The sequence below is a fragment of the Massilia sp. 01N417 genome, from assembly GCF_056399645.1.
The window spans coordinates 1-93,354 of the sequence record NZ_JBFTRS010000025.1; the positions used below are offsets into that span (position 1 = coordinate 1).

General features: G+C 66.3%; 79 protein-coding genes. 32 read left to right on the forward strand and 47 right to left on the reverse strand.

The genetic code is table 11. The features are described 5' to 3' along the window. Window positions 1-239 precede the first annotated feature (239 nt). From AC1DOQ_RS22455 to AC1DOQ_RS22510, 12 genes are all read right to left on the reverse strand, one after another. Window positions 240-1,148 (reverse strand): hydroxymethylglutaryl-CoA lyase, encoded by a 909-nt coding sequence (locus tag AC1DOQ_RS22455; protein WP_477369287.1) that lies wholly within the window; start codon window positions 1,146-1,148, stop codon window positions 240-242. Between the two features lie 2 nt (window positions 1,149-1,150). Further along, window positions 1,151-2,080 carry a 2-hydroxyacid dehydrogenase gene (locus tag AC1DOQ_RS22460; RefSeq protein WP_477369289.1) on the reverse strand — a complete coding sequence of 310 codons (930 nt, stop codon included), beginning with the start codon at window positions 2,078-2,080 and terminating at the stop codon, window positions 1,151-1,153. A 9-nt stretch (window positions 2,081-2,089) separates the two neighbouring features. Further along, window positions 2,090-4,126 carry an acetyl/propionyl/methylcrotonyl-CoA carboxylase subunit alpha gene (locus AC1DOQ_RS22465; protein ID WP_477369291.1) on the reverse strand — a complete coding sequence of 679 codons (2,037 nt, stop codon included), beginning with the start codon at window positions 4,124-4,126 and terminating at the stop codon, window positions 2,090-2,092. 84 nt (window positions 4,127-4,210) lie between these two features. Further along, window positions 4,211-5,239, reverse strand: coding sequence for a biotin synthase BioB (gene bioB / locus AC1DOQ_RS22470; RefSeq protein WP_477369293.1), 1,029 nt, complete (start codon window positions 5,237-5,239; stop codon window positions 4,211-4,213). A gap of 24 nt (window positions 5,240-5,263) precedes the next feature. Continuing rightward, window positions 5,264-6,109, reverse strand: a complete 846-nt coding sequence (gene bioD, locus AC1DOQ_RS22475; protein WP_477369295.1) for a dethiobiotin synthase — start codon at window positions 6,107-6,109, stop codon at window positions 5,264-5,266. Beyond that, window positions 6,106-7,308 carry an 8-amino-7-oxononanoate synthase gene (bioF, locus tag AC1DOQ_RS22480; RefSeq protein ID WP_477369429.1) on the reverse strand — a complete coding sequence of 401 codons (1,203 nt, stop codon included), beginning with the start codon at window positions 7,306-7,308 and terminating at the stop codon, window positions 6,106-6,108. The genes bioD and bioF overlap by 4 nt, the downstream gene beginning before the upstream one ends. Before the next feature lie 26 nt (window positions 7,309-7,334). Next, entirely contained in the window at window positions 7,335-8,678 is a 1,344-nt protein-coding gene (bioA, locus tag AC1DOQ_RS22485) for an adenosylmethionine--8-amino-7-oxononanoate transaminase (RefSeq protein ID WP_477369297.1), read from the reverse strand. Window positions 8,679-8,705: 27 nt separating this feature from the next. Then, window positions 8,706-9,494, reverse strand: a complete 789-nt coding sequence (locus AC1DOQ_RS22490; protein ID WP_477369299.1) for an enoyl-CoA hydratase/isomerase family protein — start codon at window positions 9,492-9,494, stop codon at window positions 8,706-8,708. A gap of 19 nt (window positions 9,495-9,513) precedes the next feature. Beyond that, entirely contained in the window at window positions 9,514-11,121 is a 1,608-nt protein-coding gene (locus tag AC1DOQ_RS22495) for a carboxyl transferase domain-containing protein (protein WP_477369301.1), read from the reverse strand. A gap of 17 nt (window positions 11,122-11,138) precedes the next feature. Further along, on the reverse strand, window positions 11,139-11,600 hold the full coding sequence (locus AC1DOQ_RS22500) for a YchJ family protein (RefSeq protein WP_477369303.1): 462 nt from the start codon (window positions 11,598-11,600) through the stop codon (window positions 11,139-11,141). A gap of 363 nt (window positions 11,601-11,963) precedes the next feature. Next, window positions 11,964-13,205 carry a D-amino acid dehydrogenase gene (locus AC1DOQ_RS22505; RefSeq protein WP_477369305.1) on the reverse strand — a complete coding sequence of 414 codons (1,242 nt, stop codon included), beginning with the start codon at window positions 13,203-13,205 and terminating at the stop codon, window positions 11,964-11,966. Window positions 13,206-13,300: 95 nt separating this feature from the next. Continuing rightward, the gene (locus tag AC1DOQ_RS22510; RefSeq protein ID WP_477369307.1) at window positions 13,301-14,677 is read right to left on the reverse strand and encodes a serine hydrolase domain-containing protein; all 1,377 of its coding nucleotides are present in this window, start codon (window positions 14,675-14,677) and stop codon (window positions 13,301-13,303) included. A 149-nt stretch (window positions 14,678-14,826) separates the two neighbouring features. On the opposite strand from AC1DOQ_RS22510, the gene murQ reads away from it, so the two are divergent. The 9 genes from murQ to AC1DOQ_RS22555 all read left to right on the forward strand — a co-directional run bounded on the left by murQ (window position 14,827) and on the right by AC1DOQ_RS22555 (window position 24,603). Beyond that, on the forward strand, window positions 14,827-15,708 hold the full coding sequence (gene murQ, locus AC1DOQ_RS22515) for an N-acetylmuramic acid 6-phosphate etherase (protein WP_477369309.1): 882 nt from the start codon (window positions 14,827-14,829) through the stop codon (window positions 15,706-15,708). 79 nt (window positions 15,709-15,787) lie between these two features. Then, window positions 15,788-17,053: an MFS transporter gene (locus AC1DOQ_RS22520; protein ID WP_477369311.1), complete on the forward strand. Its 1,266-nt coding sequence runs from the start codon at window positions 15,788-15,790 to the stop codon at window positions 17,051-17,053. 164 nt (window positions 17,054-17,217) lie between these two features. After that, window positions 17,218-18,360 carry an acyltransferase family protein gene (locus tag AC1DOQ_RS22525; protein WP_477369313.1) on the forward strand — a complete coding sequence of 381 codons (1,143 nt, stop codon included), beginning with the start codon at window positions 17,218-17,220 and terminating at the stop codon, window positions 18,358-18,360. Window positions 18,361-18,372: 12 nt separating this feature from the next. Continuing rightward, a complete protein-coding gene (locus AC1DOQ_RS22530) occupies window positions 18,373-19,989 on the forward strand; it encodes a glycoside hydrolase family 10-like protein (protein ID WP_477369315.1) in 1,617 nt (538 codons plus the stop codon). A 263-nt stretch (window positions 19,990-20,252) separates the two neighbouring features. Beyond that, window positions 20,253-21,188 (forward strand): N-acetylglucosamine kinase, encoded by a 936-nt coding sequence (locus tag AC1DOQ_RS22535; RefSeq protein WP_477369317.1) that lies wholly within the window; start codon window positions 20,253-20,255, stop codon window positions 21,186-21,188. A gap of 35 nt (window positions 21,189-21,223) precedes the next feature. Then, on the forward strand, window positions 21,224-22,165 hold the full coding sequence (locus tag AC1DOQ_RS22540; RefSeq protein ID WP_477369319.1) for an N-acetylmuramoyl-L-alanine amidase: 942 nt from the start codon (window positions 21,224-21,226) through the stop codon (window positions 22,163-22,165). Between the two features lie 60 nt (window positions 22,166-22,225). Further along, window positions 22,226-23,131 carry a LysR family transcriptional regulator gene (locus AC1DOQ_RS22545; protein WP_441935206.1) on the forward strand — a complete coding sequence of 302 codons (906 nt, stop codon included), beginning with the start codon at window positions 22,226-22,228 and terminating at the stop codon, window positions 23,129-23,131. A 10-nt stretch (window positions 23,132-23,141) separates the two neighbouring features. Then, the gene (locus AC1DOQ_RS22550) at window positions 23,142-23,768 is read left to right on the forward strand and encodes a M15 family metallopeptidase (RefSeq protein WP_477369321.1); all 627 of its coding nucleotides are present in this window, start codon (window positions 23,142-23,144) and stop codon (window positions 23,766-23,768) included. Between the two features lie 127 nt (window positions 23,769-23,895). Continuing rightward, the gene (locus tag AC1DOQ_RS22555; RefSeq protein ID WP_477369323.1) at window positions 23,896-24,603 is read left to right on the forward strand and encodes a hypothetical protein; all 708 of its coding nucleotides are present in this window, start codon (window positions 23,896-23,898) and stop codon (window positions 24,601-24,603) included. 29 nt (window positions 24,604-24,632) lie between these two features. On the opposite strand, the gene AC1DOQ_RS22560 is transcribed toward AC1DOQ_RS22555, so the two are convergent. The 3 genes from AC1DOQ_RS22560 to AC1DOQ_RS22570 are packed head-to-tail and all read right to left on the reverse strand — an operon-like array spanning window position 24,633 to window position 28,181. Beyond that, window positions 24,633-25,217 carry an N-acetyltransferase family protein gene (locus tag AC1DOQ_RS22560; RefSeq protein ID WP_477369325.1) on the reverse strand — a complete coding sequence of 195 codons (585 nt, stop codon included), beginning with the start codon at window positions 25,215-25,217 and terminating at the stop codon, window positions 24,633-24,635. Continuing rightward, window positions 25,214-26,917 (reverse strand): D-alanyl-D-alanine carboxypeptidase/D-alanyl-D-alanine endopeptidase, encoded by a 1,704-nt coding sequence (gene dacB, locus AC1DOQ_RS22565; RefSeq protein WP_477369327.1) that lies wholly within the window; start codon window positions 26,915-26,917, stop codon window positions 25,214-25,216. The genes AC1DOQ_RS22560 and dacB overlap by 4 nt, the downstream gene beginning before the upstream one ends. Before the next feature lie 25 nt (window positions 26,918-26,942). Beyond that, on the reverse strand, window positions 26,943-28,181 hold the full coding sequence (locus AC1DOQ_RS22570) for a nucleoside recognition domain-containing protein (protein ID WP_477369329.1): 1,239 nt from the start codon (window positions 28,179-28,181) through the stop codon (window positions 26,943-26,945). 334 nt (window positions 28,182-28,515) lie between these two features. On the opposite strand from AC1DOQ_RS22570, the gene AC1DOQ_RS22575 reads away from it, so the two are divergent. The 4 genes from AC1DOQ_RS22575 to AC1DOQ_RS22590 all read left to right on the forward strand — a co-directional run bounded on the left by AC1DOQ_RS22575 (window position 28,516) and on the right by AC1DOQ_RS22590 (window position 32,352). Then, window positions 28,516-29,508, forward strand: coding sequence for an ABC transporter substrate-binding protein (locus AC1DOQ_RS22575; RefSeq protein ID WP_477369331.1), 993 nt, complete (start codon window positions 28,516-28,518; stop codon window positions 29,506-29,508). Window positions 29,509-29,605: 97 nt separating this feature from the next. Beyond that, the gene (locus AC1DOQ_RS22580; protein WP_477369431.1) at window positions 29,606-30,346 is read left to right on the forward strand and encodes an ABC transporter permease; all 741 of its coding nucleotides are present in this window, start codon (window positions 29,606-29,608) and stop codon (window positions 30,344-30,346) included. A 9-nt stretch (window positions 30,347-30,355) separates the two neighbouring features. Then, a complete protein-coding gene (locus tag AC1DOQ_RS22585; protein WP_477369333.1) occupies window positions 30,356-31,147 on the forward strand; it encodes an ABC transporter ATP-binding protein in 792 nt (263 codons plus the stop codon). Window positions 31,148-31,173: 26 nt separating this feature from the next. Then, a complete protein-coding gene (locus AC1DOQ_RS22590) occupies window positions 31,174-32,352 on the forward strand; it encodes an acyl-CoA dehydrogenase (protein WP_477369335.1) in 1,179 nt (392 codons plus the stop codon). 67 nt (window positions 32,353-32,419) lie between these two features. Here AC1DOQ_RS22590 and AC1DOQ_RS22595 read toward each other — a convergent pair whose 3' ends face one another. After that, window positions 32,420-33,373, reverse strand: coding sequence for an IS1595 family transposase (locus tag AC1DOQ_RS22595; RefSeq protein ID WP_477369337.1), 954 nt, complete (start codon window positions 33,371-33,373; stop codon window positions 32,420-32,422). Between the two features lie 158 nt (window positions 33,374-33,531). Between AC1DOQ_RS22595 and AC1DOQ_RS22600 the strand changes: the two genes are divergently transcribed. Beyond that, window positions 33,532-34,437: a helix-turn-helix domain-containing protein gene (locus AC1DOQ_RS22600; protein ID WP_477369339.1), complete on the forward strand. Its 906-nt coding sequence runs from the start codon at window positions 33,532-33,534 to the stop codon at window positions 34,435-34,437. Then, window positions 34,391-35,866 (forward strand): cytochrome P450, encoded by a 1,476-nt coding sequence (locus AC1DOQ_RS22605; RefSeq protein WP_477369341.1) that lies wholly within the window; start codon window positions 34,391-34,393, stop codon window positions 35,864-35,866. Before AC1DOQ_RS22600 ends, AC1DOQ_RS22605 begins: the two co-directional genes overlap by 47 nt. Here AC1DOQ_RS22605 and AC1DOQ_RS22610 read toward each other — a convergent pair. The 12 genes from AC1DOQ_RS22610 to AC1DOQ_RS22665 form a co-directional block, all read right to left on the reverse strand. Then, entirely contained in the window at window positions 35,863-36,543 is a 681-nt protein-coding gene (locus tag AC1DOQ_RS22610; RefSeq protein ID WP_477369343.1) for an OmpW/AlkL family protein, read from the reverse strand. The two genes, AC1DOQ_RS22605 and AC1DOQ_RS22610, sit on opposite strands and share 4 nt — an antisense overlap. A 28-nt stretch (window positions 36,544-36,571) precedes the next feature. Beyond that, a complete protein-coding gene (locus AC1DOQ_RS22615; RefSeq protein ID WP_477369345.1) occupies window positions 36,572-37,924 on the reverse strand; it encodes an SGNH/GDSL hydrolase family protein in 1,353 nt (450 codons plus the stop codon). A gap of 227 nt (window positions 37,925-38,151) precedes the next feature. Further along, window positions 38,152-39,663, reverse strand: a complete 1,512-nt coding sequence (locus tag AC1DOQ_RS22620) for an alpha/beta hydrolase family protein (RefSeq protein WP_477369347.1) — start codon at window positions 39,661-39,663, stop codon at window positions 38,152-38,154. A 205-nt stretch (window positions 39,664-39,868) separates the two neighbouring features. Further along, complete coding sequence (locus tag AC1DOQ_RS22625; RefSeq protein WP_477369349.1) at window positions 39,869-40,939, reverse strand: L-threonylcarbamoyladenylate synthase; 1,071 nt, start codon at window positions 40,937-40,939, stop codon at window positions 39,869-39,871. Continuing rightward, window positions 40,936-42,132: a 5-(carboxyamino)imidazole ribonucleotide synthase gene (locus AC1DOQ_RS22630; protein WP_477369351.1), complete on the reverse strand. Its 1,197-nt coding sequence runs from the start codon at window positions 42,130-42,132 to the stop codon at window positions 40,936-40,938. Before AC1DOQ_RS22630 ends, AC1DOQ_RS22625 begins: the two co-directional genes overlap by 4 nt. A gap of 6 nt (window positions 42,133-42,138) precedes the next feature. Continuing rightward, window positions 42,139-42,645, reverse strand: a complete 507-nt coding sequence (gene purE, locus AC1DOQ_RS22635) for a 5-(carboxyamino)imidazole ribonucleotide mutase (RefSeq protein ID WP_477369353.1) — start codon at window positions 42,643-42,645, stop codon at window positions 42,139-42,141. A gap of 1 nt (window position 42,646) precedes the next feature. Next, a complete protein-coding gene (locus AC1DOQ_RS22640) occupies window positions 42,647-43,543 on the reverse strand; it encodes a phosphoribosylaminoimidazolesuccinocarboxamide synthase (protein ID WP_477369355.1) in 897 nt (298 codons plus the stop codon). Window positions 43,544-43,717: 174 nt separating this feature from the next. Continuing rightward, complete coding sequence (gene fba, locus AC1DOQ_RS22645) at window positions 43,718-44,782, reverse strand: class II fructose-bisphosphate aldolase (protein ID WP_477369357.1); 1,065 nt, start codon at window positions 44,780-44,782, stop codon at window positions 43,718-43,720. A 174-nt stretch (window positions 44,783-44,956) separates the two neighbouring features. Next, complete coding sequence (pyk, locus tag AC1DOQ_RS22650; RefSeq protein ID WP_477369359.1) at window positions 44,957-46,426, reverse strand: pyruvate kinase; 1,470 nt, start codon at window positions 46,424-46,426, stop codon at window positions 44,957-44,959. A gap of 57 nt (window positions 46,427-46,483) precedes the next feature. Continuing rightward, window positions 46,484-47,686: a phosphoglycerate kinase gene (locus AC1DOQ_RS22655; RefSeq protein ID WP_477369361.1), complete on the reverse strand. Its 1,203-nt coding sequence runs from the start codon at window positions 47,684-47,686 to the stop codon at window positions 46,484-46,486. Between the two features lie 47 nt (window positions 47,687-47,733). Further along, on the reverse strand, window positions 47,734-48,078 hold the full coding sequence (locus AC1DOQ_RS22660; RefSeq protein ID WP_477369363.1) for an AzlD domain-containing protein: 345 nt from the start codon (window positions 48,076-48,078) through the stop codon (window positions 47,734-47,736). Next, window positions 48,071-48,814 carry an AzlC family ABC transporter permease gene (locus AC1DOQ_RS22665; protein ID WP_477369365.1) on the reverse strand — a complete coding sequence of 248 codons (744 nt, stop codon included), beginning with the start codon at window positions 48,812-48,814 and terminating at the stop codon, window positions 48,071-48,073. The genes AC1DOQ_RS22660 and AC1DOQ_RS22665 overlap by 8 nt, the downstream gene beginning before the upstream one ends. A gap of 214 nt (window positions 48,815-49,028) precedes the next feature. Here AC1DOQ_RS22665 and AC1DOQ_RS22670 point away from each other — a divergent pair, with 214 nt between their 5' ends. The 3 genes from AC1DOQ_RS22670 (at window position 49,029) to AC1DOQ_RS22680 (ending at window position 50,896) form a co-directional block, all read left to right on the forward strand. Further along, complete coding sequence (locus tag AC1DOQ_RS22670) at window positions 49,029-49,223, forward strand: zinc-finger domain-containing protein (RefSeq protein ID WP_052234051.1); 195 nt, start codon at window positions 49,029-49,031, stop codon at window positions 49,221-49,223. Between the two features lie 70 nt (window positions 49,224-49,293). Continuing rightward, window positions 49,294-50,289 (forward strand): YheT family hydrolase, encoded by a 996-nt coding sequence (locus tag AC1DOQ_RS22675; protein ID WP_477369433.1) that lies wholly within the window; start codon window positions 49,294-49,296, stop codon window positions 50,287-50,289. Window positions 50,290-50,293: 4 nt separating this feature from the next. Continuing rightward, window positions 50,294-50,896: a DUF2946 family protein gene (locus AC1DOQ_RS22680; RefSeq protein ID WP_477369367.1), complete on the forward strand. Its 603-nt coding sequence runs from the start codon at window positions 50,294-50,296 to the stop codon at window positions 50,894-50,896. A 34-nt stretch (window positions 50,897-50,930) separates the two neighbouring features. Here the strand turns inward: AC1DOQ_RS22680 and AC1DOQ_RS22685 are convergent, their stop codons facing one another. Further along, window positions 50,931-52,685, reverse strand: coding sequence for a M48 family metalloprotease (locus tag AC1DOQ_RS22685; RefSeq protein WP_477369369.1), 1,755 nt, complete (start codon window positions 52,683-52,685; stop codon window positions 50,931-50,933). 108 nt (window positions 52,686-52,793) lie between these two features. Between AC1DOQ_RS22685 and moaC the strand changes: the two genes are divergently transcribed. Beyond that, window positions 52,794-53,285, forward strand: a complete 492-nt coding sequence (gene moaC / locus AC1DOQ_RS22690) for a cyclic pyranopterin monophosphate synthase MoaC (protein ID WP_442124282.1) — start codon at window positions 52,794-52,796, stop codon at window positions 53,283-53,285. A 4-nt stretch (window positions 53,286-53,289) separates the two neighbouring features. Here the strand turns inward: moaC and AC1DOQ_RS22695 are convergent, their stop codons facing one another. Both AC1DOQ_RS22695 and AC1DOQ_RS22700 read right to left on the reverse strand, forming a co-directional pair. Beyond that, a complete protein-coding gene (locus AC1DOQ_RS22695; RefSeq protein ID WP_477369371.1) occupies window positions 53,290-53,571 on the reverse strand; it encodes a high-potential iron-sulfur protein in 282 nt (93 codons plus the stop codon). 41 nt (window positions 53,572-53,612) lie between these two features. After that, on the reverse strand, window positions 53,613-54,923 hold the full coding sequence (locus AC1DOQ_RS22700; RefSeq protein WP_477369373.1) for a cytochrome C: 1,311 nt from the start codon (window positions 54,921-54,923) through the stop codon (window positions 53,613-53,615). Window positions 54,924-55,081: 158 nt separating this feature from the next. Between AC1DOQ_RS22700 and AC1DOQ_RS22705 the strand changes: the two genes are divergently transcribed. The 4 genes from AC1DOQ_RS22705 (at window position 55,082) to AC1DOQ_RS22720 (ending at window position 58,797) form a co-directional block, all read left to right on the forward strand. Continuing rightward, window positions 55,082-55,534, forward strand: a complete 453-nt coding sequence (locus tag AC1DOQ_RS22705) for a rhodanese-like domain-containing protein (RefSeq protein ID WP_477369375.1) — start codon at window positions 55,082-55,084, stop codon at window positions 55,532-55,534. Beyond that, complete coding sequence (locus AC1DOQ_RS22710) at window positions 55,531-55,776, forward strand: hypothetical protein (protein WP_477369377.1); 246 nt, start codon at window positions 55,531-55,533, stop codon at window positions 55,774-55,776. Before AC1DOQ_RS22705 ends, AC1DOQ_RS22710 begins: the two co-directional genes overlap by 4 nt. A 59-nt stretch (window positions 55,777-55,835) precedes the next feature. Continuing rightward, window positions 55,836-57,917: a S9 family peptidase gene (locus AC1DOQ_RS22715; RefSeq protein ID WP_477369379.1), complete on the forward strand. Its 2,082-nt coding sequence runs from the start codon at window positions 55,836-55,838 to the stop codon at window positions 57,915-57,917. A gap of 163 nt (window positions 57,918-58,080) precedes the next feature. Continuing rightward, window positions 58,081-58,797 (forward strand): flagellar brake protein, encoded by a 717-nt coding sequence (locus AC1DOQ_RS22720; protein WP_477369381.1) that lies wholly within the window; start codon window positions 58,081-58,083, stop codon window positions 58,795-58,797. A 16-nt stretch (window positions 58,798-58,813) separates the two neighbouring features. Here the strand turns inward: AC1DOQ_RS22720 and AC1DOQ_RS22725 are convergent, their stop codons facing one another. From AC1DOQ_RS22725 to recA, 7 genes are all read right to left on the reverse strand, one after another. Then, window positions 58,814-60,280, reverse strand: a complete 1,467-nt coding sequence (locus AC1DOQ_RS22725) for an O-antigen ligase family protein (protein WP_477369383.1) — start codon at window positions 60,278-60,280, stop codon at window positions 58,814-58,816. A 78-nt stretch (window positions 60,281-60,358) separates the two neighbouring features. Next, window positions 60,359-60,841 carry a pilin gene (locus tag AC1DOQ_RS22730; protein WP_477369385.1) on the reverse strand — a complete coding sequence of 161 codons (483 nt, stop codon included), beginning with the start codon at window positions 60,839-60,841 and terminating at the stop codon, window positions 60,359-60,361. Window positions 60,842-61,139: 298 nt separating this feature from the next. Continuing rightward, entirely contained in the window at window positions 61,140-62,021 is an 882-nt protein-coding gene (gene sucD, locus AC1DOQ_RS22735) for a succinate--CoA ligase subunit alpha (protein ID WP_052234039.1), read from the reverse strand. Window positions 62,022-62,038: 17 nt separating this feature from the next. Continuing rightward, window positions 62,039-63,208, reverse strand: coding sequence for an ADP-forming succinate--CoA ligase subunit beta (gene sucC / locus AC1DOQ_RS22740; protein WP_477369387.1), 1,170 nt, complete (start codon window positions 63,206-63,208; stop codon window positions 62,039-62,041). A gap of 71 nt (window positions 63,209-63,279) precedes the next feature. After that, window positions 63,280-63,837 carry a DUF2889 domain-containing protein gene (locus AC1DOQ_RS22745; RefSeq protein WP_477369389.1) on the reverse strand — a complete coding sequence of 186 codons (558 nt, stop codon included), beginning with the start codon at window positions 63,835-63,837 and terminating at the stop codon, window positions 63,280-63,282. Between the two features lie 384 nt (window positions 63,838-64,221). Next, on the reverse strand, window positions 64,222-64,677 hold the full coding sequence (gene recX, locus AC1DOQ_RS22750) for a recombination regulator RecX (RefSeq protein WP_477369391.1): 456 nt from the start codon (window positions 64,675-64,677) through the stop codon (window positions 64,222-64,224). A gap of 18 nt (window positions 64,678-64,695) precedes the next feature. Further along, entirely contained in the window at window positions 64,696-65,781 is a 1,086-nt protein-coding gene (recA, locus tag AC1DOQ_RS22755; RefSeq protein ID WP_477369393.1) for a recombinase RecA, read from the reverse strand. 190 nt (window positions 65,782-65,971) lie between these two features. On the opposite strand from recA, the gene AC1DOQ_RS22760 reads away from it, so the two are divergent. The 4 genes from AC1DOQ_RS22760 to AC1DOQ_RS22775 are packed head-to-tail and all read left to right on the forward strand — an operon-like array spanning window position 65,972 to window position 70,618. Then, window positions 65,972-66,679: a response regulator gene (locus AC1DOQ_RS22760; protein WP_442124270.1), complete on the forward strand. Its 708-nt coding sequence runs from the start codon at window positions 65,972-65,974 to the stop codon at window positions 66,677-66,679. 21 nt (window positions 66,680-66,700) lie between these two features. Continuing rightward, window positions 66,701-68,257, forward strand: coding sequence for a sensor histidine kinase (locus AC1DOQ_RS22765; RefSeq protein WP_477369395.1), 1,557 nt, complete (start codon window positions 66,701-66,703; stop codon window positions 68,255-68,257). Continuing rightward, window positions 68,247-68,555, forward strand: a complete 309-nt coding sequence (locus tag AC1DOQ_RS22770; protein WP_477369397.1) for a DUF4212 domain-containing protein — start codon at window positions 68,247-68,249, stop codon at window positions 68,553-68,555. Before AC1DOQ_RS22765 ends, AC1DOQ_RS22770 begins: the two co-directional genes overlap by 11 nt. A gap of 2 nt (window positions 68,556-68,557) precedes the next feature. Beyond that, on the forward strand, window positions 68,558-70,618 hold the full coding sequence (locus AC1DOQ_RS22775; RefSeq protein ID WP_477369399.1) for a sodium:solute symporter family protein: 2,061 nt from the start codon (window positions 68,558-68,560) through the stop codon (window positions 70,616-70,618). 195 nt (window positions 70,619-70,813) lie between these two features. Here the strand turns inward: AC1DOQ_RS22775 and AC1DOQ_RS22780 are convergent, their stop codons facing one another. After that, window positions 70,814-77,695 (reverse strand): Ig-like domain-containing protein, encoded by a 6,882-nt coding sequence (locus tag AC1DOQ_RS22780; protein ID WP_477369401.1) that lies wholly within the window; start codon window positions 77,693-77,695, stop codon window positions 70,814-70,816. 343 nt (window positions 77,696-78,038) lie between these two features. Then, window positions 78,039-79,082, reverse strand: coding sequence for a phosphoribosylformylglycinamidine cyclo-ligase (purM, locus tag AC1DOQ_RS22785; protein WP_477369403.1), 1,044 nt, complete (start codon window positions 79,080-79,082; stop codon window positions 78,039-78,041). A gap of 174 nt (window positions 79,083-79,256) precedes the next feature. Here purM and hda point away from each other — a divergent pair, with 174 nt between their 5' ends. From hda to folK, 4 genes are read left to right on the forward strand one after another with little or no spacing between them, the layout of a single operon-like run. Further along, window positions 79,257-79,943 (forward strand): DnaA regulatory inactivator Hda, encoded by a 687-nt coding sequence (gene hda, locus AC1DOQ_RS22790; protein ID WP_477369405.1) that lies wholly within the window; start codon window positions 79,257-79,259, stop codon window positions 79,941-79,943. After that, window positions 79,940-80,614, forward strand: coding sequence for an HAD family hydrolase (locus AC1DOQ_RS22795; RefSeq protein WP_477369407.1), 675 nt, complete (start codon window positions 79,940-79,942; stop codon window positions 80,612-80,614). The genes hda and AC1DOQ_RS22795 overlap by 4 nt, the downstream gene beginning before the upstream one ends. Further along, complete coding sequence (gene pcnB, locus AC1DOQ_RS22800) at window positions 80,607-82,001, forward strand: polynucleotide adenylyltransferase PcnB (protein WP_477369409.1); 1,395 nt, start codon at window positions 80,607-80,609, stop codon at window positions 81,999-82,001. Before AC1DOQ_RS22795 ends, pcnB begins: the two co-directional genes overlap by 8 nt. Continuing rightward, complete coding sequence (gene folK, locus AC1DOQ_RS22805) at window positions 81,998-82,474, forward strand: 2-amino-4-hydroxy-6-hydroxymethyldihydropteridine diphosphokinase (RefSeq protein WP_477369411.1); 477 nt, start codon at window positions 81,998-82,000, stop codon at window positions 82,472-82,474. Before pcnB ends, folK begins: the two co-directional genes overlap by 4 nt. A gap of 6 nt (window positions 82,475-82,480) precedes the next feature. On the opposite strand, the gene AC1DOQ_RS22810 is transcribed toward folK, so the two are convergent. From AC1DOQ_RS22810 to AC1DOQ_RS22835, 6 genes are read right to left on the reverse strand one after another with little or no spacing between them, the layout of a single operon-like run. Continuing rightward, window positions 82,481-83,881, reverse strand: a complete 1,401-nt coding sequence (locus AC1DOQ_RS22810) for a beta-barrel domain-containing protein (RefSeq protein WP_477369413.1) — start codon at window positions 83,879-83,881, stop codon at window positions 82,481-82,483. Then, complete coding sequence (locus AC1DOQ_RS22815) at window positions 83,802-85,385, reverse strand: FHA domain-containing protein (RefSeq protein ID WP_477369415.1); 1,584 nt, start codon at window positions 85,383-85,385, stop codon at window positions 83,802-83,804. The genes AC1DOQ_RS22810 and AC1DOQ_RS22815 overlap by 80 nt, the downstream gene beginning before the upstream one ends. A 15-nt stretch (window positions 85,386-85,400) precedes the next feature. Continuing rightward, window positions 85,401-86,831, reverse strand: a complete 1,431-nt coding sequence (locus AC1DOQ_RS22820) for an efflux transporter outer membrane subunit (protein WP_477369417.1) — start codon at window positions 86,829-86,831, stop codon at window positions 85,401-85,403. A 3-nt stretch (window positions 86,832-86,834) separates the two neighbouring features. Next, on the reverse strand, window positions 86,835-88,769 hold the full coding sequence (locus tag AC1DOQ_RS22825) for an HD domain-containing phosphohydrolase (protein ID WP_477369419.1): 1,935 nt from the start codon (window positions 88,767-88,769) through the stop codon (window positions 86,835-86,837). Between the two features lie 9 nt (window positions 88,770-88,778). Continuing rightward, window positions 88,779-89,201, reverse strand: coding sequence for a DUF4399 domain-containing protein (locus AC1DOQ_RS22830; RefSeq protein WP_477369421.1), 423 nt, complete (start codon window positions 89,199-89,201; stop codon window positions 88,779-88,781). Between the two features lie 24 nt (window positions 89,202-89,225). Continuing rightward, window positions 89,226-89,654, reverse strand: a complete 429-nt coding sequence (locus AC1DOQ_RS22835) for a DUF4399 domain-containing protein (RefSeq protein ID WP_477369423.1) — start codon at window positions 89,652-89,654, stop codon at window positions 89,226-89,228. 116 nt (window positions 89,655-89,770) lie between these two features. Between AC1DOQ_RS22835 and AC1DOQ_RS22840 the strand changes: the two genes are divergently transcribed. Beyond that, a complete protein-coding gene (locus tag AC1DOQ_RS22840; protein WP_477369425.1) occupies window positions 89,771-90,901 on the forward strand; it encodes a formylglycine-generating enzyme family protein in 1,131 nt (376 codons plus the stop codon). Between the two features lie 31 nt (window positions 90,902-90,932). On the opposite strand, the gene AC1DOQ_RS22845 is transcribed toward AC1DOQ_RS22840, so the two are convergent. Further along, window positions 90,933-93,008 carry a serine/threonine protein kinase gene (locus AC1DOQ_RS22845; RefSeq protein WP_477369427.1) on the reverse strand — a complete coding sequence of 692 codons (2,076 nt, stop codon included), beginning with the start codon at window positions 93,006-93,008 and terminating at the stop codon, window positions 90,933-90,935. Window positions 93,009-93,354: the final 346 nt, after the last annotated feature.

Sequence of the window (93,354 nt, forward strand, 5' to 3'; positions counted from 1 at the left end):
CTGCTCAACAGCATACTCACCATTGCCTACTTTGACCGCCTCGGCATGCCAAGGCTCTCATGACCTCAACTTCTCGAACCGCCCGGTGCGGACCCGCATGCCGGGTGGTGTGGGAGGGGATCCGTCAGTTAACCTGACGGCCCCTATCCCGATTTCCGCGTAGCGAGGACGTGGGCTCGGGGAGTCCACCCTACGTACGCTGTAGGGTGGGCACACCGTGCCCACGATCGCATGACAAATCAGCCAGCCCGTTTCGCCAGCAGCGCGTTACCGGCCCGGCTCACCCCCTTGCGCCCCAGCTGCTGCGAAATGAAGTGACCGGCGTCCACCACCTGGTCGAGATCGATGCCGGTCTCGATGCCCAGGCCGTTCATCATGTAGACCACGTCTTCGGTGGCGACGTTGCCGGTCGCGCCCTTCGCATACGGGCAGCCGCCCAGGCCCGACACCGAGGAATGGAAGATCGCCACGCCGATTTCCAGGCTGGCGTAAATGTTCGCCAATGCCTGGCCGTAGGTGTCGTGGAAGTGGCCGGAGATGCCCTCGAGCCTGAAGGCGCGCGCCGCCGTCTCCATCACGGCCTGGGTCTTGCGCGGGGTCGAGACGCCGATCGTGTCCGCGATGTCGATCTCGTCGCAGCCCAGGTCGCGCATGCGCGCCACCACGTCGGCCACGGCGTCCAGCGGCACCTCGCCCTGGTACGGGCAGCCGAAGGAGCAGCTGATGCTGCCGCGCAGGCGCAGGCCGTGGGCCGATGCGGCCTTCGCGACGCTTTCGAAGCGCGCGATCGATTCCGCGATCGAGCAGTTGATGTTCTTCTGCGAGAAGGCTTCCGAGGCCGAGCCGAAGATCACGACTTCATCGGCCTTGCTTGCTAACGCCGCCTCGAAGCCCTGCATGTTCGGCGTCAGCGCCGAATAGATGGCGCCCGGACGGCGGCTGATGCCGGCCATGACCTCGGCGCTGGTGGCCATCTGCGGCACCCATTTCGGCGACACGAAGGACGCCGCCTCGATGTTGGCGAAGCCGGCGCGCGACAGGCGGTCGACCAGCTCGATCTTGACGGCGGCGGAGACATTCTCTTTTTCGTTCTGCAGCCCGTCGCGCGGGCCGACTTCGACGATCTTGACGTGTTTTGGCAGCTTCATTTTCAGTATCCTCGTTGGCGGTCGACCACGTCGGCCACATGTTCGCCCTGTTCGAGCATGGTGATCTTGTGCGCGATCTGGCGCACGGCTTCCTCGCGGATCGTGAGCGCCGAGATGTGCGGCGTGATGGTGATGCGCGGCTCGCTCCAGAAGGGATGCGGCGCCGGCAGCGGTTCGTTGCGGAACACGTCCAGCGTAGCGCCCGCGATGTGGCCGGCGCGGATCAGGCCCACCAGGTCCGGCTCGGCGACCTGGGCGCCGCGCGCCACGTTGACGAGATAGGCGCCCTGGGGCAGCTTCGACAGCCGGGCGCGGTCCAGTAGGTTGGTCGTTTCCGGCGTCAGCGGCAGCATGCAGACCAGCACCTGCGACCCGCCCAGGAACGCGTCCAGCGCGTCCATGCCGGCATGGCATTCCACGCCAGGCAGATCCTTGGGCGTGCGGCTCCAGCCGCGCACCGGAAAGCCGAGCTGGCGCAGCGCCCGCACGACCGGCACGCCGAGTTTACCGAGCCCCAGCACGCCGACCGTGAATTCTTCCTTCCTGCGCGCGGCCAGCGGATTCCAGATGCCCTGGCGCGCCTGCTGCTCGTATTCGTCGAAGCGGCGGAAGTAGCGCAGCACGGCATACGCCACGTACTCCGCCATCTGCTCGCCCATGCCGGCATCGCCCAGGCGGATCACCGGGACGTCGGGCAGGGCATCGCCGAATTTCAGGATCGCGTCCACGCCCGCGCCCATCAGGAAGATCGCCTTGACGCGCGACAGCTGGTCGAGCAGGGCGGGCGTGGGCGCCCACAGGACCGCGTAGTCGCAGGGTTCGAGGGGCTGCCCCTCCTGCCATGCGACCGTCTCGGCCTGCGGCAGCGCCTGCGCGAAATCGCGCGCCCACGGCTCGATCACGCCGTCGCCGCGGTAGAGGAGAATCCGCATCGGGTCTCCTTACGCAGAGGCCTTGAAGGCCAGCAGCGGCGCGCCGTCGGCCACCTGGTCGCCGACCTGGTACAGGATCTCTTCGACCAGGCCGTCGCTCGGCGCCGCAATCGTGTGCTCCATCTTCATCGCTTCCATGATCACCAGCGGCTCGCCCTTCTTGACCGTCTGGCCGTTTTTGGCGATCACGGCGACCACCTTGCCCGGCATCGGCGCGGTCAGGCGGCCCCCTAGCGCTTCGACTTCACCGGCATGCGCCATCGGATCGGCGTAATGCAGGGTGACATGCTGGCCGCCGGTGAACACGTGCAGCAGTTCGCCGTCGCGGCGTACGGTGCCATGCAGGGCGCTGCCGTCGAGGCGGATCGCATACTCGCCGCCGCGCTTGGAGACCAGCGCCAGCGGGTGGGCGGCGCCGTCCAGTTCCAGCACCCAGCCTTGCGGGTGATAGGCCAGGGCGGTCTTGTAGGCTTTTGCATCCAGCGTCGCCGCGTAGTCGTCGCTGAAGGACAATGCGCGGCGATAGGTAGCGTTCATGCGCCAGCCGTGGGTGCTGGTCCAGGGATCGGCCGGATTGTTCGATACCGACAGAGCCTGCTCGGCATCCGCCAGCGCGACGGCGGCCAGCGCCAGCGCACCCTTCGGCGCCGGGCCGGCGGCCGGGAACAGCGAGGCGTTGTTCCGCTCGATCAGGCCGGTGTCCAGGTCGGCGCTGGAGAAGGCCTGGCCTTCCACCAGGCGCTTCAGGAAGGCGATATTGGTGGCCAGGCCGACGATGTGGAATTCGGACAGCGCCTGCGCCATGCGCGACAGCGCCTGGGTGCGGTCCGCGCCCCAGACGATCAGCTTGGCGATCATCGGGTCGTAGAACGGCGAGATCGCATCGCCTTCGCGCACGCCCGAATCGATGCGCACGCCGGCCGGCATGTTGGCGGTGCCTCCCAGCTCGAAGGCCACGTGCGAAGGCACGTCCATGAAGCGCAAGGTGCCGATCGACGGCAGGAAGCCCTTCTCCGGATTCTCGGCATACACGCGCGCTTCGATGGCGTGCCCATTGATGGCGATGTCATGCTGCTGCTTCGGCAGCGGCTGGCCGGCCGCCACGCGCAGCTGCCATTCGACCAGGTCGGTCCCGGTGATCATCTCCGTCACCGGGTGCTCGACCTGCAGGCGGGTGTTCATCTCCATGAAGTAGAAGGAGCCGTCCTGGTTGGCGATGAACTCGACGGTGCCGGCACCGACATAGCCGACCGCGCGCGCGGCGGCGACGGCCGCTTCGCCCATCGCCGCGCGGCGTTCAATGGTCATGCCGGGCGCCGGCGCTTCTTCCAGCACCTTCTGGTGGCGGCGCTGCACCGAGCAGTCGCGCTCGTGCAGGTAGACGCAGTTGCCCAGCTTGTCGGCGAAGACCTGGATCTCGATGTGGCGCGGGCGGGTCAGGTACTTCTCGACCAGCACCTTGTCGTCGCCGAAGGAGGAAATCGCCTCGCGCTTGCAGGAGGCCAGCGCGGCCTGGAAATCTTCCGAACGCTCCACCACACGCATGCCCTTGCCGCCGCCGCCGGCGCTGGCCTTCAGCAGCACCGGATAGCCGATGCGGTTCGCCTCGCTCTGCAGCAGTTCGGGATCCTGGGCGTCGCCGTGGTAGCCCGGCACCAGCGGCACGTTCGCGCTTTCCATCAGCTGCTTCGCCGCCGACTTCGATCCCATCGCGCGCATCGAGGAACCCGGCGGGCCGATGAAGACCAGGCCGGCCGCCTCGACGGCTTCGGCGAATTCCGCGTTCTCCGACAGGAAGCCGTAGCCCGGGTGGATGGCCTGGGCGCCGGTGGCTTTCGCGACTTCGAGGATCTTGTCGCCGCGCAGATAGCTGTCCTTGGCCGCGGCCGGGCCGATCAAGACCGCCTCATCGCAGACCGCGACATGCTTCGCGCCGGCGTCGGCTTCGGAGTAGACGGCAACGGTACGGATGCCCATGCGGCGCGCGGTGGCGGCGACACGGCAGGCGATTTCGCCACGGTTGGCGATGAGGATCTTGGTGAACATGTGGTGTCTCGTCTGTTTTTTTAAGTGTTAACTTCAAACCGTCATCCCCGCCTGCGCGGGGATGACGTGCTTAAGTACGTGGCCTCAGCAACCGCAACTTTCCTTCTGCACCGACTCCAGCATCGCCGAGCGGGTCTTCAAGCCCAGCTTCTCCAGCAGCTTGCGGTCGTCATCCGCTTCCGGGTTATCGGTAGTCAGCAGCTTGTCGCCGTAGAAGATGGAGTTGGCGCCGGCCATGAAGCACATCGCCTGCACCGCCTCGCCCAGCTCGCGCCGGCCGGCCGACAGGCGCACGCGCGCCTTCGGCATGGTGATGCGGGCCACGGCGATGGTGCGCACGAACTCGATCGGGTCCAGCGGCGGCAGGCCGTGCAGCGGCGTGCCTTCGACCTGCACCAGGTGGTTGATCGGCACCGATTCCGGATACGGGTTCATGTTGGCCAGCTGGGCGATCAGGCCGGCGCGCTGCGAACGCGTCTCGCCCATGCCGACGATGCCGCCGCAGCAGATCTTTAGGCCGGCGTTACGCACGCGGCCCAGGGTATCCAGGCGGTCGTTGTATTCGCGGGTCGAGATCACGTCGCCGTAGAAGTCCGGCGAGGTGTCGATGTTGTGGTTGTAGTAGTCCAGGCCGGCCTGCTTCAGCTGTTCGGCCTGGCCTTCCTCGAGCATGCCGAGGGTGGCGCAGGTTTCCATGCCGAGCGCCTTCACGCCGCGCACCATGGCTTCGACCTTTTCCATGTCGCGTTCCTTCGGGCTGCGCCAGGCGGCGCCCATGCAGAAACGGGTCGCGCCCTTGGCCTTGGCTTCGCTTGCTGCGGCCAGCACGGTGTCCAGCTCGAGGATCTTCTTGGCTTCGACGCCGGTGTCGTAGCGCGCCGCCTGCGGGCAGTAGCCGCAGTCTTCCTCGCAGCCGCCGGTCTTGATGGACAGGAGGGTCGCCAGTTCGACGTCGCCGTCGGGGAAGTTGGCGCGGTGGGCTTGGCTGGCGCGGAACATCAGCTCCGGCAGCGGCAGTTCGAACAGGGCCAGCACCTCGGCCAGCGGCCAGGTGGCGTCCTTCGGCAGCGAGGCCGGGGTGACGGGCGGGTGGAGGGTAACGACTTGGGTCATCTTTTGCATCCTTGTTTTGGTGTTTCAGGAACGCGCGAGCGGCCATCCCGGCACGCCCGCGAGCTCGATATAGGCAGCCGCATCGGCGGCCGAGGCTTGTTCCAGGCGTGGCACGCGTCCCAGCAGGGGCGCGGGCATGCGCTGCTCCAGGGCGGCCACGTTCTCGTCGACGAAGCGCATGTGCGGATCGACCTGGTTGGCGACCCAACCGGCCAGCACCAGGCCGCGCGAGATGATCGCTTCGGCGGTGAGCAGGGCGTGGCTGATGCAGCCCAGGCGCATGCCCACCACCAGGATCACCGGCAGGCCGAGCTGCACCGCCAGGTCGGCGCTGTCGAAATCGTCGGAGAAAGGCACGCAGAAGCCGCCGACGCCCTCGACCACGGTGGCGTCGGATGCCGCCAGGATCTCGGCATAGGCGGTCATGATCGCCACCGGCTCGATGGTCACGCCTTCCAGCTCGGCCGCGATGTGCGGGGCGCAGGGCTCGCGCAGCATGAAGGGCGTGGTGATGTGCTGCGGCAGGTTCACGTTGCCGGCGGCGCGCAGCATGGCGGCGTCTTCGTTGTGGAGCTCGCCGTCGCGCTCTTCGGCGCCGGCCGCGATCGGCTTCATGCCGCAGGCGCGCTGGCCGTGCTGCACCAGCTTGTGCAGGATCGCGGCACTGATCAGCGTCTTGCCGATCTCGGTGTCGGTGCCGGTGACGAAGCAGGCGAAGCGCGTCGGCACGCCTTCCGCGGCCAGCGGGGCCGGCACGGTGGCGACGGCGGGCGCCGCGGCGGTCGCCGGCTCGGCAAAGCCGACTTCCGGCTGGGCGGGCGTACCGCCGGCGGAGTCGCCGCCTGGTTGTTCGGGATCGTTGAGAGTCATGCTGCGTTCCTTTCCAGCTGCTCGGTTTCCAGGTGATTCAGGGCGGCGGCCAGCTGCGCCACCTCGTCTTGCGTATGCGCGGCGGACAGGGTCACGCGCAGGCGGGCGGTGCCCGGCGCCACGGTGGGCGGACGGATCGCCGGCACCCACAGGCCCTGCTCGTGCAGGCGGCCGGCCGCCCGCAGCGCCTCGTCGTTGGCGCCGATGACGATGGGCTGGATGGCCGTGTGCGACGGCAGGCGCTGCCAGCGCTTCAGCTTCAGCGCATCGTCGAGCAGGGCGATCAGCCGGTTCAGGTGCGTGCGGCGTTCCCTGCCCTCCGCGCCTTCGATGATGTCCAGGCTGGCCAGCAGCGCATGCGCCAGCGCCGGCGGGGACGCCGTCGTGTAGATGTAGGGGCGGGCGCGCTGGATCATCAGTTCGATCACGGACGCATGCGCGGCGATGAAAGCGCCGCCGACGCCGGCCGCCTTGCCCAGGGTGCCGACATACACCAGGTTGGGCGAGCGCACACCGAAATGTTCGAGCGCGCCGCGGCCGTTCGCGCCCAGCACGCCGAAGCCGTGGGCATCGTCGACCACCAGCCAGGCGCCGTGGCGTTCGCACAGGGCCAGCAGGGCGGGCAGCGGGGCCAGGTTCCCATCCATGCTGAACACGCTGTCGGTGACGACGATCCTGGTGGCGGCCTTGCTTTCCAAAAGCTTCGCTTCCAGCGCGGCCACGTCGCCATGCGGATAGACCGTGACGCCGGCCTTGGCCAGGCGCGCGCCGTCGATCAGCGAGGCATGGTTCAGCGCCTCCGAAAAGATCATCGCATCCGGGCTGCTGCCCAGCGCGGTCAGCGCCGCCAGGTTGGCCATGTAGCCGGTGCAGAAGTACAGCGCACGCGCATCGACCAGGTGCTGCGCCTGCATCGCGGCCAGGCGTTCTTCCAGCTGCGCGTGGGCGCGGCCGTGGCCTGACACCAGGTGGGAAGCGCCGCTGCCGGCGCCATACAGGTCCGCGCCTTCGCGCAGGGCGGCGATCACGCGCGGGTGCGCGGCCAGGCCCAGGTAATCGTTGCTGCAGAAGGCCAGCATGGGCCGGCCGTCGACCACCTGGCGCGGCGCGCAGGGGGAGTCGGCGGTGCGGCGGCGGCGCATCAGGCTTTGTGCGGCCAGGCTGTCCAGCTGGCGCTCCACGCCGGCGATCAGGTTCAGGTCCGCCGCATGATTCGCATTGTTCGTCATGCTTCGGCGATCACTTTCTCGAAGACCTTGCGGGTGCGCGCCGCCAGTGCGACGATCTCTTCCTCGTCCAATACATAGGGCGGCATCAGGTAGACCGTGCGGCCGATCGGGCGCAGCAGCAGCTCGTTCTCGACCGCGCTGGTGAAGAACCGGCGCGCGAAGGTCGAGGCGCGTTTCGCATCCGGCTCGACGGCGTCGAACGCCAGGATCATGCCGCGCTGGCGGAAGTTGGTGACGCGCTCGTGTTCCAGCAGCGGGGCCAGTTCCAGCATCAGGCGGGTCGCGGTCTCGCGGTTCCTGTTCAGGACATCGTCTTCCTGGAAGATCTGCAGGGTCGCCAATGCGGCGCGGCAGGCCAGGGCGTTGCCGGTGTACGAGTGCGAGTGCAGGAAGCCGCGTGTGATGTCTTCGCTGTAGAAAGCCTCGTAGACCTTGTCGGTACTGAGCACCAGCGACAGCGGCAGGTAGCCGCCGCTGATCCCCTTCGACAGGCAGAGGAAGTCCGGCCAGATGGCGGCCTGTTCGCAGGCGAAGAAGGTGCCGGTGCGGCCGCAGCCGACCGCGATCTCGTCGGCGATCAGGTGCACGTGGTATTTGTCGCACAGCTCGCGCAGGCGCTGCAGGTAGAGCGGATCGTGCATCGCCATGCCGGTCGCGCACTGCACCAGCGGCTCGACGATGATGGCGGCGATCTTGTCGCCTTCCTCGGCGAACAGGGTTTCCACGTCCTCGATCGCGCGGCGTGCCACGTCCTGGGCCGATTCGCCGTCGACGGCCTTGCGGGCATCGGGCGAGGCCACGGTACGGGAAGCGCGCAGCAGCGGGCCGTAGGCGTCCTTGAACAGGGCGACGTCGGTCACGGCCAGGGCGCCGATGGTCTCGCCGTGGTAGGAACCCTGCAGGCAGACGAATTCCTGCTTGTTCGGGTAGCCGGCATTGCGCCAGTAATGGAAGCTCATCTTGAGCGCGATCTCTACGCTCGATGCGCCATCGGACGCATAGAAGGCGTGGCCCAGCGCGTGGCCGGTCAACGCCGCCAGCTGCTCCGACAGCTCGACCACCGGCTCGTGGGTGAAACCGGCCAGCATCGCATGTTCGAGCTTGTCCAGCTGGTCCTTCAGGGCGGCGTTGATGCGCGGGTTGGCGTGGCCGAACAGGTTGACCCACCACGAGCTGATGCCGTCCATGTAGCGCCGGCCTTCATGGTCGTAGAGCCACGGCCCCTTGGCGTGGCTGACGGCGATCAGCGGCACCTCTTCGTGGTGCTGCATCTGCGTGCATGGGTGCCAGACGCTGCGCAGGCTGCGCGCGATCCAGTCGGACGAGGTGTGACGGTTCAAGATAAATCCTATTACTTTACTGATTGGCTAACTTAGCCATGCGGGTTTGCGCTTCTCGAGGAAGGACGCGACCCCTTCGCGTCCCTCGGCGGAAGCACGGATATTCGCGATGCGGCCGGCGGTATCGGCCAGCAGCACATCGTCGATCGGCAGCCCGGCGATGTCGCGCACCAGCTTCTTCGCTTCGCGCACGGCATTCGGGCTGTTGTTCACCAGCGCCTTGACGATGGTGTTCACGGTGGTATCGAGTTCCTCGGCCGGGACGACCTCGTGGGCCAGGCCGAGGCGCTTCGCTTCGCGCGCGTCGAAGCGCTCGGCGGTGAGGAAGTAGCGGCGCGAAGCCTGGTCGCCCATCGCCTTGATGACGTAGGGAGAGATCGTGGCCGGGATCAGGCCCAGCTTTACTTCCGACAGGCAGAAGTTCACGCCATCGGCCGCCACGACGACGTCGCAGGCCGCCACCAGCCCCATGCCACCGGCGTAGCAGTCACCCTGGACTTTCGCCACCACCGGCTTCGGGCTGAAGTAGATGGTGCGCAGCATGTCGGCCAGGCGCAGGGCGTCGGCTTCGTTCTCCTCGTGGGAGTAGCCGGCCATCTTCTTCATCCAGTTCAGGTCGGCGCCGGCGCAGAAGGAGGGACCGTTCGCGGCCAGCACGATGGCGCGCACGCCGGCGTCCTGGCTGATCTCGTCGAAGGCCATGGTCAGGTCGGCGATCGCGACTTCGTTGAAGGCGTTGCGCACGTCCGGACGGTTCAGGGTAATGGTGGCGACCTTGTTCGCAACGTCGATGGTCAGGGTGTCGTAATTGTCCATTGTTTTCTCCCTGTTCTGCTTACATGCGGAATACGCCGAACTTCGTGTCTTCGATCGGCGCGTTGAGCGCGGCCGACAGGCCCAGTCCCAGCACCATGCGGGTATCGGCCGGATCGATGACGCCGTCGTCCCACAGGCGCGCGGTGGCGTAGTAGGGGTGGCCCTGGTGTTCGTACTGGTCCTTGATCGGCTGCTTGAACGCGGCTTCTTCCTCGGGCGACCACTGGCCGCCCTTGGCTTCGATGCCGTCGCGCTTGACGGTGGCCAGCACGGACGCGGCCTGGTCGCCGCCCATTACCGAGATGCGCGCGTTCGGCCACATCCACAGGAAGCGCGGCGAGAAGGCGCGGCCGCACATGCCGTAGTTGCCGGCGCCGAAGGAGCCGCCGATGATCACCGTGAACTTCGGCACCGACGCCGTCGCCACCGCGGTCACCATCTTGGCGCCGTTGCGGGCGATGCCCTCGTTTTCGTACTTGCGGCCGACCATGAAGCCGGTGATATTTTGCAGGAACACCAGCGGGATCTTGCGCTGGCAGCACAGCTCGATGAAGTGGGTGCCCTTCAGCGCCGACTCCGAGAACAGGATGCCGTTATTCGCGATGATGCCGACCTTCATGCCGAAGATGTGGGCGAAGCCGCACACCAGCGTGGTGCCGTAGCGCGCCTTGAACTCGTCGAACTCGCTGCCGTCGACGATGCGGGCGATGACTTCGCGCACGTCGAAGGGTTTGCGGGTGTCGACCGGGATCACGCCGTACAGTTCTTCGCGGGCGTACTTCGGTTCCTGCGCTTCACGGAGTGCGCCCTGTACTGGTTTCACGCGGTTCAGGTTCGAGACGATGGTGCGGGCCAGCGACAGCGCGTGGGTATCGTTCTGGGCCAGGTGGTCGGCCACGCCCGACAGGCGGGTGTGGACGTCGCCGCCGCCCAGGTCTTCGGCGCTCACCACCTCGCCGGTCGCGGCTTTTACCAATGGCGGGCCGCCCAGGAAGATCGTGCCCTGTTCCTTGACGATGATGGATTCGTCGCTCATCGCCGGCACGTAGGCGCCGCCGGCGGTGCAGGAGCCCATCACCACCGCGATCTGCGGGATGCCCTTGGCGGACAGGTTGGCCTGGTTATAGAAGATGCGGCCGAAGTGGTCGCGGTCGGGGAAGACCTCGTCCTGGTTTGGCAGGTTGGCGCCGCCCGAGTCGACCAGGTAGATGCAGGGCAGCTTGTTCTGCTCGGCGATCTCCTGGGCGCGCAGGTGCTTCTTGACCGTCATCGGGTAATAGGTGCCGCCCTTGACGGTGGCGTCGTTACAGACGATCACGCATTCCTGGCCGGCGACCCTGCCGATGCCGGTGATGATGCCGGCCGCGGGCGCGGCATTGCCATACATCTCGTAGGCCGCCATCTGGGAGAATTCGAGGAAGGGCGTACCGGGATCGAGCAGCATCTGCACGCGGTCGCGCGGCAGCAGCTTGCCGCGGGCGACGTGCTTGGCGCTGGCCGCTTCGCCGCCGCCTTTCGCAACGGCGGCCACCTTGGCGCGCAGGTCGTCGACCAGGGCTTGCATGGCTGCGGCGTTGGTCTTGAAATCCTCGCCGCGCGGGTTGAGTTTGCTGTCGATCTGGGGCATCGCGTCTCCTGCGTATTCTATTTGGCTTTTTGCTCGGGGAAGCTGCCGTCTACATAGAACCAGCGCATGATCGAACCCGAGCCGCCCGGCGTTTCGGGTTCGCGCACGAAATGACTGATCTCGTGCAGCCGCTGGGCGCGGCCGTTGACCCTGAAGCGGGCGACGAATTCGACGGTGTCCTGGTCCAACTGTTCCGGCAGATCTACTTTACGTTGACGTAAACGTAAAGCAGATTTTATCTCAAGTCCGAGCCATTGAATCTTTTCATTTTTGTCGACGATGGGCTCTTCCGGCCGGGTACTCGGGTGCCAGGTGGCGCGCAGATAGTCTTCCTCCTGCATCACATAGGCCGTGTAGCGCGAACGCATCAACGCTTCGGCGGTCGGCGGCAGCTCGGCGCCGGCGATATACGGACCGCAGCAGCGCAGGATGGGCAGGGTGCTGCCACAGGGGCAGCCGGGTTTTGGCGGGGTAGGCATGGCGGCAATTATCCGCCATTTCAGGGGCTCAGGTGAGAGGCGATGACTGTTCGGAATTTCCGAGAAGACAGCATATTGAACGCCGTTGCCTCATCTTCGGACATCTTTTACCGAAAATAAATTCAACCGTCTCGAAAAAAATTCGGGGTCAGAGCACTTTTCCGCAAAAATTCGGGGTCAGAGCACATTACCGGTTTTTACCGCCGGCACGGCTATTTTCGACTGTTGGTTACAAATTGCGGGCCTGGCCCGGGCGTTCGCCGCTATGGCAGAAGGCGTGCCGGGTTTAGCTGCCGCTGGGTCATTGCCCAAAAAAGTGCTCTGACCCCGAATTTGGGGCGAAAAGTGCTCTGACCCCGAATTTCAGCGCAGGGTCAGGCCTTCGAGGGTGAGGGGTGGGGTTTTGCCTTGGACGAGGTCGGCCAGCAGGGTGGCGGTGCCGCAGGCGAAGGTGAAGCCGAGGGGGCCGTGGCCGATGTTCAGCCACAGGTTCTTGTAGGGCGAGTGGCCGATGATCGGGGCGCTGTTCGGGGTGGCGGGGCGCAGGCCGGCCCAGGGGGTGACGCTGTCGTAGTCGGCCGCATCCGGCATGGTTTCGCGGACCTGGCGCGTCAGGCTGGCCAGGCGGCGGGCGTCCAGGCTCAGGTCTTCGCCCATCATGTCGACCATGGCCGCCACCCGCAGGTTGCCGCCGATGCGCGCGTACAGCACCTTGCGTTCGAAGTCGGTGACGCTGATTTCCGGCGCCACGTCGCTAGCACGGATCGGCGCCGTCAGGCTGTAGCCCTTGAGTGGATAGATCGGCAGCGAGATGCCGGCGGTCCGGGCCAGCGCGCGGCTCTGCATGCCGGCCGCCAGCACGTAGGCGTCGCCTTTCAGCGGGCCGCTGCCGGTCTCGATGCCGGTGATCCTGTCGCCGGACGTCAGCAGACGCAGGGCGTCGCCGTGCACGAAGCCGCTAAAGCGCGGGTGGGCAGCGATGCGTTCGGCCAGGGCCACGCAGAAGGCGTAGCAGTCGGCCACGGCTTCGCCGCTGTTGTAGATGCCGCCTTCCAGCTTGTCCGCGACGGCGGCCAGGGCCGGTTCGTGGGCCGCGCATTCGGCCGCGGTCCAGACCTTGCGGGTGGGGGAGGAGTCCGGTTTGGAAGCGGCGGCCTCGAAGGCTTTCCTGGTCCGGTAGACCACCAGCTTGCCGGACTCGCGCCACTGGAAGGATGCCGGCGGCACCACCGGTTCGAGCTGGACCATTGCCTGGCGCGACAGTTCGCCCAGCTCCAGCAGCTTGCTGGTGGTCTTGCGGTTGGCGTCGGCGCGGCAGTTGGCCAGGAAGGCGGCCAGCCAGGTCCACTGGTGCAGGTCGAACTGGGGCTTGAAGCGCAGCGGGCCATATTCCTGGAACATCCACTGCAGCGCCTTCAGCGGCACGCCGACGTCGGCCAGCGGCGACACGTAGCGGTAGCTCAGCTGGCCGCCATTGCTGAAACTGGTGCCGGTGCCCACTTGTGGTGCACGTTCGAGCAGCGTGACCTTGTGGCCCGCCTCGAGCAGCCACCAGGCCGAGGTCAGGCCGACAACACCTCCGCCGATCACGATTATTTCTTGCATCCGTGCACACTATTTTCTTCGATAATGACGTGAAAGCTTAGGGGCTGGCCCTGGCTTTCGCTAATGAATGTAGCGCAGGCAGGCATAACCGCCGGTCATGCGCGCACCAGGATGGCGCGCCGGTGCATCGCCGTGAGGATCTGTTCCTGGAAGCGGGCCAGCGAGGAATACCTGCCCTTGTAGGCCAGCGGGTCGGTCGAGGTGCCGCCCACCAGCGCGACCACGCCGTTGCGGTTCTTCAGGTCGGCGGCGAACACCGACATCAAGCCGTAGGCGTCGCCCAGGTGGCCGGCCGCCGCGAAGCCGCCGCCTTCGACCAGGCGGGTGTGGGTGGCGGGATCGTCAGGGAATTGCTCGTTGCCCAGGCCCCAGCAATTGAACAGGCCGTCGAGGCTGTCGCCGTTGCCGCCTTTGCCGTCGTAGGTCCACTGGCGCGAGAACATCCGGTCCAGCGAGGCCTGCCGCAGGATGCGCTTGCCCTCGTGCACGCCGCCGTTCATCAGCATGCGCATCACGACGCCCATGTCGTGGGCGGAGATGCGCATGCCGCCGGTCGGACTGAAGGGTGTCGCGTTCGCGCCGATGACGTAGCGCTCGATGCCGGCCGGCGGCGACGGCGGCGCCTTGCTGTAATCGTCCACCTGCGCGATCCAGGGGCCGTTCGCATCCCAGACCTCGGTGTCGACGGTGCGCTTGCGGTACAGCGCCGCGATGTTGGCGATATCTTCCGGCGGCAGCTCGGCCGGGTTGTAGCCGGCGTGCAGGCCGAGGGGTTCGACCAGCAGGCGCCGCATCAGGCGGTCGAAGCGCTCGCCCGTCACCTTTTCCATGATGGTGCCGATCACGCCCCAGCCGAGGTTGCAGTAAGTGAAATAGGCCCCCGGACCGGCATTGCTTGCCCACATCTTGCCCTCGCCATGCAGGCGGCCGCCGGGGACGAGGACGTCCTTCAGCGCCGTGTCGACGCCCCAGGAATAGCCGGCCTCGTCGCGCAAGGACGAGGTATGGGTGAGCAGGTGGCGGAGAAAGACAGGCTGGTCCGGGAAATGCGGATTGCGCAGCGTAAAGCCGAGGTAGGCGGAGACGTCGGCGTCCAGCTCCAGCTTGCCGTCCTCGACCAGGCGCATCAGGCCGAGGGTGGTCATCATCTTCGAGATCGAGGCGATGCGGAACAGGGTGCGCGCGTCGACCGGCTTGTCCGGCTGGCCATTCGCGCCGCTGAGGTTGCCAATAAGGCGCCGGCCGAACTGGGCCTCGTAGGCGATGCGGCCGTCGCGGATCGCCAGCACCGACAGGCTGGCCAGCTCGCAGGCGGGATTCGCCACGATCGCCGCCAGTTCCCGGTCGAGTTGTACTTTCAGCGCGGCCGGCATGGCGACCGCGGAAGCGCCCGGGGCCGGCGTGGCCGCCATCAGCGGATCGATCATGCCCAATAAAGCCATGCCCAGCACATTGCGCCTGCCGTGGTTCATCTCGTCTCCTTGTTTTTATCATGTCCAGCATACGGAGTCGCCGGTTGCACTGCCAATGAATAGGCCGCAGCTATACATAACTTTTCGGAATGATAACGGCCGATCCTTTCATGGCAGGCTGTTCTGATTGGTATTACACTGGTTTTATTATGCTGAACACCGAGACCCCCGCCCCGCAACACGCTTCCCTGGACCAATATCCCACTACCGAGCTGGTGAATGTGCTGGTCGATGACCAGTTCAAGGCCGTCGAGGCGGTCCGTGCCGCCGCGCCGCGCATCGCCGCCGCCGTCACGGCCGCGCTGCCTCGCATGGAAGCGGGCGGCCGTCTGATCTACGTCGGCGCCGGCACCTCCGGCCGCCTGGGCGTGCTCGACAGCGTCGAGCTGTATCCGACCTTCTCCTGGCCGCACGGCCGCGCGGTGGCGCTGCTGGCCGGCGGCACCGACGCCATGTTCGTCGCCGTCGAAGGCGCCGAGGACGATCTCGAACAGGGCGCGGCCGACCTGCGCAGCGTGAACGTGGGACCAAGCGACGTGGTGCTGCTGATCGCGGCCTCGGGCGCGACGCCCTATGTGCTGGGCGCCCTGCGCGCCGCGCGCGCCGCCGGTGCGCTGACCGTCGGCTTCGCCAACAATCCGGACGCCCCGGTCGCGGGCGAGGCGGAAATCGGCGTCACCCTGGACACCGGTCCGGAAGCCATCTCGGGCAGCACCCGCCTGAAGGCCGGCACCTCGCAAAAGATCGCGCTGAACTCGTTCTCGAGCGCCCTGATGGTGCGTTTGAACAAGGTTTATGGCAACCTGATGGTAGACTTGAAGGCTACCAATGCCAAGCTGGTGCGCCGGGCGATTCGCCTGACCACCTTCGCCACCGGCGCCGACGATGAAGCGGCGCGCCAGGTACTGGAGCAGTGCGGTTTCCACGTCAAGGTCGCGATCGTCGCCCTGTCCAGGAAAATCGACGTCGAGCAGGCGCGCGCCCTGCTGGACGGCGCGCACGGCAGCGTGCGCGAAGCATTGGCCGGCTGACCAGTTCAATGACCAGTTAAGCGAGCGGGGCGTGCTGGATGCGCCCTGCGCCGCCGGTACGCCCCACCACGAAAGAGTTATGCAGAAAACGCAAGCAAAGAACCCGTGGCTGTGGGTGCCCTCCCTGTACTTCGGCCAGGCGATCCCCTACATCGTCGCCAACAGCCTGTCGGTCGTCATGTACAAGGACATGGGGATCTCCAACACCGACATCGCCTTCTATACGAGCCTGCTGTACTTGCCCTGGGTGATCAAGCCCCTGTGGTCGCCGCTGGTCGACATGTTCGGCACCAAGCGCGGCTGGACCGTCGCGCTGCAGCTCCTGCTTGCCGCCGGCCTCGGCGCGGTCGGCGCGACGCTCCATCTACCCGCCTTCTTCGTGGTCAGCCTGGCCGTCATGTGGATCATGGCCTTCGCCTCGGCCACCCACGACATCTCGGCCGACGGCTTCTACATGCTCGGCATGCCGCAGGCGCAGCAGGCAGCCTTCGTCGGCGTGCGTTCCACCTTTTACAGGTTGGCGACCCTGGCGGGGCAGGGGCCGCTGGTGATCCTGGCCGGCACGCTCGCGGTGTCGCTGGGCGACGTCCACCAGGCCTGGGCCATCGTGTTCTTCGTGCTGGCCGGCCTGTTCTTCGCGCTGTTCGCCTGGCACCAGGCGGTGCTGCCGCGGCCCGACGCCGACCACAAGGCGAGCGACGGCAGCAATCCGCTGCGCGCCTTCCTGGCCACCTTCGGCAGCTTCTTCGGCAAGCGCGACATCTGGCTGATCCTCGGCTTCATCCTGACCTTCCGCCTGGGCGAGTCCCAGCTGCTGAAACTCGTCGCGCCTTTCCTGAAGGACCCGGTCGAGAAGGGCGGCCTCGGCCTCACCACCGCGCAGTACGGCACCGCCTACGGCACCATCGGCATCGTTGCGCTCACCATCGGCGGCCTGTTCGGCGGCTGGCTGATCTCGCGCTGGGGCCTGAAACGCTGCCTGTGGCTGATGGTGTTCGCGGTGCACCTGCCGGACCTGGTGTTCGTGTATCTCTCCACCTTCCAGCCGCAGAACTTCGGCGTGATCTCGGGCTTCCTGGCGATCGAGCAGTTCGGCTACGGCTTCGGCTTCACCGCCATGATGATGTACATGATCATGGTCTGCGAAGGCCCGTATAAAACCGCGCACTACGCGATCTGCACCGGCCTGATGGCGCTGGGGATGATGGTGCCGGGCATGTGGAGCGGGAAGCTGCAGGAGATGATCGGCTACCAGCACTTCTTTACCTGGACCTGCCTGGCGACGGTTCCGGCTTTCATCATGGCGGCGCTGGTCAAGATTGATCCGGAGTTTGGGAAGAAGTAGGGATTCGTACCCGCGACGTATAAACGTCGTCCCCGCGCAGGCGGGGACCCAAGTTCTGCATGCATCTCGACTGCGCCGGCAAACTTGGGTTCCCGCCTTCGCGGGAACGACGGCTGAAGGCTGCGGGAACGATGTGGTAAAAATAAAAGGGAGACAACAACAAGATGCAAGACCCCAAGTCCCGCCTGGCGTCGCTCGACGCCTTCCGCGGCTTCACCATCGCCGCGATGGTGCTGGTGAATAATCCGGGCGACTGGAGCCACCTGTATTCCCAGCTCGAACACGCGAAGTGGAACGGCTGGACCTTCACCGACTGCATCTTCCCCTTCTTCCTGTTCATCGGCGGCGTCGCGATGGCGCTCTCGCTGGGACGCCTGGCGGCGGCCGGCGCCGACCGCCCGCGCCTGCTGCTGAAGCTGGCCAAGCGCGCCGCGCTGATCTTCCTGATCGGCTTCCTGCTGAACTTCATGCCCTACTTTAATGTCGAGAAGGTGCGCATCCCCGGGGTGCTGCAGCGGATCGCGCTGTGTACCCTGCTGGCCGCGCCCATCGTCGTGTATTGCGGCTGGCGCATGCAGCTGGCCATCATCGCCGGCCTGCTGACCCTGTACAGTGTGCTGATGCTGCTGGTGCCGGTACCCGGCATCGGCGCCGGCGTGCTTGAACCGGGCCAGGACTTCGGCGCCTGGATCGACCGCTCGCTGCTGGGCAATCACCTGTGGGTGCAAAGTAAAACCTGGGATCCGGAAGGACTGGTGTCGACCCTGCCCGCGCTGTGCAGCCAGCTGTTCGGCGTACTGGCCGGGCGCTGGCTGGCAACGAACGTGAACCGCACCGAGCAGACCGTCTGGATGCTGCTGGCCGGCCTGTCGTGCCTGTGGATCGGGGTGATCCTGGACAGCATTCTGATGCCAATTAACAAGAGCTTGTGGACCCCGTCTTATTGCTTCCTGATGACGGGCTGGGCCCTGGTCGTGTTTTCCGCCTTTTACTGGCTGCTGGACGTCAACCCTTACACTGCCGTGCGCGAGGCCGCGGCGCGCTGGACCAAACCCTTCGTCATCTATGGCATGAATGCGTTGTTCATTTTCGCGTTGTCGGGATTCCTGGCGAAGATGTTCGGTTTCATTAAATTTACCCAGCCGGACGGCAGCCTGCGTTCGCTGGGGAAAACCTTGTATGCGCCGATCGCCGCGCTGCCCATCGGGCCCCTGAACACCTCGCTGCTGCATGCGGTGCTGTTCAACGCCCTGATGTTCGCGGTGGCCTGGGGCATGTGGCGCAAGAAATGGTTCGTTAAAGTTTGAACAATATGTGGAGTGCTTGTGCAACCTGATCAGAAACGACGCGCGTTCGCGCTTGCGGGAGTCGCCGGCGCGCTGGCGATGAGTGGCCTGTTCTCGGCCTGTACCACGACCCCGGGCGCCGGCAAGATCGCCACCGCCGGCGCAGGCGATGGCGACGCGCCGCCGCCGGCGCCGCGCGAATTCCGCGCCGCCTGGGTCTCGACCGTCGCCAACATCGACTGGCCCAGCAAGCAGAACCTGAACGCCGCCCAGCAGCAGGCCGAGGCCATCGCCATCCTCGACCGCGCCAGGGCGATGAACCTGAACGCCATCATCCTGCAGGTGCGTCCTTCGGCCGACGCCATCTATCCGTCGCAGATCGAGCCGTGGTCGGAATACCTGACCGGGACCCAGGGCAAGGCGCCCCAGCCCTGGTACGACCCGCTGAAGTTCTGGGTCACGCAGGCACATGCGCGCGGTCTCGAGCTGCACGCCTGGTTCAATCCCTACCGCGCCCGCCACAACATCGCCAAGTCGCCGGCCGCGCCGAACCACATCACCCGCAGCAATCCGGCCGCCGTCAAGACCTACGGCAAGTTCGAGTGGATGGACCCGGGCGAGGAGTCGGCGGTCAAGCAGACCCTCGACGTCGTGCTCGACGTGGTGCGCCGCTACGACATCGACGGCGTCCACATCGACGATTATTTCTATCCCTACCCGATCGAGGCGCCGAACGCGGCGGCCGGCAACGAGACCGCGCTGAACGGCAAGGCCGCCAAGGCCGAACTCGACTTCCCGGACGAGCCGTCCTGGCAGCGCTACCTGGCCAGCGGCGGCAAGCTGGACCGCGCATCCTGGCGCCGCCAGAACGTGAACCACCTGATCCAGGCCATGTACGAGGGCATCCACAAGGAGAAGAGCTGGGTTCGCTTCGGCATCAGCCCCTTCGGCCTGGGCCGCCCGGACCGCCGCCCGCCCGGCATCACCGGCTTCTCGCAGTACGACAAGCTGTACGCGGACGCCGAGACCTGGCTGCAGAACGGCTGGCTCGACTATTTCACCCCGCAGCTGTACTGGTCGATCAAGCAGCCGGGCCAGGCCTACGACGTGCTGCTCGACTACTGGCTGGGCCAGAACAGCCAGGGCCGCCATGTCTGGCCGGGCCTGTACACCAGCCGCGTCGGCATCGCCCCGCCGGCCAAGGATTACGCGCCCCAGGAAATCATCGACCAGATCGCCGTCACGCGCTCGCGCCCGAGCGCCGGCGGCCACGTCCATTTCAGCATGGTCGCGCTGATGGAGAACCGCAAGGGCCTGAGCGACCAGCTGCGGACGGTCTCCTACGCCACCCCGGCGCTGGTGCCGGCCACGCCCTGGCTGGGCAAGGACAGGCCGGAAGCGCCGTCGGTGGCCGTCACCCGCAAGGGCAGCGCGCTGCGCCTGAAGCTGGCGCCCGGCAAGGGAGACAGCCTGTACGCCGTGTGGTCGCGCTATGGCGGCCAGTGGCGCTTCGCGGTGGTGCCGGCCGGGCAGAACGAGTGGCTGGTGGGTGACGATGCGACCCTGGGGGCGGCGGATCTGGTGGTGGTGAGTGCGGTTGACCGGTTGGGGAATGAGAGTGCTCGGGTGACGGCCTGGAAGAAAACCTGACCGTTAGCAGTTGCACGTCGTCCCCGCGGCCGTTGATCCGTCATCCCCGCGAAGGCGGGGATCCAAGTTTGTATGCGTTTCGATAACTCAAGCAGAACTTGGACCCCCGCCTTCGCGGGGGCGACGGAGCATAAGTCGCGGGAAGTCATTTCGGGCAATGCCCCGAATGACGAATCATTGGCCGCCATAACCTTTACTCATGCGCATACGGCCACCTTTCATTCGCACGCCCCGGCCCGACCGGCGTACACTTCGCTTCGACCATGATTCAAGCCTCATCTTCCGCCGCCACTGAGCTGGGCCTCGGCATCGACGCCGGCGGCACCCAGACCCGCTGGGCGCTCGCCGCGCCCGATGGCCGGATCGTGGCCGAAGGCACCGTCGCCGGGCTGTCGGCCCTGCAGATGGGCAGTCCGCATGGCCGCGAGACCGTGCGCGCCACCTTTGCCGAGCTGGCCGCCAGCGTGCTGCCGCATGGCGTGCCATCGCGCGTGCAGGCCGGGCTGACCGGCTTCGGCGGCGAGGGCGAACTGCTGCAGCGCTGGCTGGCCGAGCTGCTGCACATGCAGGCAAGCGGCATCCACTTCTGCAGCGACATGGAAATCGCCTACCGCGCCAGTTTCGCGCCCGGCGAAGGCTACCTGGTGTACGCCGGCACCGGCTCGATCGGCGCCTTCATCGACGCCGGCGGCACTTTCCATCGCGCCGGCGGCCGCGGCGTGGTGCTGGACGATGGCGGCGGCGGCTTCTGGATCGCGAAAGAGGCGCTGCGCCACATCTGGCGCCTCGAGGACGAATCGCCCGGCGCCTGGCGCGGCTCGACGATGGCGCAGGCCGTGTTCGACTACGTCGGCGGCGACGACTGGGCGTTTTCCCGCCAGTTCATCTACGGCCAGGAACGTGGCGCGGTGGGCAAGCTGGCGCTGGCCGTGGCGGCGACGGCCGACCAGGATCCGGCCGCCGCCGCCATCCTGCGCAATGCCGGCGCCGAGCTGGCGCGCCTGGCGCGGGCCTTGATTTCCCGCTTCGGGCCGCGCCCGGTGGCGGTGTCGGGCCGTGCGGCCGAGCTGCATCCGTCCATCGTGGCGGCGATGCGCGAGCTGCTGCCGGCCGGGCTGGCATTCAGCCAGACCTCGGGCGGCGCCCATTACGCGGCGGCGCGCATGGCGCTCGAACCGCCGCCGACCCCTGTTGCATAATAACAAGCATTCAACATTCGACGAGACGAACATCCATGAAAAGCCTTGCCGCCACCCTCCTGATCGCCCTGCTGGCCGGTTGCGCCACCGGACCGCAGTATGACAAGACCTACACGGCCAAGGGCCAGAGCTCGCGTGCCCGCTTCCTGGTGCTGCACTACACCGTCAGCGACCGCCCGACCTCGATCAAGATCCTGACGCAGCAGGACGTCAGCGCCCACTACCTGCTCACCGACGATCCCACGCCGGTCATCTATAACCTGGTCGACGAGAAGAACGCGGCCTGGCATGCCGGCAATTCGAGCTGGAAGAATTTCACCCAGCTGAACAACAGCTCGATCGGCATCGAGATCGTCAATCCGGGCTGGAAGGACACCCCGGCCGGCCGCGTCTACGCGCCTTTCCCGCAATACCAGATCGACGCCCTGATCCCGCTGGTGCGCGACATCGTCACCCGCAACCACATCACGCCGGAAAACGTGCTCGGCCACAGCGATATCGCCCCGCTGCGCAAGCAGGACCCGGGTCCGATGTTCCCGTGGAAACAGCTGGCCGACGCCGGCCTGGTTGCGTGGCCGGACGCCGCCCGCGTGGCGGTGGTGACGCCGATCTTCCAGAACCAGCTGCCGGACGTGGCCTGGTTCCAGAAGAAGCTGGCGGCCTGGGGCTATGGCCTGGTCCAGTCGGGCAACATGGACGAGCAGACCCGCACCGTGCTGGCGGCCTTCCAGATGAAATACCGTCCGGCGAACATCGACGGCATGCCCGACGTCGAAACCGCCGCGCTGCTGGAGGCGCTGACCAACCCGAACGGCCCGCTGCCACAGATCCTGCCGCCGCCGGTGATCACCGCGCCGGTGCCGTCGCCCGTGCTGCCGACGCCGACCCCGATGCCGGCTCCAGCCCCGGTGCCGGCCCCGGCCACGGTCGATCCGGCAGCCATTCCTGCAACACCGCCGGTAAAAGTTCAGCAGTGATGCTTTCCGGCAGCGCCAGTTTTACGTATCCTTCCCCTTTCTGCTCCAAGGGGTGAAGCGATGCGCCTGCGCCATATCGAAGTTTTCCATGCCATCATGCAAGTCGGCACCATCAGCGGTGCCGCCCAGGTTCTCCATATCTCGCAGCCGGCGGTGACCAAGGTGCTGCAGCATGCCGAGCTGCAGCTGGGCATGCCGCTGTTCGAGCGCGTGCGCGGCAAGCTGTATCCGAAGCCGGAAGCGCACCGCCTGTTCGCGGAAACGGAAAAGCTGAACCGCGACCTGCAGGGCATCCGCCGCCTGGCCGCCAGCCTGAAGAACCGCGCCGGCGAGACCGTGCGCCTGATCTCGACGCCGACCATCGCCGTCAGCGTGCTGCCGGCCGCCCTGACGGTGTGGCGCCGCGAGTTCGCCCAGACCCGTTGCGAACTGGCCACCTTCCACACCAGCGAAATCGTCAACGCCCTGCGCCTGGGCGAGGCCGACCTGGCGCTGTCCCTGCACGACCCGCGCCACCCCGGCATCGAGGCCGAAGCGATCGCCGCGGGCAACCTGATGGTGATGGCGCCGGCCGGCACCTGGAGCGAGGCGGAATGCCGCGAGCCGATCACCCCGAGCGCCCTGTCCGGCGAACTGATCGGCCTGGCCGACCGCGACCCGCTCGGCGAGATGGTGGTGGCAGCCTGCGAGGCTCAGGACGTGCATCCGGTATTCCAGACCGTGGTGCAGACCTACCAGATCGCCCGCTCGCTGGTCGAGGCCGGCGCCGGCAGCGCGGTGCTCGACCCCTTCACGGCGGCCTCGGCGGCCAAGGCCAAGGTCCAGTGCCGCCAGTGGGCGCCGGCGATTCCCGTCCAGCTCTACCTGCTGACGGCGAGCCATGCGCCGCTGTCGCACGGTGCGCGCGAGCTGGCCAACTGCATCGGCGCGGCCGCCCGCGCCTTGTTAGACAAAGGAACTCAGTGAAAGGTCGACAATGAGCATCACCGGGCCGTCTCGGACCATCGCCAGCGAAGACATCGCCGGCGATCCCGAGTTCCGTCACCTCTCCAGTATCGCCGGCATTGCCGTCGACCTGCGCTACGCCACCCCCCACAACTTCATCGGCCGCGACCTGTACTCGCCCTACGATTGCGCCTGGCTGCACGTCGATGCCGCCGCCGCGCTCGAGCGCGTGGTGGCCTGGCTGAAGGAACGGCGGCCCGGCTGCACGGTGCTGGTGCTGGACGCCCTGCGTCCCCAGCGCGTGCAGCAGCAGCTGTGGGATGCGCTGGAAGGCACCGGCCTGCAGATGTATCTGGCCAATCCGGAGCGCGGCTCGATCCACTCCTACGGCATGGCGCTCGACATCACCATCCTCGACGAAGCCGGCCGCGAGCTCGACATGGGCACCGGCTTCGACGACATGACCGAACTCTCGCACCCGAAGCTGGAAGAAGGTTTCCTGCAGACCGGTGCTCTTGCCGAAGCCCAGGTGGCCAACCGCCGCCTGCTGCGCGACGCGATGTTCCAGGCCGGCTTTGTCGGCATCAACACCGAATGGTGGCACTTCGATTGCGGCGACCGCAACCTGGTGCGCCAGACCTTCCGCCGCGTACTCTGAGTTCTTGCCGCATCCCTGTGGCGCCATGCTGACGGCACCCGCGCACGCTTGAGCCAACTCATTCGTCATGCATGAGCGAGCGTAAAAATTGGAGCCGTCACAGACGTCCAACCAACAGGGAGGGTGCATGATGAGAGGCATGATGATGGCTTGCGCACTGGCCGCCGGACTGTCGGCCACGCTGGCAGGATGCAGTACCGGGGGCGGCAACAACCCGCTGGCGTCGCGCAGTACGACGGTCGAGTACTACCGGGTATTCGACATCAGGACCGACGCTCCCGCGCAGTCGGTCGCCAAGGCGGCCACCGACGGCATCAACCGCAACGTCAAGGATGCGGTGGTGGCAACGCCTCCCGGCGTCGAGGCGACCGACCTGCCCGGCCACTTCAAGATCGCCGATCCGGCCGGCGTGCCGCCGGGCTCGCCGGTGGCCAGGAGCCCCAGCTGCGACGGCGCGGCATGGACCGCCAAGGCGACCCCGCGGGTGCGCGGTACCGAGGACATGAACCTGGTCGCCTGCCTCTTCCCCTACAAGAGCGGCTATCACCTCGACATGGTTGCCGTGTTCACCAAGCCCGAGGGCGGCATCATGGATTGGCCGCGGCGCCTGGGCAGCGTGTTCCTCGGCACGCCGGAAAAATTCACCGAGTCGACCATGATGGACGTGGTGCGCGCGATCCGCGAGGGCACCGGCGCCAATGTCTCATTGGTGGAAGCCAAGCCCAACCTGGCCGGCACGCCGTGGATGGAGCCGGGCACGAATACGGCGCAGGCGAATACGGGCGGCGCCGCATCGTCGGCGGGGGCGGCCAAGCCGAATTCGGTGCCGCAATAGAATTTCAAAACTAGGCTAAATTTGAAATTTTATTGCATCAAATTCAGGCACATCGTTTGCTCGAGCAGCGCCGAACCGGGGCGGATCGGCGCCGGCGTGCCGACCTCGCGGAAGCCCTTGCGCAGGTAAAGCCGGATCGCGGCCTGGTTGCTGCAGACGACGCCCAGGCGGACGGTGTGCGCGCGGATCGAACGCGCCCAGGCCACGGCTTCGTCGACCAGGGCGGCGGCCACGCCGCGGCCGCGCGCTTCCGGCGCGACCCACATCTGGAACAGGTTGACGATGCCGGCATCCTCGGCGTCGCACTTGGCCCAGAGCAAGCCGAGCATGTCAGTGATGGCGCCGTCCGGTCCGGCCGATTCCGCGACCAGCGGGCAGTCGCGGCCCGAGACGCTGGCCGCGGTCAGGCGCGCCATCCACAGTTCCTGGGCCCAGGCTTCCTCGGCGGCGTGGCTGCTGCCGAAGGCCTCGGGTGCGTCGGCCAGCGAGCGCAGGCGCAGGGCGCGGTAGGCCGGCCACTCGCGCGCCGTGAAGCGGCGGATGCGGATGCCGGCGGGCGTGCCTGCCGATGCGGAGGCAGGCGCCGGCGCCGGCGCCGGAGCGTCGGCGCTCACGGGCGTTCCAGCGCCGCCGGGGCCGGCGGCATGGGCTGGCGCTGGTTGCTGTCCTGGCCCTGCTGCTGCCCCTGCTGGGTGGCTTGCCGGGGCTGGGTCTGCGGCTGGGCCGGTTGCAGCGGCTGTTCGGGCTGGGCCGGCGGCGTGGCCAGCGCGCCTTGCGGCGTGGTCTGCGGCTCCGGCGCCGGCTGGCTCGGCGCCGGCTGTCCCGGCACGCTCAGCACCGGCTGGGCAGGACCGCCCAGGCGCGATGCCCAGTCGACCAGGGTGTCGACCACGGCGCGGCCGCGGCCATTGCCGGCCAGGCTGCTGTTGACCATCGCCACCACGACCAGCGGCTTGCCGGTGGCGTCCGGCACATAGCCGGCCAGCGACACGACGTTGCTGAGGGTGCCCGTCTTCAGGCGCGCGCGGCCGGCCGCCGGGCTGTCGTGCAGGCGGCGGCGCATGGTGCCGTCGACGGCGACGATCGGCATGCTGGACTGGAATTCCGGCGCCCAGGGGCTGCGCAGGCCGGCCTTCAGCAGGCCGCCCATCTGCGCCGGGGTGATGCGTTCGATGCGCGACAGGCCGGAACCGTTTTCCAGCACCAGGCCCTTGTCGTCGATACCATGGCTGCGCATCCAGTTGCGCACCGCAGCATCGCTGCGCGAGAAGGTCGTTTCGGCGGCGCCGGCTTGCGGATGGCTGCCCAGTACCGGGTCCGCTTCCAGCGAGCCCAGGCTCAGGAAGATCAGGCGCGCCAGCAGGTTGTCCGAGGGTTTGTTCGTATCGCGGACGATTTCCGGCAGCGTGCGCGAGACGTGGGCGGCCAGCAGGCGCGAGTCTGGCGGCGTCGCGCCCTCGACGGCAGTGCCGGAAATAGTGCCGCCGAGCCGTTTCCAGGTGGCGCGGAACAGGCGCTCCACGTATTCCTGGCGGTCGACCACATTGATCGAATAGCTCTGCTCGCAGTTTTTCGGGAAGGTCCCGTGGAGCACCACCTTGATGCCGCCGTTCTTCTGCGGCACCACTTCCGGCAGCTTCCAGCCGTCGTCCCACTGCTTGCAGTTGGCGTCGACCAGCTTCATGTCGTGGCCGATGGTCACGCCCTGCAGCTCCGGCTGCATCTGCAGCTTGAGGCGCGAGCCGGTCGAGCGCATGTCCAGCTGCAGCATGTTCTTGTTGATCATGGCCGCATCGGGGATGACGTTGTAATACGCTTCCGGCGATTCGTCGAAGGGCGGCGTGCCGAGGTCGGTGCGTGCAGGATTGAAGAGCTGGCGGTCGACGACGAGCTTGCCCTCGATCTTGCGGATGCCCTGGTAGCGCAGGCTGCGCAGCATGTTTTCCAGCGCTTCTCCCGAGAGGTCGACGTCGGCGCCGCCGCGCAGCACCAGGTCGCCCTTCAGCGTATCGCCCTGCAGCTTGCCGGTGGTGCGCAGCTCGGTGCGGCCGCGGAAGACCGGTCCCAGGGTGTCCAGGCCGACCAGGGTCGACACCAGTTTCATGGTCGAGGCCGGCTGCATCGGGCGGTCCGCCAGGTGGGACAGCACGGTCTGGTCGTCGCGCAGCACCAGCACGCTGACGGCGTCCTCGGCAATGCCGGTGCTGCGCAGCACCTGTGCTACCGGCTCCGGCAGCTGGGCGTGGGCAGGCAGTGCGCCGCCGAAGGAAGCGAAGGCGGCGAAGGCGAAGGCAAGCGGGCGGATGCGAAACATGCTGGTCCCTTTATTCATTCAAAAATCAAGCGAAGAACACATAGGCCACCGAGATGGCGGCGATGATGCCGGCCAGGTCGGCGATCAGGCCGCAGGAAATGGCGTAACGGGTCTTGCGCACGCCGACCGAACCGAAGTACAGGGCGACGATGTAGAAGGTGGTGTCGGCCGAGCCCTGGAAGATGCAGGCCAGGCGGCCGACGAAGGAGTCCACGCCATAGGTCTTCATGGCGTCGATCATCAGCGCGCGCGAGCCGCTGCCGGAGAGCGGCTTCATCAGCGCGGTCGGCAGGGCAGGGGTGAAGGCGGTGTCGAGGCCGGCCTGGCGGATCAGCCATTCCAGGCCCTGCACCACGAAGCCCAGCACGCCGGAATTGCGGATCACGGAGATGGCCACCAGCATCCCGACCAGGTAGGGGATGATGGTTAGGGAAGTCTGGATGCCGCCCTTGGCGCCCTCGATGAAGGCCTCGTACACGTTCACCTTCTTGCGCAGCGCGCCGACGATGAACACGACGATGATGGTGAACAGGATCAGGTTGCTGGCGACTTTCGAGAAGGTCTCGATTTCCGGCTTGCTGAGGAAGGTCGTCATGTACCAGATCAGGCCGGCGATGGCGGCCGTCATGCCGCCCAGCCAGCCGAGCACCACGCCGTTGATCAGGTTGATGCGCTGGCGGATCGAGACGGCGATGATGCCGGCGACGGTGGCGACATAGGTCGCGATCATGCACGGAATGAAGATGTCCGAGGGGTCTTTCGCCCCCAGGATGGCGCGCTGGGCCATGATGGCCAGCGGGATCAGGGTCAGGCCGGAGGTGTGCAGCACCAGGAACATGATCTGGGCATTGCTGGCCGTGTCCTTGTTCGGGTTCAGGCTCTGCAGGCTTTCCATCGCCTTCAGGCCGAAGGGGGTGGCGGCATTGTCCAGGCCCAGCAGGTTGGCCGAGAAGTTCATCACCATGTGGCCGGTGGCCGGGTGGTCCTTCGGTACCTCCGGGAAGATGCGCGAGAAGAAGGGCGAAATGATCTTCGCCAGCCAGCCGACCGCGCCGGCCTTCTCGCCGACGTTCATCAGGCCCAGCCACAGGGTCATCACGCCGGCCAGCGGCAGGGCGATGTCCATCACGCCCATCTTGGCGGAATCGAAGGTGCCGTCGATGATGCGCTTGAAGATCTCGGTATCTCCGAGAAAGATCCATTGGGCCAGCGCTGCGACGAAGCCAACCAGGAAAAAGCCGATCCAGATGTAATTCAGAGCCATGTGATGTAGTCAGGGCGAGCGTGCGCTCAATTGTGCAGCGGAGAGTATAGGCGTAGCGCAAGCTGCAAGGATGAAAGAATGCCCCGAGGCTATGTGAAAAAGTTATGTATGGGCGCCACACACGGCGTGCGGCATTCCGGACAGATCGGGGCCGGATTGTGCGGATTCACGGAATCGCCGCTGCCTGGCGCAGCGCGCCATTTCATTTGTTCTTTTAAAACAATGGCTTAGGGCGTCGCCCAAAACCTTGATGGCTGGCATGGAAACTGCTCATGCTTTGTTAGCAACGTACCGCAGAGTCGTGCAACAACAATCAATCATCAAGGAGACAGCAATGGCATTCGCCACTCGCATCAAAGCATTCCTGAACGTCAAGACCTTGGGCGTCGCCCTGGCAGCCGCCGCGCAATTTCCGTTGGCCCATGCGGCCGACCTGGTTCGCCTGGGCAACCTGAAGTTCGCCCACTACGGCGCCGTGGCCTACATGAAGGAAATCGCACCGCAGTACAACCTCAAGATCGAAGAGCGCGTCTTCGCCAAGGGCCTGGACATCGTGCCGGCCATGATCGCGGGCGAAGTCGACGTTTCGGCCAGCGCGCTGGAAGCGGCGATTTCCGGCCGCGCCAGCGGCGTGCCGGTCTACCTGGTGGCCGGTTTCGCCAAGGGCGGCGTGCGCATCGTCGGCCGTCCCGACCTGAACATCCACTCGATCACCGACCTGAAGGGCAAGAAGGTCGGCGTCACCCGCGGCGGCCCGCAGGAGATCCTGCTGTTCGCCGAACTGTCGAAGCACAACATGACCTGGTCGGACAAGCCGGGCAAGGACGTGCTGGTCGTCTACATGGGTTATCCGGACCTGAACCAGGCCCTGCTGACCAAGAACATCGACGCCATGAGCCAGTCCGAGCCTTACTCGACCCAGGCCATCAACAAGAAATACGGCACCGAGATCATCAAGCCCTACGACACCGCGCTGGAAGAGCCGACCCGCGCCCTGGTGATGTCGGAAAAGCTGTACAAGGAACGCCGCGACGTCGCCCAGCGCTTCATGCAGTGCTTCGTGGACGCCACCCGCAAGTTCCTGGCCGATCCGAAACTGGCCGAGAAGTATGTGCGTGAATCGATGTTCAAGAACCAGGTGTCGTCCGAGGATTACCGCGACGCGATGGAAAACGCCAAGTTCACCGAAGACATCACGGTCGAACACGTCCAGCTGACCACCGACTACATGATGAAGTACAACGTCGGCCGCATGGCGAACCCGCCGGCCGCGAAGGACTGGGTCAAGCTGGATCTGCTGCAGGCAGCCAAGAAGTCCGCTAAATAAGCAAGGGGTCGGGATGAATCTTCTGTTGCTCCGGCGCCTGGTCCATGGCGCCGCGGTTCCGCTCGCGGCGCTGCTGCTGTGGCAGGGCGCATCGGCCATGGGCTGGGTGAATCCACAGGTCCTGCCTTCGCCCCTCGCCGTGCTGCACAAATGGGGCGAGTACCTGATGCCCTTGAGCGCCTACGACCCGGCCCAGGGCAGCTATCTGCGCTGGCTGGTGTCCGGCGAACTGCTGGAAGACGCCTACAGCAGCCTGACGCGGGTGCTGGTCGGTTTCGCCATCGGCGCCGGCCTGGCCCTGCCGCTGGGCCTGCTGATGGGCACCAACAAGGCCGTCTATAAACTGTTCGACCCGCTGGTGCAGATCCTGCGTCCGATCCCGCCGATCGCCTACATTCCGCTGTCGATCCTGTGGTTCGGCCTCGGCAATCCGCCGGCCTTCTTCCTGATCAGCCTGGGTTCCTTCTTCCCGGTCCTGATGAACACCATCGCCGGCGTGCACCAGGTCGACTCGATCTATATCCGCGCGGCGCGCAACCTCGGCGTCGGCCCGATGACGATGTTCCGCCGCGTGATCCTGCCGGCCGCCACGCCCTACATCCTGGCCGGTGCGCGCATCGGCATGGGCACCGCCTTCATCGTCGTGATCGTCGCGGAGATGATTGCGGTGAACAACGGTCTCGGCTTTCGCATCCTGGAAGCACGCGAATACTTCTGGTCCGACAAGATCATCGCCGGCATGTTCACCATCGGCCTGCTGGGGCTGGCCATCGACTCCGGCATGAGCGCGCTGAACAACCACTTGCTGAAGTGGCATCGCGGTCTCGACAACCATTAAGGAGACGACATGACAGCCATCCACATCAACGGCGTCAACAAGGTATTCGCCGGCCAGGGCGGCGAGGTCGTCGCCCTGCGCGACATCAACCTCGAGATCGCCAGCGGCGAATTCATCTGCCTGCTGGGCCCTTCGGGCTGCGGCAAGTCGACCCTGCTGAACGCGATCGCCGGCTTCTCGCATCCGACCTCGGGCCGCATCCTGGCCGGCGACAAGCCGATCCTCGAACCCGGTCCGGACCGCGGCATGGTGTTCCAGGAGTACGCACTCTTCCCCTGGATGACGATCGAGAAGAACATCGCCTTCGGCCTCGAAGTGGCGGGCCGCAGCGCCGCCCAGGTCAAGGAGCGCGTCGACTTCCTGCTGAACATGCTCAAGCTGCAGGATTTCCGCGCGCGCTATCCGAAGGACCTGTCGGGCGGCATGCGCCAGCGTGTGGCGATCGCCCGCGTGCTGGCGCTGGAGTCGCCGGTCATGCTGATGGACGAGCCCTTCGGCGCCCTCGACGCCCTCACCCGGCGCAACCTGCAGGACGAGTTGCTGAAGATCTGGAAGACCTTCGGCACCACCATCGTGTTCGTCACCCACAGCATCGAGGAATCGGTCTACCTGGCCGACCGCACCATCGTGATGACCTACCGTCCCGGCACCATCAAGCGCGACGTGCCGATCACGCTGGAGCGCCCGCGCGATCCGGCCGATCCGGAATTCAACCGCCTCAAGCGCATGCTGGGCGAACTGGTGATGGAAGAGCAGCAGCGCCACGAGAACGCCGAGCGCCTGACCGCGACCGCCGACTGAAGCGACAAGACAAGAAAGAGAACATCATGAGACAAAAAGCCCAATTCCACTGGGATGACCCGCTGCTGCTGAACCAGCAGCTCACCGACGAAGAGCGCATGGTGCGCGACGCCGCCGCGGCCTACTGCCAGGACAAGCTGCAGCCGCGCATCCTCGAAGCCTTCCGCCACGAAGCCATGGACACGTCCATCTTCCGCGAGATGGGCGAACTCGGCCTGCTGGGCCCGACCATTCCGGAACAGTACGGCGGCCCCGGCCTGAACTATGTGTCCTACGGCCTGATCGCCCGCGAAGTCGAGCGCGTCGATTCCGGCTACCGCTCGATGATGAGCGTGCAATCCTCGCTGGTGATGGTGCCGATCTWYGARTTCGGCAACGAGGAAACCAAGCAGAAATACCTGCCGAAGCTGGCCACCGGCGAATGGATCGGCTGCTTCGGCCTGACCGAGCCGAACCAYGGTTCCGATCCGGCCTCGATGGTCACCCGCGCCCGCAAGGTGGAYGGCGGCTAYTCGCTSACCGGCTCGAAGATGTGGATCACSAATTCSCCGGTCGCCGACGTGTTCGTGGTCTGGGCCAAGGACGACGAAGGCGCGATCCGCGGCTTCGTGCTGGAAAAGGGCTGGAARGGCTTGAGCGCCCCGGCGATCCACGGCAAGTTCGGCCTKCGCGCCTCCGTCACCGGAGAAATCGTCATGGACGAAGTGTTCTGCCCGGAAGAAAACGCTTTCCCGGAAGTGCGCGGCCTGAAGGGTCCGTTCACCTGCCTGAACTCGGCSCGCTAYGGCATCGCCTGGGGCGCGCTGGGCGCRGCGGAAGACTGCTGGCACACCGCGCGCCAGTACGTGCTGGACCGCAAGCAGTTCGGCAAGCCGCTGGCYGCGAACCAGCTGGTGCAGAAGAAGCTGGCCGACATGCAGACCGAGATCACCTTGGGCCTGCAGGGCTGCCTGCGCCTGGGCCGCATGAAGGACGAAGGYACGGCGGCGGTCGAGATCACCTCGATCATGAAGCGCAATTCCTGCGGCAAGGCGCTGGACATCGCCCGCGTCGCGCGCGACATGCTGGGCGGTAACGGCATCTCCGACGAGTTCGGCATCATCCGCCACATGGTCAACCTCGAGGTGGTCAACACCTATGAAGGCACGCACGACATCCACGCCCTGATCCTGGGCCGTGCGCAGACCGGCATCGCGGCGTTCTGACCTGCTGATGCTCGCCTGACCGGCAAGAAACCCGCTTCCGAGCGGGTTTTTTTAGGCGCTGTTCGCGCTAGGTGTTGAATCTGCCGAGCGCCGCTCTCAAAAAGGCATCCGCACTGGCGATTCGCCGCCCATCCAGCGCCCAGCGCCAGCCGAAGTAATGGGACAGGTAACGGCTCGCGACGCCGCGAAATGGCAGCAGCCAGGCGCGCATCCGGCTGTGATAGGCGTTGACGTTCTGGATGTGCAGCGCACCGCGCCTTCGTTCGCCGGCGCTCGCGTTGATGGCTTCATGTGAGATCCCGAGCTCCCGCGCGAATGCCGGATAGGCGGCGTGGCTGTCGGTCACCAGCAGCACGTCGCGCTCCAGCCTTGGCCCCAGGTGTTCCACTAGCTGCCGCTTGCTCACGCTGCCCTTGCCGGTCACGGCGTCGATGGTCTGGCCGCTGCGATCGCGTGCGACCAGGATGCACACCTGCTCGTTCGAGATCCCACGCTTCGTCGCCTTGCCGCCGCGCTTTCGTGGTGGTCGAGTGAGATGTCGGGAACCCTTGTGCGATTCGAGCACATACATCTCATCGGCTTCGGCGATACCGCTCAAGCGCTGTGGGCGGTCATCCTTGCTCAGGGACAGGAAGCGGTGACGCCAGCGAAAACTGGTCGCACTGGCCACGCCGATCTCGCGCGCTGCGCGGCGCACGCTGTGGGAGTCGAGCATGCCGCCGAGATAGTCGAGCCATTGCCCTTTGTAGCGCAGCCGGGCCAGCGGCGTCCCGCTGAGCAGGTTGAAGGTGCGACGGCAACTGCGGCAGCGGTAGCGCTGCAGTCCATGGGCGTGACCGTGGCGATAGGGTTTGCTGGCTTCGCAGTGCGGGCAACAGAGCGGTGCGGCGGGCTGCTCGACGATCTCGAGCACGCGGTCGAGGCCGGCTGCCGATTGCAGCAGTGCGAGCAGGCGGTCGCGTTGCCGCCGGGTCAGGCTGGACAGGCGTTGCAGGAACTGTTCGAACTGCCGTGCTTGCATAAGGCCTCCGTCAACGCTTCAGGTCGACATTGGACCGCAGGCTTACGAAATAGATTCCACACTTGGCGCGAACAGCGCCTTTTTTTACGCCTGCGCTTGTCCACGCCATGTCGTGATCGTTCTATATTGCTATCAATAACAATTCCACAATACCGATCATGAATGCCCCGTCCTCTCTGCGATTGCCCATTGCGCGCCTGTACCAGCCTTCGGTGGACGTGTCGCCTTTCGTGCGCGGCTTCATCCTGCGCGATACCCGCGGCAGCGCGCTGCAGGGCGAGCAGTTGCTGAACCGCTTTCCCGCCAGCGCCCATTGCGTGATGACCTGGTTCCTGGAGGGCGAGGCCGAGCTGCTGTCGAATGGCGGCGGGCAGCAGGGCCGGGTGATGTCCGGCTGCGTGCTCAGCGGTTGCCAGACCCATCCGGTCGTCTCGCGCAACCGCGGCGATACCTGGGCCTTCATGGCGATGTTCTATCCGGACGCCTTCCAGGCCCTGTTCGGCATCGACCTGGCGCCGCTGCAGGACAAGTTCCTCCCGGCGCACGACGTACTGCCCGCGCGCGGCCGCGAACTGGCCGACGCCGTGTTCGCCGCCGCCTCGACGGCGGCCCGCCAGGTCCTGGTCGAACGCTGCATCGTCGAGCACGCCCGGCACCACAGGCTGCCGGCCTGGCTGCGCATCCGCCGCATGGGCAGCCGCATCACGCTGGGGATGGCCAGCAGCGTACTCGGGATCGGACCGCGCCAGCTGCAGCGCCTGGCCCTGCGCGAGCTGGGAACGAATCTGCAGACCCTGAACCGCCTGCGCCGCGGCGAGCGCAGTTTCCTGAGCGCCCAGCGGCGCTACTTTGCCGGCCAGCCGCTGGACCTCGCCAGCCATGCCCAGGAATGCGACTACGCGGACCAGTCGCACATGGCGCGCGAATGCAAGGCGCAGACCGGCCGCACCCCCGCCCAGCTGGCACGCGACGTCGTGCACGAAGAAGCCGACTGGGTCTACCGACTGGAGTTTTCCGATGAGTACGCAGATGAGGAAGCTGTCCCGCCCGCCCGGTCCGCGTGACCGCGCCTTCGGCCTGCGCCTGCTGGCCGACATGGAAGACGACTATCTCGGCTTCTGGCGCGCGGCCCGGCAGCGCTACGGAGACACGGTCTACATGCGCCACGGCTGGCTGCACCACTACGGCTTCATGCACCCGGACCAGGTGCGCGAAGCGCTGGTCGACAAGGCGCGTTCCTTCATCCGCTACGAACAGCACATCAAGGTCATGCGCCAGTTGCACGGCAACAGCGTGATGATCACCGAGGGCGAGACCTGGCAGCGCCAGCGCCGTACCCTGCTGCCGGCCTTCAGCCCGAAGCGTTTCGATACCTACGCCATCCAGGTGACGGCGGCCGCCGCCGATGCCTTCGGCAGCCTGCCGGCGGATGGCGGCACCCCGGTCGATGCCGAGCACACGATGAACATGCTGGCCATGGACATCATCCTGCGCACGATGTTCGGCAGCAAGGTGGAACAGGACACGGCGCGCATCGAACAGGCGATCCGCACCCTGGCGGCGATCGGCTATGCCGAGATGTTCCTGCCCTTCGCGATCCCGGCCTGGGCGCCGCTGCCGCGCCAGGCGCGCAAGCGCAAGGAATTGCGCCTGCTGGACGACCTGGTGCGCGCACACATCCGCGCACGCCGCGGCGGCGCCGATGCCGGCAGGGACGACGACCTGCTCGGCATGCTGCTGGCGGCGCGCGACGAGGCCAGCGGCGCCCCGCTGCCTGAAGACGAGATCCGCGACCAGCTGATGACGATCTTCCTGGCCGGCCACGAGACCACCGCCACCGCACTGGCCTGGGCGGCGTGGGCGCTGGCCGCCGATCCGGAGCTGGCCGCAGGCGTGGCCCACGAGGTCGACACGGTGCTCGGTCCGCGGGCGCCGGCGATGGCCGACCTGGCGCGGCTGCCCCTGCTGGCGGCCCTGGTCAAGGAAACCCTGCGCCGCTATCCGCCCGTGCCCGGCGTGCTGATGCGCCGTGCGGTCGAGGACGTGCGGATCGGCGACTGGCTGGTGCGGAAGGGCAGCCTGGTGACGATCCCCTTCTTCGTCGCCCAGGGCGATGCGCGCTGGTTCCCGCAGCCGGAGCGCTTCGACCCGGCACGCTTCGACCCGCAGGCCGCGCGCGAGCTGCCGCGCGGTGCGTATATTCCCTTCGGCGCCGGGCCGCGGGTCTGCATCGGCAACGCTTTCGCCTCGATGGAGATGGCGCTGGCCCTGGCGATGCTGGTGCAGCGCTTCACGCTCGCGCCGGCGCCCGGCCAGGCCGCGCCCGAGCCGCGCATGCAGGTGACCCTGCGTCCCGCCGGCGGACTGCGGCTGGTGCTGGCGCCGCGCCCGCCGGCCGTGCGCGAGCGCGCCACGTGTTCCTGGTCCGCCATGAAAAAACCCCGCCGAGGCGGGGTTTTCAAGAGCGGTTCAGCTCGGGAACGAGCGGCTTAGAACTTGTAGCCGACCGACACGATGTACGAGTCCGGATCCAGCTTCATGTGCTGCTCCTGATTCGTCGAGAAATGCACATCGGTTTTCAGCTTGGTCTTGATGAAGGCCGCGTTGGCAAACCACTTCTCGTTGATGTTGAACTGCAGGCCGACCTGACCCGAATAGGTCCACTTGTTATCGATGCGGAAGGTGGTCGGGGTGCCGCCGCCCGGATTGGTCAGGGCGGTCATCGCGAACGAGCCGGTTTCCTTCTGGAACATCGCGTAGGTCACGCCCAGGCCGACGAAGGGACGAATCATCGAATTCGGCGAGAAGAAGCGGTATTGCAGCAGGGCGATCGCCGGCAGGGCCTCGACGGTGCCCAGCTGGCCGGTGCCGGTGATGGAGCCGGCGCCGTACAGCTTGTGCTTGTAAGGGGTGCCGATCGCGGTCTCGACCGAGATGTTGTCGGTCAGGCCGTAGGTGATGACGGCCACCGGCTGGGTGTCCTTGCTGACGTCGCCCAGCGAGTTCGGCAGCGCCGGCGCCGAGATCGCGCCGCTGGTCACGTGCGGTTTCAGCATGTTGGCGCCCACCGACACGGTGAACTGTCCCGCCGACTGCGCCGAGGCACCGGTCGCGGCGGCCAGCGCGCCCGCGGCCACCAGCAGTTTCACGAAATTGATACGTGCATTCATGTGTTTTCCTTGTTCTTATCCGTGAAAATTACAGCCAGCCCTTGACGGTCATCTGCTCCAGTACATAGCGCGCGATCAGCGAGTACTCGAACGGGGTCGGGTGCACGGAGTCGGCGAACATGTAGTGGCTGACGTCGCCAGCGATCAGATTGTTCTTGTTGCAGACCAGGGAGGAACCCAGCGGATTCTTGGCGGCGCTCAGGTCGCAGGCCGGGGTCGTGGTGTTGGTCAGGCCGTAAGGCGTCGGATTGACGGACTGGTCACGGCTGATGGCGGCCAGGTCGACGTACAGCACCTTGGCTTCGCCGCCGACGGCAGCCTTCAGCTGGTCGTTGAAGGCGGCAACCATGGCCTGGATCAGCTTCTGGGTATCGGCCGACTGCGCCTTCGCCGACGGCGAGATCGACACGTCCGGCAGGTTGTTCACGACCACATAGCCTGCGCCGTTGGCCACGATCTGGTTCTTGACCAGGGCACCCAGCTCGGCGCCGGCGGTGGCCAGGGCCTTGACCAGGTCCGGACCGTGGGCGGCCGAGTAAGCCAGGCCGGCGGCTTGCGCGTCGGCGCCTGCCTTGGTGCCGATGGCGGTGGCGTTGGCGGCGGCGGCGGTGTTGCCGTTCATGACGGCGGCGGTGATCGCGGCGGTGATGATGGCCGGGGCGGCGCTGCCCTTGGCGGCTTCGGCCTGGATCGCTGCGCCGATCGCGGCGGCGCCGGTGGCCGGGTTGGTGGTACCCGGAGCCAGCTGGGCCACCAGGCTCTGTGCCAGGGCCTGGCCGCCGGCGGCGGTGGCGCCGGCCGACAGTTCGCCGAGCTGTTCCAGCACGTCGTTGCCGCCTGCCATGACGATGACCAGTTCATCGCCCTTGAACTTGCCGCCGGCCTTCTTCAGGTGGTTGGCGATCTGGGTCACGACCGGCACGGTCATCTGGCCCAGCGAGATCGCGCCCGGCTTGTCGAGCGCCTTGTTGCCCGGGCCGATCGGATTGGTCACGCGGGCGCCGCCCTGGGCGTAGTTGAAGCATTCCGGATGGTCGGTGACCGGTACCGAGAAGCCTGCGGATGCGGTGCCCTGCAGGCCGGTCTGGGCCGCGCACGGGGCCGGCAGGCCGAGTTGGGCTGCGATCAGCTGGGTGTAGTTCTTGCCGGTCAGTTCAGGGCTGACCGAGGTGTTGTTGCCGTTGATCGTGTACTGGCCGCCGCCCAGGGCTGCCACGCCGCCGACGGCATAGGTGCCGACGTCGGAAAGGCTGTCGCCGAAGGTGATCTGGTTGCTGAATTTGGTCTTGGGCGTCTGGTCGCCGCCGCGAGGGCCGTTACCACCGCAGGCGGTCAGAACGGCCGCGGTCAGCAGCGCGAGCGCGAAAGAGGTCTTACGCATTGTGTCTCCTAGATGAGGTTTTTCTTTGCTTTTGAAACGAACGCCCGTGCTATTCGTATCCCAACTAATATGCCAGTGTTCTTCCTGGTTGTATAGCGGAAATGGCCTTCAGGCCATGTCTCGGCAACAATATTTGCAACAGAGTACCGATGAAGCCGGTGGGCGCTGGCGATTATAGCAACGCCACCGGGCTTGTCATATGTAAAAAAATGTATTCGAATCAAGCCTTAACGCGACAGTACCGACTGGAAATAATCACGGGTCGCCGCCATGCAGAAAGGCGCCACCAGGCCCGCGTGGTAGCTGGACGCGACGGCGGCATCGCCATTCGCGGCGCGCAGGATGGTCCTGGCCGCGACGAAGCCGGCCTTGGCCGAACGGTAGGGATCGTTCAGGCTGGGCGTGTCGTCGATGTCGAGCTCGGTAATCGCCGCGCCGCGGGCACGGAAATAGGCAGCGGTCGCGGTTGTATTGAAGTACGGCACGGTCGGATCGTCATGGCCGCCGCACAGCAGGGTCGGCGCAAGCGGCAGGTAGCTGCGCAGGTCGTTCCTCACCAGCCATTTGCGCAGATTGTGCGCGGGCGCGCAGCCCAGGGGCGCCGCCGCGCTCTGGTCGCAGGGGTGGGCCGCCATGTCCGCCAGGTAGGCGGCGCGGTAGTCGCTGCGGACCAGGTTGTTGGCGCCGAAGTACTGGGTATAGCCGGCCGCCTGCGGCATCGAGTCGGCTGCGAACAGGCTTGTGGCCGGCAGCTTGCCCTGGCTGACCAGCTCGCTGCTGCCCAGGGTGCCCGGCACCAGGTCGACGATGGTTGAGGCGTACTGCGCCTCGTAGACCTCGGCGGGCGTGCGGTAGATCGCCGCGCTTGCATGCTGGGCCGCGTTGATGATGGTCGGCACGATCACGGTCGCGCCGTCGCGCGGCGCGCCGCCGAACAGGTCGTCGCCGAAACGCGAGATGGCATACGGCCCCGACATGCCGCTTGCGGCGGTGAGCGTGAACTCGGCGTTGCCCAGTTCCTGCATCGCGCGCTGGGTGGCCAGCGCCACGAAGCCGCCCTGCGAATAGCCGGTGACCATCAGCTTGCCGGAGTCGCGTACGCCGATGGCGCCGAAGCTGCTGCGCGCCGCGCGCAGGGCATCGATCATGTCGGCCGATTCCTGCACCCGGTCGAGGTAGGGGTGATAGCCCAGCGAGGAGCCGCCATAGCCGGCGTAGTTGGGCGCCACCACGATGAAGCCCTGGGCCGCGAACACGGCGGCCGCCAGGCGCGCTTCCGTGTTGTTGGCGATGTCGGCCATGTCATAGGACTTCTGCAGCGAGGTGCCGTGGGCGTACAGCAGTACCGGACGCGAATTGCTGCAGGAGTTGCCGCCGCCGGAAGGCACGAAGATGGCCGCGCTGGCATCGGTCGCCTCGCCGGCGCCGCCGATGGTGTTGTAGTGCACGCGGTAAACCGAGACCGAACACTGGGGCTGGCCGGCCACGGCCAGGGTGCCGCTCTGGGCCGACTCCAGGAAGCCGGCCAGCACGGACGGCGACAGGGTGGTCAAGCTATTGCCGCCGACACTCACGGCGACCGAGGAGGCCTGGCCGACGAGGCTGCCGCGGATGGGCGCGGGCAGCGGATCGGGATTGGCGACGCCGCTTGGGGTGCCGCCGGTGGTGGTGCCGCCGCTGCAAGCGGCAAGCAGGATGCCCAGGCCGAGGCTGAGGCCCAGGGTAGGGAGCGAACGCATGGGGATGTCCTTCTGACAAAACGAGGCTGTAAAACACGTCGTCCCCGCGCAGGCGGGGACCCAAGTTCTATTTGCGTCTCGATAGCGCGAGCAAACTTGGGTCCCCGCCTTCGCGGGGACGACGTTGGAATGGCGCGGGTCGCGCGTCACTCAATTTCCCACAAGCATGCCTTCTACATGCCCGTTTGAGAAGTCTTCGTTTGTATCAGAGCTCGGTAGTGTTGTTTATCAGTCCGTGCACGATCCCGGTCGACCCGTGCGCGGCGCGGCGCAGGCGGTCGTTGACGCCCAGCCAGGCGCCGTCCTGGGGCGGGGCCTCGACCAGGATCAGGTCGGCACCGGCGCCGTCCATCGCGCGCAGCGCCGCGTACAGGGCGTGCGCGAAACCGTCCGGCGTGGCCGGCAGGGCGATCTCGGCGTGCGCCGGCGGCAGCGGCGAATAGTGGATCAGCGCAACCTTGCGGCCGGCGGCATGCAGGCGCTCCAGGGTCGCGGCCAGGGTGGCCGTATCCTGCATCGCCACCGGCGTGTGCGGCGCGTAGTGCGATTCAAGGGTGCCGGATGCGCGCGGAGCCGAGGGGTCTGCCCCGAGGGCGTCCGGACGTGCCGGCAGCTGGTCGATCACCGCGGCAATCGCTTCGGCCGAGATGTGGCCGGGGCGCAGCAGCACCGGGCCATGGGTCTGCAGGCGCGACAGGTCGACGATGGTCGATTCGATCCCGACCTCGCTCTGGCCGCCGTCCAGCACCGCGGCGATGCGTCCGCCGTCACCGACGTCTGCGCCGAATTCATCCCGCACGTGCTGGGCGGTGGTCGGGCTGACGTGGCCGAACTTGTTGGCCGACGGCGCCGCCACGCCTCCCCTGCCGCCCTTGAAGGCTTGCAGCAGACGGATCGCGACCGGGTGCGAGGGGCAGCGGATGCCGACCGTGTCCTGGCCGCCGGAGACGGCATCGGGAATGTTCGGCGCGCGCTTGAGGATCATGGTCAGCGGGCCGGGCCAGAAGGCCTCGGCAAGCTGGTAGGCCTCGGAAGGGATGTCCGCGCACCAGTAATCGAGGGCCGCGCCGGGCGCCACGTGCACGATCACCGGATGATCCTGCGGGCGGCCCTTGGCGGCATAGATGGCGGCGACGGCCGCCGGATTCTCGGCGTCGGCGCCGAGGCCGTACACGGTCTCGGTCGGGAAGGCGACCAGCCTGCCGGCTTCGAGCGCGCGTGCGCCCGCGTCGATCCCGGCCTGGCCGTCTTCCACCGACTGCTGAAGCTCGTTCACGGCGCGATCCCCAGGATGGCGCAGGCGGCTTCGAACTGGCGCTGCGCATCAGGCAGGGTCGGCGCGACGAAGGTCACGTGGCCCATCTTGCGGCCGCGGCGCGGATCGTCCTTGCCGTACAGGTGCAGGTTGGCGCCCGGCAGGGCCAGCACCTGATCCCAGGCCGGCTCGCGCGGCGTCGTAGCGTCGCCGTCGAACCAGACGTCGCCCAGGATATTCAGCATCACGCTGGGGGAATGCTGGCGCACGTCGCCCAGCGGCAGGCGCGCCATCGCCCTCACCTGCTGCGCGAACTGGCTGGTCACGCAGGCATCGATGGTGTAGTGGCCGCTGTTGTGCGGACGCGGCGCCATCTCGTTGACGACCAGGGAGCCATCGGCCAGCACGAAGAATTCGATGCACAGCACGCCGACGTAACCCAGTTCGGCGACGATCGCGCGCGCCGCATCCTGCGCCTTCCGCGCGCACGCGGGCGACACGTTCGGGCCCGGCACGGTGGTGGTGAACAGGATGCCGTCGCGGTGCACGTTCTCGGCGATCGGGTAGACGACCGAGGCGCCGTCATGGCCGCGTGCGGTCAGTACCGATACCTCGTAGGCCAGCGGCAGCATCTTCTCCAGCAGGCAGCTCACCTTGCCCATGGACTCCCACGCGGCGCGGACGTCCTCGCGGGTACGCACGCGCACCTGGCCCTTGCCGTCGTAGCCCATGCGCACCGTTTTCAGGATGCCGGGCAACAAGTCGTCGGCGATGGCGTCGACATCTTCCGCCGATGCGATCACCTTGTGCGGCGCCGGCATCACGCCGGATTTGTCCGCGCAGGCCACGAAGAAGGATTTTTCGGCGATGCGGTCCTGGGCCACCGACACGCCTTGGGCGTTCGGCGCCACGAAGACCTGTTGCGCCAGCCGCGAGAGGCTGTCGGCCGGCACGTTCTCGAATTCGGTGGTGACGGCCGCGCATTGGGCCGCCAGCGCGTCCAGGCCGGCGGCATCCGTATAACCGGCTTCGACCAGGCGCTCGGCCACCTGCCCTGCCGGGCAATCGGCCGACGGCTCCAGTACCGCGACCTTGTAGCCCATGGCTTGCGCAGCCTGGGCGAACATGCGGCCCAGCTGGCCGCCGCCCATCACGCCCAGCCAGGTGGACGGGCTGGCAGCGGGCAGGAACGGTTTCACAGACTGGTCACTCATCACGCATCACTCATGATCGAGCGGAAGGGTCATGGCCTTGGCGGCGGCGGTCTGCCTGGCGCGGAAGTCTTCCAGCTGCGCAGCCAGCGCGTCATCCGTGGCGGCCAGCATCGCGACCGCGGTCAGGGCCGCGTTGGCGGCGCCGGCCTCGCCGATGGCGAAGGTCGACACCGGCACGCCTTTCGGCATCTGCACGATCGACAGCAGGGAATCCTCGCCGCGCAGGTAGCGCGAGGGCACCGGCACGCCCAGCACCGGCACGATGGTCTTGGCGGCCACCATGCCCGGCAGGTGGGCGGCGCCGCCGGCACCGGCGATGATGGCGCGCAGGCCGCGGCCACGCGCGCTGCCGGCGTAGGCGAACATCTCGTCCGGCATGCGGTGGGCCGAGATCACCTGGGCTTCATGCGGCACGCCGAACTGCTTGAGGATGGCGACCGCATGCTGCATCACGTCCCAATCGGAATTGGAACCCATGATCACGCCAACCAATGGCTTGTTCTGGTCCGCCATCTCAGACCTTCAGCTTCTCGCCGGTCAGGCGTTCGATGGCTTCGAAGTACTTGGCCTGGGTCTTCTCGATGACGTCCTGCGGCAGCGGCGGCGCCGGCGGCGTTTTTTGCCAATCGGTCAAAGTTTCGAGATAGTCGCGCACGAACTGCTTGTCGAAGGACGGCGGCGACATGTCCGGCGCGTAGGAATCAGCCGGCCAGAAGCGCGAGGAATCGGCGGTCAGGACTTCGTCCATCAGGTGCAGCACGCCGTTGTCGTCGAGGCCGAATTCGAACTTGGTGTCGGCGATGATGATGCCGCGCGTGGCCGCATAGTCGGCGGCGGTCTTGTACAGCTGGATGCTGACGTCGCGGATCTTGTTGGCCAGCTCGCTGCCGATGCGCTGTTCCATGTCGGCGAAGCTGATGTTTTCGTCGTGCTCGCCGAGGTCGGCCTTGGCGGCCGGGGTGAACAGCGGCTCGGGCAGCTTGTCGGCCTGGCGCAGGCCGCTAGGGAGCTGGATGCCGCAGATGGCGCCGCTGGCCTGGTAATCCTTCCAGCCGGAACCGATGATGTAGCCGCGCACGACGGCCTCGACCAGGATCGGCTTCAGGCGCTTGGCGACCACGGCGCGCCCCTTGACCTGATCCACTTCCTCGGGCGCCACCACGGATTCCGGCGCCACGCCGGTCAGGTGGTTCGGCACGATGTGGCCGAGTTTCTCGAACCAGAAATCGCTCATCTGGTTCAGCACCATGCCCTTGCCCGGGATCGGTTCGTTCATCACGACGTCGAAGGCGGACAGGCGGTCGGTGGTGACGATCAGGATCTTGTCGTCGCCGACGGCATAGTTGTCGCGGACCTTGCCGCGGCCGAGCAGTGGCAGGGAGGAAATAGTGGATTGGTAGAGGCTTTTCATAGAGGGAGTATCTTGATAAAGCGAAACCGGCGGAGGATCCGCCGGTGGGGAGTGCGACATTTTACGTCATTTTTGACGCGCTGCCGCATTTGTAGGGTGGGCGGTCCTCCGCCCACGCGTGCCGTTCGCGTGTTGCCGGTGTCACGCGTGGGCACGGGGTGCCCACCTACACGATTACTGCACGATCTGCGACAACTCACCAGCCTTGTAACGCTCAGCCATCTTCTCGAGCGGAATCGGCTTGATCTTCGCAGCCATGCCTTCGCAGCCGAAGGAGATGTAGCGGGCCTTGCAGATCTGGGTGGCGGCTTCGCGGGCCGGCTTCAGGTAGTCGCGCGGGTCGAACTTCGACGGATTCTCGAACAGGTACTTGCGGATCGCGGCCGTCATCGCCAGGCGGATGTCGGTGTCGATGTTGATCTTGCGGACGCCGTGCTTGATGCCTTCCTGGATCTCTTCGACCGGCACGCCATAGGTTTCCTTCATGTCGCCGCCGAATTCGCGGATGATCGCCAGCAGTTCCTGCGGCACCGACGACGAACCGTGCATCACCAGGTGGGTGTTCGGGATGCGGGCGTGGATTTCCTTGATGCGGTCGATGGCCAGGATGTCGCCGGTCGGCTTGCGGGTGAACTTGTAGGCGCCGTGCGAGGTGCCGATCGCGATCGCCAGCGCATCGCACTGGGTCTTGGCGACGAAATCGGCGGCTTGCGCGACGTCGGTCAGCAGCTCTTCGCGGGTCATGGTGCGGTCCGCGCCGTGGCCGTCTTCCTTGTCGCCCTTCATGGTTTCCAGCGAACCGAGCACGCCCAGTTCGGCTTCGACGGTCACGCCGATCGAGTGCGCGAACTTGACGACTTCCTTCGACACTTCGACGTTGTACTCGTAGGAGGCGACCGACTTGCCGTCGGCTTCCAGCGAGCCGTCCATCATGACGGAGGTGAAGCCCGAACGGATCGCGGCCATGCAGACGGCCGGCGACTGGCCGTGGTCCTGGTGCATCACGACCGGGATGTGCGGATAGGCCTCGACGGCGGCGTCGATCAGGTGGCGCAGGAAGGCTTCGCCGGCATATTTGCGGGCGCCGGCCGAAGCCTGCATGATCACCGGGCTGCCGGTCTGGTCGGCCGCGGCCATGATGGCCTGGACCTGCTCCAGGTTGTTGACGTTAAAAGCCGGCAGGCCGTAGCCGTGTTCGGCGGCGTGGTCCAGCAGTTGACGCATTGATACGAGTGCCATGGTTTTGCTCCAAACAATAAAAAAAACCTGTTGGAACCTCGTCCGTCAGTGTTGCCCGCGCCCCCCGTCGCCCCCGCGAAGGCGGGGGTCCAAGTTTGCGTGCATATCGTCAGCTCATGCAAACTTGGGTTCCCGCCTCCGCGGGAACGACGTTGGTCGCGGGAACGACGGGTGTTACGAGGATTCCTTCAAAAAATTCTCAGCATCGCCAACACGCACGATCTTGAGCGCATTGGTACCGCCGGCCTGACCCATCGGCGAACCCCAGGTCACAACGATCAGGTCGCCCTTGCGTACGACGCCTTCGCGCATGAGGAGTTCCTCGGCCTTGCGCAGCACGGCGTGGCTGCCGCCTTCCTGCATCAGGTGGAAGGAGCGCACGTTGCGGTACAGCGAAGCCTTGCGCTGGGTCGTCTGCGACGGGGTCAGCGCGAAGATCGGGGTGTCGATCGAGTGGCGCGACATCCACAGCGCGGTCGAGCCCGATTCGGTCAGCGCCACGATCGCCTTCACGCGCAGGTGGTGGGCGGTGAACAGGGTGCCGTAGGCGATCGACTGGTCGATGCGGGTGAACTGCACGTTCAGGAAGTCGGCTTCCAGCTTGTTGTATTCCGACTGCTCGGCTTCCACGCAGATCGCCGACATCATCTCGACGGTCTCGACCGGATACTTGCCCGATGCGGTCTCGGCCGACGTCATCACGGCGTCGGTGCCGTCCAGCACGGCGTTGGCCACGTCCGACACTTCGGCGCGGGTCGGGACGGCGTTGACGATCATCGACTCCATCATCTGGGTCGCGGTGATCGCCAGCTTGTTCGAGTTGCGCGCCATCTTGATCATGCGCTTCTGCAGCGCCGGCACGGCCGCGTTGCCGACTTCGACCGCCAGGTCGCCGCGGGCGACCATGATGCCGTCGGAGGCGTCCAGGATTTCCTGCAGCACCGGAATCGCTTCGGCGCGCTCGATCTTCGCGATCATCATCGGCTTGTGGCCGAAGGGCTCGCCGGCGATGTTGGCCAGCTGGCGCGCCATTTCCATGTCGGTGGCGCTCTTCGGGAAGGAGATCGCCAGGTAGTCGGCCTGGAAGCTCATCGCGGTCTTGATGTCTTCCATGTCCTTCGAGGTCAGGGCCGGCGCGGTCAGGCCGCCGCCCTGGCGGTTGATGCCCTTGTTGTTCGACAGTTCACCGCCGACCCTGGTCGTGGTGTAGATCTCGTTGCCGACGACCTTGTCGACCACCAGCACGATCAGGCCGTCGTTCAGCAGCAGTTTGTCGCCCGGCTTGACGTCGCGCGGCAGGGCCTTGTAGTCGAGGCCGACGCGTTCCTGGTTGCCCAGCTCGCCGTTCTCGCCCCATTTGGCGTCCAGGATGAAGGGATCGCCATTGTTCAGGAAGATCTTGCCTTGCTCGAATTTACCGACGCGGATCTTCGGACCCTGCATGTCGGCCATGATGGCCACTTCGCGGCCGCACTCGGCGGCGGCGCGGCGTACCAGGGCAGCGCGATCGATGTGGTCCTGCGCCCGGCCATGCGAGAAGTTCAGGCGTACGACGTCGACGCCGGCACGAATCATCTTGACGAGAATGTCGAAATCGGTCGACGCAGGGCCGATGGTTGCTACGATCTTGGTGCCACGGTACATGGTTATCCTTCAAATAAAAGCGCAGCCTGGGCTGCGCTAGGGTCTCACTCTCAGCTTCTACTTGGCGCTGCGTTGCAGCAGGATCTCCACCGCCGGCAGGGTCTTCCCTTCGAGGAACTCGAGGAAAGCGCCGCCGCCGGTCGAGATGTAGCCGATCTGGTCGGCAATATTGTATTTTGCGATGGCAGCCAGGGTGTCGCCGCCGCCGGCGATCGAGAAGCCCTTCGACTGCGCGATGGCGGTCGCCAGGGTCTTGGTGCCCTCGGCGAACTGGTCGAACTCGAACACGCCGACCGGGCCGTTCCAGACGATGGTGCCGGCCTGGGCGATCTGCTGGGCCAGGGCAGCGGCCGTCTTCGGGCCGATGTCCAGGATCATGTCGTCGTCGGCCACGTCCTTCACGTCCTTGACGGTGGCGGCGGCGGTCGGCGAGAACTCCTTCGCGCACACCACGTCCACCGGGATCGGCACGGTGGCGCCGCGCGCGGCCATCTTGTCGATGATGGTTTTCGCTTCACCCACCAGGTCGGCTTCCATCAGCGACTTGCCGACGTTCAGGCCGACGGCCTTCATGAAGGTGTTGGCGATGCCGCCGCCGACGATCAGGTTGTCGACCTTGTCGGCCAGGCTCTGCAGGATGGTCAGCTTGCTCGAGACCTTCGAGCCGGCGACGATGGCCAGCAGCGGGCGCTGGGGCGCGTGCAGCGCTTTACCGAGCGCATCGAGTTCGGCGGCCAGCAGCGGGCCGGCGGCGACCACGGGCGCGAATTTCGCGATGCCGTGGGTGGTCGCTTCGGCGCGGTGGGCGGTGCCGAAGGCGTCGTTCACGTAGACGTCGCACAGCTTGGCCATCTTCTGGGCCAGCTCATCGGAATTCTTCTTTTCGCCCTTGTTGACGCGGCAGTTTTCCAGCAGCACGACCTGGCCCGGCGCAACATCGACGCCGTCGACCCAGTTCTGCTTCAGCTCGACCGGCTGGCCCAGCAGCTCGGACAGGCGCTTGGCGACCGGTGCCAGGCTGTCTTCCGGCTTGAATTCGCCTTCGGTCGGACGGCCCAGGTGGGACGTCACCATCACGGCCGCGCCGGCCTGCAGGGCGTCGCGGATCGCGGGCACGGAAGCGCGCACGCGGGTATCTTCGGTGATGTTGCCGGCATCGTCCTGGGGAACGTTCAGGTCGGCGCGAATGAAGACGCGTTTACCTTTCAGCGCGCCCTGGTCGATCAGGTCTTGCAAGCGGGTGAAATTGAGGACAGCCATGTCAGCGTGGATCCGGTAGAGATTAGTGGAAAAAACGTTATTCTACCTTAGGCGTTGTTGCCGAAAACATGAAACACACGCAACAGTGTCAGTACCAGCATACCGAACACGATGGTCTGCAGCATGGCCCGCCGCCACAGGTAAAAAGCGAGGGCGGCCACGCCGGCCAGCAGCTTCGGATTGGCCAGCGCCAGTTGCAGGTCGCCCTGCGGACCCAGCACCATGTCCGGGAAGACGATGGCGGCCAGCGCGCAGGCCGGCGCATAGCGCAGCATTTCCTGGACCCGCGGCGGGATCGTCACCTTGTGGCCGACCAGCCAGAAGGTGCTGCGGGTGCAGGCCGTGGCCACGCCCAGCACCAGGATGATGAGCCAGATCTCCCAGTCAACCATGGCGCACCCGGCGTTTCTGCACGGTCTCTTCGTAGACCATCGCGGCACCCATGCCGGCCACCACCGCCGCGAGCAGGCCCAGCTTGTACGGCAGCCCGTGCGCCAGCACCGCCGTGACCCCGGCCACCAGCACGCCGCACAGGGCCGCGCTGTTGATAATCAGGGGCACCATGATGCACAGGATGGCCAGGGTGCCGGCAAAGCCGAGCTGCCATTCGGTCGGCACGGCGCTGCCGAGGAAGATGCCGATCAGGGAGCCGATCTGCCAGGCGACCCAGTTCGGATACATCAGGCCCTTCAGGAAGGCCAGCTTGCCGGGCTCCGGCCTCGAGCTCGGATAGCGCTGCAGGAACAGGGCGATCGAGACGTCGCCGGAGATATAGCCGAGATAAAAACGCTGCCACAGCGGCAGGTGGGAGAAATGCGGCCCCAGCAGGGCGGAAAAGATCACGAAGCGCAGGTTGACGACCAGGGCCGTCAGGAAGATCACCCAGATCGGGGCGCCGGCGGCGATCAGCGGCAGCGATGCCAGCTGGGCGGAACCTGCGAAGGCGACCAGGGTCATGCCGCTGGCCTGGGCGACGCTCAGGCCGCTCTTGACCATCGCGACCCCGACCACCATGCCCCAGGCGCCGATGCCGAACAGGGTCGGAAAACCGGTCTGGAAACCTTCGCGCCAGCCGCGCGCCTCCGCCTGCGGGTCGAGCACCTGGGAGTCCGGCTGCAACTGGTTCATGTCGCTTTCCTGCAACATTGAACGGGAACCAGCAGCGCGGCGGACGGGTGGCGGTCGAGCATGGAACGGGATCGGTGATAGTGCGAGAGAATTCCTTGGAGGGAAAACTACTCGACAGTAATCGGCCTGCTATTCTACCGGACCATTCCGGCAATCAGTGCGAATCCGTTAAAATCATGGCTTCGACTATTCGCATTGACGGAGAAGTAACAACATGAACGAGAAGACCATTCCTGTGGTGGAACTGGAAGCCAAGGACCTGCCGGCCTACTGCCCGAACCCGGCGATGCCGTTGTGGTCGTCCCACCCGCGCGTCTTCCTGGATTTCGATCATCACGGCCACGCCAAGTGCCCCTACTGCGGCACCCAGTACCAGCTGAAGCCGGGCACCGTACTGTCGCACCACTGATCGCCGCTTCTTTACTCCCGTCCCGGCCGTGAGCCGCTACTGCGCCGAGTGCAGCGCCCTGTTCGAGGGCATGCCCGGCTATCGGGCGCCGTTCTGGCTGCCCGGCGGCGACCTGCAGACGATCTACCCGGCCGTCTGCATCGCGAAGCCCGACGTCGCCTTCCGGCGTGAGCGCTGGGATACGCCCTGCGGCCAGGATTTCATCGACGTCGATTTCGTCGACGGCCAGCCCGGCGCTCCGGTCGTACTGCTGTTCCACGGCCTGGAAGGGTCGTCGAACAGCCATTACGCGCGCAGCCTGATGGCGGCTGTCCAGGCGCGCGGCTGGCATGGCGCGATCCCGCATTTCCGCGGCTGCTCCGGCGAAGCCAACCTGGCGCCGCGCTTCTATCACTCCGGCGACGCCGAAGAACTCGACTGGATCATCCGCCGCCTGCGTCCGCGCTTCGGCGGTCCCTTTTACGTGGCCGGCGTCTCGCTGGGCGGCAATGCCCTGCTGCGCTGGCTGGGCGAGCAGCAGCATGGCGCCGGGATCGTCGATGCGGCCGTGTCGGTGTCGGCCCCGCTCGACCTGGCGGCCGGCGGCGCTGCGCTGTCGAGCGGTTTCAACCGCCTGTACACGCGCATGTTCCTGGAGACCCTGAAGCCCAAGGCGCTGGCCAAGCTGGAGCGCTTTCCCGGCCTGTTCGACCGCGCCGCCCTGCTCGCCTCGCGCGACCTGTACAGCTTCGACAACGTCGTCACCGCGCCGCTGCACGGCTACCGCGACACCGACGACTACTGGCACCGCGCCAGCGCCAAGCACGTACTGCACGACATCACCGTGCCGACCCTGGTACTGAACGCCCGCAACGATCCTTTTTTGCCGGGCAAGCACCTGCCGGAAACGGCATCGCCCGCCGTCACGCTCGAATATCCGCAGACCGGCGGCCACGTCGGCTTCCCGGCCGGCCCTTTCCCCGGCCGCAACGACTGGCTGCCGCGCCGCATCCTGCATTTCTTCGACGAGGTCCACGGGCAGGCCCGCACGCGCGCGCCGGCGCCATCCCGACTATGCCAAGCTTGACACCATGGACGACATCGTAAAACAGGCAATGGCCAAGTGGCCGAACGTGCCGCATTGCTATGGCTGGCTGGCACTCGATGCGCGCGGCGTCTGGCGCATGCGCGACGAAACCGCCCAGCGCGCCGAAGCGCCGGGCGATAAACTCACCAATGCCGCCCTGGTCGGCTTCATCAACCGCAACTACCTGCATGACGAGCGCGGCTGCTGGTATTTCCAGAACGGCCCGCAGCGGGTCTATGTGAACCTGGAAGCCACGCCCTTCATCGCCCGCACCGATCCGGCCCAGGGCCTGGTCCTGCACACCGGCCAGGCGATGGCGGTGCCGGAACAGGCCTTCATGTTCGAGACCGGCGGCATCGCCTTGCGTGCCGGCGAACAGCTGGCCCAGCTCGACGACCGCGACGTGGCCCAGCTGCTGCAGGCGATGGAACTGGACGGCAAGCCGGTGGCGGACGAGGGATTGATGGCCTGGCTCGAAGGCGGCCCGGGCCGGCTGGCCCTGCGCTGGCAGGGCCGCGAGATCGCGGTGGAACGGCTGGCGCTGGAAGAGGCGGCGCACCGATTCGGTTTCGTGCAGCGTCCTGACCTGTTAAACGCTCAGAAATAATCTTTCATTTTTAGACGCAAAATGAAAGATTATTTCATTGGCTGCGGCGCTGCTGCAGCTTGCGTTCGAGCGTGCTCATCGAGCCGATGTCCTCGCCGAAGCCGGAGCGGGTATCGTTGCCGAAGCCGGGCGCGCTGCCCGAGCTGCTCTCGATCCTGAAGGCCGGCTTGCCCTCCGCCAGGTTATCGCGGTCTTTCTTTTCCTTCTTCTCGTCCTTCTGGCGCTGCTGCAGTTCGCGCTCGCGGGCGTCGATCACGGCCTGGTCGTAGAAGGACACGTCCTGGGCCTTGCGCGCCATGTTCAGCTGGTCGACCGCGGCCGGCACCGCGCCGGTCAAGACATAGGATTCGGCCAGCGCCATGTGCTGCAGCGCGATCTTGCCCTGAGCCGCATAGGTCTTGGCCAGCTGGTCGTAGAGCTTGGGCTCTTCGCGGTACTGCTGGACCTGGTCGCGGAGGAAAGTCGCCGCCTGGTCCAGCTTGCCGGAAGCGATCATCGCGTCCGCGTACTGGCGCGCCAGCATGCGCGACAGCGGGAACTTCTGGTGCGCCTGCTCGGCGTCCTGCACCGCCTGCGCCAGCACTTCCGGCGGCTGGCCCGGCGCCAGCTTGATCTCGGTGCCGAGGCTGGCGAACATGGCGGCGCCGTCCGAGCTGGTGCGCTCGGCGGACAGCACCCCCGGGCGCGGCTTCATCGAGCCCTTCGCCTTGTCGAGCCAGCTCTGCGCCAGCTTCAGGTCGCCCTGCTTGAGCGCGAGGAAGGACAGGCCGTACATGGCGGCGGTCTGCTGCTGGGTGTTGTCCTGCCCGAGCTGGGTTTCGAACGCTCCCTTGCTGTCTTCATAGCCCTTGGCGCTCGGATCCTGCAGCACGCGGGCGCGGGCGCGCACCAGGTGGAATTCGATGGAATCCGGGCGGATGCGGCCGGGCTTGGGCGCTTCGCGGATCCGGTTCTGGATGTCGGCGATGCGCTCGCCGGTCAGCGGGTGGCTGGACAGCCAGGCCGGCGCCTCGCCGTACAGGCGGGTCGTGCCCTGCAGGCGCTTGAAGAAGGACACCATGCCGGAGGTATCGTAACCGGCCGCGCGCATGGTCTGGAAGCCGACACGGTCGGCCTCGCGCTCGGCGTCGCGGCTGAAATTCAGCTGGCGCTGGATGGCCAGGCCCTGCCCGCCCATCACCACGCCCATCGCCGCATCCGCACCGCCGCCGGCCTTGCCGACCAGCGCCGCCAGGATCAGCGCCGCCAGCGGCAGCAGCGCATCCTGCTTCTGCTGCCCCAGCATGCGCGCGATGTGGCGCTGCTGCACGTGGCCGATCTCGTGCGACAGCACCGAGGCCAGCTCGGACTCGTTCTGCGCCGCGATCAGGAGCTGCGAGTGCACGCCGATGAAGCCGCCGGGCAGCGCGAAGGCGTTGATCATCGGATCGCGCACGGCGAAGAAGAAGAAATCGGCATTCGTCTCACCGCGCGCACCCGGCGCGTAAGTGACCAGGTTCTCGCCGAAATTGTTCAGGTACTCGACAATGGCATCGTCATCGAGGTAGTCGCGGTCGCGCCGGATGTCGTTCATGATCTCCTCGCCGAGCTTGCGCTCGATGACGGGAGACAGGTCGGCGCGCGCGGCATCGCCGAGCGTCGGCAGGGTGGCGTCCGGGGTGCGCAGGACGGGCGTGGCCGGCGCGGTCGGCGCCGCCAGCGCAAGGGTGGCGGTGGCGCCGAGGCAAACGGCGCTCACGAGCGAGCGCCAGCGCAGGCCTTGTTTTCCTGAGGATGAAAGCTGCAACATCGCTGGATTCGGGGTCGATTTCACGGTGCTATGATACGCGCTTCCGGCCCATTGTCACTGCCGGGCTGCATTCCGGTTAACGTTCTCTTAATACTCGATTACAACAATATGTCCACCCAGGATTCGCCTCTGACCCACTTCGACGCCACCGGCCAGGCCCACATGGTCGACGTCGGCGCCAAGCAGGAAACCCACCGCATCGCCGTGGCCGCCGGCACCATCCGCATGAAGCCGGAGACCCTGGAGCTGATCCGCTCCGGTTCCGCGAAAAAGGGCGACGTGCTGGGGATTGCGCGCATCGCGGCGATCATGGGGGCGAAGCGGACCAGCGACCTGGTGCCGCTGTGCCACCCGCTGGCCATCACGCGGGTGGCGGTGGATTTCGAGGTGGACGCCGCTGCGAATGCCGTCCACTGCCGCGCCCAGGTCGAGACCGTCGGCAAGACCGGGGTCGAGATGGAAGCGCTGACCGCCGTGCAGGTCGGCCTGCTGACCATCTATGACATGTGCAAGGCGGCCGATCGCGGGATGGTGATGACCAATGTGCGGGTGCTGGAAAAGCATGGCGGCAAGTCGGGCGACTGGACCGCGGCAGTGTAAGCGCCTACTTCGGCGAAAACGCCATGCACCAGCCATCCGGGCTGATCGGCCCGGCGACGATATTGCAGGTCCCGAGGGCCTGGCCGGACGCCGGCGGAACGAAGGCCGTGCAGTTCGCGCAGTGCTTGCCCTCGTTCGGCCGGTCCTGGTAGTGAAAGTCCTCTTTGCGCGCGCTGCCTGCGCGCGCCGCCGCACTCCCGCCGGCCAGCGGCAGCACCAGCAATACCGGCAGCGCGGACGCCATCGTCCCCAGCACGCGGCGGCGTGCCAACTGATATTCATCCATGATCGACTCCTCTCGAGGAAAGCGGTGATTCAGAACAAGGGTTAGAACATGAACCATCCCAGCAGATAGACGGTGTCGTTGTCGGATGCCTTGCGGCCGAAGCCGTCATAGTTCGTCCTGGCGCCGTTGAACTTGTCGTAGTGCGTAAACTGGAGCATCAGGCGGATGTCCCGCCGCGGCAGGTAATTGAATTCCAGGATGGTGCCGGAACTGTTGGGACTGCCGTTGCCGCTGCCGGTGACCGCCTCGCCCGTGTTGTAGAGCCCGTTATCGGCCGTGCCGTGGATATTGAAGCGGCCCACATTGATGCCGTATTTCTTGTCGTAGTAATAGCTCGCCTTGGCCCGGAACGAGTCCAGCCTGTCCTCGTGGTTGCTGGCCGGCGCGTTGGGGTTCCAGGTCTGCCATTCGCGCGTGTAGTCGAACTGCGCCGAAATCCGGTGCCGGTCCGTGATGTACTGGTATTGCCCATCGACGCCGATGTCGCGGAAGTGATCGGTCGGCCCCGTCAGCACATTGTTGTCGGGGAAGACCTTGGCGACCAGGCCATAGGTGCCGATCATCGCCGACTGCTTGCCGCCCTCCCATTCATGCTGCAGCGCCAGCCGCCAGTAGGGGTTGTAGCCGTCGAGGGCTGCCGCGCCGGCCTTGTCGATGCCCAGCCTCAGCGGCGAGAACAGATGGTTGCTGGTGCGGTAGGCCGTGACTTCCGCATACAGCGTGTTCCGCCACAGGGCATAGACGCCGCCGCCGGCCACCTGCTGCCCCAGGTTCTCGATCAGGGGCGCGGCGGCGGGCACGTTCGCCGTCGGCGACGAGGCATACGGGAAGCCCCAGGTGCTGGTCGTGTTGTAGACGTCCTGCACCTGCGGATTGTTGTGCAGGGTGAAACCGTAGAGCAGGTCGTCCTTGCCCAGGTTGAGGTGGTTCGCGTAGCGCAGGTCGACGTTGTCGATGCTGGCACGGTGCTCGACACCATCGTAGGTCGCCTGCGAAAAGATGCCGACATGGTCGCTGAGCTTGCCGTTGAAGAAGAGGCTGACCTGCTGCAGCACGACATCGCGGTCCATCGGAAAGTTCTGCCTGAAGTCGGCGCCGGCCTTGTTCGTGCTCGAGTAGCCCACCTGGAGCATGCCGGCCACCGGCAGGGTCAGCTTTTTGCCCAGGGTGTAGCCGTTCAGCTTGAACTGCCTGCCGGTGGGCGTGAGTTCGGGCCAGCTGAAGTGGCAGGTAAAGCAGTCCAGGCCGGTCTGGCGCGCAAAGCTGGGAACCGCCTGGGCCGGCATCGCGCCGCATGCCAGCAGCACGCCGGCAAGCACCGCACGCCACGGAATCTTGATGGAAGTTGTCATGACCATGCCCTCGCTGGATTGACTCGAACCCTGCGCCTGTCATGTGCAGGTGCAGGAGGTGTCGGTTAATCCCACCAGCGGGCAGCGGGGTTCATCCCGTCGATTCATGACTGCCGTCGGGAGTTGGCAGGTATGATATGCACACCCCGGAGGACTGGATGCGCAAAGCCCCTCTTTACCGCAAGGTCAACACCCTCGCCCGCGGCGTTCACCACGGCATCGGCGGCGACTTCCGCCATGAGCGCAACAGCAAGCAGGCCAAGGACCGGGACATTACCCGCGCTTCGATGCACGGCAAGAAGCAGCGCGGCCTCGATTACACGCCGCTGTTCCGTTTTCTGTTGTCGAAGGTTGGCCAGGACTGGGCGGACGTCCACAGCGAAGCGTGCTCCCGGCTCGATCGCGAAGAGCCGATCTTCTGGCTTGTCGCTCGCAGTGAAGAAGAACGGCGGGAACTGGTGCGCATCGGCGAAAGCAGCTATTACAACGGACTGTTCGTCGATGAAAACGATATCCTGCGTCAGGTGAATCCGAAGCTTGGTCCCGCGGACGTACCCGTTACCTGCACCTGCTGCACTTACACCCTGAACGGTATTCAGGTTGCGACATGAGCGTCAAAGACGCCATCGGCATCGCCCTCGCCGCCGCCGGCCTGCTCCTCGTAGCCCTGGGCCGGGCCGTGCTCGGTCAACCTGCCCTGCTGTACGGTGGGGCGCTGCTCATCATCGGCCTCCTGCTGGTCTACCTCGCCAAGCGACAGCGGAAAATCGACGATCCTCTGGACGACCTCCATTTCCTGGGCGACGGCGATTACCTGTCCGGCTCGCACGGTCCCGATCTTCCGGATGACTGATTCCCCATCATCCTTTCCACATGTTAAATTGCTTCTTTTCACAGAAGCACGAGGACAGGATGAAAGTACGTTTGCTTGCGCTGGCAGCCGCGGTTGCCGCGACCTTCGCCACGGCCGCCGTCACCATGGCACCCGCCGCCGTGGCCGCGCCGCGCGGTTTCACGGTCGAGGACCTGGTGACGATGGAGCGCGTCGGCACGCCGGCGGTGTCGCCCGACGGCAGCCGCATCGTCTACACGGTGCGCAGCACCGACATGGCGAAGAACAAGGGCCATACCGACCTGTACCTGGTCGACCTGCGCGCCGCGGACGCGAAGCCACGGCGCCTGACCTCGGATGCCGCCAGCAGCACCGATCCGGAATGGTCGGACGCCGGTGATGCGATCTATTTCCTGTCCGCCCGTTCGGGCTCGTCCCAGGTCTGGCGCATCGCGCCGGAAGGCGGCGATGCGGTCAAGGTGACCGACATGCCGGTCGATGTCGATGCCTACCGCGTCTCGCCGACGGGCGACCGCATCGCGGTCAGCATGTCGGTGTTCCGCGACTGCCCGGACCTGGCCTGCACCAAGGCCAAGGCCGACGCCAAGGAAAAGGACAAGGCCACCGGCATGGTCTACGACCGCCTGTTCGTGCGCCATTGGGACACTTGGGCCGACGGCCGCAACGCCGTGCTGTACTCGGCGCCGCTGGACGCCGGCGGCCGCGTGAACGGCGCCCCGGTCAGCCTGTCCGGCTCGCTGGACGGCGACGTGCCCTCGAAGCCCTTCGGCGACCGCGAGGAATTCCACTTCAGCCCGGACGGCAAGACCATCGTGTTCTCGGTACGCATCGCCGGCAAGACCGAAGCCTGGTCGACCAACTTCGACCTGTATTCGGTGCCGGCCACCGGCGGGCAGCCGAAGAACCTGACCGCGGATAACAAGGCCTGGGATACCAAGGGCGTGTTCTCGCCGGACGGCCGCACCCTCGCCTACCTGTCGATGACGCGTCCGGGCTTCGAAGCCGACCGCTACCACATCGTCCTGCTCGACCTGGCCAGCGGCAAGAAACGCAACATCGCCGAGAGCTGGGACCGCTCGCCGGGCAGCATCCAGTGGACGCGCGACGGCAAGGCCCTGATCGCGGACGCCGAAGACATCGGCCAGCACAAGCTGTTCTCGATCGACGTCGCCAGCGGCAAGGTCACGCCGCTGACCAGCAAGGGCTCGATCGGCGGCTTCGACGTGCGCGGCGACACCGTCGCCTTCACCCAGGCCAGCCTGGCATCGGGCGCCCAGCTCTACGCCATGAAACTGGGCACCGACAATCCGGTCAAGCTGACCGACCTGAACACCGACAAGCTGGGCGACGTGCGCTGGGGCGAGTACGAGCAGTTCTCGTTCAAGGGCGCGAACGGCGACACCGTCCATGGCTACGTCATGAAGCCCTGGAACTATGAGCCAGGCAAGAAATACCCGATCGCCTTCCTGGTGCACGGCGGCCCGCAGGGCAGCTTCGGCAATGGCTGGAGCTACCGCTGGAACCCGCAGGTGTATGCCGGCGCCGGCTATGCTGCGGTATTCATCGACTTCCACGGTTCGACCGGCTACGGCCAGAAGTTCACCGACGCCATCAGCGGCGACTGGGGCGGCAAGCCGCTCGAGGACCTGAAGAAGGGCCTGGCGGCGGCGGTAAGCAAATATCCGTGGCTGGACCGCTCGAAAGCCTGCGCGCTGGGCGCATCCTACGGTGGCTACATGATGAACTGGATCGAAGGTAACTGGTCGGACGGCTTCAAGTGCATCGTCAACCACGACGGCGTGTTCGACACCCGCGGCATGGCCTACTCGACCGAAGAGCAGTGGTTCACCGACTGGGAAAACGGCGGCCCCTACTTCGCGGTGCCGGAAAAGCACGAGCGCTTCAACCCGGTCCTGCACGTGAACAAGTGGAAGACCCCGATGCTGGTGGTACAAGGCGACAAGGACTTCCGCATCCCGACCGCCCAGGGCCTGTCGACCTTCACGGCCCTGCAGCGCCGCGGCATCGAAAGCAAGCTGCTGGTATTCCCGGACGAAAACCACTGGGTGCTGAAGCCGGCCAACTCGCTGCTGTGGCACCACACGGTCATCAACTGGCTGGACCAGCACATCAAGCCCTGATCCTGTAGTCGCTCTTTGACCACATGCCCGCCTTCGCGCGGGCATTTTCTTTCTTTTGCCATGCGAAGGGAATGACATAGTGTTATTATGGTAACTTACCGACGCTCCTGAATGTTTTCTTGTGGTTGTCGGATGTGCGAGCCAGAACCATGGAAAACCGACGATGAGCATTATGCAGACAGAGCGCGAACTCAAGCCCCAGGAGTTCGGATTCGAGGCCTTGAACCTGCAGGTCGGCGTCCGGCTTCAATTCATCACCTACCGCCGCATCAAGCCGATGCAGTATTTCTCCACGCTCATCGGCTGGATGATGGACGAGTACCTGATCGTCAAGATTCCGCTGGAAAACGGCGTCCCGGTCGGGCTGGTGGAAGGCGAGCGGATCACCATCCGCGTGTTCTCGGGCGTGAACGTGTGTTCCTTCGCCTGCACGGTCGCGCGCGTCTTCGACCGTCCCCTGCTCTACGTCCACCTGTCCTTTCCCGACACGATCCAGGGCACCAGCCTGCGCACGGCGATGCGGGTCAAGGTCGACATTCCGGCCCAGGTGCTGCCCGCGCAAGCGGATGCGCCTCCGGTCGGCTGCACGCTCACCAACATCAGCGTCAACGGCGCACGCATCGAGTCGAACTGCAGCCTGCCGGAAGACGGCGGCGAGATCGAACTGGAATTCGGCCTGACCTCGCCGATGGATGAAAAGGAAGTCCGGGTGAGGACGCGGGCGGCGGTGCGCAACGTCAGCGCGCTGCGCCGCGATTCGGACGAAACGGAGATCTTCGCCTACGGCGTGGAATTCCTGAAGCTGGATCCGATGCACTTCACCATGCTGCAGAACCTGACCTATGAGGTGCTGCTGGCGGACCGGCAGAAGATCGTCTGATCTCTGCCGCCGCCGCTCAGAAAAAGCCGGCTTTCCAGAGGCGTGGATAGTATAACTTGGGGTTGGCGGCCAGCTCCGCAGGCGTCAGGGACTCCTCAAGAACGTGCCCGGCAAGGTTGGGCACGACCGCGGCAACCAGCCCGCAAATTGCCGCAACCGCCAGGCAGGCAGTCAGCCAGTGAAGCCGCGTCGAGCTGCGAGGAGCAGCTTCATGCGACAAGGCCCTGACCCATCCGCTCGCGTACCCGAGGTATAGCACGATCGCCATTTGGCTTTGAGGCATGACGATTACGCCGGAAAAAAGACCATCCACAATAATTGCCGCTCCGGTCGTCAGCAGGACGGCGAGGGTCTGCTGGTTCGGGAGGTCGGAACTGACGATGCGCTTACCCGCGCGGATCAGTCCCCACATGCCGATCCCGATCCCGGCGAGCAGGCATAGCAAGGCAGGTACACCCCATTCGGCGCCGATCTGGAAAACGAAGTTGTGGGGATGAGCACCAAAGCTTAGTCCCACGCCATAGTGGGCGAAGTGCTGCGGGCCGGCGCCAAGCCAGGGATGGGCGGCGATCAGCTCACCGGCCAGCTGCCAAAGCTGATTGCGACCCGAGGTCGGATCGGTCGCCGTGCGGTGCATGAGGTTGGCTGCCGCATTGAACGGCTTCAATCCGGCCAGCATCGGCAGCAGGATAAAGCCCAGCACATAGACGATGCCACCGGCCAGCGCAGCCAGCGCCATCGCCTTCAGGAAGCTGCGGGCATGGGCACGGCGCGCCATGAGCGCCATCACGCAGCCGGCGCCCAGCGCCAGGATGCTGGCCCGTGCTTCGCTGACGAACAGCAGCGCCCACCAGAATGCGGCAAGCGCAAACCATGCCCAGCGCAAGACGCTTCGTTTCGGCGTCTGCAGGTGGATCAGCACGATCAGCGGCAGCAGGACGGTCTGCACATGATTGAAGAAGCGCATATTACTGAAACCGACACTGAGTCCGTGCATGTCGATCTGGTGACCGGCGGAGAGCGAGGCGGCGTACAGCAGCAGCACACGCAGGGAGTACAGGGCGCCGGCAATCCCTGCGCACTGCAGGACTACCAGCAGCCCGCTGCCTCCTGCTCGGCTGAGCCCGGCCGCGAGCGAGGCCGCGGCCAGCAGCAGGAGCAGCAGCATCGACCATTCATAGACGGCATGCGCCGGCGACCAGGCGTTCAGGCTCGATATGGCGCCGATGGCAAAGAAGGCGCCCAGGCACAGGCGGGCAGCCGGGTTCATGCCGGCGATGGTGTCCGCGGCATCGCGCCGCATGACGATGAAGGGGACCAGCAGCGCCAGCAGTCCCAGTTCGACGCAACGCTGGTCGTCATGTCCCGACGACCACAGGAAACCGGCGGCCATGGCGGCGATGACGAGCAGCGCCTGGATGGTGCCGTTCGGCTTTATTGCGGTCATGGAAAAACCGACGGCGGGGCGTGCAGGGATGAACATGAGACCTCTGGCTTGGGCGGTTTCGGAGGCGGAAATGAAAAAGCCGCCCGTAGGCGGCTTCTTTACCACTGGTAGGGATTAGGTACCCGAGGCAGAGGCAGCGGCGGCGATCGAGTTCTTCTCGAAAGCGGTCTTCAGGGTCGGGTTGGCCGTTGCCAGCGACGATGCATCGATGGTCCAGGTCACGTTGGTTGCGTTCAAGTGCGGGGTGAAGGTGACAGTCTTGGTGCCATCTTCGGTGCCTTTACCGATGTTATCCAGGGTCATGGTGATCACGCCAGCGTTGGCGACGCCGATCGACTTGACTTCCTTGGTTGCGGTAAAGGTCGGGAAACCGGTGTTGCAGTTGGTGGTGTCGCCAGCTTCCTGTGCGCACATCGCGACGGCGGTCTTGTACGGGTCAACAGCCGACAGCGCGTTCGCAGCCTTGGCCTTGGCGGTGTAGTCGCTGTAAGCCGGGATTGCGACGGCTGCCAGGATACCGATGATCGCCACGACGATCATCAGTTCGATCAGGGTAAAGCCGCCTTCGGCTTTCTTCATCATTTTCGGTGCTTTCATGGTATCTCTCCAGTTTTGGTACGACATTTAAAGGGGTGCTGCTTGTCCGGGGTGCTGCTTGCTTCTGCCCTTTACTATATGCAACTGCCGTGCCAGGTCGTTTCCATACGGAATCGTTATTTCGGAATCAACAAAATGGCCGGCGAGCGGCAATTTTTGTCGATTCAGCCGTTATGCATGACAATTTTTGTCAATTGGAGGGGCCAAAATCGTCTGCCCTGCCAAAAATTGTCATGTACCAACAAAAAACGGGGAGCCGAAGCTCCCCGTTTCCGTTCCTACTGTCTGAACTGGCAGATTACAGCATGGCCTTCAGCAGGCGAGCCATTTCCGACGGGTTCTTGGTGACCTTGATACCGCAGGCTTCCATGATTTCCAGCTTGGCTTGCGCGGTGTCGGCGCCGCCCGAGATCAGCGCGCCGGCGTGGCCCATGCGCTTGCCCGGAGGAGCGGTAACACCGGCGATGAAACCGACGACCGGCTTCTTCATGTTGTCCTTGATCCAGTAAGCAGCGTTCGCCTCGTCCGGGCCGCCGATCTCGCCGATCATGATGACTGCATCGGTATCCGGATCGTCGTTGAACATCTTCATGACGTCGATGTGCTTCAGACCGTTGATCGGGTCGCCGCCGATGCCGACTGCCGACGACTGGCCCAGGCCCAGTGCGGTCAGCTGACCGACTGCTTCATAGGTCAGGGTGCCCGAACGCGAAACGACGCCGATGCGGCCCTTCTTGTGGATGTGACCCGGCATGATGCCGATCTTGATTTCGTCCGGGGTGATCAGACCCGGGCAGTTCGGGCCCAGCAGCAGGGTCTTCGAACCGGCCTTGGCCATGCGATCTTTGACTTCCATCATGTCGCGGACCGGGATGCCTTCGGTGATGCAGATTGCCAGGTCCAGCTCGGCTTCGACGGCTTCCCAGATCGCGGCGGCGGCGCCTGCCGGCGGCACGTAGATCACGGACACGTTGGCGCCGGTGTTCTGCTTGGCTTCCTTGACGCTTGCGAAGATGGGGATGCCCTCGAAGTCTTCACCAGCTTTCTTCGGGTTCACACCGGCGACGAAGGCTTCACGGCCGTTCGCGTAGTCGCGGCACATGCGGGTGTGGAACTGGCCGGTCTTGCCGGTGATACCTTGGGTGATGACTTTGGTGTCTTTGTTAATCAGAATCGACATGTTATTTCCTTTGCGAATTAGGCTTGGCCAGCAGCGGCGGCAACGACCTGCTTCGCTGCGTCTTCCATGGTATCGGCCGAGATGATCGGCAGGCCGGAGTCGGCCAGCATCTTCTTGCCCAGGTCTTCGTTGGTGCCCTTCATGCGGACCACCAGCGGCACTTTCAGCGAGACGGCTTTCGATGCGGTGATCACGCCTTCGGCGATCACGTCGCAGCGCATGATCCCGCCGAAGATGTTGACCAGGATGGCTTTCAGGCCCGGGTTCTTCAGCATGATCTTGAATGCTTCGGTGACTTTCTCAGCCGTCGCACCGCCGCCCACGTCCAGGAAGTTGGCCGGCTCGCCGCCGAACAGCTTGATGGTGTCCATGGTGGCCATGGCCAGGCCGGCGCCGTTCACCAGGCAGCCGATGTTGCCGTCCAGCGAGATGTAAGCCAGGTCGAATTTCGAGGCTTCGACTTCGGCCGGATCTTCTTCGTCCAGGTCGCGGTAGGCGACGATTTCCGGGTGGCGGAACAGGGCGTTCGGGTCGAAGTTGAACTTGGCGTCCAGCGCGATGACTTTACCGTCGCCGGTCACGATCATCGGGTTGATTTCGGCCAGCGAGCAGTCGGTTTCCCAGTAGGCTTTGTACAGGCCTTGCAGGTTGACGCGGGCTGCGGCGATCGAGCCTTCCGGCACGCCGATCTTGCGGGCGACGTCGTCAGCCTGCGCGTCGGTCAGGCCGACCGACGGCTCGATCACGACGTTGTGGATCTTTTCCGGGTTGCTGTGCGCGACTTCTTCGATGTCCATGCCGCCTTCCGACGAGGCCATCAGGACGATCTTCTGGGTGACGCGGTCGGTGACCAGCGAGACGTACAGTTCCTGCTTGATGTCGGCGCCTTCTTCGATCAGCAGGCGGCGGACTTTTTGGCCTTCCGGGCCGGTCTGGTGCGTCACCAGCTGCATGCCCATGATCTGGTTCGCGTATTCGCGAACTTGCTCGATCGACTTGGCGACCTTGACGCCGCCGCCCTTGCCGCGGCCGCCAGCATGGATCTGCGCCTTGACTACCCAGACCGGGCCGCCCAGCTCTTCAGCTGCCTTGACGGCTTCGTCCACCGACATGCACGGAATGCCGCGCGGAACGGTCACTCCGAATTTTCGGAGGATCTCTTTGCCCTGATACTCATGGATTTTCATGCTGGCTTCCCTTCTTCTGTTACTGATTTAGAAATGCGGTTGAATAAATAGAGGCTACAAAAACCGGAATACTACCCCGACACCACCTTCAAGGCCCAGCGCGGGTAGTACTTGGCGACGGCGGGACCGTCGGTGCGCAGCGCATGGCAGCGATCGAGTTCATAAGGACGCTCGGCCGATTGCGCGGCCTCGCGGTTTTCCATGGCGTCGTCGGCAAAGGCCTGGATTGCCGCAGTGGGCAGGACCTGTGCCAGCTCGGTCAAATGGGTGCATCCGAGAACGCCGGACAGGCGGTCTTTCAGGTGCAGCCGGAAATGTTTCAGCAGCGACAAGCCAATCAATTTCTTGTAGGCGGGACCGATGGTGTCGCAATAACCGGGATAGGGTACGGCATCCGACGAAGCCTCGGCGTCCATGATGACCATCTCGTGGTCGATGGTCACGCGCAGCCTCAGGTCGTGCACAGGCAGGCCTCCCGGGCGGGGACCGGAAGGCAGGTCGATATCGTGGGTCTTGATGTCGCGGATGCAGGCGTCGAGGTCCCACAGCCCATCGTCGCGCGCGAACGCTTCAACGGTGATGGCGCGCGTGTGCCTTAGCTTACGCGGTGCGGGGGATGACAGGGGCATAAACACCAATGCCGGAATGCGGCGAAAAAAGTATGCAGCCGTTGTGCCTGATGCACGTTGCCGCAGCTTCTACGGCAACAACCGCTCTTGCGGCGCTGCTTAAACCATGAAAGTTTAGCACAGGGCGCCAGCGGATGCACCCGGCTGCCATTTTGACAGGCAGTTTGACAACACAGAAGTGCAAGCGCACAGCGTCAATCCGCCGTTGAGGAGGTGCCGCTGTGGGCGGCACGTCGGCGGGTGGCGCTGTGCGCTTGCGCCTCGCGCGGCTAACAAAGCCATCATGGCGGCGTTGTACCGTCTCGCCGTACTAGCGTACTGTCTTCGACGGTACGCCTTGCCCTGATGGCTTTGTTAGCCGCGTGTTACTTTACATCGGGCACTTCAGGACTCGTCGTCCTCGTCCCGTCCCTGCAGTGCGCTGCGGATCGCGCCCTGCGAAAAACCACGCGCCATGAGGAAGCGCATCTGTTTACTACGATCTTCGGCGTCCTGCGGAACCCGGTTGAACTTGCGGCGCCACACTTCGCGGGCGCGGGCAACTTCGGTTTCCTTCAGCCCGGACTTGAGCTCGTCGAGCTCTTCGCCCTTCAGGCCATGCTGCTGGAGTTCCGCCAGCACGCGGCTGTTGCCGTAGCGGCCGGCACGGCGGTGCACCAGGGACTCGGCGAACCTTTCCTGCGACAGCCAGTTGTTCTTTTCGAGGAAATCGAGGAGGGCTTCGACGTCGTCCCCCTCCTCGGCATAGCGAGACAGCTTGCGCCCCAGCTCGATCCGGCTGTGCTCGCGCGTCGATAGATACTTCAACGCGCGAGCCTTCAGGCTCAAAGTCTGTCTCACCGGGGCGCGGGTCGAAGATTACTCTTCGCCGCCGACAGCGGTCAGCTCGGCCGCACCGGCGCCGTCAACGGCAGCGACCGGTGCCAGTTCGCGCACGCCCAGGGCGGCGCGGACCTTGTTTTCGATCTCGCGGGCCAGGGCCGGGCGCTCGCGCAGGTAGATACGCGCATTGTCTTTACCTTGACCGATGCGTTCGCCACCATAGCTGTACCAGGAGCCCGACTTCTCGACGATCTTGTTGTCCACGCCCAGGTCGATGATCTCGCCTTCGCGGGAAGTGCCTTCGCCATACAGGATGTCGAAGTGGGCTTCCTTGAACGGAGGCGCGATCTTGTTCTTGACGACCTTGACCTTGGTTTCGTTACCGATCACCTCGTCGCCGGCCTTGATCGAACCGGTACGGCGGATGTCCAGGCGCACGGAGGCGTAGAACTTCAGCGCGTTACCGCCGGTCGTGGTTTCCGGGCTGCCGAACATGACGCCGATCTTCATACGGATCTGGTTAATGAAGATCACCAGGGTGTTCGTACGGTTGATCGACGCGGTCAGCTTGCGCAGCGCCTGCGACATCAGACGGGCTTGCAGGCCCGGCAGCGAGTCACCCATGTCGCCTTCGATCTCGGCGCGCGGGGTCAGTGCCGCCACCGAGTCGATGACCACCATGTCGACGCTGCCCGAACGCACCAGCGCATCGGTGATTTCCAGGGCTTGCTCGCCGGTGTCCGGCTGCGAGATCAGCAGCTCGTCCAGCTTGATGCCCAGCTTCTGCGCATAGGTGACGTCCAGCGCGTGCTCGGCGTCGATGAAGGCGCAGGTGCCGCCCAGCTTCTGCATCTGGGCAATGGTCTGCAGGGTCAGCGTGGTTTTACCCGACGATTCCGGACCGTAGATCTCGACGATACGGCCGCGCGGCAGGCCGCCGACGCCCAGTGCGATGTCCAGGCCCAGCGAGCCGGTGGACACGGTTTGTACTTCCTCGACCGGCGCATTGGTGTCCATGCGCATGACCGAGCCTTTACCGAATTGCTTTTCGATCTGCGCGAGGGCTGCTGCCAGCGCCTTGCCCTTCTCTGCTGCGTTTACTGCGGATTTTTTATCGTCCATGATTTACTTTCAGTCCTAGAGTGAACCAAGATAGGGACCGCTCGCGCGATTTCAATAGGAAGTACTGTATAAAATCCCAGTTGTTTTGGCAAGCGATATTTACCGCCGTTTGATCAATTCGACATGTTGCGAGATATCAAACACAATATGCAGGTAAGCTAGGCTCAAACGACAAAACCAGGGGGAGATCATGCGTATTTTACTAGCGGAGGATGATAGCGTACTTGCCGATGGCCTGACGCGCTCCCTGCGCCAGTCCGGCTACGCGATCGACTGCGTGAAGAACGGCCAGGATGCCGACACCGCGCTGTCGACCCAGGAATTCGACCTGCTGATCCTCGACCTCGGCCTGCCGAAGCTTTCCGGGCTCGACGTGCTGCGCCGCCTGCGCGCGCGCGGTTCGCTGCTGCCGGTGCTGATCCTTACCGCCGCCGACTCGATCGAGCAGCGCGTGGGCGGCCTCGACGCCGGCGCCGACGACTACATGGCCAAGCCCTTCGCCCTCTCCGAGCTGGAGGCGCGGGTGCGCGCCCTGACCCGGCGCGGCCAGGGCGGCGGTTCGACCGTGATCCGCCACGGTCCGCTGGTGTACGACCAGGTCGGCCGCAGTGCCTACATCGACGACCAGATGCTGGACCTGTCGGCGCGCGAACTGGGCCTGCTCGAAATCCTGCTGGCGCGTACCGGCCGCCTGGTGTCCAAGGAACAGCTGGTCGACCACCTGTGCGAATGGGGCGAGGAAGTCTCGAACAACGCCATCGAAGTCTATGTGCATCGCCTGCGCAAGAAGATCGAGACCGGCGGCATCCGCATCGCCACCGTGCGCGGCCTGGGCTACTGCCTGGAACGCTATTCCGACAGCGCACGCAAGGCGCAGGCCGCCGGCAGCGGCAAGTAAGGCGGCGGGCAAGGCCGGCACATGAAGTCCCTGAAGCGGCGCGGCGCCGGCATCCTCGCGCCCGAATCCGGCCCCGGCTCGACCTTCGATCCCGTGTATGTTCCTCCGCGGCCCGAGCCCGAGGAGAGCATGCAGCATTCGCTGTTCGGCGAGATCCTCGACTGGATGCTGGCCCCGCTGCTGCTGCTGTGGCCGATGAGCATCGCCATCACCTACCTGGTTGCGAAATCGATCGCCAACCAGCCCTTCGACCATGCGCTCGAAGACAGCGTCACCGTGCTGGCCCAGCAGGTCAAGGAAGTGGACGGCAAGGTGGTGGCGCGCCTGCCCGGCAGCACGCGCGACTTCCTGCGTGCCGACGACGTCGACAGCGTCTACTTCCAGATCACGGGGCCGCGCAACGAGGCAATCGACGGCGACCGCGAACTGCCGCTGCCGCCGCTGGATGACGCCGAACGCAGCGGCCGCGTGCACTTCCGCAACGAGAACCTGCACGGCACCCCGGTGCGGGTCGCCTATGCCTGGGTCAACCTGCAACCCCTGCTCGACCCGGCACCGCGCGGCAGCGGCGAACCGCGCCTGGCCCTGGTGCAGGTGGCGGAAACGCTGGAAAAGCGCGCCCAGCTCGCCAACGAGATCATCAAGGGCGTGATCCTGCCCCAGTTCATCATCCTGCCGGTGATCCTGGCCCTGGTCTGGTTCGCGCTGTCGCGCGGCCTGTCGCCGCTGGCCCAGCTGCAGGAGCGGATCCGCGCGCGGCCGCCGGACGACCTGTCGCCGATCGATTCGCGCCAGGTGCCGGAAGAGATCTCGCCGCTGGTGGGTTCGCTGAACGACATGCTGGCGCGCCTGGCGCACACCATCGACGCCCAGAAGCGCTTCATCGCCGACGCCGCCCACCAGATGAAGACCCCGCTGGCCGGCATGCGCATGCAGTCGGAGCTCGCGCTGCGCCAGATCGATCCGGACGAGATCCACCGCTCGCTGGAGCAGCTGGCCAAGAGTTCGGAATCGGCGACGCGCCTGGTCAATCAGTTATTGGCGCTGGCGCGCGCCGAGAACCAGCCGCATGCCGGCCTGGCGCTGGAGCCGCTCGACCTCGCGCTGCTGGCGCGCAGCGTAGTGCTGGACTGGGTGCCGGCCTCCTTCGCCCACGAGATCGACCTCGGCTACGAAGACCCGGACGGCCCGCTGGAGATCCTGGGCGACGGCATGATGCTGCGCGAGCTGCTGTCGAACCTGATCGACAATGCGCTGCGCTACACGCCGCCGGGCGGCAGCGTCACCGTCCGCGTGCGCAGCGACGGCGGCCTGGCCCTGCTGGAAGTCGAGGACACCGGCCCGGGCATCGCGCCGGGCGAGCGTCCGCGCGTGTTCGAGCGCTTCTACCGCATCCTCGGCAACAGCGCCTCCGGCTCCGGCCTCGGCCTGGCGATCGTGCGCGAGATCGCGCAGCAGCACGGCGCCGAGATCGAGATCTTCTACAACCCGCGCAGCACCAGCAAGAAATACCCGGGCAGCCTGTTCCGGCTGACCTTCCCGCCACCACCCGCCCCACCCGATCCCGATGCAGACTGACAGCGTTCTCCCTCCTTCCCCACCGCCGCGCGAGCGCATCCTCGCCGCGCGCGCCCTGCACTGGTCGCGTGCGCGCAGGCTGACCCTGGTCCTGCTGGCGCTGTGGCTGGCGACCGGCTTCGGCACCGTGTTCTTCGCGCGCGACCTGGCGCACATGTCGGTGTTCGGCTGGCCGCTGTCCTTCTACCTGGCGGCCCAGGGCGCGACGCTGATCTACCTGGCCATCATCGGCGTCTACGCCTGGCGCATGCGGATCCTCGACCGCGAGTTCGCACGCATGCTCAGGGACGGCGCGTGAACATGGGCGGCAAGAACAAACACCGCAGCTACTTCCAGCGCCTGGCGCGCTACTACCTGTGGTTCACGGCCTGTCTCGGCCTGTTCCTGGCGGCGCTGGCGATCCTCGAGAACGAGGGCATGCCGCGCCAGTGGATCGGCTACCTGTACATGTTCGCCACGATCGTGCTGTACGCGATCATCGGCGTGGTGGCGCGCACCTCGAACGTCTCCGAATACTACGTGGCCGGACGGCGGGTGCCGGCCCTGTTCAACGGCATGGCGACCGCCGCCGACTGGATCTCGGCAGCCAGCTTCATCAGCCTGGCCGGCACGCTCTACCTGCACGGCTTCGACGCCCTCGCCTACGTGATGGGCTGGACCGGCGGCTACTGCCTGGTGGCGCTGCTGATCGCGCCCTACCTGCGCAAGTTCGCGCAGTACACGGTGCCGGACTTCCTGGCCGCGCGCTACGGCGGCAACAGCAGGCACGGCAAGCTGGTGCGGGCGCTGGCGGTGAGCGCCACCATCGTGGTCTCCTTCATCTACGTGGTGGCGCAAATCTATGCCGTCGGCCTGATCGCCTCGCGCTTCACCGGCGTCGACTTCTCGGTCGGGATCTTCCTCGGCCTGGCGTCGATTCTCGTCTGCTCGTTCCTGGGCGGGATGCGCGCCATCACCTGGACCCAGGTCGCGCAGTACATCATCATCCTGGTCGCGTTCCTGATCCCGACCATGTGGCTGTCGATGAAATTCGCCGGCAACCCGGTGCCGCAGGTCGCCTACGGCTCGGTGCTGCCCAAGCTGGCCAAGCGCGAGGCCCAGCTGGCGGTCGACCCGCGCGAGCAGGAAGTGCGGGCCGCCTTCAAGGCCAAGGCCGACGAATACGGCGCCAGGCTGGCCGCCCTGCCGCAATCGTGGGAGGCGGGCCGGATCGAGGTCCAGCGCCGGCTCGACGCCGCGCGCGGCCGCAACGCCTCGCTGGGCGAAGTCCGCAACGCCGAGCGCGAACTGATCGCCTATCCGCGCACCGCCGACGAAGCCGCCCACCTGTGGGCCGAGCAGCGCGCCGCCAACCTCGCGCGCGCCCAGCCGCCCGAACCGCATGCCGAACCCTTCCCCGGCAAGACCCGCGAAGAATCCGACCAGCGCCGCAACAACTTCCTGGCGCTGGTGTTCTGCCTGATGTTCGGCACCGCGGCCCTGCCCCACATCCTGATGCGCGCCTACACCACACCCTCGGTGCACGAGACCCGGGTATCGGTGTTCTGGACCCTGTTCTTCATCCTGCTGATCTACCTGACGATGCCGGCGCTGGCGGTGCTGGCCAAGTTCGACATCTATACCGCCCTGGTCGGCAGCAGTTACGACACGCTGCCGACCTGGGTCTCCTACTGGGCCAACGTCGACAAGACCAATCCCCTGCTCAGCATCGCCGACATCAACGGCGACGGCATCGTGCAGCTGGCCGAGATCGCGATCGACGGCGACGTCCTGACCCTGGCCACGCCGGAAATCGGCGGCCTGCCCTACGTGATCTCGGGCCTGGTCGCGGCCGGCGGCCTGGCGGCGGCCCTGTCCACCGCAGACGGCCTGCTGCTGGCGATCTCGAACGCGCTGTCGCACGACATCTACTTCAAGATGGTCGACCCGGGCGCCTCGACCCAGAAACGGGTCACGATCTCGAAACTGCTGCTGCTGGCGGTGGCCTTCATCGCCGCCTACGTCGCCTCGCAGAAGCCGGCCGACATCCTGTCGCTGGTCGGCGCGGCCTTCTCGCTGGCCGGCTCGACCCTGTTCCCGGCGCTGGTGGCGGGCGTGTTCTGGAAGCGCGCCAACCACCAGGGCGCGGTCGCCGGCATGCTGGCGGGATTCCTGGTCTGCGTCTACTACATGCTGCACACCAACCCGATCCTGGGCGGGAACGCGGACAGCACCTGGTTCCACATCGCGCCGATCTCGGCCGGCGTGTTCGGGGTGCCGGCCGGGCTGGCGGTGCTGGCCGTGGTCAGCCTGCTGACGCCGCCGCCGACGCGCGAGAGCACCGGGCTGGTCGAGTACATCCGGGCGCCGGAGGAAGCGTGACAGCCGGCAGACTGCCGAAGTCTTGAGAAATGTGGCCTCTGTGAATTGGCAGGCTATCGCATCGACTTCCGGAGCCGGGTCGAGAACTTCCTCGACAAGCATATCGGCAACGGTGCCGTGATCCAATAAAACCGCCGACGCTGCCGCTGCCGCCGAGGCGACGGCTTCGCCATCGCCGGCGGCATGGGCGGCGCCTCAAGCCACGCTGAAGTCCCAGTCGGCCGCCGCGCGCTGATGGCCGACCATTTCCACCGACTGCACGAAGGACGACGCCACCTGCTCCAGGGTGGTGCCGTTCGCCATCGCGGCGGTCCAGTAGGCCAGCCCGCTGGCATCGGCATCGCGGTTGAAGATCGCCGTGTAGAGCAAGGCGACGTCGTGCGCCGCCACGCCGTTGAAGCCGGCGTGGCCGGCAGCGTGCTCGTTCGATGCGATCATGCTCAGCGCGACCGAGCCCCAGCTGGCGCCGGCCTGGTGGACATTGGCCCAGTATTCGATGCCCATGACGTCGGCCTGGCGGCCCAGCACGGTCTGGTACATGCCGGCCAGCAGGCCCATGTCGGCGCTGTTCTGGACCGTGACGCTGGTGTCGCTGAACTGCAGCTGCTCGACGTTGACCACCATCGCCTTCACGTCCGGCGCGGCCTTGCTGCTGACGATCGCGTAGCCGTTGTGGAAGGCGATGTCGTAGTCGGCGCGCGCGCCGCCGAAGCTGGCGATGTCGGTGTCCGATCCGCCATGCAGCAGCGTGACGCCGGCGGCCGGGCTCGAGCCCTGGCCGGCAGCGCCGACGCTCAGGACATCCTTGCCGCCGCCGGCGAACACCGACGCCGAACCGCCCGGCGCGACCGTGAAATGCTGGGCGGCGGCGTCGCCGCTCAGCACCATGCCGCCCTGCGCGGTCACATTGGCGGCGCCGATCACGGCGGCGAAATTCACCTGCTGCAGCGCGATCGTCGAACCGGCCGCCAGGCCGCCGGCGTCGATCACCAATGCCGTGCCCTGCCCCGTGCCGGCGGCCTGGCCGCTCAGGGTCAGTACGCCGTTCGGCACGGTGGCGCTGACCGGCTTCACGGTCTCGACCAGCAGCGAGCCGCCGGATGCCAGGCCGGCCAGGAAGCTCTGGCCGTTGCCGGTCAGGTGGCCCTGGTCCGATGCCGCGTGCGTGGGCGTGGCCGCCCTGATCGCTGCCAGCAGGAGTTCGCCGGCACCGGCCACCGGCAGGTTGGCGCCGCTGGCCGACAGGCCAAAGCCGGGCGCCACCTGGGCCAGCAGCAGCGTGCCGCCCTGGGTGGAAGTGGCGAGGGGAATGTCGGCCACGCCCGCGTTACCGCTGGATTCCACCCGGTCCGCGCCGACGATCGGAATCGCGACCGCGCTGCCGTTCACGCCGCCCGGCAGGCCGACCGGCTGGATGGTCACCGGCATGCCGTCGATCAGGCTGACCGGCAGCGGCGGTTCGACGATGCGCAGCGCGAAGGCCGTGCTGGCCGCCGATTCGTTGCCGGCGGCGTCGGCCTGGGTCGCGCTCAGCGTGTGGACACCGATCGACAGGCCGGTGGCGATACTCCATTTGCCGCTGCCGTCCGCCAGGGCCGTGCCGACCTTGACCCGGCCCGTGCCGATGGTCTCGTACAGCGTGACCACGGCGTTCGCGAGCGCGGTTCCCTCGATGACCGGCATGCCGGCCTCGGTCAGGCCGTCGCCTTTCACCCCTGTGTCGCTTGCCGCCTGCAGCACCGGTGCGGCCGGCGCCGCGGGCGCCAGGGTGTCGAAGTGCAGCGAAGGCGCGGCGGCGGCGGCGCCGTCGTTGCCGGCCGCATCGCGGTAGGCACCGTCGTTCACGACGATGCCGGCGCTGCCGGCGTCGGTATTCGGCGCCGGCGTGAAGATGGCGGTGCGCACCAGGCCGCTTCCTTGAACAGCCGACAGCGTGCCGCCGCTGACCGTCAGGCTGCCGCTGCTGCCGTCCCAGCCGAAGCTGGATCCCGGATCTTCGCTGAAGGTGAAGGTGATGGTGGCGGTGTCGCCGATCTTCAGCTGGCTGGCGTTGCTGGTGATGAGCAGGGTCGGCCTGGTGGTATCGATGCTCACCGTGGCCGCGCCGGACATGGCGCCGACGTTGCCGGCGGCGTCGCTTGCCCTGGCCGTGACCGCATGGCTGCCCTCGCCCAGCGCCGAGGTCGTGATCGTCCAGTTGCCGCCGGTGGCGATGCCGCTGCCGATCACGGTGCTGCCGTCGCTGTCGTAGAGCGTGACGGTGGCGCCGGCTTCCGCCGTGCCCTTGAAGACCAGGCTGGTGGCGCTGGTGAGATTGTCGCTGTCGGAGGCGCCCTTGTCGCTGCCTTTGTCGAGGGCAGGCGCGGTTGGCGCGCCCGGCGCCAGCGTGTCGAAGGCGAGCGCAGGCGCGGTGGCGGCGCTGCCCGGGTTGCCGGCCGCATCCTCATAGGCATTCGCCTTGACGGCGATGCCGGCGCTGCCGCCGTCGACATTGGCGTCCGGGGTGAAGATGGCGGTGCGTACCAGGCCGCTGCCGCCCAAGGCCGACAGGGTGCCGCCGCTGACCGTGAGGTCGCCGGCGCTGCCGTCCCAGCCGAAGCTGCTGCCGGGATCTTCGCTGAAGGTGAAGGTGATGGTGGCGGTCTCGCCGGCTTTCAAGGATACGTGGTCGCTGGTGATGACGACGGTCGGACCCACGCTGTCGAGCGTATAGGCCTGGGTGTGGACCGGCCCGGCATTGTCGAGTGCATCGATCACGCGCACCTGGATGTCGTGGCTGCCGGCCGCGAGCGTCGCCGCGATCGACCAGGCATTGCTGCCGGTGGCGCCGGCGGCATCGAGCCAGGCATGGCCGCCGTCGAGCGAGACCTGCACGCGTTCGCCGGCCGCCAGGCTGGCGCTCAGGGTGCCCGAGATGGCCTGCGCCGCCGTGTTGGTGATGAAGTCGCCGGCGACGCCGGTGTCGTTCGACAGCGCCATGCCCTGGACGGTGGTGGACGGTCCGGCGGTCAGGACCTGCACCGTCAGGGCCGCGGAAGCATCGCTCACGTTGCCGGCCAGGTCGATGGCCCTGGCGGTGATGCCGTGGCTGCCGCCGGCCAGCGCGATGTCGCTGGTGATGTGCCAGGTCCCGTCGGTGACGGTCGCGTGGCCGATCTCGGTCGCGCCGTCGTAGAGCCGGACGGTGGATCCGATCTCGGCGCTGCCGCTGAAGGCCGGCCTGGTGACGCCGGTGATGTTGTCGGTGCTGGAGCTGCCGCTGTCGCTGCCGGCATCGAGGTCCGGCGCCGACGGCGCCGCCGGTGCGGTCGTATCGAGGGTATAGGCATGCGCGTAGACCGGCCCGCCATTGCCGGCGGCGTCGACCACCTGCACTTTCAGGGTGCCGCTGCCGGCCAGCGTCGCCGGCATCGACCAGGCATTGCTGCCGACGCTGGCGGTGGCCACGCTCCAGCTGGCACCGTTGTCGAGCGAGACCATGACTTGCTCGCCGGCGGCCAGGCTGGCGCCGAGGGTGCCGGAGATGGTCTGGTTCGCGTCCGCGGTGATCATGTCGCTGCCGGAGGCGCCGGTGTCGTTGGACAGCGCAGCGCCGGCGACCGCAGTGGCCGGCGGCGTACGGTCGACGGTGACCGCCAGCGCGCCGGATGCCGCACTGGCATTGCCGGCTGTATCGAAGGCGATCGCCGTCAGGCTGTGCGCACCCTCGCCCAGGTTGTTGACCGCGATACTGTACTTGCCGCCGCTGGCCGTCACGTGGCCGATCTCGGTTCCGCCGTCGTACAACCGGACCGTCGTGCCGTCGACGGCGCTGCCGGTGAAGGTGAGCAGGCTCTTGTTGGTGAGCTTGTCGCTGCCGGACGCGCCGGAATCGTCGCCGCTGGCCAGGGCCGGTGCGCCGGGAACGTTCGGCGCCAGCGTGTCGTAGGCGATCGTGGGCATGGCGCCGCCCGCGCCGGCATTGCCTGCGGCGTCATGGTACTGGCCCACGGCGATCGTAATGCCGGCCGTGCCGGCATCGGTATTTGCGCTTGGCGTGAAGGTGGCGGTGCGCGTGGTGCCGGTGCCGCTCATCGCCGACAGGGTGCCGCCGCTGACCGTCAGGCTCCCCGCGCTGCCATCCCAGCCGAAGCTGCTGCCCGGGTCTTCGCTGAAGGTGAAGGTGATGGTGGCGGTGTCGCCGGCCTTCAGCGTACTGGCGCTGCTGGTGATGACGACGGTCGGGCTCACGCTGTCCAGCGTATAGGCCTGGGTGTAGACCGGCCCGGCGTTGTCGACCGCATCGATCACGCGCACCCGGATGTCGTGGCTGCCGGCCGCGAGCGTCGCCGCGATCGACCAGGCATTGCTGCCGGTGGCGCTGGCGGCATCGAGCCAGGCATTGCCGCCGTCGAGCGAGACCTCCACGCGTTCGCCGGCCGCCAGGCCGGCGCTCAGCGTGCCCGAGATGGTTTGCGCCGCCGTGTTGGTGATGAAGTCGCCGGCGACGCCGGAATCCGTCGACAGCGCCATGCCGGCGATGGTCGTGGCCGGACCGCTGGTGATCACCTGCACTTCCAGCGCCGGCGAGTTGGTGCTGGCGTTGCCGGCGACATCGGTCGCAATCGCCGTGACGTAGTGCGTGCGCTGGGTGAACGGCGTGCCGCTGCTGGTGGTGATGTGCCACTTGCCATCCGCCCCCACCACGTCGCTGCCGATTTCGATGCCGCCGTCGAACAGCCGCACGGTGGCGCCGACTTCGCCGGTGCCGCTGAAACCCGGCAGGGTGACGCCGGTGATGTTGTCGGTGCTGGAAACGCCGCTGTCGCTGCCGGCATCGAGGTCCGGCGTCGAAGGCGCGGCCGGCGCGGCCGTGTCGAGGGTGTAGGCATGCGCGTAGACCGGCCCGCCATTGCCGGCCAGGTCGACCACCTGCACTTTCAGGGTACCGCTGCCGGCCAGCGTTGCCGGCAGCGACCAGGCGTTGCTGCCGACGCTGGCCGTGGCCGCGCTCCAGCTGGCGCCGTTATCGAGCGAGACCATGACCTGTTCGCCGGCCTGCAGGTTGGCGGCGAGGGTGCCGGAAATGGTCTGCGACGCGACCTTCGTGATCATGTCGGTGGCCGAGCTGCCGGTGTCGTTGGACAGCATGGCGCCGACGACGCTCGTGGTGGGCGCGGTGCGGTCGACGATGACCACCTGGCCGGCGGACACCCCACTCCGGTTGCCGGCGGCGTCCACCGCAACGGCGGCCAGCGTGTGACTACCCTCGGCGAGATTCGACAGCGAGATGGTGTAGGTGCCGCCGGAGACCGCGACGGAGGCGATCTCGGTGGCGCCGTCGTACAGCTTGACCGTGCTGCCGTTGTCGGCGGTGCCGCTGATGGTCAGCGGGTTCTGGTTGGTGACGCCGTCGCTGTTGGACGTCCCGGAATCGCCGCTGCTTGCCAGCACCGGCGCGCCCGGCGTCGACGGCGCCAGCGTGTCGTAGCCGACGCTGATGCTGGCGCTGCCGGCGTTGCTGTTGCCGGCTGCGTCCTGGAACGAGGCATTCTTGACGGCGATGGTGGCGGTGCCGTTGTCGACATTGGCGGTGGGCGTGAAGGTGGCCGTGCGGGTCAGACCGCTGCTGCCGCTGATCGGCCCAAGGGTGCCGCCGCTGACCGTGAGGTCGCCGGCGTTGAAGCTCGAACCGGGGTCTTCGCTGAAGGTGAAGGTGATGGTGGCGCTCTCGCCCGCCTTCAGGCTCGCCTGGTTGCTGGATACCGTCACGGTCGGCGCCTTGGTATCGTAGCTGATCGCGGAGGCGTTGCTGGCCGAGGTGTTGGCGTTGCCGGCCGCGTCCGCATAACTGCCGGCGGCGACGCTGATGTTGCCGGTGCCGTTGTTGGTATTGGCCGTCGGCGTGAAGGTGGCGGTGCGCACCAGGCCGGTGCCGGACAGTGCCCCCAGCGTGCCGCCGCTGACCGTGACGTCGGCATTGGTGAAAGTGGCGCCCGGGTCTTCGCTGAAGGTGAAGGTGATCTGGGCCGTCTGGCCGGCGATCAGGCTCGTCCGGTCGCTGGTGATGGCCATTGTGGGCGGCGTGGTGTCCGGCTGGATGAGCCGGAGGTTGTCGAACTCGACATCCATCTGGCTGCTTCCCTGGGCGCTGATGCGCAGGTAGGAGATATTGTTGAAGCCGGACAGATCCACCTTGGGACTGCCGCCCTGCATAGTCCATGGCAAGGACGCAGTGATCGCCTGCTTATTGCTGTCGAGGCCGGTAAAGGTCACCGTACCTGGCTGATAAAGCATTACCTGGAGTACGTCCAGGGAGGCGATGCTGAAGGTCTGGCCATTCTGGAACGAGATGTCGATGTTCGAGCTCAAGGTCGACGCAAAGGCCGTGTAGCCTCCGTTATCTCCCAAATCAACGTTGGCGCCGTTGTCGGCATGGATATGCAGTCGATAAGCAGCATCGCCGTTCAACGTGTAATAAACGTCCGGCGAGTAGTTGTTGGAGAGAGCGCCGATTTGCTCGAAATCGACCGTGTACGGCAACGTCAATGCCAGCGTCTCCCCGTAGGCCGCGCTGAGCCCGGCACTGCCGATACTGGCGGCCTCGATCGTCCCGCTGGCGACTTCCAGCTTCCAGTCGCCTCCCAGCGAGGCGCTGCCGGTCAGGTTGCTCGAGGCAGCCACGTCGGCTCCGGTGGCGCTTGCCAGCTGCTCGATGAAACCGCTGCCGCCGGCGCCGATATCGCATCCATACAACAGGATGTCGCCGTCCGGGGCCATGCTCCGGCCGATGGCCTGCAGTTGCGCGGCGTGGGCCGCCAGACCCGCGTCGTCGAGCGTCAGGGTGCCCAGGTTCAGGGTGCCGGCGGCGCCATGCGAGACGATGTGCAGGGCGTCGATGCCGGTCCGCCCCGCCAATGCCGCCAGGATCTGCTGCAGGCCGTCGGCACGCGAATCGAGGATGACGATCTCGCGGCCGGCGCCGGCTTCGCGGGCGATGGTCTGGTAATCCGCGACATTGTCCTCGATAAAGACGATTTCAGTGCGCGCCATACCGGCGAGCGCATCGGGCGTGAGATCGAGACCTGCATTGGCCATGCTTGTATTCCTTGTGATGTGTTCTGGATGGAAGGCGCGGCGCCGGGCACTGGCCTTACTGTCTGCGGCAGCAAACCGAGGAGACGGAGGAAACCGGGTGTCAAGACAGACGATGCGTGGATGATGAATTAAAAATATCCACGAAGCAACACGTCATTCACAAAAGGATGACATATGTTGCTTGAATTTGACGAAGATTAGGGATGATTCATGACAAAATTTCATGAATCCAGCGGCGCTGCGGAGAGGCTTCCGCGCCACTATTCGAGATGGATGGATGCGCGCCGCGGCGCCGGTCTTCCATTGCGGAGACCGGCAATGCCGCGGCGGCCTGGACCGGACGTCAGTTGACGATGGTCTGTGCTTCGCCTTCGTTGCGAGCGCGGATCTCGCCGATCCGGTAGACGGTCTCGCCGGCGGCCTGCAGTTGGGCCATGGCGGCGTCGGCGTTTTCCTTCGACACGATCACGGTCATGCCGATGCCGCAGTTGAACACGCGGTGCATCTCGGCATCAAGCACGCCGCCATGCTGCTGCAGCCACTGGAACAGCGGCGGCATGGTCCAGGACTTGGAATCCAGCACGGCGGTCAGGCCATCCTGCAGCACGCGCGGGATGTTCTCGACCAGGCCGCCGCCGGTGATGTGCACCAGGCCCTTCACTTCCATGGCCTGCATCAGGGCCAGCAGCGGCTTGACGTAGAGACGGGTCGGCGCCATCAGGACATCCGCCAGCTTGCGGCCGTGGAAGTCGGCTTCCAGGTCCGGCTTGGCGACTTCGATGATCTTGCGCACCAGCGAATAGCCGTTCGAGTGGATGCCCGAGGAAGCCAGGCCCAGCACGACGTCGCCGGCGGCGATCTTGCTGCCGTCGATGATCTGCGATTTTTCCACGGCGCCGACGGCGAAGCCGGCCAGGTCGTATTCGCCGTCCGGGTACATGCCCGGCATCTCGGCCGTTTCGCCGCCCAGCAGGGCGCAGCCGGACTGTTCGCAGCCGAGGGCGATACCCTTGACGACGGCGGTGGCGGTGGCGACGTCCAGCTTGCCGCAGGCAAAATAGTCGAGGAAGAACAGCGGCTCGGCGCCCTGCACCAGGATGTCGTTGACGCTCATGGCGACCAGGTCGATGCCGACCGTGTCGTGGCGGTTCAGCTCGAAAGCGAGCCTGAGCTTGGTGCCGACACCGTCGGTACCGGACACGAGGACGGGCTCCTTGTACTTCTTGCTGATCTCGAATAGGCCGCCGAAGCCGCCGATGCCGCCGAGGACGCCTTCGCGCATGGTGCGCTTGGCAAACGGTTTGATCGCTTCGACCAGGGCATCGCCGGCATCGATATCGACACCGGCATCGCGGTAGGAGAGAGAAACATTAGACGGTTGGCTCATGATATTTGGCAGCGGAGGCGGTAAAATAGATAGCGGTAGATCAACTGAACGCACCCGCGTCACTGCCGGGAACGGCCAACTGGTCAATCCGCTATTTTAGCAAAACGGCCCTGCCACGACGCGAAAACAAGAACAATATGCCTTTTTTCCCTCAGCCCGGATGAGATGCAAGCCATGAAACAGCTGGTGCTCGATTTAGGCGCGGCCGACCCGGCGCAGAGCCTCGACACCTTCCAGATAGGAGCGAATGCCGAAATGGCGCACCTGATGCACCAGTTCGCGCAGCGCGCCTCGCGTGAGCATTTCTGCTACCTCTGGGCCGAAACCGGTGCCGGCAAGACCCACATCCTGCACGGCCTGGCCGCCACGCCCGGTTCGCGCTACATCGCCTTCGACGCCGATACCGAGCAGTTCACCTACACGCCGGACACCAGCCTCTACCTGGTGGACGACATCGACCGCCTGACGCCGGAACGCCAGATCGACGCCTTCGCCCTGTTCAACCAGGTGCGCGAGCACGGCGCCTACATGGTCTGTGCGGGCCCGGTGCCGCCGGCCGTGCTGCCGGTGCGCGAAGACCTGCGTACCCGGATGGGCTGGGGCCTGGTGTACCAGATCCACGGCCTGTCGGACGACGAGAAGATCGCCGCCCTCACCCAGGCCGCCGAGGCACGCGGTTTGACGCTGTCGGCGAGCGTGTTACCCTATTTGCTGTCCCATTTCAAGCGCGACATGCGCTCCCTGTCGACCATGCTGGACGCCCTCGACCAGTATTCGCTCGAGACCCAGCGCCCGGTCACGCTGCCCCTGCTGCGTGACCTGCTGCTGCAGGGAAACCCGCAAAACGAATCCAAAGAATGAGTAATCTCGCGCTGTTTGACCTCGACCATACCCTGCTGCCGCTGGACTCCGACTTCGAGTGGGGCCAGTTCCTGGTACGGAACAAGGTGGTCGACTGCGACGCCTACCAGCGCCGCAACGAAGAATTCTTCAACCAGTACCAGGCCGGCACCCTCGACCCGGTCGAATACCTCGAGTTCGCCCTCGGCACCCTGGCCGGTTTCGACCCGGCCCACCTGAAGGACCTGCACGCGCAGTACATGCGCGAAGTGATCGAGCCGGCGATCCGGCCGAAGGCGGTGGAACTGCTGCAGCGCCACCGCGGCGCCGGCGACCTGGTGGCCATCATCACCGCCACCAACGGCTGGCTGACGGCGCCGATCGCGCGGGCACTCGAGGTCGAGCACCTGATCGCGGCGCGCCCGCACCTGGACGAACGCGGCCATCCGACCGGCAAGCTGCTCGGCACGCCGACCCAGGGCCACGGCAAGGTCACCCACATGCATGCCTGGCTGGAGAGCCTGGGCAAGCCTTTCGGCGGCTTCGAGCGCAGTTATTTCTACAGCGACTCGCACAACGACATCCCGCTGCTGTCCGTCGTTTCGCATCCGGTGGCGACCAACCCGAGCGCCAAACTGGCCCAACACGCAAGCGCCCATGGCTGGCCTTTACTCCATCTGTTCAATGATTAAAAAATTCATCCGCAAGATCCTTGGCGTGAAAGACCAGCGCGATCCCACCCAGCCCGTGATCCTCGGCCCGGCCGAGCATGGCATCGACCCCAGACTGCTGTCGCCGAACGCGGTGCGCGTCACCCAGACCCTGCAGGAAGCCGGCTTCAAGGCCTTCGTGGTCGGCGGCGCCGTGCGCGACCTGCTGCTGGGCGTGAAGCCGAAGGACTTCGACATCGCCACCGACGCCACGCCGGAAGAGGTGAAAAAACTGTTCCGGCGCGCCTTCATCATCGGGCGCCGCTTCCAGATCGTGCACGTGATGTTCGGCCAGGAGCTGCTGGAGGTGACCACCTTCCGCGGCAACTCCAGCAACAACAACGCGCCGAAGGACGAGCACGGCCGCGTCCTGCGCGACAATAACTTCGGTCCCCAGCACGAAGACGCCGAGCGCCGCGACTTCACCATCAACGCCATGTACTACGACCCGGCGACCCAGTCGGTGCTCGACTACCACGGCGGCATCCAGGACATCCGCGACAAGGTCCTGCGCATCATCGGCCAACCGGAAGCGCGCTACCGCGAAGACCCGGTGCGCATGCTGCGCGTGGTGCGCTTTGCCGCCAAGCTGCAGTTCACGATCGAGCCGGCCACCCGCGCGCCGATCCCGGTGATGGCGCCGCTGATCAACAACGTACCGGCCGCGCGCGTATTCGACGAGATGCTGAAACTCCTGCAGTCCGGCCATTCGCTGGCCTGCCTGAAGGAGCTGCGCGCCGCCGGCCTGCACCACGGCCTGCTGCCGCTGCTGGACGTGGTGCTGGAACAGCCGATCGGCATGAAGTTCGTGACCCTGGCGCTGGAATCGACCGACGCCCGCGTCCGTGCCGGCAAGGGCGTCTCGGCCGGCTTCCTGTTCGCCTCCCTGCTGTGGCACCAGGTGCTGGAAAAGTGGAACGCCTACCGCGCCGCCGGCGAATCGGCGATCCCGGCCCTGCACCTGGCGGCCGACGACGTGCTCGACAACCAGACCGACAGCCTGGCGCTGCAGCGCCGCATCGCCACCGACATGCGCGACATCTGGGCGATGCAGCCGCGCTTCGAACGCCGCACCGGCAAGTCGCCTTACAAGCTGCTGGAGCATCCGCGCTTCCGCGCCGGCTTCGATTTCCTGCTGCTGCGCTGCGAATCGGGCGAGCTCGATGCGGAGCTGGGCAACTGGTGGGCCACCTTCTATGCCGGCGACATCGCCGAGCGCGAACGCCTGATCAACTCGGCCCGCGAACCGCAGGGCGGCGAGAAGAAGAAGCGCCCGCGCCGCCGCGGCCCGCGCAAGACCGGCGACGGCGACTCGGCAGTCCAGTTCGACGGCGGTGCGCAAGCCGCATCGGGACCGGACGGCGAATGAGTTCCTGGATCGGCATCGGCGCCAACCTGGGCGATGCCAGCGCCAACGTCCTCGACGCGCTGGAGCGCCTGGCCTGGGTGCCGGGCGTGCGCCTGTTGCGCGCCTCGTCGCTGTACCGCACCGCGCCCATCGATTCCTCCGGCGACGATTACGTCAACGCGGTGGCGGAAGTCGACACCTCGCTGAGCGCCCGCGCACTGCTGGCCGCCCTGCACGGCATCGAACAGGCCCATGGCCGCGAACGTCCCTACCGCAACGCCCCGCGCACCCTCGATCTCGACCTGCTGCTGTACGACGACGAGGTCATCAATGATGCGCCTTCCCTGCTGGTGCCCCACCCGCGCATGCACGAGCGTGCCTTCGTGCTGGCGCCGCTGGCCGAACTGGCGCCCGGGCTCCTGATTCCCGGCCGCGGCCGCGTGGCGGACCTGCTGCCCTTCGTTGCCGGCCAGGCCATCGAAAAGATCGGCTGACCGGTACTAGCCGCCGATATTGCGGAAAGGATCGAGCGCCAGGTCGATCAGCCGGCGCTCGCGCACGACGATCTCGGCCACGGCCGTCATCCCGTAGCGCAAGGGATAGACCGTGTCGCCCACGGTGTAGTGATCCTGGTCCAGCGCCACCCGGCCTTCGTAGACCGGCTGCTTGCTCTGCTGGGAAGGCTTGGTCGCCGGGGCGATGAATTGCAGGGTCCCGCGGATCAGGCCATAGCGCTGGTAGGGAAACGCATTGAATTTTAATTGCACCGGCAGCCCTTCGCGCAGGAAGCCGCGGTCGTGCTCGGCGATTTCGATCTTCAGGATCGGCCTCGCATTCTTCGGCGCGATGCCGCCCAAGGGAGAATTGGCCTGGATCTTGTCGCCGGGCTGGGTCGAGGTGACGTCCGTGATCACGCCGTCGACGGGGGCGACGATGAGCAGGAAATTCTCCTTGTCGATATTCTCGAACTTGATGCGGGCCGCGGCGTCGGCCACCAGGCGCGCCGTCTGCACCTGCAGCCGCATCTTGTCCTCGGCATTGTCCATCTCGCGTTCCGCCGCTTCCAGCTGCAGGCGCAGCTTGGACAATTCCTGGCCGCTGGTTTCGAGCTCCGAGCGCGCCTGGGTCGCTTCGACGCTTTGCCGTGCGCCCAGCTCGGCAATGCGCGACTGCGCCACGCGCACCGCATTGTCGGCCGCCAGCAAGGCGTTCTTCTTGCTTTCGACCTGCAACTGCGACACGCCGCCGCCGCCGGGCATCGCGAACAGGCGCGCATACTTGTCGGCTTCGTCCTTGGCCGCGTCGCGCGCGCGCCGGGCCTCGTCGAGGTTGGCGCGGGCTTCCTGCTGCTGGGCGGCCTGGCCCTGCGACAGCCTGCTGGTGCCCTGGGAGAGCCGCTGCTGGTGCTGGCGTTCTTCGACCGCGACGGCCTCTTTCAGGGCGGCGACACGGTGTTCCATCAGCGCTTTCTTTTCAGGGAACTCCTTCCAGTCGCGTTCGGCATCCTCGAGCTTCAGACGCGCTTCCAGCGCATTCTTCGCGGCCTCGATGGCGCCGCGGGCGTACAGCCGCGCGACGACGTCGCCCTTGTTCACCGGCTGGCCCTCGGCGATGTAGATATTGCTCAGTTCTCCATCGATGGGCGCATACAGGCGCCGCACCTCGGACGCCGGCCCGAGCGCGCCCCCGGCGGTCACCAGGACGTCGGCATGGCCGAAGAAGGACCAGACCAGCGCCGTCAACACCAGCGCGACCATGGCATAGACCAGGGCCTGGGTGAAGCGCCACGGCACCGCGGTGAGGATGCCGATGCCTTCGGCGCTATGGTCCTCGAGCGCCTGGCTCAACGGCGCCATCGGCTTCGGTTTCAGGCTTGGCAGCCTCATGGTTGGCAGCTTCATGGCTGGCCTCCTGCAATGCGAGCTTGCGGATATCGCTGAGCGCGGCGGCATAGGCGTCACGGTATGCCGGCACGTGGGCGGAGATGAGCGCAAAGGCACGCTGGTGGGCGTCGCCCTGGTCTTCCCACTGCCTGAGGAATTGACGGATCTGCGCCGCGTCCGCCGCGTCGCGTACCGGCGCCTGGGCGCCGCCCCGGGCCGCCGTGAAGGCGCGCAGCTGGCCGATCCAGTCGAGCTCCGCCAACAGCGGCAGGAGCTCGGGGTTGCGGCGGCCATGCAGGCGCATGGCGGCAAGCTGGGCCGTCGCACGCTGGAACTGGCCCTTGTCGATCGCCGCCATCCAGGGCGGCAATCCGGCCTTGAGCTGGGCTTCGGTGTCGAGCGCGCGCAGGCGGGCGTTGTCCGGATCCTCGTCCAGCGCCGCCGCGGCGACGGCGGCCGCCCGTGCGTAATTGCCGCCGGCCAGCAGCTCAGCGGTCTCGTGTTCGGCACCGCCGCCGCGCACCAGCATCCATCCGAGCAGGACCACCGGTACCAGCGCGGCGATGCGCCACTTTGCCGGCACCCGGGCCGCCATGGCCCTCAGGCGGCCACGGCCGGCCGGCGCCGGCTCGGCCGCAGGACCATCCACCGCAGCGGCGGCAGCCCGCTCATCCTGCACGGGAGCAGGCTCGACGCAGAAGATGTCCAGGAAGGAATCCGCGGCCGCGACGAAGGTCGTGCGGTCCGCATCCGCCGCCGCGGGCACCTGGGTCACGCCGATGCGCGTCGGTGCCGCGTCGGACAGGGATTCATCCCATTGCATGGAGACGCGATAGACGAAGTGCCGGCCGCCGAACGCGAGCGTATCGCCTTCGTGCAGCGGCACCGCCCGTTCCTCGATGCGGCTGGCGTTGACGAAGGTGCCGTTGGTGCTGCCGAGGTCTTCGATGAAGGGTTCGCCTCCCTTGAGGAAGATGTGCGCATGCCGGCGCGACAGGTAATTCACCTGCGCCGGCTCGCTGTCGCGGTAGCGCGCGAAGCTGTCTTCCGCTTTTCCGACCAGGAAAGGAAACTCGGTGACGACGATCGTCTGCAGCGCAGAATCGTCGTGGCTGGGCGCCAGGGTCAGGCTGGCCAGGCGCACGCGCGAGGGTGCCGCCGGCCCCTGCTCCAGGCATACGCGGAACTTCAATACCTTGCCGAGTCCCAGCACGTCGCCGCTGTGCAGCGTGGCGATCGCCGTCCTGACCGGCACGCCGTTGACGCTGGTGCCGTTGGTGCTGCCGAGATCCGCGAGGTAGACCGTGTCGTGTTCGCAAAAGAGGCGGGCATGGCGGCGCGACAGCTCGGAGGCGAGCTCGGGCGGATAGGCATCGAAGGGCGCTTCCGCGCGGCCGATCGCGAACAGGCTGTCGTGGATCCGGATCGGCGCCAGCTCCGGATGCGAAACAGGTTCGAGCACGATCCGCACCGCCGTTCCCGTCGCGGAGCGGGCTGCGGCGATCGTGAGATCGGGCATCATGGCCTTGCGCCCGGTTCAGTTGCGCGCCGCACTGCGCACATCCACCGCCGGCCAGCCGCCGCCCAGCGCCTTGTACAGGGTCACGGTGTCGGACAGGATTTGCTGGTGATTGGCCAGCAGCGCCAGCTGCGCCCCCAGCAGGGAGCGCTCGGCTTCGAACACGTCCAGCTGCGATACCACGCCCTCCTTCAACTGGGCTTCCACCTGCGCGGCGACGACGCCCAGGCGTTCCGCCTGCTGCCGCAGCTCGTCGCGCTGGCGCCGGTGCGCATCGAGATTGACGAGGGCGTTCTCGACTTCCTCGAACGCGTCCATCACGACCTTCCGGTACTGCTGCTCGGCCACCTCGTTGTTGGCCTGGCTGGTTTTCAGGCGCGCCTTGACGGCCGGGTCGAAGATCGGGAAATTGATGCTCGGCAGCAGGCCAAAGGTGAACGACTTGAGCAGCGAGCCGAGCGCGAAGCTGGAGGTGCCGCCGCGGCCGGTCAGGCTGATGGACGGCAGCTGGGCCAGCTTGGCCTGGCCGACCAGGTCGTAGGATTCGAGCACGCGGTATTCGGCAGCCACGATGTCGGGACGGCGCTTGAGCAGTTCCGACGGCAAGCCTTCGGGCACGGCCGGCAGCTGCACCCGTTCCTGCAGCGAGCCGGTGGGCAGGCTGAAGTTCCCGGCCGGTACGCCGAGCAGGGTTGCCAGCGCATTCCCGGACAGCGCGCGCAGGCGGCCGAGCTCGATCGAGTCATTGTTCAGGCGGTTGATCTCCGCGCGCTGCTGCAGCACGCGCGTCAGCGGCAGCAGGCCCTGCTGCTGCATCGCTTCGTAGGTCGCCAGGATCTGCCTGTTCTTTTCCAGGGTCCTGCCCTGCTGGGCCAGCTGTTCGTCGAACTGCAGGATCTGGAAATACGTTGTCGCCACCTCCGATGCCAGCGTCAGGTAGCCCGCGCGCCAGTCGGCCTCGGTGGCGCGGAATTCCGCGGTCTGCGCATCGGCCCCCTTGGCCACCTTGCCCCAGATGTCGATGTCCCAGTTGACTTGCGTGCCGAGGCTGTACTGCTTGGTGAACTTCTGGCCGGTACTCTTTTCGAAGCTGGCGCCGGCGCCGGCGTCCAAGGTGGGCAGGGCGCCGGCCCGCGCCTCGTCGATCTGCGCGCCGGCCACCCTGGTGCGCGCCGCCAGGATCTTGAGATCGACGTTGTCGCGCACCGCGCGCTCGACCAGGCGGTCCAGGTCCGGGTCGCGGAAGCCCTTCCACCAGTCCTGTTCGATCATGGCCGCCGGCGCCACCGGCAGGGCCCGGCCGCTTGCCCAGGCCGTCTTGGCCGGGCTGTCCGGGCGCTGGTAGGGCTTCATGCTGACGTCGGCGCAGCCGCACACGAGCACGGTCGCGATGCCGGCCATGGCGGCCGCTATCGGGTGGGTCCTGTTGCAGGGGAAGTGGGTGCTCATGGCTCACCTCGTCTGCCATGCCTTCGAGTCGACGAATACATTGAACAGGCGTCCGTCCAGGTGGCCGGCACGGCATTCTTCGGCGATCAGGTCGAGCGCACGCTCGGCCGGAACCGCCTGCTTGTACGGCCGGTCGCGTGCCGTCAGCGCGTCGTAGATGTCGCTGATCGTCAGGATCCGCGTCTGCAGGCTGATCGCCGCGCCGCGCAGCCCCATCGGATAGCCGGTGCCGTCGAGCTTCTCGTGGTGGCCATGGGCGATCGCCGGCACGCCCGCCAGCTCGCGCGTCCAGGGAATCAGGATCAGGAAGGAATACGAGTCGGCCACGTGGGCTTCGATCTGCCGCCGCTCGTCCGGGGTCAGGCAGCCCTTGCCGATACTGAGCGCGGCGAATTCATCGTCGTCGAGCAGGCGGAAGGACGGATCGCCGGTACCCAGGCACACGTGGTCGCGGATCGCGCCCAGCCCCTCCGGCGCCGTTGCGTGCGACACCGATGGTTCGTTGGCCCGCAAGATCAGCGCCAGGAACTCGTCGAGGCGCGCGTCCTCCTCCGCCAGCTGCGCCACGATGCGCTCGCGCTCGCGGCGCAGGTCGGCCGCGCCCAGCTCGCCGCTCAGTTGCCGCTCCGTCAGGCTGCGCCAGGCATGGCGTTCGAGGCAGGCGCGGGCATAACGGAAGCGCTGTTCCAGCAGGCGCATGTCGGCATGGTGGAGTTTCTTTTCCTTGCGCAGCACGTGTTCGCGCACGCCGACCTTGCCGAAATCGTGCAGCAGCGCGGCATAGCGGATCTCGCGCAGCTGGGCCGGCGTGAAGGCGGCGCCGCGCAGTTCCGGATCGTTGGCATGCTCCAGCGCCACGGCCAGGTTCTCGGCATAGCCGGCGACCCGGAACGAATGCCCGGCCGTGACCGGATCGCGCTCTTCGATTGCCTGCACCGAGGCGCACACGAAGCCGTCGAGCAGGCCCTTGATATCGGAATACAGCTGGAAGTTCTTCAGGGTGACCGCGGTCTCCGCGCAGACGCCGCTGAGGATCTCCAGGTCGGCTTCTTGGAACGCATGCGGATCGGACGAGGTGTCGACCTGGATCAGGCCGAGGACGTCGTCGCCCAGGATCAGCGGCACGCACATCACGCTCAGGATGGCCTGCGCAATGATCGATTCGTGCGCGCCGTAGTGGCGGTCGGCGAGCGTATCGACCGACAGGACCGCCCGCTTGCGGCCCAGCACTTCGTCGACGATGGTGCGCGAGATTCGTATCTGGGTGGGATCTTCCACGATCCCGCCGCGGCGGCGCGCGGCGACCGGCTGTGGCGGGTCGCGTTCGCTGCCGCGCAGCATGATGAAGGCGCGCTCGGCCAGCGGGAACAGGTCGAAGATGAAATTCATCAGCTTTTCGATCAGCGTTTCCTGGTCGCTGACGACACCCAGCGCGATACCGACCTGGGCCATCGCATGCAGCCGGTGCACCGTGTTCTCGAGATCGCCGCGGCCGGCACTGCTGGTATCCACGACGGGCGCGAACTGGGTGGCATCCACCGAGCGCGTGATCACCGCGGATGCGGCACCGCGCTCGGGCAGCAGCAGGGAGTGGAACACGAGGTGGGCGGACGCCAGCGCCAGTTCGTCGCCTTCGGCCAGCACGCGCCAGGCGCCGGGCGCGAGGCGCTCGCCGGACACGAAGGTACCGTTGCGCGAATGCAGATCCTCGACGAAATAACTGGCGCCGCGGCGCCGGATGCGCGCATGCCGCCGGCTGACCGTCTGCTCGGGGATGCAGACGTACTTGTCGGAGGCCAGCGCATCCTGCGGGTTGCGCCCGACCACCGCCTCCTCATGCAGCGGGAACACGGCCGGCTTGCCGGGCTCCGCTCCCATCCATTCCAGGTAAGCCCGGACCGGGCCGCTCGATGCGGAAAATGGCGTGTTCGGTTCCATGTGACTGCTTCATCTGACCGTGATCGTGATCTTCTTGGAGACCACCGGCGGCGTGTGGACCATGTGGTTTTCGTCGCCCATCACCAGTTGCAGCGTATGCTTCCCCGGCGGCAATTCGAGCATCGTCTCGGTCTCGCCCGCGCCGAAATGCAGGTGGTTGCGGTCCGACGGAATCTGCTGGCCGGCCGCCGGCGGATCGGCATCGACCAGCAGGTGGTGGTGCCCGGTGTTCTTGAACGCCACGCCCTTCGGCGCGACGCCCATGTTGCGCAGCCCGAACCATACGCGGAAAGGCTTGCCGGCCGGGAGCACCGCGCCATCGGACGGCCAGCCGATGTAGCAGTAGGCATTGCTCGGCGCGTCGGTCGAACCGGCCGGCGCGCTGGCCAGGATGGCCGCCACGGCGACGGCGGCGGGGAACAGGTTGCGCATGGTGGTCTCCAGCGGCTTCGGCAGCTATCGCACGGTGATGGTGATCTTCTTCGACATGATGGGCGGTGCGTGCGGGATGTGGTCCTTGTCGCCCAGCAGCAGTTGCAAGGTATGCGTCCCGGGCGGCAGCTCGACACGGGCTTCGGTTTCGCCGGCGCCGAAATGCAGGTGGTTGCGATCGTTCGGGATCGGTTCCGTCATCGGCGGCAGGTCGGTATCGATCAGCAGGTGATGGTGGCCGGTGTGCGTCACCGCGGTTCCCTTGGGTGCGACACCCATGTTACGCAGGCCCATGCGCACCCAGAACTTGCCGCCGTTGATGACCGTGCCGTCGTGCGGCCAGATGAAATACACCTGGGCATTTTCCGGAGCGGCGGTCGGGGTGGCGGCAGCGGTGGTGCCGGCATGCAGGGTCGCCGCCAGCAATAAAGGAAAAACCAAAGGAAAGCGCATGATCGATAGCTCCCGAATAGGGCTGACTGAGGTGCGCGTCAATACTTCTAAATCTGGCACACTCTGGGTCAGATCGCAAGGTACTTCTGTCGAACACAGGCCAACGGAGCGCGCTCATGTGGCAAACACCCTGGAAGGTTTGCGTACTGGCCGGGCTGGCCTGGGCATGCCATGCTGCTGCCCAAGACCATTTGCCACGGATCCAGCTCGCAGGTGTCGTTCCCAAGAACAGCGCCGAGCAGTTCGAGCTGGCGTTCTGGAACTCGGTCAAGGACAGCAACCAGATCAGCGATTACGAGGCCTATCTGAAGGCCTATCCGAAAGGGAAGTTCGTGGCGCTCGCGCAGGCGCGGATCGCCACCCTGCGCGCGGCGCAAACGCAGGCATCGGGATCCGCCTCTGCGCCGCCGGTTCCGAAGCAGGCGCCCGCCAAGGCGCCGGACACGGCCGCACGGCCGCCGCCCGCCAAGGCCGCGCCGGCGGTACCTGCGGCAGGCGCGGCCGCCGGCGCCGCCGGTGCCACCGCCTCCGGCACCGAGATCAAGGATTGCGCAGCCTGTCCCGCGCTCGTGTCCCTGCCCGGCGGCACCTTCACGATGGGGAACAACACGAGCGACCCCAGCGAAAAACCGGCGCACCAGGTCAGCATCGATGCACCGTTCGCGATCGGACGCCATGAAGTCTCGGTCCAGCAGTGGAGTGCCTGCGCCGCCGCCGGCGCTTGCCAGAAGATCGCCGTGCCCGTCGGCGCAAGTCCGAACGCACCGATGCGCGATGTCAGCTGGGACGATGCCCAGCAGTACGTCAAGTGGCTCGGCGCCATCAGCGGCAAGCCTTATCGCCTGCCCACCGAGGCGGAATGGGAATTCGCTGCCCGCGGCGGCACCACGACCCGCTACTGGTGGGGTGAGCAAATGGCGCAAGGCAAGGCCAATTGCAAGGAATGCGGCAAGCCATGGACCGAGGATGCACCGGCGAATGTCGGCAGTTTCGCTGCCAACCCCTATGGGCTGTACGACACCAGCGGCAGCGTATGGGAATGGGTTGCCGACTGCTGGCACAACAACTACAAGGGCGCCCCGGCCAACGCCCGCGCCTGGGACGAGAAGGATTGCCGCGTACGCGTCATCCGTGGCGGATCGTGGCGCGAAGGCGCCTCGTACATGGTCACCTCCACACGCTTCAAGTACGACGCCGGCGTGCGCCATTCGCAGAACGGCTTCCGGGTCGCGCGCAGCCTCAAATGACGGGTGGCTTGCGCGGCCAGGGCTTGCGCGGCTAGGGCTTGCGCGGACGGGTATGGATCTGCAGGAACTCGACCGCGATCTTGCCGGCGCCGCTGTGCGCCCGGATCTGCTCCAGGCGCCTGGCGGCATCGGCCAGGTAGGCGGCGGCGGGCTCGGACACGGGCCGGGGCGCATCGAACAGCACCGTCGGCGTCGTCACCAGTACCACCAGTTCCGCGCCGAAGGGCTTGCCGATCCCCCATTCACCCAGGCTGCCGATCGTCGCCGTGTAGTTCGGCGGCGCCCGGTTGTCATGCGTGCGCACGTTCGGCAGCAGGTGGGTGACGCTGCCATCGAGCGAATAATAGTCGACCGTGATGAAGGACTCGGCCGCCGGGGTGGTCACGTCGACCATCAGCGAATCGCCTTCGCTCAGCACGGCATCCGGCCCGTGCCCGGCACCGGCAAGGCGGATCGCGGCGCCGCCGCCGGCCTGGCGATAGGCCGACCAATAGGGTCCGAGCGTCGAGATCACGCCACACTTGGCCCGGTCCACCACCTTGACGTCGGCATTCACGCTCGACACGCCAGGCACTGCGGCGAGCTCGTCCTTCAAGCCGGCCTGCCCCGGCGGTGTCGACAGGTAGCCGTGTACCGTCACCGCATGGCCATCGACGCTGCCCACCAGCGCCGCGCAGGGGATCTTCCCCAGCGTCGCGGCAATCGCGGCTGCCGTTGGCGCTGGCGCAGGCGCAGGCGTGGGTGCGGCCGGCGTCGGCGCGGGTAGGGCCGCGGGCGGCGCAGCCTGTTCCTGGGCCGTCGCCGGTGGCGGTGCCGCGGCAGTCGCCTGCGTGCGTGGCTTCGCGCCCAGGTAGTGCCAGCCGACTGCGCCCAGCGCAGCAATCGCAAGGATGCCCGCCGCCGCCCCGGCCGCCAGGCCGTAGCGCTGTACCGGTGCGCCGGTGCCGAAATCGTGCAGGAAGCGCTCGACCGTGGGTGTGCGCGCATTGCGCTCCAGGGCCAGGCCGCACTTCAGTGCATGCCACGGTCCGCGCGCCAATCCGACCGGCCGCTGCGGCTTCATGCCGGCGCCGCGCGCCTGCAGGGCGGAAACGCCATTGAAAGGGTGGCGGCCCGTCAGCAACTCGTAGGCGATGCAGGCCAGCGCATAGATATCGTCGCGCGGATCGGGGTCGAGGTGCTCCAGCATCTCGGGACTCGCATAGGCCGGCGTGAGCGCGCCCAGGCTGCCGGGATCGAATACCGTGACATCGACATCCTCTTCGGTTTTCTGGAACACGCGCGCGATCCCGAAATCGATGACCTTGACGTTGCCCGACTCGGTCAGGAACACATTGCCGGGCTTAAAGTCGCAATGGACGAAGCCGCGCCCGTGCGCGTAGGCCAGCGCATTGCCCATGCCGGTCACGATGCGCAGCACGTCCGGGTATGGCATGCCGGCGAAGCCCGGCGCACGTAGCACCTGGCTGAGGGCCTTGCCCTTCAGGTATTCCATGGTCAGGTAGACCATCGGACCGTCGCGGTCGAAATCGTAGACCGACACGATGTTCGGATGCGCCAGCGCCTGCGCCTTGCGTGCCTCGCGCTGCAGGGCGATCAGGGACTTCGGGTGGCCACGGAACTGGACGTTCAATACCTTGATGGCGATATAGGGCTTGCGATCCGAGGCTTCCAGCTTGCGCAGGTCGAGCGCCTTGTACACGGTCCCCATCCCGCCGAAACCGATGCACTCCTCCAGCACGAAGCGGTTGTTGAGCGTATCGCCGACGCCTTTCATGCGTTCCGGTTCGGGATCGGCATCGCCGTCGTAGTCGCGCGAAGGCGGTGGAGGGTCGCGCAGGGTGTATGCGCCGGGCCGGGTCTGAACAAAGGTGTCGTCGCCCCCCTTGTGCTGGCGCGCGACGATCAGGCGCTCGATGCGATGCTGGATTTCCGTATAGACCTCGCCCGGCAGCGGCTTGCGCGCATGTTCTTCGCTCAGGACCTCGAGCAGGCGGCCCACGCTCTCGGGCGCACTCTCGAGCACGCGATCGACCTCGGCAAAGAATTCGGCGCGCGGCAAGGTGCCGGACTGCAGTTGCCGGATCGCGTGAGCGAGGCTATCCATGGTTGTGTTTGTTAGATCCCGGAGCGTCTATTGAGACTAGCATGAAAGCCCGGATGATCAAGTCCTGTCGCACACCGGAGTGTGGGTTCGCGACGAACAAGTCCCGAAAGGTGTTGGGTCCGGGCCATCACCGGCGGTGCCTGCGGCCGCTTCCTCCGCTGCCGTGAACGGCTGAGAACATCAAGAAAATCCCCTTTGTTTTCAATGGCCTGCATGCATTTTGGCGGCATTCGAAAAAAGCTGGCACGCATCCTGCTGATAGTCCATCGAGCGCAAATCAAATGCCTCAACCAACCAAACCGACATCCAAGGAGATTTACCATGAAAACCCTGATCATCACCGACC

Bases quoted from the DNA above. Each gene is read 5' to 3' on its own strand.
- AC1DOQ_RS22455 (WP_477369287.1), bottom strand. From the start codon at position 1,148: ATGAAGCTGCCAAAACACGTCAAGATCGTCGAAGTCGGCCCGCGCGAC.
- AC1DOQ_RS22460 (WP_477369289.1), bottom strand. From the start codon at position 2,080: ATGCGGATTCTCCTCTACCGCGGCGACGGCGTGATCGAGCCGTGGGCG.
- AC1DOQ_RS22465 (WP_477369291.1), bottom strand. From the start codon at position 4,126: ATGTTCACCAAGATCCTCATCGCCAACCGTGGCGAAATCGCCTGCCGT.
- bioB (WP_477369293.1), bottom strand. From the start codon at position 5,239: ATGACCCAAGTCGTTACCCTCCACCCGCCCGTCACCCCGGCCTCGCTG.
- bioD (WP_477369295.1), bottom strand. From the start codon at position 6,109: ATGACTCTCAACGATCCCGAACAACCAGGCGGCGACTCCGCCGGCGGT.
- AC1DOQ_RS22490 (WP_477369299.1), bottom strand. From the start codon at position 9,494: ATGGACAATTACGACACCCTGACCATCGACGTTGCGAACAAGGTCGCC.
- AC1DOQ_RS22495 (WP_477369301.1), bottom strand. From the start codon at position 11,121: ATGCCCCAGATCGACAGCAAACTCAACCCGCGCGGCGAGGATTTCAAG.
- AC1DOQ_RS22500 (WP_477369303.1), bottom strand. From the start codon at position 11,600: ATGCCTACCCCGCCAAAACCCGGCTGCCCCTGTGGCAGCACCCTGCCC.
- AC1DOQ_RS22505 (WP_477369305.1), bottom strand. From the start codon at position 13,205: ATGCAAGAAATAATCGTGATCGGCGGAGGTGTTGTCGGCCTGACCTCG.
- AC1DOQ_RS22510 (WP_477369307.1), bottom strand. From the start codon at position 14,677: ATGAACCACGGCAGGCGCAATGTGCTGGGCATGGCTTTATTGGGCATG.
- murQ (WP_477369309.1), top strand. From the start codon at position 14,827: ATGCTGAACACCGAGACCCCCGCCCCGCAACACGCTTCCCTGGACCAA.
- AC1DOQ_RS22520 (WP_477369311.1), top strand. From the start codon at position 15,788: ATGCAGAAAACGCAAGCAAAGAACCCGTGGCTGTGGGTGCCCTCCCTG.
- AC1DOQ_RS22525 (WP_477369313.1), top strand. From the start codon at position 17,218: ATGCAAGACCCCAAGTCCCGCCTGGCGTCGCTCGACGCCTTCCGCGGC.
- AC1DOQ_RS22535 (WP_477369317.1), top strand. From the start codon at position 20,253: ATGATTCAAGCCTCATCTTCCGCCGCCACTGAGCTGGGCCTCGGCATC.
- AC1DOQ_RS22540 (WP_477369319.1), top strand. From the start codon at position 21,224: ATGAAAAGCCTTGCCGCCACCCTCCTGATCGCCCTGCTGGCCGGTTGC.
- AC1DOQ_RS22545 (WP_441935206.1), top strand. From the start codon at position 22,226: ATGCGCCTGCGCCATATCGAAGTTTTCCATGCCATCATGCAAGTCGGC.
- AC1DOQ_RS22550 (WP_477369321.1), top strand. From the start codon at position 23,142: ATGAGCATCACCGGGCCGTCTCGGACCATCGCCAGCGAAGACATCGCC.
- AC1DOQ_RS22555 (WP_477369323.1), top strand. From the start codon at position 23,896: ATGATGAGAGGCATGATGATGGCTTGCGCACTGGCCGCCGGACTGTCG.
- dacB (WP_477369327.1), bottom strand. From the start codon at position 26,917: ATGTTTCGCATCCGCCCGCTTGCCTTCGCCTTCGCCGCCTTCGCTTCC.
- AC1DOQ_RS22570 (WP_477369329.1), bottom strand. From the start codon at position 28,181: ATGGCTCTGAATTACATCTGGATCGGCTTTTTCCTGGTTGGCTTCGTC.
- AC1DOQ_RS22575 (WP_477369331.1), top strand. From the start codon at position 28,516: ATGGCATTCGCCACTCGCATCAAAGCATTCCTGAACGTCAAGACCTTG.
- AC1DOQ_RS22580 (WP_477369431.1), top strand. From the start codon at position 29,606: ATGGGCTGGGTGAATCCACAGGTCCTGCCTTCGCCCCTCGCCGTGCTG.
- AC1DOQ_RS22585 (WP_477369333.1), top strand. From the start codon at position 30,356: ATGACAGCCATCCACATCAACGGCGTCAACAAGGTATTCGCCGGCCAG.
- AC1DOQ_RS22595 (WP_477369337.1), bottom strand. From the start codon at position 33,373: ATGCAAGCACGGCAGTTCGAACAGTTCCTGCAACGCCTGTCCAGCCTG.
- AC1DOQ_RS22600 (WP_477369339.1), top strand. From the start codon at position 33,532: ATGAATGCCCCGTCCTCTCTGCGATTGCCCATTGCGCGCCTGTACCAG.
- AC1DOQ_RS22605 (WP_477369341.1), top strand. From the start codon at position 34,391: ATGAGTACGCAGATGAGGAAGCTGTCCCGCCCGCCCGGTCCGCGTGAC.
- AC1DOQ_RS22610 (WP_477369343.1), bottom strand. From the start codon at position 36,543: ATGAATGCACGTATCAATTTCGTGAAACTGCTGGTGGCCGCGGGCGCG.
- AC1DOQ_RS22615 (WP_477369345.1), bottom strand. From the start codon at position 37,924: ATGCGTAAGACCTCTTTCGCGCTCGCGCTGCTGACCGCGGCCGTTCTG.
- AC1DOQ_RS22620 (WP_477369347.1), bottom strand. From the start codon at position 39,663: ATGCGTTCGCTCCCTACCCTGGGCCTCAGCCTCGGCCTGGGCATCCTG.
- AC1DOQ_RS22630 (WP_477369351.1), bottom strand. From the start codon at position 42,132: ATGAGTGACCAGTCTGTGAAACCGTTCCTGCCCGCTGCCAGCCCGTCC.
- purE (WP_477369353.1), bottom strand. From the start codon at position 42,645: ATGGCGGACCAGAACAAGCCATTGGTTGGCGTGATCATGGGTTCCAAT.
- AC1DOQ_RS22640 (WP_477369355.1), bottom strand. From the start codon at position 43,543: ATGAAAAGCCTCTACCAATCCACTATTTCCTCCCTGCCACTGCTCGGC.
- fba (WP_477369357.1), bottom strand. From the start codon at position 44,782: ATGGCACTCGTATCAATGCGTCAACTGCTGGACCACGCCGCCGAACAC.
- pyk (WP_477369359.1), bottom strand. From the start codon at position 46,426: ATGTACCGTGGCACCAAGATCGTAGCAACCATCGGCCCTGCGTCGACC.
- AC1DOQ_RS22655 (WP_477369361.1), bottom strand. From the start codon at position 47,686: ATGGCTGTCCTCAATTTCACCCGCTTGCAAGACCTGATCGACCAGGGC.
- AC1DOQ_RS22660 (WP_477369363.1), bottom strand. From the start codon at position 48,078: ATGGTTGACTGGGAGATCTGGCTCATCATCCTGGTGCTGGGCGTGGCC.
- AC1DOQ_RS22665 (WP_477369365.1), bottom strand. From the start codon at position 48,814: ATGAACCAGTTGCAGCCGGACTCCCAGGTGCTCGACCCGCAGGCGGAG.
- AC1DOQ_RS22670 (WP_052234051.1), top strand. From the start codon at position 49,029: ATGAACGAGAAGACCATTCCTGTGGTGGAACTGGAAGCCAAGGACCTG.
- AC1DOQ_RS22675 (WP_477369433.1), top strand. From the start codon at position 49,294: ATGCCCGGCTATCGGGCGCCGTTCTGGCTGCCCGGCGGCGACCTGCAG.
- AC1DOQ_RS22680 (WP_477369367.1), top strand. From the start codon at position 50,294: ATGGACGACATCGTAAAACAGGCAATGGCCAAGTGGCCGAACGTGCCG.
- AC1DOQ_RS22685 (WP_477369369.1), bottom strand. From the start codon at position 52,685: ATGTTGCAGCTTTCATCCTCAGGAAAACAAGGCCTGCGCTGGCGCTCG.
- moaC (WP_442124282.1), top strand. From the start codon at position 52,794: ATGTCCACCCAGGATTCGCCTCTGACCCACTTCGACGCCACCGGCCAG.
- AC1DOQ_RS22695 (WP_477369371.1), bottom strand. From the start codon at position 53,571: ATGGATGAATATCAGTTGGCACGCCGCCGCGTGCTGGGGACGATGGCG.
- AC1DOQ_RS22700 (WP_477369373.1), bottom strand. From the start codon at position 54,923: ATGACAACTTCCATCAAGATTCCGTGGCGTGCGGTGCTTGCCGGCGTG.
- AC1DOQ_RS22705 (WP_477369375.1), top strand. From the start codon at position 55,082: ATGCGCAAAGCCCCTCTTTACCGCAAGGTCAACACCCTCGCCCGCGGC.
- AC1DOQ_RS22710 (WP_477369377.1), top strand. From the start codon at position 55,531: ATGAGCGTCAAAGACGCCATCGGCATCGCCCTCGCCGCCGCCGGCCTG.
- AC1DOQ_RS22715 (WP_477369379.1), top strand. From the start codon at position 55,836: ATGAAAGTACGTTTGCTTGCGCTGGCAGCCGCGGTTGCCGCGACCTTC.
- AC1DOQ_RS22720 (WP_477369381.1), top strand. From the start codon at position 58,081: ATGAGCATTATGCAGACAGAGCGCGAACTCAAGCCCCAGGAGTTCGGA.
- AC1DOQ_RS22725 (WP_477369383.1), bottom strand. From the start codon at position 60,280: ATGTTCATCCCTGCACGCCCCGCCGTCGGTTTTTCCATGACCGCAATA.
- AC1DOQ_RS22730 (WP_477369385.1), bottom strand. From the start codon at position 60,841: ATGAAAGCACCGAAAATGATGAAGAAAGCCGAAGGCGGCTTTACCCTG.
- sucD (WP_052234039.1), bottom strand. From the start codon at position 62,021: ATGTCGATTCTGATTAACAAAGACACCAAAGTCATCACCCAAGGTATC.
- sucC (WP_477369387.1), bottom strand. From the start codon at position 63,208: ATGAAAATCCATGAGTATCAGGGCAAAGAGATCCTCCGAAAATTCGGA.
- AC1DOQ_RS22745 (WP_477369389.1), bottom strand. From the start codon at position 63,837: ATGCCCCTGTCATCCCCCGCACCGCGTAAGCTAAGGCACACGCGCGCC.
- recA (WP_477369393.1), bottom strand. From the start codon at position 65,781: ATGGACGATAAAAAATCCGCAGTAAACGCAGCAGAGAAGGGCAAGGCG.
- AC1DOQ_RS22760 (WP_442124270.1), top strand. From the start codon at position 65,972: ATGCGTATTTTACTAGCGGAGGATGATAGCGTACTTGCCGATGGCCTG.
- AC1DOQ_RS22765 (WP_477369395.1), top strand. From the start codon at position 66,701: ATGAAGTCCCTGAAGCGGCGCGGCGCCGGCATCCTCGCGCCCGAATCC.
- AC1DOQ_RS22770 (WP_477369397.1), top strand. From the start codon at position 68,247: ATGCAGACTGACAGCGTTCTCCCTCCTTCCCCACCGCCGCGCGAGCGC.
- AC1DOQ_RS22775 (WP_477369399.1), top strand. From the start codon at position 68,558: ATGGGCGGCAAGAACAAACACCGCAGCTACTTCCAGCGCCTGGCGCGC.
- AC1DOQ_RS22780 (WP_477369401.1), bottom strand. From the start codon at position 77,695: ATGGCCAATGCAGGTCTCGATCTCACGCCCGATGCGCTCGCCGGTATG.
- purM (WP_477369403.1), bottom strand. From the start codon at position 79,082: ATGAGCCAACCGTCTAATGTTTCTCTCTCCTACCGCGATGCCGGTGTC.
- hda (WP_477369405.1), top strand. From the start codon at position 79,257: ATGAAACAGCTGGTGCTCGATTTAGGCGCGGCCGACCCGGCGCAGAGC.
- AC1DOQ_RS22795 (WP_477369407.1), top strand. From the start codon at position 79,940: ATGAGTAATCTCGCGCTGTTTGACCTCGACCATACCCTGCTGCCGCTG.
- pcnB (WP_477369409.1), top strand. From the start codon at position 80,607: ATGATTAAAAAATTCATCCGCAAGATCCTTGGCGTGAAAGACCAGCGC.
- folK (WP_477369411.1), top strand. From the start codon at position 81,998: ATGAGTTCCTGGATCGGCATCGGCGCCAACCTGGGCGATGCCAGCGCC.
- AC1DOQ_RS22810 (WP_477369413.1), bottom strand. From the start codon at position 83,881: ATGAAGCTGCCAACCATGAGGCTGCCAAGCCTGAAACCGAAGCCGATG.
- AC1DOQ_RS22815 (WP_477369415.1), bottom strand. From the start codon at position 85,385: ATGATGCCCGATCTCACGATCGCCGCAGCCCGCTCCGCGACGGGAACG.
- AC1DOQ_RS22820 (WP_477369417.1), bottom strand. From the start codon at position 86,831: ATGAGCACCCACTTCCCCTGCAACAGGACCCACCCGATAGCGGCCGCC.
- AC1DOQ_RS22825 (WP_477369419.1), bottom strand. From the start codon at position 88,769: ATGGAACCGAACACGCCATTTTCCGCATCGAGCGGCCCGGTCCGGGCT.
- AC1DOQ_RS22830 (WP_477369421.1), bottom strand. From the start codon at position 89,201: ATGCGCAACCTGTTCCCCGCCGCCGTCGCCGTGGCGGCCATCCTGGCC.
- AC1DOQ_RS22835 (WP_477369423.1), bottom strand. From the start codon at position 89,654: ATGCGCTTTCCTTTGGTTTTTCCTTTATTGCTGGCGGCGACCCTGCAT.
- AC1DOQ_RS22840 (WP_477369425.1), top strand. From the start codon at position 89,771: ATGTGGCAAACACCCTGGAAGGTTTGCGTACTGGCCGGGCTGGCCTGG.
- AC1DOQ_RS22845 (WP_477369427.1), bottom strand. From the start codon at position 93,008: ATGGATAGCCTCGCTCACGCGATCCGGCAACTGCAGTCCGGCACCTTG.